This window comes from Streptomyces sp. GESEQ-35, assembly GCF_017948485.1.
GTDB lineage: Bacteria > Actinomycetota > Actinomycetes > Streptomycetales > Streptomycetaceae > Streptomyces.
Map to the genome: position 1 here is coordinate 226,782 of NZ_JAFFSX010000008.1, position 113,398 is coordinate 340,179.

Here is a 113,398-nt window from a genome sequence, read left to right on the forward strand (position 1 = left end):
TCGTCTCGCGGTGCGTACTCATGAGTGCGGTCTCTTGCACACCCCCCGTTGTTCGTCGTGTTGCTTCGAAGGATGCAGATGGAACTCGCCACTCCGCCGCCGGCGGCGCGGGCCCCTGTCGCCTGGTACAGCTGGTGGCTGATGCCGCTGGCCCTGGGAGGCGGGACGGTTGCCGCCACGTTCATGAGCTCGGAGCGAATAACCGCGACCGTCGCCGGTGTCGCGGCGACGGCGGCGAGCTCCGTGTGCGTACGGCTGTTGATTCGCACCCGCACTCAACTGCACCGCGCGGAGAGCTCCTTCCGCACCTCGCAGGCCGAGCACTCCCAGCAGTGGCAGCAGCATGTGGCAGGCCTCGAGCGGAAGAACTCCGCCGAACGTGCCGCCCAGGAAGACCGGTTCGCGGACCAGGCCGGCGCCTATGAGGCCCGCCTCGGCGAGCAGGCACAGGCATATGAGGCGCGACTCGCCGACCAGATGAAGTCGTACGAGGCACAGCTCGCCGACCAGGCCGAGGTCTGGCAGGAGCAGCTGGCGCACCAGCTCGCCGCGGTCGCCCGGCTCGCCGACGAGCAACTGCCCGAGTCGCTGGACCGGCTGCGTTCCGGTGACGCCATCGACGACATCCTGCCGACGGTCAACCAGTGCGCGAAGGTGGGCGCCGACCTCCAGGCCGAGCTGCGCAAGCTGCTGAGGACCGCACTGATCGGCGTGGAGCGGGAGTTCGACCGCTCGACCTCCGCCGAACAGGCCGTCATCAGCATCGGCAACCGCATCCACGTCCTGACCAGCAAGCTGCGCGGCCGACTGCACGAGATGCAGGGTGAGCACGGCCGGCTGCCGGCCGTGGCGCGGGGCCTGATGGAGCTCGACCAGGAGATCGGCCCCGCCGACTGCCTGGCCGCCAGCATCGGTGTGCTCGGCGGTTCGGACCGGCCCGGCCGGCAGTGGCAGGAGCCGCAGCGGCTGCTCAGCGTGGTGCGCGGAGGCATCGGCCGGATCAAGGACTTCCACCGCGTCGACGTACGCCATCTGCCCGAACTGGGCGTCGACGGCGGCCTGGTGGACCACCTCACGCTGATCTTCGCGCACCTCCTGGACAACGCTGCCCGCTACTCGCCGCCCACCGAACCGGTCGTCGTCTCCGGCAAGGAGGTCCCGAACGGCGTCGGCATCGAGATCCAGGACTCCGGCAAGGGCCTGAGCGAGGAGAAGAAGCGCGAGGCCGAACAGGCCCTCGCCGGCACCGAGGGCGGTCCGGGCCTCGGCGGTATCTCCGAGGACGCCAACATCGGTCTGCGCGTCGTCGGTGCCCTCGCCCGCCGTTATGGCATCCGTGTCACCTTCGCGGACTCGCCCTGGCTCGGCACCTCGGTGGTCGTCGTGGTCCCGCACAAGTACTTCAACCCGCTCCCCGCGACCACTCAGGCCCTCGCCGCCCCCGCGGCCCAGTCCGTCGCGCCCGCTCCGGCCCGCGAACCGGCCCCCGCCGAAGCCGTGGCCGAGCCCGTCGTCAGCGACATCGACACGACACCCGGCGGGCTGCCCCGGCGCCGGAGCAAGCGAGGCGAGGCGGCCCTCCACGAGCCGGCCGAGCGCGCCGAGCGGACCGGGGGGACCACCGTCTCCGCGGTCCCGCCGGACGCGTCCTTCGCCGGCCTGGCTGCCTTCGCCACCGCCGGACGCGAGCACGGAGAGACCGGCGAGGCGGTTGCCACGGCCGACGGCCGCGAGTCCGCCGAGCCCCGCACTGAAGAGAGCGACTAGTCCACATGACGCAACAGGGAACCGACGTGAGCTGGGCGCTCCGCGATCTGGTGGAGTCCATCCCGGAGATCCGCTTCGCCCTCGTGGCCTCCAGTGACGGCAAGGCCATCACCTCCTACGGCGCCGAAGACCCCGACGACGTGGACCGCTTCGCCGCCGTGGTGGCCGGCCTACAGGCGCTGGCCCAGCCGGTCGCCGAGCAGTTCCCCAAGTACGCGGGGCAGTTGAGGCTCGCGATGATCGAGGTCGACGGAGGCCATCTCTTCGTCGTCCGCGCGGGTGTGGAGACGTACCTCGGTGTCCTGGCCCGCGAGGGCCTCGACCAGGGGCTGCTCGGACACCAGATGAGGGATCTGGCCCGCAGGATGGGTGAGCTCCTCGGCACCACTCCGCGGCTGGAGGAGCACTCTGGATGAGTGCTCCCCGTCGGCCCACGGACCCCTCCGGTCTCGAGCGTTACTACGTCGTCACCAGGGGACGTAGCGGACCGGTCGGTTCGGCGTCGAGTCTCGACGTGGCCACCCTCATCGTGTCCCGCGCCGCCCCCGTACCGGGTATGCAGCACGAGCACGAGGACATCCTCCGGCGCTGCCGCGATCCGCTGTCGGTGGCCGAACTCGGCGCCCACCTCGGATTGCCCTTCAACATTCTCGCGGTGCTGCTGACGGATCTGCTGGAGGCAGGCCGCGTCGAAGCCCGTGACCCCATCCCGGCGCACAACGCCGGTCGCGGGCCCGACCTCGCGCTCCTTGAGGAGGTACTCAGTGGACTTGAAAGGCTTTGACCATCCCGGCCGGCCGACCGGTGACGGCACCCGCTCGGTGAAGGTGATGATCGCCGGCGGCTTCGGCACCGGGAAGACCACCCTGGTCCGCTCGGTCAGCGACATCAAGCCGCTCACCACCGAGGAGACCCTCACCCAGGCCAGCGCCGACGTCGACCACCTGATCGGCGTCGCCGACAAGACGGAGACCACCGTCAGCCTGGACTTCGGCAAGATCGGTATCAACGAGAAGCTGGTCCTCTACCTGTTCGGCACGCCGGGCCAGGAGCGGTTCTGGTTCCTGTGGAACGGCCTGTTCAAGGGCGCGCTCGGCGCGGTCGTCCTGGTGGACACCAGGCGGCTGGCCTCCAGCTTCCGGGCGATCGAGGAGATGGAGCGCCAGGAGGTTCCCTTCGTGATCGCGCTGAACGTGTTCCCCGACTCCCAGGAGCACCCCATCGACGAGATACGGGACGCCCTCGACATCGCCCCGCACATCCCGATCGTGGCCTGCGACGCCCGCGACCGGGCCTCCAGCCGTGACGTACTCGTCGCCCTGATACGTCACTTGAAGGAACGCTCGGCCGTCTCAGTGGAGTCCCGATGAACGACCAGACCTTAGACGGTTCCGACGCGCCGGGCGGCTGCCCCGTCGCCCACGGCGAGGGCTTCACCCGGCTGTACGGCCCCGAGTCCGCGACCGACCCGCAGGGCATCTACGCGCGACTGCGCAAGGAGCACGGTGCCGTCGCACCGATCCTGCTGGAGGGCGACGTCCCGGCCTGGCTGGTGCTCGGCTACCGGGAGAACCGGCGCGTGCTGGACAACCCCCTTCAGTTCAGCCGGGATTCACGGATCTGGCGGGACTTCAACGACGGCCGGGTCGACCACGCCTCACCGCTCCTACAGATGGTCGGCTGGCGTCCCGACTGTGTCTCGCAGGACGGCGAGCCGCACCGCAGGCTGCGCGGTGCCGTCACCGACAACCTTCAGGCCGTCGCGGGCCGCGGTATCCGCCGCCATGCCACGCACTTCGCGAACAAGCAGATCGATGCGTTCGCGGGTGAGGGCCGCGCCGATCTGGTGGCCGACTTCGCCGAGCATCTGCCCATGCTGGTGCTCACCCGGCTCCTGGGGCTCGCCCAGGGCGAGGGACGCAGCCTCGCCGAGTCCTGCGCCCAGGTCATCAAGGGCGGCGCGGACGCCCTGGAGCACAACGACCGCATCATGGGAATCCTCGGCGAGCTGGCCGAGCGCAAACGCGCGGAGCCGGGCTCCGACTTCACCACCGGGCTCATCGGGCACCACTCGGGCCTCGACGACGACGAGATCGTCCAGCATCTGCGTCTGGTGCTGATCACCGCACACACCACCACCAGCAACCTGCTGGCCCGGGTGCTGCAACTGGTCCTCACCGACACCGCCTGGCTCTCCGGGCTGGTGAGCGGGCAGCTCAACATCTCCGGAGTGGTGGAGGAGGTGATGTGGAACACGCCGCCGCTCGCCGTGCTGCCGGGGCGTTTCGCCACCGCCGACCTCGAACTCGGAGGCTTCCCCATCAAAGAGGGGGACCTGCTGGTCCTCGGGCTGGCCGCAGGCAACCTGGACCCGGAGATCAGGCCGGACGCCGGCGTCTCCGTCCAGGGCAACCAGTCGCACCTGGCGTTCAGCGGGGGACCGCACGAGTGCCCGGGCCAGAACATCGGCCAGGCCATCATCGAAACGGCCGTGGACGTCCTGCTCCACCGCCTTGTGGGCCTCCGCCTGGCCGTCCCACCGGAGGACCTCACCTCGACGGCCTCCACCTGGGAGTCCCGACTGGACAGCCTGCCGGTCGAGTTCGCAGTCTGAGCAGAACAGATGAACTCCGTTGCGTACAGCGCCCCGTCAGGGGCGCGGGGAACTGCGCGACCAGCCCCCACCGGCCCGCAGCCAAGCGAACCGCACATCCCGCGGAGCGCCCGGCTGCCCGGCCGGACCACCAGCCGGGCAGCCGGGAGGTCACACGGCAAGCAGGTCGTCCACCGACCCCCGCCCGGCCAGCTCGGCCGCAGCCGCCGGCCCCTCCTTGGCCTCCGCATAACGGCCAGTGACCAGCGCCCACTCGTAATTGCCGTTGATCCAGTGCTGGATGGCCTCCACGCCCATCTGCACCCGTGACCGCTCACCGGCGTCGAGGCCGAGCTCGGCGCACATCTGGGGCACACGTGCCTGGAGTTCGAGGTACTCGTCGAGGCAGTCGGTCGTCATGCGGTACGCCTCCTGGGCCGCCTCCTCCCACGAGCAGCCCCGCTCCCGGTGCAGCACGGCGATGAGGTTGTGACCGTCCCCGCGACGCCGCTCGCGCTCGAAGGAGTGGATGTCGTTCATGAACCCGATGGTGTCCGAGGCCAGATCACGCATCCGCTCCATCAGCGGGTGCGCCATCGCCTGCGCGGGCACTTCGAAGCCACGGCTGCGCTCGCCCGCGTCGATGCTGTGGTGGATGCCGACCGTACGGCGCCGGAACTCGGCGTACTCGTCGAGCCCCAGCGTGCCGGCCAGACCCCGGGCCGCCAGGTCGACCTCCTCGCAGTGCGCCACGAGGAAACGCCCCCAGGATGCGGCGAAACGCGTCCGCCATGTCAGGGGCATGCCATCCGAAAGATGTTTCCAGACCTCCGTCCAGGCTTCGGTGATCGGGCAGAAGACCCGCGGCCGGGTGCCCGCCGGACGCAGGGGCGTGACGATGAGTTCACGCGCGACCTCCGCTATCCGGTCGGCGCGGTCCGGCTGATTCGCGTCGAACTGGTCGTCGAAGAGGAAGGCGAGGGAGAACCAGTTCATCAGGACGATCATGTCGTCGGCCGAGGCGTACGGGTAGGTGCGGGCGGCGGCCTGGGGCAGGTCCCACGACTTGTACTCCTCGAAGCCCGCCTGGCTGCGCACCAGGCCCATGTCCCAGATCCAGCGCAGATGCCGCTGCCGGGCGTATTCGAGGTGCTCGCTGACGGGGGTGTCGAAGGGCAGGTCGAACCTGACGTCCTGAGGCATGCGCTTCCTTTCGGGAGACGGAACGCAGAGTCCCCCCACTCCTGCGAACGGGCGGTCGCGACGACCGCCCGTGCACTCGAACTCCGCTTCGCGATACGAAAGTTGAACCGAGAAGCGGTACGAGACTGCCCAGAGCGTAAATGATCTATACCGTAACCGGACGGTGATCTGTGTTACTGCTCATGCCTGTTGAGCTGCGTATACTCGCGCGCCCCCCACATAAGTGAGAGTTACACGAGTATCCGCGAGCGCGTCCGTCGGCCCGTCGAACGGATCCCGGTCCAGCACCACGAGATCCGCGAGCGCGCCCTCGCTCACCCGGCCCGTGTCGTCGAGATGGTTCACATACGCCGAGCCCGCGGTGTACGCGGTCAACGCCTCGGCGAGAGCGAGGCGTTCGGCAGGCAGGAACACGGCCGCGTCGGCGCCCGGTGCCACGCGGTTCACCGCGACATGGATCCCCTCCAGTGGATCGGGACTGCTCACCGGCCAGTCGCTGCCCGCGGCGAGCCGGGCACCGGAGCGCAGCAGCGCACCGAACGGGTATTGCCACGCCGCCCGTTCGGGGCCCAGGAAGGGGATCGTCAGCTCGTCCATCTGGGGTTCGTGCGCGGCCCACAGCGGCTGGATGTTGGCGGTGGCGCCGAGCCGGGCGAAGCGCGGTACGTCGTCGGGCTGCACGATCTGAAGATGCGCCAGGTGGGGCCGCGTGTCGCTCGGTCCGTTCGCGGCGCGCGCGGCCTCGACGGCGTCCAGCGCGTCGCGCACGGCCCGGTCGCCGAGGGCGTGGAAGTGGCACTGGAAGCCGAGTGCGTCCAACTCCGCCACGTACTTGGGCAGTTGGGAGCGGTCGATGAAGCTGGTGCCCCGGTTGGCGGTGGCGCATCCGCACCGGTCCAGGTAGGGGTCCAACAGGGCGGCGGTGCCGGTCTCGGCGACCCCGTCCAGCATCAGCTTCACGGTGGAGGCGCGGAACCGCCCGTGGGTCAACGCGTCCCGCTTCTCGACGAGTTCGGGGATCTGCTCGGCTCCGCGCTCACGGTCCCACCACAGGGCGCCGACCACTCGGGCGGTGAGCGAGCCGTCGCGGGCGGCGGCGACATACGCCTCGGAGGGATCGGCCATGCCGAGGAAGTCCCCGACCAGCGCGTCTTGCCAGGCCGTGATGCCGAGGGCGTGCAGATGGCGCTGGGCGTGCAGCAGGGCCGCCTTCCGGTCGGCGTTTGTGGCGGGCGGAGTCAGCCGTCCGACTAGTTGCATCGCGCCTTCCTGGAGCGTCCCGCTGGGCACACCGGAGGCGTCTCGTTCGATCCGCCCGTCGGCCGGGTCGGGCGTGTCGCGCGTGATCCCGGCGAGCGCAAGGGCGCGGCTGTTCACCCAGGCGCCGTGGTGGTCGCGGTTGGGCAGGTACACCGGCCGGTCGGGGACGACCGCGTCCAACAGCTCCTTCGTCGGCGTACCGCCCTCGAAGGCCTCCATGGACCAGCCGCCGCCGGTGATCCACTCCCGTTCCGGGTGTGCGGCGGCGTACGCGCGTACGGCGGCCACGGTCTCGTCCGCCGTCCGGGTGCCGGTCAGATCGCACTGGGTGAGTTCCAGACCGGCCGGCACCGGGTGGACGTGCGCGTCCTGGAAGCCGGGCAGCAGCAACCGTCCGGCGAGGTCGACCACTTCGGTGCGGGGCCCGGCGAGGTCGTGCACCTCGTCGTGCCCGACGGCGGTGATGCGGTCGCCGGTGACGGCGACGGCGGTGGCGGTGCGGCCCTCGGGGGTGAGGACGGGGCCGCCGGTGAAGAGGAGGTCAGCGTGCATGATCCGTTTCCTGGTAGGTCTGCTGCGGTGTGGCGAGCAACTGGGGCGCGTCGGCGTCACTGCCCTCGCCGGTGCGGAAGTACGGCGATCTGCGCACCCACTTGGCCCACGCGGCGGCCACGAAGCCCGACGCGATCATCACCAGGGGAGTGAGCAGCAGGAACCATCCGTTGTCCGCACGGAGTTCGAGATGGTCGGTGGAGGTGTAGAACGACCAGCAGAGATAGCCGCCGAGGCTCAGCAGCGCGGCGGCGCTCAGCGCCGGCAGCACCACGGCCCGTACGCCCTGTCGCCAGTCCTCGCGCAGCAGCGAGCGGAAGCGCACGGCGGCCGCAAGTGCGGTGAGTGCGTAGGACAGGGCGACCACGATGCCCACGGCGCTCACCGTCGCCATGATCATGTCCGCGAGCCGGGGGATCACCAGGGCGAGCGCCGCGACCGCCGTGGCAGTCGCGCCGATCAGCAGCGTCCCGGCGGCCGGAGTCCCGTACCGGGAGCTGACCTTGGACCACACCGGACCGAGCGTACGATCCCGGCTCATCGCGAACATCCCCCGGGCCGTCGGGATCACCCCGGCCTGAAGCGAGGCCACCGCCGAGAACATCAGGGCGACCAACGGCAGTGCGGCGAGCGGCTGCGCGGCCAGCCGCTCCCCGAAGAAGGCCAGCCCCTCGGCGCCGTGACCCGCCAACTCCTCCTCGGACAGCACCCGTTGGAAGGCGACGGAGCCGAGCAGGAAGAGTGCGAGCATGGTGACGAGGGTGATGATCCCCGCCTTGGAGGCGTCCCGTGGGTTGCGCACCTCCTCGTTGACACTGAACGCGGCCTCGAAGCCCCAGTAGCAGAACACCGAGAGCAGCAGGCCCTGCGCGAGCGCCGACGCCGAGGGGATCGCGAACGGGTCGAACCAGCTCCAGCTGAAGGGGTGCGGCCCGGTGACGATGCCGTAGCCGCAGAAGGCGAGCAGAACGACGTACTCGAAGACGAGCAGTCCGGCCTGGAGGCGCGCCGCGGTCCGTATGCCGGTGACGGCGGTGAGCGTGACCGCGGCCAGGATGAAGACGCCCACCGCGGTGGTCTGCGCTGTCGACCCCGGGTCCAGCGAGAGCCCGCCCAACTCGTGTAGCCCGGCGTCTCCGGCCAGTTGGAGGATCGCCGACCCGGTGACGGCCGTGGTGTACGCGAGGAACGCGACCGTGGCCACGATCTGCACCCAGCCGACCAGGAAGCCCAGCCAGGGGGTGAGGGAACGGCCCACCCACACATAGCCGTTGCCCGCGTTCGGCTCGACCCGGTTGAGCCGGGAGTAGGCGCCCGCGATGCCCAGGATCGGCAGGAAGGCCAACAGCATGATCGCGGGCAGGTGGAGTCCGACCACCCCGGCGGTGACCCCGAGGCCGATTCCGATGCTGGTGGTCGCGGCCGTGCTGGACGCGGCGATGGCGACGCCGTCCATGACGCCGAGGGACTTGCGCAGCACGGGCCGCGCGGGAGGGTCGACCCCATAGGGCTTGTCGGTCATGGCCAGCTCTCCGCTCGCACCGGGGGGCCTGGTCGGCCCCGGTGAGGCGACATGAAACTGGCCGGGGGGTTAACAGGTCAACGGTGTTGTCATAAGGTGCGTCCACCGGCCCCTCCTGGAGGCACCCATGACCGAACGCGTCGTCGCGCCCGCAGCCAGGCAGCGCAGACGCCCCACCAAACAGGGCGTCGTCCTCTCCGAGGAACTGATCGTCGCCACAGCCCTGAGGCTCATCGAGGAACACGGCGCCGAGGCCCTCTCGGTCCGCCGCCTGGGCCGGGCCCTGGGCGCGGACCCCAGCTCGCTGTACCGCTACTTCCGGCACACCGACGACCTGATGCTCGCCGTCGCCGACGAACTGATCGGCCGTACGCTGCGGATCTGGCGGCCCACCGGCGACTGGCGCGCCGACCTGCGTGACCTCGGGCTGCGCATGCACGCCGGGGCGCTCGCCCACCCCCGGGCGGCGGTGCTCAGCTCGCACCGGGTGACCGGGCGGGCCCATGAGATCCAGGCCGTGGAGACCATCATCGGCGTGCTGCGCGAGGCGGGTTTCCCCGACGCCGAGGCGGTGCGGATCTACCACGCCTTCGTCGACCAGGCCCTCGCCTTCGCCGCCCTCGACTCCGCGGAGAGAGTGCTGCCGAAGGCCGCGCGCGACGCGGAGGCGGCCGTATGGCGGGCCACTTACGCGCGGCTGCCCGCGGACACCCACCCGCACATCGCCGCGACGGCGCGTCATCTCATGGCGGACATGCGGCACAGCTCCTATCCGGCGGCCCTGGACCTGCTGCTCGGCGCCGCGGCGGCCCGACTCGACGAGTTCCGGGCACGGGAGGGCCAGGGACGGTCACACTGAGCGGCATCCGCTCGTCATGTCCGTACGACAACCCGTGTCAGGAGGCACTTCGACGATGACCCCACCGCCCGCACGCCCCGCCAAGCAGCGCAAGCAGGACACGCTGCACCGACTCGAGCACGACGTCGACGCCTGGGTCGCGACGGCCGGCGGCGACGGCGGACTCCCGTATCTCGTGCCGCTGTCCTTCCGCTGGGACGGCTCGACGCTGCTCATCGCCACACCGCCGAACAGTTCGACCGGCCGGAACCTGCGTGAGACCGGCAAGGCGCGCATCGGGATCGGACCGACCCGGGACGTGGTGATCGTCGAGGGCACGGTCCAGACGGTGCCGCCCGCTGAACTGTCCGAGGAGGAAGGCGATCTCTTCGCGGCCCGGACCGGCTTCGAACCGCGCCGGCTCTCCACCCCCTACCTGTACTTCCGTATCCACCCACAGCGCGTGCAGGCCTGGCGCGAGGCCGATGAACTCGACGGACGCGACCTGATGCGGGACGGGGAGTGGCTGGTGGCCGACTGAATGCGGTGACGCGGTTCAGTCACCGGCCAGCGGGCGGACGGTGAGGATCTGTTCGGCGTGGCCGACGGGTCCGCGGAGGTCATGCAGGACGCTGCTGGTGAGCCCCTGTCCCGACGGGCCGAAAGTGACGGTGGTGTCCAGTCCGGTCCACGGTCCTTCCGGCTGTCGGTGCAGATGGATCGTCAGGTCGAGGTTCGGGAACATCCACGCGGTGGGGTCCTGCTGCACGGCGATGCCGTTCGCGGTGTCCACGAGCGCGATGTAGGAGGCGAGGGCACTGCTCGGCTCGCCCGCGACCAGGTCGACGGGCGAGGAGATCCAGGCCGCCGTGCGCCCCTTGCGGGCCGGAGGCATTCGGCGGACGTCGATGGACGCGATGTAGCCGCCGTTCCACCTTTCGTTCATGGGCCAGGGAGTGAGTTCCTCGGGGGCAGGGAGCCGCTCGTGAGGGCTGTCGGCGACGGCAGAGGTGTCCAGGGACGCCAGCAGCCAGGCACGGGCGCGGACGACCGGACGGCCGCCGATGCCCACGGTCGCTTCGAGGAGTTCGATGGTCCGGCCGGGACGAACGGTCTCGACGGTGATCTCGCACTCGTCGAGGGCGATGCGGCCGAGGATGTCGTAGCTGATCCTCGCGAGCACGAGATTCCCCGGTCGCGTGGCGAGGTGCCGTTCGACGGCGTGCACGATGAGCCCCGCCAGTGGGCTGAAGTGCTGTTCATCGGCGTTCCACGCACCCCCCGCGTGAGCCGTGGGTTTGTAGGAGAGTTCGCCCGTCCGCTCGAAGTAGCTCTCACGCGCGGCGACGCCTGTGGTCACGGGATCCGTCTCCTAGAGCTGGGCAGGTACTGCATTGAGTAGCTGCATCTGCCACGCATCGTATGGAGTGCCACGCTCGCCGGTCACCGTGATCTGACGCACAAGCGTGTCCTAGGCCGCCTCGGCCTTCTTGTCGGACTTCTTGTTCTTGTCGTCCGAGGAGGGCCAGACGCCGGTGGAGCGCTCGACGGCCTTCGCGCCCGTGCGGTTCACGGCGCTGCGCACCACGGCGAAGATGGCGCCCTGAAGCGCGGCGGCCAGCAGGATCTCGCCCCAGCCGCGCTCCCGGTCCAGCGGGTCGGGTGCGTCGTCCTCGTGCCGGATCGCCTTCCACGTCGTCCTGAAGGCGAGTCCCGCCAGCGCCCCGCCCGCCCAGCCGATCACGAACCCGAGGGGCTTGTAGGCGAGGGGGAGTTTGAGTTTCTGCTGCTTCTTGCCCACGACTGCCTCCTGTGTGGTCAGGGCCGCCCTCGCGCCGGAACCTCCTCGGCCGCGGGCACCGGCCCGGGCGGCGTACCCTCGCCGAACGGCCGGCCGCCCAGCCGCTCCCGGTGATGCGGGGTCCGCCAGCCGGACAGGTCCGGTCCGAGGGGCACGACGGCGGTCGGATTGATGCCGGTGTGCACCTGGTAGTAGTGCCGCTTGATGTGGTCGAAGTCGACGGTGTCACCGAAACCGGGTGTCTGGTAGAGGTCGCGGGCGTATGCCCACAGCACCGGGTTCTCCGACAGCTTCCAGAGGTTGCACTTGAAGTGGCCGTGATAGACGGCGTCGAAGCGCACCAGCGTGGTGAACAGCCGGATGTCCGCTTCGGTGATCGTGTCGCCGACCAGATAGCGCTGCCCCGCCAGCCGCCGCGACAGCAGGTCCAGCCGCCGGAACAGGCCCGCGCAGGCCGCCTCGTACGTCTCCTGGTCCGCGGCGAACCCGGCCCGGTACACGCCGTTGTTGACATCCTCGTAGACGTCCGCCATGACCGTGTCGATCTCGTCCCGCAGCGCCCGCGGGTACAGATCGGGCGCCCCGTCCCGGTGCAGCGCCGTCCACTCCGTGGCGAGGTCCAGGGTGATCTGCTGGTAGTCGTTGGTCACCAGCTTCCCGCTCGGTACGTCCACGATCGCGGGCACGCTCACACCGCCCGGGTAGCCGGTCTCGCGCCGGTCGTACGCCTGCTTGAGGAAACCGATGCCGAGCACCGGATCACGGCCGTCGGGGTCGAGTGTGAAGCGCCAGCTGCGGTCGTCCTGGATCGGGTCCGCGACGGCCAGTGACAGGGTGTCCTCCAGGCCCAGCAGCCGCCGGGAGATCACCGCCCGGCTCGCCCACGGACAGGCACGGCTCACCGCCAGCCGGTAGCGGCCCGGCTCCACCGGCCAGCCGTCCCGGCCGTCCGCGGTGATCCGGTCCGTGAAGTGGGCCGTCGACCGCTTGAAGGGCTTCCTGCCGTAGGCGCTGTTGCCGTCGTCCCCGCTCATGACACGACTCCTCACTGCCGACTACCACTCTGGCTTCCCTGATTTCCGCAGACGAGACGGTGTGAGCCGAATCGAGAAGGGCAGTCGGCGAAGGTGAGTGGGAATCCCTCGAATCCCTCGAAACCCTCGAAGCGGAAGGCCGACCGCAAGACACGCGTCACCGTACTGGTGGCGCTCGCCGCCAATCTGGTGATCGCGGTGGCCAAGGCGATCGGCGGCCTCTTCGCGGGATCGCCCGCCCTGTTGTCGGAGGCGGCGCACTCCGTTGCCGACAGCATGAACGAGGTGTTCCTGCTCGCCGCCCTGCGCCGCAGCCGCCGCCCCGCCGACGAGCGCCACCCCTTCGGTTACGGCAAGGAACGGTACTTCTGGTCGCTGCTCGCGGCCGTCGGGATCTTCGTCATGGGCGGCTGCTTCTCCTTCTTCCAGGGCTTCGAGGCCTTCAGGAACGGCGCCGAGGAGAAGCTCAGCGGATATGTGGCGGGTCTGATCGTGCTGGGTGTCGCCTTCGTCGCCGAGGGTGCCTCGCTGACACGGGCGCTGTACCAGGCACACCTCCAGGGCGGCCGCGACCGTCTGCGCGACCCGGCCCTGCGCACGGTGATCGCCGAGGACGGCACCGCGGTCCTGGGCGTGACCCTGGCCGCGGCGGGCATGGCGCTGCACATGGTCACCGGGCAGGTGGTGTGGGAGGCCTCCGCGTCGCTCGCGATCGGCACGCTGCTGGTGTACGTCGCCTACCGGCTGGGCCGCGACGCGCGCGACCAGCTGATCGGGGAGGCCGCCGACCCGGAGGCCGCCGAGCGGATCCGGGCCGTGCTGGAGGCGCAGCCCGAGATCGACAGCGTGGAGGCGCTGTACACGATGAAGGTCGGGCTCGACACGGCCCTGGTCGCCGCCCGTGTCGACCTGGTGCCCGGCATGGACAGCGAACGGGTCGAGGAGGTCGCCGTACGCATCAAGCGCACCGTCGACCGTACCGTCCCCGAGGCGGGCGAGATCTTCCTGGACGTGACCGACCGGCCCGCCCAGGAGGCACGTGAGAGCCCCGCCGCGACGGGGGAGCGCGGCGGGGCCTGACGCACGGATGCCCTACGGGTCCGGGTTCATGCGTCCCGCGGGGCAAGATTCTTCACGCGGTCACCCGCCGGCGGCCGGCTCCAGCACGAACACCGGGATCTCCCGGTCCGTCTTCTTCTGGTAGTCGGCGTACGGCGGATACGCCGCCACGGCACGCTCCCACCACTCGGCCTTCTCCGCGCCGGTCACCTCACGGGCCGTCATGTCCCGCTTGACCGGGCCGTCCTGGAGCTCCACATGGGGGTCGGACTGGACGTTGAAGTACCAGACGGGGTGCTTGGGAGCGCCGCCGAGCGAGGCGACCACGGCGTAACGCCCCTCGTGCTCGACGCGCATCAGCGGCGTCTTGCGCAGCTTGCCGCTCCTCGCGCCACGGGTCGACAGCAGAATGACGGGCAGCCCCGTGTCCAGCAGGGTCGTTCCCTTGGTGCCGCCGGAGCTCTCGTACAGCTCCACCTGTTCACGCACCCACTGCGTCGGGCTGGGTTCGTACTCGCCCTCAAGAGGCATGGCATCCGTCCCTTTCTCGGCTATTGACAGGCACCACTCTTCAACACCGGTGCGTGCGGGATTCATCCACACCACGCGCCGTTCGAGTTCTCTTTCGGCCCACGGCGACTACCTCAGGGGTAATCGACCCTGCGGAGTCCTCCGGGCACAGTCGTCAGCGGCAACTACGACCCGCCCGCCGAACGAGAGGCCCACTCATGACGACGACCACCGCCACGACGACCCGTGCCGTCGTCGAGGAGCTGCTGAAGCGCATCGGACAGGGCGACCCGGAGCGGATCGCCGAGCTGTATGCCGAGGCCGGCGACTGGAAGCTGAGCTGGCCCATGGACGAGCACGGCCGCACCGTCCTCCCGTGGATCCGGCCCCGCTCAACCCGCGCCGACGCGGCGGCCCATTTTCGGGACCTGGCCGCCCACCACGTCCCGGGACAGGGGGCCACGGAGATCGAGCGCGTCCTGGTCGACGGCGCCGATGCCGTGGTGCTCGGCGAGATCCGGCAGACCGCCGCCGCCACCGGGCGCGCGTACCGGGCGAGGTTCGCGCTGCACCTCACCGTCGAGGACGGGCTGGTCGTGCGCCACCATGTGTACGAGGACAGCCTCGCCGTCGCCCGGGCCTTCGCGGAACAGCCGTCCGTCACGCCGGCGACACGACCATCCGTACGGCCAGCGCCATGATCACGCAGCTCGACACCAACGCCGTCACGAGCCGCCCCCGCCGGCCCGTCAGCGCCCGGCCGAGCAGCGCACCGCCCCCGGCGAGCACCAGCTGCCAGCTCGCGGACGCCACGAAGGCGGCCAGGACGAACACCGCTTGTTCCAGGGGCCGGACCGCGTCCGAGGCCCGGGTGCCGAGCACGAGGGCCGCGAAGTAGATCACGGTGGTGGGGTTGAGGAGGGTGATGCCGAGCAGCCCCAGATACGCCCGCGCGGGGCTCGGGGGCGGCGGCGCGGAACGGGTGGCCTGCCGCCGGCCGCGGTACTGCCGTACGGCCGTACTCGCACCCCAGACCGCCAGCGCGACCAGCACCACGACGGAGGCCCAGCGCAGCGGCGCGAGGGCCGGCAGCAGGGCGGCGGCGAGCGCGGCACCCCCGAGCGTCGCCACCAGGGCGTAGAGCCCGTCGGCGGTCGCGATGCCGAGCGCGGCGCAGGAGCCGGTCCGCAGGGACGTGCGGGCGGTGAGGGAGACGAGGTAGGTCCCGACGGCGCCGACCGGCACGGCGATGCCGTAGCCCGCGATCAGCCCGGAGACGAGCGCGCCGGTCATGACGCGACGGGCGTCGGCCTCCGGGGGCGGCCGGGCTGCTGCTGGAACCGCACCGGAGAAGCGGCGGCGGTCAGTGACAGGAAGGCGGGGATCGCGGACATGGCCGGATTCTGGGGTTCGTGCCCCGCCACCGGCAACCGAATTTCCCCGCCACAGACGGGGCGTTGGAAGGACGTCGTCATCGGCCCAGCCGGGGCACCGAAGCGGAACGTCATGGACAGAAGCCGGAGTTGCAGGGGAAGGCGGGTCCGGAAGTGGTCCGGCGACCGGTGCCGGCGTCGCTGATGCCCCCTCGTCCGGGCGGCGATCCCCGGCCACATTCCCAGGCGGGGTCAACTGGCCGAACTTGTCGTGGTCGTACTAGGTGCCCTGGGCATCTAATGGCGGACGGAACGACGCACACCTTCGTCTGCGAGGTCTCCATGACGGAAACGGAACCCGTCGCCTTCCCCCAGGACCGGACCTGCCCGTACCAGCCACCGACCGCCTACGACCCGCTGCGCGCCGCGCGTCCGCTGACCCGTGTCGCGCTCTTCGACGGCCGCCCGGCCTGGCTGGTCACCGGGCACGCCCTCGCCCGCAACCTGCTCGCCGACCCACGTCTGTCGACCGACCGCACCCATCCGGACTTCCCGGCGCCCACCGCCCGATTCGCGGCGGTGCGCAACCGCAGGACCGCGCTGCTCGGCGTCGACGACCCCGAGCACCGCACCCAGCGGCGGATGATGATCCCCAGCTTCACCCTCAAACGCGCCACCGAACTCCGCCCGCGGATCCAGCGGATCGTGGACGAACGGCTCGACGCGATGATCGCGCAGGGACCGCCCGCCGAGCTGGTGACCTCCTTCGCGCTGCCCGTGCCCTCGATGGTGATCTGCGCACTGCTCGGCGTCCCCTACGCCGACCACCACTTCTTCGAGGGACAGTCACGACGGCTGTTGCGGGGCCCGACGGCCGCCGACACCCAGGACGCGCGCGACCAACTCGAGGCGTACTTCCATGAGTTGATCGACAGCAAGCAGAAGGAGCCCGGCGACGGCATCCTCGACGAACTCGTCCAGCTGAGCGACGGGACGCCGTCCCGCGAGGAGCTGATCTCCCTGGCGGTCATCCTGCTGGTCGCGGGACACGAGACGACCGCCAACATGATCTCGCTGGGCACCTACACGCTCCTCCAGCACCCCGAACGCCTGACGGAGTTGCGCGCGGATCCGGCGCTGCTCCCCACCGCGGTCGAGGAGCTGCTGCGCCTGCTGTCGATCGCCGACGGGCTGCTGCGCCGCGCCACCGAGGACATCGAGGTGGACGGCACGACGATCCGCGAGGGTGACGGTGTCCTCTTCTCGACGTCGGTCATCAACCGCGACGAGACCGTCTACGCCGATCCCGACGCCCTGGACTGGCACCGTTCGGCCCGCCACCACGTGGCGTTCGGCTTCGGTATCCACCAGTGCCTCGGCCAGAACCTGGCCCGTGCCGAGCTGGAGATCGCCCTGCACGCCCTGTTCGACCGCCTGCCCGAGCTCCGTCTCGCCGCCCCGGCGGCCGAGATCCCCTTCAAACCCGGCGACACGGTCCAGGGGATGCTGGAACTCCCCGTGACCTGGTAAGAGGCTCCCCTCATGCACATCGACATCGACACGGACGTCTGCATCGGCGCGGGCCAGTGCGCCCTGGCCGCCCCGGGCGTCTTCATCCAGGACGACGACGGATTCAGCACCCTGCTGCCCGGCCGGGAGGGCGGCGGCGACCCCATGGTGCGCGAGGCGGCCCGGGCCTGTCCGGTCGGCGCCATCACGGTGTCCGATACGGCGAGTTGAACCCGGCCCGCCTTCATCGGCGGGATGCGAGCAACAGCCGTACCGCCTCCCGTGCCTGAGCCGCGGGCGCCGTGCTCCCGGTGATCCCCGCCGTGACCATGGCGCCCTCGGCCAGCAGATACACGCCCGAAGCGAGCGCGGGGTCCAGCCCCGCCTCGTCCACCAGCACCCCGATGTAGTCCCGGAACGCCTGCTTGTGCGCCCGGACCCGTTCGGCCACCCGAGTGGATGTCGCGCCCAGCTCGCCGTACGAGTTGATCCACGCGCAGCCGCGGAAGTCGGCCTCGCCGAACCACCGCTCCAGCCAGTCGAAGACGGCCGGGATCCGCTCCTTGGGATCCTCGTGCCCTTCCACGAACTCGGCCAGTCGCCCGCGCCAGCGCACGTCCCGGCGCTCCAGATACGCCTCGACCAGCTGCTCCTTCGCCGGGAAGAGCTGATAGAGCCGCTTGAGCGAGACCCCCGACGCACCGCGGATGCCGTCCATGCCGACGGACTGGATGCCCCGTCCGTAGAACAGCTCCTCCGCGGCGTCCAGTACCTGCTCCCGGGCGACTGCGCTGTCCATGAAACGACCACTCCTTGACGCGAGAACGAGCGTTCTCCTACGGTAGCAGCCGACCCGGAGAACGCACGTTCTCCGCATGACCGAGGAGGAGCCGTGACCGATCGCCCGCCCCTGCCGCCGTTCACCCGGGAGACCGCCGCACAGAAGGTCCAGGCCGCCGAGGACGCGTGGAACACCCGTGACCCGCACCGGGTCTCGCTCGCCTACTCGGAGGACTCGGTCTGGCGCAACCGCGACACCTTCGTCACCGGCCGCCCGGAGATCGTCGAGTTCCTCACCGCCAAGTGGGAGCGCGAGCGGGACTACGCGCTCCGCAAGGACCTGTGGGCCTTCGACGGCGACCGCATCGCGGTCCGCTTCCAGTACGAGTGCCGCAACGCCGACGGTCAGTGGTGGCGCTCGTACGGCAACGAGCTCTGGGAGTTCGACGCGCACGGGCTGATGACCCGGCGGGAGGCCAGCATCAACGACGTGCGGATCGAGGAGCACGAGCGCCGCATCTCCGGCCCCCGGCCGGAAGCCGAACGGGGGCTGTCCTTCCCGCTTGAGTAGGGTTCCCGCGTGACCGAACAGGACGGGAAGCCTTTCCTCTACGTCGTCGTCTGCGCGGCCGGGATCGCCGCGGACGTCAGCAAGCTGATCACCGCCGCGCAGGAACGGGACTGGGAGGTCGGCGTCATCGCGACACCCGTCGCCCTGGGCGGCTTCTTCGACACCGCGGCGGTCGAGGCGCAGACCGGTCGCCCCGTCCGCTCCGCCTGGCGGACGCCCGGCGATCCGCGCCCCTTCCCGCCGCCCGACGCCGTCGTGGTCGCGCCCGCCACCTTCAACACCGTCAACAAGTGGGCGGCGGGCCTCGCCGACACCCTCGCCGTGGCCACCCTGTGCGAGGCGTACGGCCTCGGTGTCCCCGTCGCCGTACTGCCGTGCGTCGCCGACGCGTTGGCCGCCCACCCCGCCTACAACGACAGCATCGTCCGGCTGCGAGGCATGGGCGTCCGCTTCGGCGAGCCGTATTCGGGGGAGCCGGACGAGCACGGCAGGCGGCCGGAGTTCGGCTGGGAACGGGCACTGGACCTTCTCGACCCCTGACCTACCCGCAGCCGATCGTCGGCCCCACGAGCATGCCGCCGGTGTACACGGCCTGGCCCTGCGGCATCCAGTAGCCCAGCTTGGAGACGACGGTGGAGCACGTGCCCTTCACCGCGACGCGCACGACGACCGTGGCCGGATTCCCCGGCTGGAGGTCGGTGAGCGCGCAGTCGAGGGCGTACAGCTGCCGTGTCTTCGACGGGTGGCGGCCGGTCAGCGGATTGACGCAGCGGGCGTCGGCGGTAGTCAGCTCCACCCCGGAGGCCTCCTCCCCGATGAGCCCGAAGCGCGCGCTGCCGTCGCCGCGGTCGCTGTCGCGCGTGACGGTGTACGTCAGCGTGGTCACCGAGTCGGACCGCAGCGTGCTCCGGTCGACCGTGACGCTGTGCGTCGGGTCCGGCTTCGGCGCGGTCAGCGTGAGCGTGGCGCGGACGGTGCCGTGCAGGTCCACGTCCGCGGGCGCGGACCGTACGCGGACGTCGGCCTCGATGTCGTAGGTCCCCGGGCCGGGGTAGGCCTGCGAACCGGGAAGCGGCCCGGACGCCACCGTCGTGCCGTCGCGGCGGGCCGTCCAGGTGCCCGAGGTGAGACAGGCGGACCGACGGCAGGTCGCGGGCGCCGAGACCGCCATCGTCGGGGTGCCGCTGCCGGCGCACAGGCTGACCGAGGCCCGCTGGCCGCCCGGTCCGTGCAGGGTTCCCGCGGGCGCGCACAGCGTGGCCGGGGCGTCGGCCGCCGGTGCCTGTGCCGGGTTCGGCCGCGCCGATGCGGGCGAGACGAGGGCGAGCGCCAGCACCGCCACCCCGAGCAGTGTTCTCAGCGTTGTCAGACGTGTCCGCACCCTGTGCCTCCCGCCGGCCACGACCGGCCGGACGCCGGTCGTCTGCGCCGAGAATGCGGGACCGCGGCGACTGCGCGGCCGCTCCCACGCCGGGCGGTCACCTACAGGCAGCAACGGGTGTTCAGCGCGTCCGGCGGACGTAGCCCTTGCTGCCAGGCGTCGTCACCATCACGTCCCGGCGCACGATGCTCAGCCGGTCGCCGAAGTCCGAAAGGGCCTTCCGCAGGCCGCTGTCGGTGTACTCGATGTCGACCACCCGGTCGTCGAATGCCTCGGCGTACTCTCCGCACTCGTCGTACTGCCCGCACTCCTCGGCGACCGCGAAGTCGAGCCCGGCCTTCTTCCGCTGTCCGGCCAGCTCCACGGTGTTCTTCTGGCCGATGGCGAGGTGGCGGGCATGCGCTTGCCGGGAGAGCAGGGCGATGAAGGCGGTCGCGTCGTCCGCCGTGAGCAGGCCGTCCGAGCGGGTGTAGCTGTCGTAGTTGTCCGGCTCGACGGCGTCGAAGCCCTTGTCGGCACAGCCGTCGATCCACTCGCCCACCCGCCCGGCGATCCGCGTGCGCTTGGCCGCCGTACCGATGTCCAGCAGCGCCTCGTCCCAGTCCTCGTCGATGACGACCCCGCCGTCCGCGTCGCGCAGCAGCAGGTCGGCGGGCCACTCCTGCTCGGCGTCCGGCTGGGCCTGGAAGGCGTTGACGTAGCAGATGTTGTACAGGCCGGGTGCCGGGGACGCCGAACGGTCGCGGGCGACGATGCGGACGCCGGACGGCGGCTTGTAGGCGCCGCCGATCTGGTAGTCGAAGCCGGCGTTGCGCGGAGGGAGCCGCAGCTCCGCGGAGTTCGCCTGTTCGGAGGACCCGCAGGCCGTCATGGCGAGGAGGAGGCCCGCGACCGTTCCGAGAACTCCGACCCGGGTGACTGCTCTGACGTTCTGCGGCACGTCGGTGATCAAATCCCCTGCGCGCGGGGGCAGTCAAGCGTGGGTCGCGCCGTCCGGAGGGGAACGGTGAAAGCAGAGACGGGCGGGACGGGCGACGTACCCTCCCCTCTGGTAGCCACCCCCCGAAGGCAGGAGCAGCAACGATGCAGTACGTGAAGCTCGGTTCGACGGGTCTGGACGTCTCGCGGATCTGTCTGGGCTGCATGACCTACGGTCTGCCGGACCGCGGCGTGCACGAGTGGACCCTCGACGAGGAGGCGTCGCGCCCGCTGATACGGCAGGCGCTGGACGCCGGGATCAACTTCTTCGACACCGCCAACGTCTACTCCGACGGCACGAGCGAGGAGATCGTCGGCAAGGCGCTGCGGGACTTCGCGAGCCGCGACGAGATCGTGCTGGCGACGAAGGTGAACGGCCGGATGCGGCCCGGCCCCAACGGACATGGCCTCTCCCGCAAGGCGATCATGGCGGAGATCGACCACAGCCTCGGCCGCCTCGGCACCGACTACGTCGACCTCTACCAGATCCACCGCTTCGATCCGCACACACCGGTCGAGGAGACGATGGAAGCGCTGCACGACCTGGTGAAGGCGGGCAAGGTCCGCTATCTCGGGGCGAGTTCGATGTACGCCTGGCAGTTCTCGAAGATGCAGTACACGGCCGAGCGGCACGGCTGGACGAAGTTCGTCTCCATGCAGAACCACTACAACCTCCTCTACCGCGAGGAAGAGCGCGAGATGCTGCCCCTCTGCGCCGACCAGGGCGTCGGCGTCCTGCCCTGGAGCCCGCTCGCCCGCGGTCGGCTCACCCGTGACTGGGGCACGATCACCGAGCGCAGCGCCGACGACAACTTCGGCCGCCGCCTCTACCCGGACAGCGACCGCACGATCGTCGAGGCCGTGACCCGCGTCGCGGGCGAGCGGGGAGCCCCGCGCGCCCAGGTCGCCCTTGCCTGGCTACTGCACCAGGACACGGTGGCGGCACCCATCGTGGGCGCCGCCAAGCCCCAGCACATCGAGGACGCGGTGGCGGCGGTCGAACTGGAACTCAGCGAAAAGGAAACAGAGGAACTGGAGCAGCCGTACGCTCCTCATCCCATCGTCGGCCACTGACTTCAATGAGGCCCGTGCGGTGCGAACTCCGTACCGCACGGCCCTGCCCCCTCGCTCTCCGGCAACCGCACCCGCTCGCCGCTCATCGACAGCGTCCGGTAGTAGTGCCCGATCCGCTCGGCCGATTGGCCGGCATAGTGGCCGATGAAGGAGCGGCGGAACCGGTCGGCCGTGCGATTGGGCTGCGACCCGTGCACCAGGCTTCCGTTGAAGAACAGAACATCCCCCGGCTCCAAGTCGACCGGTACGGCCGCCAGACCGGCCGGCGGCGGCACATACTCCCGCGCGAAAGACAGCTCGGCGTCCGCCTCCTCGGGACAGAAGATCTCCAGCCGGTGAGTTCCGGGGACGACTTCCAGCCCGCCGTTCTCCCGGTCGATCACATCGCAGGCCACCCACGCGGCCACACAGGTGCCCGGCTCCACCCGCAGATAGAAGTTGTCCTGGTGCAGCGCCTGGCCGCGGGCTCCCGGCGGCTTGAAGTAGAACATGCTCTGTGCGGCCAGCACGTCCTCGCCCAGCAGCTTCTCCAGCACCTCACGCAGCCGCGGGTCCAGCAGCACGCGCAGCGCGAGGTCGCTGATCTCGTGCGGCTGCATCACCCTCGGATGGGTCAGTAGCGGATCTGCGGACGCGCGCGGCTCGAAGTGCCCGGGCACCGGCCCGGCTGTATGCAGCGCTGTGAACTCCGCACACAGCCGGTCGATCTCGTCGTACCCGAAAAGCCCCCGTACGACCGTGAAGCCGTCCTCCTGGAAGCGGTTCAGGCCGGCCTCGGTCAGGATGGGAGCGCCGGTGGCGCCGATGTCCGTGGCTGTCATGCGTCCACTCCTCGGTCGGGTGTCCTCGGTACATCACGCTAGGCCGCCGTGCGCGTCAGGAGGATGCCCATGAGTGCTGACGGATTGCCCGAGGCTGCTGCACCCGGCGACCCGGCGCCGCCGCCCGGCCTGGTGGTGGTCGGCCGCTTCGACCAAGGCGAGGGCTACGCGGTCCACCGCCCGCGCGGCGCGGACAGCTGGCTGTTCACCTGGACGACCGGCGGGCGGGGATGGCTGCGTCAGGGGAGCGCCCGGGCGCGGGCGGCGGCCGGAGACCTCGTCGTGCTCGCGCCGGGTGTCCGGCACGGCTACGGGGTCGAACCGGGCGCCGGGCGCTGGGAGTTCTGGTGGGCGCACTGCCAGGCCCGCCCGTCCTGGCGGTCCTGGCTGCGCCCGTACGACACCGGGGACGGGATGTACGTGGTCACCCCCACGCCGGCCGGGGTGCACGGCCGGGTCGAGGCCGCGTTCCGCCGGATGCTCGCCGACGGTCGCTGGACGGGCACCGGGACACCGCCGGCGAGCGGGCCCGAGGACGACCGGGTGGCCGTCGCGCACGGCACCGCCGCCCGGGAGCTCGCGCTGTGCTCGCTGGAGGAGGTCGTCCTGCTCACCGCGGCCACCGCGCGGACGCCGTCGCCCCGGCCCGGCGTGGATCCACGGGTGCGTCGGGCGGAGGCGCTGATCGCCGCCGACCCGGGCGCCCCGCACACCGTCCGCTCGCTCGCCGAGCAGGTGGCGCTGTCGCCGTCCCGGTTCGCGCACCTGTTCACGCGGACGCTCGGGCAGTCGCCGATGCGGGCACTGCGCGAGGCACGGCTGCGGCATGCCGCCCGGCTGCTGGAGAGCACCGACCTGACTGTGGAGCGGGTGGCTGCGGCTTCGGGCTTCGCCAGCCCGTTCCATTTCAATCGGGTGTTCCGGGAGCGGTACGGGGTGCCGCCCGGCGCGTACCGAATGGCGCCCGCTATTTCTATGTCGATACAGCGCCAATTGAATATGGATCCCGATAGCGCCCTCGATTGAGGTTCCGTCAAGTCTCGCCCATGGGCGGGCAATCCACAAAACCGCGAGATCCCTTGTTCCGGCTCGCTGAGCTGTGTAAAGGTGTGCCTTGTCGGCGTACGGACAGAAAAGATCATGCACATACCCCTTGGTATGTACTTTATGTCGCATGCCTTGAGAGGAATGCAGCCGTGAACGACCCAGGCCTGCCGAATTCCCCCACGTCCGCACCGCTCTTCGAGGCGACGGACGAACAACTGAGCACGGAGCTGAGGAAATGGACGGGAACTGCGCCCGCGCTGCATCCCGTCGGTGAACTCCTCGACCGGCATTGGGAAGCGGCCTTCGCCTACGCGCGTCTGTGCACCGACGGTCCGCGTCCCGCCGGAATGCTCACCACGGCGGCCTTCACAAGGCTCTTCGGCGAATCCCTGCGGCAGACCGGGCCGACCGCCGCCTGGCGGCCTCATCTGCTCGTCACGGTGCGCCGGATCGCCGCCGAGTGGGACAGCGACCGCAGACGCGAACTGCTCCACCCCGAGCTGCGCGCCGAGGGCGAGAGCGGGGACCGCGCCGCCGCCCGCCTGCTCCCGCCACCGGACCGGCGCCTGCTGTCCGGGGCGTTCCAGCGGCTGCCCCAGTCGGCCCGCTGCGTGCTCTGGCACATCGAGGTCGAGGCCGAACCGCTCCGTGCACCGGCCGCGTTGCTCGGCCTGGACGAACAGGACGCGCGCGTCGAACTGCGGCGCGCCCGGGAGCGGCTTCGCGAGGAGTGCCTCCACGTCCACCGCGAACTCGCCCCCGAGCAGGAGTGCCGGCGCTTTCAGCGGATGCTCGACGTCACCTACCGGCGCGGCGGGGTCGACGTCGACCCCGACCTGCGCGAGCACCTGGACGGCTGCAAGCACTGCCGGTACACCGCCGACCAACTCGGACACTTCAACGGCGCGCTCGGCATGGCACTCGCCGAAGCGGTCCTCGGCTGGGGTGCGCGGGCCTATATGGAGGCCAGGGTCGGGGCGCCCGAAGCAGCCGAGGTGGTGTCCCCGCAGGCGGTCTCCTTCCGGCAACCGCCCGTCGGGGGAGAGGAGTTGGCTCCTACTGTGCCCACTCCGCGCCCGCCCTCTCCCCGCTCGGCCCACAAGGCCGCCCGCCGCGCCGCGCACCGCCGCAACGTCACCATGGCCGTCGCGATCGTGAGCGGCCTGATCGTCCTTCCCCTCGTCCTGTGGTCCGCCTTCGGCTCGGGGGACGACACCACGCCGGCCGACGGCGGCCGATCCTCCGAGGAGCCCGCCACCGGCACGGGCACATCGGCCGGCGACCCCTCCTGGGTCGGGGCGGGCGAGGAGACGGACGGCGCCCTGCGCGGACGGCTGCACAACGTCGACTCCGGTCTGTGCATCGGCATCGAGGGCAAGAAGGCCGTGGACGGCGGGGAGGCCGAGGCCACCACGTGCTCCTCCGTGGCCGGCCAGCAGTGGTCGTACGAGCCCGACGGACTCCTGCGCAACGTCGCCGACCCCGACCTCTGCCTCGACTCCCACCTCGGTTATTCGATCAAGCTCGCCCCCTGCACGGGGACGTCCCAGCCGGACACGAAGAACGTCCGCTACGACTTCACCCTCCAGGGCAGCCTGATACCCCGCTGGAACCAGGACCTCGCCCTCACCTCCGCCGCCGACGACGGGACCGGGGCGCTGGTACTCAGGAACCGCGACGACAGCGCGGCCCAGCGCTGGGTGATCGACACGGCCAAGGCCGACCTCCAGATGGAGGCCGTCAACTGGGACACCGCCGGAGCGACCTCGAAGTCCCCCGTCCCGCCGACGCCTTCGAAGACGCCCACGCCGACCGCCACGCCCAAGCCGACCCCGACCGCCACACCGTCGACCGCACAGCCGACGCCGACACCGACCTCGTATCCAACCTGCTACTACGCCTACTACTGCTCCTGGAACGGTCAGTACGGCTGGGACGGATACGGAGACGGATACGGAGACTCACACGGAGACGGGTACGGAGACGGCTATGGGTATGGCGACGGCCACCGGCACGACGGTGGCCGTCGCTGACCGCGGCGCGTCAGTCGCCGGTACCGGGACTGAAGACCGTCAGACGTACCGAGGACGCGTTGCCGCCCACGGGCACCTCGCCGGCCGTCCACGCAACCTTGAGCGAGTCCCGCTCGTCCGGCGGGGTCACGAGCAGGGCGGCCGGCGTGGCCGTGCGTGCCCCGCTGATCTCGGGGTTGGAGTACGTCAGCCCGGCCCATGCACTACTGCCCGGCTTCAGGGTGACCGTTGTGGGTGAGGCGGACGAGCGCACCGGGTCCGGGCCCAGCTGCTTGCCGGACGCGTCGATGAAGGCGGCGCCCGGGTAGCCGCGCACGGTGCAGGTCCGGGACGAGGTGTTGGTCAGGACGACCGGGTAGTTCTCCTGCCCGGCCCCCGGGTTGTTGCGGCCGACGGACGCGCTCAGCTCGGAGGTGTGGCAGCGGGTGCTGGTGGCGGGTTGCTCCGTGCCCTTCGTGGGGGACGACGAGGGCGTCGTGCTCCCCGGCGCTTCGGTGGTGGCACTCGGCCGCGCGGTCGAGGGGGTCTCCGAAGCGGGGGTGGTGGTGCCGGTCGCGGGACCTGCCGTGCCGGGCAGCGTCTGCGGAGTGCTCGCGGTGTTGCTGCTGTCGCTGCCGTTCCCGCAGCCGGCCAGCAGCCCCAGCACCGCGACGGCACTCGCCAGCAGGGTCGCCGGGCGTACGGACCGGTGGGTGTTCGCCATGGTTCTCAACGCTCCTGAGGTGTCCCGCACCCGTCGTGACGCGTGCGTACGGCGCCTTGTGCCCCGTCACTCCTGTCCGATGCGCGCGGAGCGGAGAAAGTTCGCGTCTTTCACCCGTTCGCCCGCACCGAGTCCAGAATGCGCCCTGACCGGGAGGGATCGCCGTTCTGACGGATCTGTACATAGACCTGAGGCTGCGCGTCGCCGTCGGTCGGAGTGAGACCGGCCTCCGTGATCGAACCTCCGCCGTCCGCGCAGTCGGTCCAGGTGCGGACCCTGCCCTGCCACTGCGCTCCGGTGTAGGCGCGACCGCCGTCGTAGTGGCAGCCGGTGTGGGCGAGCGCGTTCACCCGCCCGGTGACGTCGCCCTGCTCGCTCAGGCCGACGAACACGCCGTTCACGCCCGAGGCCAGGTCCTGCCACTTCGCCAGGTCGTCGGCGACGGCGAACCCCGGCTCGCGTCCCGATCGCAGGCCGATCGACGCCGGATCCCACCCCGAGTCGCGTACCTGTCGACCCCAATCGCCGGGCACCTCGGCCACCACCCGGCCGGTGGCGTCCTCGACGCGGAGGTCGGGCACCGACGTCTCACGGGTCACCAGCGCCAGGGGCACACCGACGGCCGCCGCGAGCAGCAGCGCGGAGGCGGCCAACACGATGGCCTTACGGGGTCGCCGGGGGCGTGGAGCCTGTGATGCCAGCCGCTCGATCTCCTCGGCGAATGCCTGGGCCGTGGGCCAGCGGCGCCCGCGATCCGGTTCCAGCGCGCGCAGCAGGGCCCGCTGCACACCGGGGTCGAGGTCGGGGCGCAGCCGCAGCGGCGGTACGACCTGCCCGGGCTCACCCGGGACCGTGCCGGTGACGAGGTGGTAGCCGACCGCGCCCAGGCTGTACACGTCGGCCCGCGCGTCGATCCCCGCGCCGGGCCCGGCCTGCTCGGGCGGCCGGTATCCGGCCGAACCTGCCGCCAGCGTGAGGCCCGACGCCTCCGCCAGGCTCTTGGCCAAGCCGAGATCGGCGAGCAGTACCCGCCAGGCGCCGCCGGGGGAGGTGCGCAGCAGCACGTTGGACGGCTTGATGTCCCGGTGCACGATTCCCGCCTCGTGCAGCGCGGCCGCGCCCCGGGCCGCCGACGCCGTCAGCCGCAGCGCCTCCGGCACGGCGAGCGGACCCTCGGTGAGCAGGTCGGCGAGGGTGCCGCCGTCGGCGTACTCCATCACGAAGTACGGCCTGCCGTCCGGCAGTTCCCCGATGTCGTAGACCTGGACGACCCGGTCGGAGCCGGCCCGGCGCAGCATCCGCGCCTCGGACAGGAAGCGTTCGCGGACGTCCAGCCGGTGCGCCCAGTTGTCGGCGAGCACCTTCAAAGCCACCGGGGCCTCGAGGTCGTCGTCGTGGGCGAGCCAGACCGTGCCGAACGCCCCGGTGCCCAGACGGCGTTCGAGGCGGTAGCGCCCGATCCGCTCGACGGAGTGCATACGACTATCATGCCTGGCCTCAGATCCACATCGAAGATCCGTACCGAAGACTGAGGGAGCCCCGTGCCCGACGCCGCGCCGACCGAGGACCTGGCCCGGCGTGCGGCCGCGGGCGACGCCGCCGCCCTGGACGAGCTGCTTCACGCGATCCGGCCCGAAGTGGTCCGGCGCTGCGGGCGGTTCCTGCCCAACCGCGAGGACGCCGAGGAGGCCGCGCAGGACGTCCTCCTCCAAGTGGCCCGGAAGATCACCGGGTTCGAGGGCCGCAGCCGCTTCAGCACCTGGCTCTACGCCGTCGTCGCCAACTGCGCCCGCCAGAAGTACCGCGAACTCAAGCGGCGGGCCGCCGAACAGCCCGCCCCGATCGACGCCGCGCTCCACGTCGACCCGCGGACGACGAGTGTCATCGCCGGTTCCCGCGTCGACCTGCTCGACGCGCTGGACCGGCTGGAGCGCGAACATCCGCATCTGGTCGCGCCGTTGGTGTACCGCGACATCTGCCAGTTGGACTACGCCGAGGCCGCCGAACGCGCCGGGATCCCGCTGGGCACGTTCAAGTCCCGGCTGCACGAGGCGCGCAGGCAGGTCCGGCCCTGGCTGGCCGGCACTCCCTGACCCCCTACTCGTCGAGCAGTGCGATCTCCGCCCAGATGGTCTTGCCGTCCGCGGTGTGCCGGCTGCCCCAGCGCTGGGTGAGCTGGGCGACCAGCAGCAGACCACGGCCGCCCTCGTCCCACGTCTTGGCGCGCCGCAGATGCGGAGCCGTGTGGCTGGTGTCGGACACCTCGCAGATCAGCGTGGTCGTGTCATGGATGAGCCGCAGCCGTATGGGGTGGGCGCCGTACCGGATGGCGTTGGTGACCAGCTCACTCACCACCAGTTCCGCCGTGAACGAGGCGTCGGGCAGCTCCCAGATGTCGAGCTGACCGAGGACCTGCTTGCGGATCGGGGCGACCAGCGCCGGGTCGGCCGGGATGTCCCAGGTCGCGACGCGGGAGGCGGGCAGCCCCTGGGTACGGGCGAGCAGCAGGGCCACGTCGTCGGAGGCGCCGCCCGCTGGGAGCAGGGTGTGCAGGACGCGGTCGCAGGTCTCGTCCAGGGAACCCGAAGGGGCGGCGAGGGCATCGCAGAGCAGCGCGTGACCGACGTCGACGTCCCGCTCACGGGACTCGATCAGCCCGTCGGTGTAGAGGGACAGCACCGTGCCCTCGGGCAGTTCGATCTCGGCCGACTCGAACGGCAGCCCGCCCAGGCCCAGCGGCGGGCCCGCGGGCAGGTCGACCTGGCGGGGCGGGCCGCCGGGCGGCCGCATGACGGGCGGCGGATGCCCGGCGCGGGCCAGCGTGCAGCGCCGGGACACCGGGTCGTACACGGCGTACAGGCAGGTCGCTCCCACCTCGCCGGCGCTGCCTTCGCTGCCGGCCTCCACGGACAGCCGTACGACCAGGTCGTCGAGGTGGGTGAGCAACTCGTCCGGGGCCAGGTCGATGTCGGCGAGGGTGCGAACGGCGGTGCGCAGGCGCCCCATGGTGGCCGAGGCCTGGATGCCGTGACCGACGACGTCCCCCACGACCATCGCGACCCGCATCCCGGACAGCGGGATCACGTCGAACCAGTCACCGCCCACCCCGGCCCGGGCCGCAGGAAGGTAGCGCGAGGCGGCTTCCACGGCGGCCGTGCGCGGCAGTGACTGGGGGAGCAGGCTGCGCTGAAGGGCGAGGGCCGTCGCGCGCTCGCGGGAGTAGCGGCGGGCGTTGTCGATGCAGACGGCGGCGCGTGCCGTGATCTCCTCGGCCAGCAGCTCGTCGTCCGGCGTGAAGGGGTCCGGGCGGCGGAAGCGCGTGAGGACCGCGACGCCCAGGGTCGCGCCGCGGGCCCGGATCGGCACGGACATCGTGCCGTGGATACCCAACTCACTGACCCGCTCCATGCGGGCCTTGTCCCAGGTCAGCCACTGGGTGAGGCCGCCGGAGGGCACCGCGGCGACGATCGTGCGGCCGGCCAGCAGCGAGTCGGCCTGGGGGGAGGAGGCCGGGTACACGTCCACCTGGCCCGGCTTGAGGACGGCCTCGGGGCTGCCCGGATTGACCGACTGATGGGCCGCCCGACGCAGCGTGACCGGCGCGGTCACCGGCCGTGTGGAGGGCTCGCCCTCGGGCTCGGGCGGGTCCAGGAGGTCGATGCTGACGAAGTCGGCGAGGGCGGGCACGCAGACGTCCGCGAGCTCCTGTGCCGTGCGGGTGATGTCGAGGGTGGTGCCGATGCGGACGCTCGCCTCGTTGACCAGCTGGAGCCGCTCCCGTGCCTCGTACTGCTCGGTGAAGTCGTGCACGGCGACGCACACCCCGTGCGCCCGCCCCGCGGCGTCGGTGATCGGTGCCATCCGGGCCAGCCAGGCGTTGATCCGGCCGTGCAGGCCGACCGGCACGTAGGCCCGTGAGTCGTCCGCACGGCCGGTCGTGAGTACCCGGTACAGCTGCTGCTCGACCTCCTCGCTGTCCGTCCGGCCGCTGAGCTCGGGCGCGCGAAGTCCCCGCACCCGCTCCTCGGGCAGGTCGAGCACCTTCGCCATGGCGTCATTGACCCGGTGCAGCCGGAGCCGCTCGTCGTAGATCGCGACGGCACAAGGGGACTGGGTGAGGGCGGCCTTCTCCAGGGGATCGTCGGCCGGGTGCGGCCGGTCGCCCTCCAGGGGTGTGACGACGAGCCAGCCGCCGGTACCGCCGTCCCGGGGCGGCCGGTGGTGGACGAGCAGCCACACGGTCACCGTACGGACGTCCCGGTGGCGCAAAGTGACCGTTCCGTCCCAGCGGGGTTGGCGGACGATGGGTGCCGGGCCCTCGACCAGCTCGGCGACAGGGCGCCCCACGACTTCCTCGGCCGTCCAGCCCAGCAGCCGCCGGGCCCCCTCGCTCCACTCGGTCACCGTGCCTTCGCCGTCGAGAACAGCCCGGGCCGTGGCGGCCTCGTCGAACGGATACACCGGGCTCATCGTCGTCGCTCCATCGCGCGTACGCACAGTGAACAGATGGGTCACTTCGGTTCCAGACTAGTGCGTCGCCGTGCTGCGCGAACGGGAACGAGGAGCTGCCCGGCGCCCCGGGTCAAGAGAGCGTTTCGGCCGATATACCCCGTGGAGCAGAAGCACCTCACGCGACCCTTGACGGCCGTGCGTGGCCCACCATCAGAATCTGTTTGTTCACGATCAGTTGTGAGTACTTCTGGGCCCTGATGAGGGAGAGCCGCCATGACGGTCACTCGCAGATCGGTTTTGATCGCCTCTACGACCGCCCCCGCGGCCGGGGTGCTGCTGGGCGCCCCGGTGGCACGGGCCGCCGAGGCGGTCGCGGGCGCGTCCGGCCGCCGTACGGTCGCCCTGCGGGACGGCTGGCGCTTCGCGCTGGTCAATCCGGGCGGCATCACCGACCCGACCGGCGCCTACGCAGACGCCGCCGAACCCGGACACGACGACTCGGCCTGGCGCGAGGTCGCGGTCCCGCACGACTGGAGCATCGAGCAGACCCCGACCACCGAGCACGGCACGACCAGCGGCACCGGTTTCCTCCCCGGCGGCCTCGGCTGGTACCGCCTCGCCTTCACCCTGCCGCCCGCGTTCGCGGGCCGCCGGATCTCGGTGGAGTTCGACGGCGTCTACATGGACTCGTATGTGTACTGCAACGGCAAGGAAGCCGGCCGCCACCCCTACGGCTACACCGGCTTCGCCTTCGATCTCACCGACCTGCTGCACACCGACGGCACCACCGAGAACGTCATCGCGGTCAGGGTGCAGAACCAGCTCCCCAGCAGCCGCTGGTACTCGGGCAGCGGCATCTACCGCGAGGCCCGGCTGGTCGTCACCGAGCCGGTGCACGTCGAACGCTGGGGCACGTATGTCACGACGCCGGACGTCACGGGGGAGCGGGCCGTCGTACGGGTGAGGACGTCCGTGGTGAACGAGTCGGGTGCCGCGCAGGACGTCGAGGTGAGATCGAAGGTCGTCGACGCCGACGGCCGTACGGTCGCCCGGACGTCCAGCACCGTCACGGTCGGCGACCTGACGACGGAAACCCACGAACTCACCGTCGCAGGACCCAGGTTGTGGGACTTCACCGACCCGCACCGCTACACCCTCCACACCGAACTCCGGGTCGGCGGCAAGTCGGTCGACACCTACCGCACCCCCTTCGGCATCCGCACCTTCCGCCTCGATCCGGACGAGGGCTTCCACCTCAACGGCGTCCACGCCAAGCTCAGGGGTGTCGACCTGCACCACGACCTGGGCGCGCTCGGCGCGGCAGTGAGCGAGGACGCGGTCCGCAGACAGATGACCATCATGAAGTCGATGGGAGTCAACGCCCTGCGCACCTCCCACAACCCGCCCGCACCGGAGGTCATCCAGGTCTGCGAGGAACTGGGCATCGTGATGCTGGTGGAGAACTTCGACTGCTGGCGCACCGGGAAGAACCGCTACGACTACGGCCGGTTCTTCGACGAGTGGTGCGAGAAGGACACCGCCGAAATGGTCCGCGCCGCCCGCAACTCGCCCGCCGTCATCATGTGGTCCATCGGCAACGAGGTCCCCGACTCCACGACCACCGCCGGACTCGCCATGGCGGACCGCATCATCTCCGCCATCAGGGCCGCCGACGACACCCGCCCGCTCGTCATCGGCTCCGACAAATACCGCCGCCTCCCGGCCAAGGGCTCGGCGGCCGACCTGATGCTGGCCAAGCTCGACGGACTCGGCCTGAACTACAACACCGCCAAGTCCGTGGACGAACTGCACGCCGCCTACCCCCACCTGTTCCTGTTCGAGTCGGAGTCCTCCTCGGAGACCTCCACCCGCGGGACCTACCAGGAGCCCGAGCACCTCAACACCGGCGAGAACCACACGCCGGGCAAGCGGGCGACCTCCTCCTACGACAACAACCTCGCCTCCTGGACGATGAGCGGCGAGTACGGCCACAAGAAGGACCGGGACCGGAAGTGGTTCACGGGCCAGTTCCTGTGGTCGGGCATCGACTACATCGGGGAGCCGACGCCGTACAACGTCTTCCCGGTGAAGGCATGCTTCTTCGGCGCGGTCGACACCGCAGGCTTCCCGAAGGACATGTACCACCTGTTCCGAAGCCAGTGGATCGGCGAGCCGATGGTGCATCTGCTGCCGATGACCTGGAACCACGAGCAGGGGGATGTCGTCGAGGTCTGGGCCTACGCCAACGTCGACACCGTCGAACTGTTCCTCAACGGCAAGTCCCTGGGCCTACGGCGGTTCGACACGAAGAAGACCGTCGACGGCCGCGGGTACCTGGAGACCACCGAGGCGACCGGCGACGACAAGACCTTCACCGACGGCCCCTACCCCGGCAGTTACACCAGCCCGAACGGCAGCGCCGGCAAGCTCCATCTGACGTGGAAAGTGCCGTACGCGCCGGGCGAGTTGAGGGCGGTGGCGCGCAGCGACGGCAAGGTGGTCGCCACGACTGTGCTGCGCACGGCCGGCGAGCCGTATGCCGTACGACTCACCCCTGACCGCAAGTCCCTTGCCGCCGACGGCCGTTCGCTGGTCTTTCTCACCGCGGAGGTCGTGGACGCCCGTGGTGTGGTCGTGCCCGGCGCCGAGCATCTGATCACCTTCGAGGTGACGGGCGGCTCTCTCGCCGGCCTCGACAACGGCCGTCAGGAGAGTGCCGAGCGCTACCAGGCCAGTACCCGGACCGCCTTCCACGGCAAGGCGCTCGCGATGGTCCGGTCCGGTACGAAGGCCGGCACGCTGAAGGTGACGGCACGGGCCCAAGGTCTGCACTCGGGTACGGCAGCCGTGCGCACGACCCCTGTCCGCTCGGCCGCGACCACCCCACCGGCTGCTTTCCAGCCGGACCATCCGGCGCCCCCGGACCACCCCTACGCGGACGCCAGTTACTCCGGCCGCCCCGACACCCTGCCCGCCGCGATACTCGACGGTGACCCGGCCACCGGCTGGTCCAACGCCTTCGCCAAGGCCGCGACGGCCCTGCTGCCCGCCTTCGACGGGGCCAGGAAGGAGGACTGGGTCTCCGTGGACTGGGGGCGGGCCAGGACGCTCGACCGGGTGGAGGTCTCGTTCACCGTGGACACGGCGCATTCGCTGCCCGCTTCGGTAGAAGTTGCGGTCTGGGACGGCCGGCGGTATGCGCCGGTCGATGGGGAGGCCGTCGACTGGGCCGCCGCCTCGGACGAGCCGACCGTGATCACCTTCGACGCCGTGCGCGGCTCCCGGTTGCGCCTCACAATGATCAGCAGGTACCCGGGCGAATCCCGCGGGTCGGTGCGCATCAGCAGGCTGGAGACGTCGGCCGGCTGATGGGTCGCACACGGTCCGGGCGGGAATGCCTCAACCCGCCCCGTCCGGACCGTTGACGGGGTGTCACCACTCCCACAAGCATGGTTTGCGTCCGCATCTGGGAGCGCTCCCACCACGGGGCGTCACCCGTACCTCTCCCGAGGAGCCCAGACGTGAAAAGACGCAGAACCGCCCTGTTGTCCCTGACGGCTCTGCTGGGGGCCGCGCTCACGGCGCTGCCCGCCGCTGCCGACGAGATCGAACAACTCAAGAACGGCACCTTCGACACCACCACCGACCCGTGGTGGACGACGAGCAACGTCACCGCCGCTCTCTCCGGCGGACAGCTCTGCGCGGATGTGCCGGGCGGCACCGCCAACCGGTGGGACGCGGCCGTCGGCCAGAACGACATCACCCTGGTGAAGGGGGAGTCGTACAGGATCTCCTTCACCGCGAACGGCGCGCCCGAGGGTCACGTGGTACGTGCCGTCGTCGGGCTGTCGGTGGCTCCGTACGACACCTGGTTCGAGGTGAGCCCGCAGCTGAGCGCCTCCGGTACCTCGTATGCCTACACCTTCACTTCGCCCGTCGACACCACCCAGGGCCAGGTCGGCTTCCAGCTCGGCGGCCAGGCGGACGACTGGCGGTTCTGCATGGACGACGTGTCGCTGCTGGGCGGGGTGGAGCCGGAGCCGTACGAGCCGGACACCGGGCCGCGCGTGCGCGTCAACCAGGTCGCCTACCTGCCCTCCGGGCCCAAGAACGCCACGCTGGTCACCGACTCCACCGGCAGACTGCCCTGGCAGCTGAAGAACGCCGCCGGGACCACGGTCGCTCACGGCTGGACCGTCCCGCGCGGCACCGACGCGTCGTCCGCGCAGAACGTCCAGTCGATCGACTTCGGCACCTACCCCGGTCGGGGACAGGGCTTCACGCTGGTCGCGGACGGGGAGGCGAGCCGCCCGTTCGACATCGACGCACGCGCCTATGAGCAGCTGCGCCTGGACACGGTGAAGTACTACTACACGCAGCGCAGCGGCCTCTCGATCCGCGACGACCTGCGGCCCGGCTACGGACGCCCCGCCGGTCATGTGAACGTCGCACCCAACCAGGGCGACGCGAATGTGCCCTGCCAGCCCGGAGTGTGCGACTACGCGCTCGACGTCACCGGCGGCTGGTACGACGCCGGAGACCACGGCAAGTACGTCGTCAACGGCGGCATCTCCACCTGGGAGGTGCTCAGCACCTACGAACGCTCCCTGCTGGCCCGCACCGGACACCCGGCCAAGCTCGGCGACGGCACGCTCGCCATCCCGGAGAGCGGCAACAAGGTGCCGGACATCCTCGACGAGGCCCGCTGGGAGCTGGAGTTCCTGCTGAAGATGCAGGTGCCCGAGGGGCAGCCGCTGGCCGGCATGGCCCATCACAAGATGCACGACGAGCAGTGGACGGGCCTGCCGCTGCTGCCCAGCGACGATCCGCAGAAGCGGGAGCTGCACCCGGCGACCACACAGGCGACCCTCAACCTGGCGGCGACGGCCGCGCAGGCGGCGCGGCTGTACCGCCCGTACGACCGCCGGTTCGCGACCCAGGCACTGGCGGCCGCTCGCAAGGCCTGGTCGGCGGCGCTGGCACACCCCGCGGTGTATCCCGACCCGAACGACGGCACCGGAGGCGGCGCCTATCCCGACACCGACGCGACCGACGAGTTCTACTGGGCGGCCGCCGAGCTGTATCTCACCACCGGGGAGAAGGAGTTCGAGCGGCACATCCTGAACTCGCCGGTCCACACGGCCGACATCTACGGCCCCCTCGGCTACGACTGGGCCAGGACGGCGGCCGCCGGCCGACTGGACCTGGCGACCGTCCCGAGCAGGCTGCCCGGCCGGGACACGGTGCGCCAGTCGGTGATCAAGGGCGCGGACGCCTACCTGGCCACGTTGAAGTCACAGGCGTACGGGATGCCGTACGCCCCGCCGGACAACCTCTACGACTGGGGTTCCAACCATCAGATCCTGCACAACGCGGTCGTCATCGCCACCGCGTACGACATCACCGGTGCCTCGAAATACCGGGACGGGGCGCTCCAGAGCATGGACTACATCCTGGGCCGCAACGCACTGAACATCTCGTACGTCACCGGCTACGGCGAGGTCAACTCCCACAACCAGCACAGCCGTTGGTACGCCCACCAGCTCGACCCGGATCTGCCGACCCCGCCGAAGGGCACGCTCTCGGGAGGCCCCAACTCGAGCATCCAGGACCCCTACGCGCAGAGCAAACTCCAGGGCTGCGTCGGCCAGTTCTGCTACATCGACGACATCCAGTCCTGGTCGACGAACGAGCACACCATCAACTGGAACTCCGCCCTGACCCGGATGGCGTCCTTCGTGGCGGATCAGGGCTGAGGCCCTTGCGCTCTGTCTCCACCAGTTCCCCTGGCCGCTCGTGGGCGGTCAGGGTGTGGAGCCGGACCTGGTCGAGCGGCTGGTGCACCTCGATGTACTCGCCGTGCGGCAGCCGTTTGATCACGCCGGTCGCCCTGCCGTGCAACACCAGTTCCCTGTCCCGGAGTTGGAGGCCGAGGCAGATGCGGCGGGTGACGACGAACACCACCGCCGGGACGACGAACACGGCGATCCTGACCGCCCACGTCACCGTGTTGATCGACAGATGGAGCCGGGTCGCCATGATGTCGTTGCCGCCGCCCGCCAGCAGGATCAGATAGAGGCTGATCCAGGCCGCGCCGATCCCTGTGCGCACGGGGCGGTTGCGTGGGCGGTCCAGGATGTGGTGTTCCCGTTTGTCGCCGGTGATCCGGGCCTCCACGAACGGATACACGCCGATGAAGAGCAGGAGGAGCGGGAAGACGACGATCGGGATCAGTACGCCCAGGACGAGCGTGTGACCCCACAGATTGATCTCCCAGCCCGGCATGACCCGGACCAGGCCCTCCGCGAAGCCCAGGTACCAGTCGGGCTGGGCACCCGTGGAGACCTGGTCGGCGCGGAAGGGGCCGTACTGCCAGACCGGGTTGATCGTCGCGACCGCCGCGATCAGCGTGAGGACGCCGAAGACCAGGAAGAAGAAGCCGCCCGCCTTCGCCATGTACACCGGCATGAAGGGCGAGCCCACCACATTGCGCTCGGTGCGGCCGGGGCCCGAGAACTGTGTGTGCTTGTGGTAGAAGACCAGCAGGATGTGCGCCACGACGAGCGCGGCCATGATGCCGGGGATCACCAGGATGTGCAGCGAGTAGAAGCGCGCCACGATGTCGTCGCCGGGGAACTCGCCGCCGAACAGGAACAGCGTCAGATACGTCCCCACGATCGGCACCGACAGCGTGGCGCCCTCGACGAACCGCATCCCTGTCCCCGAGAGCAGGTCGTCCGGCAGCGAGTAGCCGAAGAGGCCCTCGAACAGGCCGAGGAACAACAGAGTCCAGCCGAACAGCCAGTTGAGCTCACGCGGCTTGCGGAACGAACCCGTGAAGAAGTGCCGCATCATGTGCGTCACCATCGCGGCCACGAAGATCAGCGCCGCCCAGTGGTGCAGCTGCCGGATCAGCAGACCGCCGCGCACGTCGAAGCTGATCTCCAGGGTGGAGGCGTATGCCTCGGACATCCGGACACCGTTCAGCGGGACGTAACTGCCGTGGTACACCACCTCGTTCATCGACGGGTGGAAGAAGAACGTGAGCCACACCCCCGAGAGGATCAGCACGATGAAGCTGTACAGGCAGATCTCGCCGAGCAGGAAGGACCAGTGGTCGGGGAAGACCTTGCGCAGGTACTGCTTGCCGAGCGTGTGGGTGCCGAGCCGGCCGTCGAACCAGTCGGCGAGCCGCTCGCCCTTCCCGGGCTGCTTGGCGTTGGTCACTCCTCCTCCTTGTGGACGTGGCCGAGCTTGTCGGGATTGCTGACGATGTAGACGCCGGACACCCGGTCGCCCTCGGGCGTGAGGTCCATGACCATCACCGCGTACGGGTCGTCGCCCTGGAACAGCACCACCGCTTCGTCGCCGTTGACCCGGCGGTGACGCAGCTCGAGGCCCTGTGCGCCGCCCCGGGCGCGGTACGAGGTGAGGAGGCGGACCGCCTTGTCCCGGCCGTGCACCGGGCGCAGTCCCGCCGGCTTGCGTTTGCCGCCGCCGTCCGTCCACACCGTCACGTCGGGCGCGAGGATCTCCATCAGCGCGGTGATGTCCCCGCCGACGGCCGCCTGCACGAACCGCTCGGTCGCCTCCCTGCGCACCCGCGGATGCGCCCGGTACAGCGGCCGCCGCGCATGCACATGTGCCCGCGCCCGGTGCGCCAACTGCCGTACGGCGGCCGGAGTGCGCTCGATGATCTCCGCGATCTCGGTGTGGGGATATCCGAACACCTCGTTGAGCACGAACACCGCGCGCTCCAGCGGTGTGAGCGACTCCAGGACCACCAGCATCGCAATCGACACGGATTCGGTGCGCAGGGCGGGATCGTCGGCGCCGTCGTCGTCGGCGACCAGTGGTTCGGGCAGCCATGGGCCGACGTATGCCTCACGGCGGCGGCTGATCGTGGCCCGGCGTTGCAGTGCGTGGTTGACGGAGATCCGGACCAGATAGGCCCGGGGGTTGTCGATCTGTTCGAGGTCGCGGCCCCGCCCCCGTGCCGTCCACGACAGCCAGGTCTCCTGGAGCACGTCCTCGGTGTCCGCGACACTGCCCAGCAGGTTGTAGACGAGGGCGAACAACAGCTCACGGTGATCGACGAAGACTCCGGTCGCCGCATCGAGTCGGTCGTCGGCGTCGGGCACAGGGATCTCGGACATGGGCAGGCCTCCGCAGTGGTGCGCTCACTACTGCGAGGGGCTGCGGGGGCCGGATTGTGACATCGACGGACGGAATGTGACCCAGGTCTCGTCAATGACCCGTGCGGGCCTCAGGACGCGTCGTGGAAGACGAGCCCCAGCGAGTGCCGGCGGCCGGAACGCACGGTGCTCACCCCGTGCCGCATCGCCCCGGCCGACCAGCCGCGCCGGGTGCGCACGGGCCGGTCCCGGGTCGTGAAGACGAGGCCGTGGCCCTGCTCCAGCACGGTCGCGGTGCCCCGGGACTGGGCCCTGGCCCGCTGCTCCACCATCAGGAACTCGCCGCCGGTGTAGTCGGTGCCGTACTCGTCGAGTCCGACGACCACCTGGAGCGGGAACAGCATCTCGCCGAACACATCGCGGTGCAGCGCGTTCCAGTCGCCCTCGCCGTAACGCAGCAGGATCTGCGCCGACCGGTCCTGTCCGGCCGCGTGGCACCGCTCCAGCCACTCGTCCAGGGAGTCCGGCCACGGTGCCGGGCGGCCGAGCCGGGCCGCCCAGTCGCGGGCGATCGGCAGCAGCCGCGGATAGAGCGCGGCCCGCAGGGCGGTCACCGGGGCGGGCAGGTCATGGGTGAAGTAGCGGTACTCGCCGGAGCCGAAGCGGTGCCGTGCCATGTCGACGGTGGTCCGGAACAACTCCGGCTTCTCGTACAGCGCCATGAGGTCACGGCACTCCGCAGGGGTCAGCAGCCGCCCCGTCCGCGCGCTGCCGTACGCGTCCAACTCCTCGGCGAGGGCGGCCCAGTCGGTCCCGTCGACGCGTCGGCGGGCCCGGTCCGTGGTGAGCGTCATGAGATGGTCACCCTCCTGTGCTCTTCGCTCTTCATGCTCTCCGCTCCGAGTCTGCCGCCCCGCCGGCGCCGCGTCCGGCGGGAATCGGACATGGCGTTCCGGTCTCTCCGGTACCGTCGCACGGGCGGTGTGAGCTGGTGGTATTTACGAGTAAGTACCCGCGCGGTACCGTGAAGGGCATGCCAGCTCTCAACGTGGAGTTCAGTGACCGCGAACTGGAGGACCTGCGGCAGATCGCCAAGGAGCGGGGTACGTCGATGAAGGCCCTCGTGCGTGAGGCCGCCGCCGCCGACATAGCCCGCCACCGCGCCCTACAGGAGGGCGCGGAGGCATTCCGGCGATTCTTCGCGTCCCACGCCGACGAGTTCGCGGCCGCCTTCCCCGAAGACGAACCGACCGCCAAGGACGAGGGGCGGGTCGCCTGACCTATGGCTCCCGTCGTCCATATCGACGTGCCGTGGCTGCTCCAGCGCCACGAAGAAGTCCTGCCCGACCAGCCCACCGTCAACGACTTCTCGGCCCTGGTCGCCGCCGTCGCCCGCCACCGGGTCGACCCGCCGCGGCTCGGCGTGGACTCCGACCCCGCCTGGCGGGCCGCCGCACTGCTGCACACCCTCGCCCTGCTCAAGCCGCTGCCGTCGGCCAACGCCCGCTTCGCCTGCGCCACCGCCGTGGCCTACATGTTCGTCAGCGGCGTCGGCATCGACCCGCCCTACGGCGCCCTCGTCGACCTTGCCCGCGACCTGATCTCCGGCAAGACGGACGTCTACGGCGCGGCCGATCGGCTGCGCTCCTGGCAGATCTGAGGCCCGCGGGACAGGGAACGCCTTCCCACCCCGGGGCCGCCGACCGAGGGCGGGAGGAACGGGGCCGGCGGCCGGATCGCGCAGGAGAGCTGCCGTCCTGCGCGCGGCCTTCCGAGGTGGGCCGCCTCCAGTGGACTACGCGCGGGCGTGCGCCGGGGAGCGTGCGCGGCGCACCGGCGAGGGCGTCCGATTCACACGGGGCGCCTGGAAAAACGGGAAAACAGGAGCGCAGAGATGAGTTGGTGCCGTTTCTGACTTTCTTTCAATGAGGCGGATGTTGCTCAAGTGCCTTGTTGGTCATGTGTGTGTTGTGCAAGGGTGAACAGCGCATGTGGGGGGCATTGGCGGGGTCGCATTCGTCCTGGGGGGAACAGGGTTGGATGGGCGCTCGTGAATTCATGCTCCCCGCGCCGTCGCCCAAAAGGTACGCATCAACCCGGAGTTCCTTTTTCGGCGGCCAGAACTTCTGAGAGTCACCTGCGCGTGGGAAGGAATCCGCTCAGTGCCCACCCCCCACCCCCCTCGCCCGCCCTACCCCCCGCCCGGCGGGGTTCCCGGAGAATCCGACGAGGGCCTCGCCGCCCGGCTGAGAGGCCGTCCGGACGTCGAGGCCGCTGCTTCCGTCGCACTGCTCATGGCACGGCACTATCGGCCCGCCCACGAGTACGCGGTCATCTGCCTCGCCTCGAAGTCGGACGTCGCCTCCATGGTCACCGGCGCCGCATTCCACCAGGTTCTCGACCGGCTGGCGCTGGGCGAACCGGCCGACGCGGTGCGCCCGCGGTTCCTTGTGGCCGTGCGGGACACGGTCAGGCAGTGGTCCGCGGAGGAGCGAATATCCGGTGTTCTGCCTGAGTTGGTGAAACCCGCCGGCGGTCGCGGTATGCGCGCCGCGAAGTCCATGACGCCGGAAAATCGCAAGCTGGCCGAGCGTTCATTCCACGCCCTTCCCGGACTCGCCCGGTGTCTGCTGTGGCACACCGAGGTCGAGGCGGAACCGATAACCATTCCCGCCGGACTGCTGGGCATGGACACCGAGACCGCGTCGGCCGCTCTCGAGCAGGCACGTGAAAAACTCCGCGAGGGTTGTGTACATGCCCATCGGGAACTCGCGCCGAGCAAGGATTGCCGCTTCTACAACCGCCTCCTCGATGTCCCGATCCGCCGGGGCGGAGCGCTGCTGCCGGATGTGCAGAAGCATCTCGGAGAGTGCCGCTACTGCCGTTTCGCCGCCGAACAGCTGAGCCATTTCGAGGGCGGATTGGGTGTGCTGCTCGCCGAGGCGGTCCTCGGCTGGGGCGCGCGCCGCTATCTGGACTCCCGTCCGGGCCGTGCCCAGCGCGGCGCTCAGGCACGCGGCGGCCGCTCGGCCCGGCACAGCAGGGCGCGCCAGCGGATCCTGTCCCGCATCCCCGCGCCGGCCCGTCGTCGCCTCGCTCAGGTGCCGGGGCCCACCCGGGTGCTGCTCACGGGCGTGGGCATCGCCTCCGCGGGGCTGCTGGCCGGCGTGCTCGTCTCCAGCCTGTGGGCGCCGGACGGCGGGACCGACCCGACCGCCTCCGCCGCCGCGACCGGCGACTCGGGCACCGCCTCCGGACCGGGCACCGCCCAACTCCCCACCGCACCGCTCCAGTCCACGCTGCGCAACGACGCAGCTGACCTGTGCCTGGACATCCAGGGTGAGGCGAAGGCCGGCGCCGGGACCGAACTGGCCGCCTGCTCGTCCGACGAAACCCAGCAGTGGTCGTACGAGGTCGACGGACTGCTGCGCAGCGTGGCCAACCCGGACCTGTGCCTGGACTCGCACGTGGACGCCGGCGTCGTCATCCTCGGCACCTGCGTCGCCGCGGACGCCGAGCGCGGCGACGACGTGCGCTACGACCTCACCGTGCAGGGTGAGTTGCTGGTCCGCTGGCAGGAGGGGCTCGCGCTGACGTCCGCCACCAAGGACGCCGGCTCCGACATCGTCGTCAAGGTCCGTGACGGTTCCACCGAGCAGCGCTGGCTGACGGACCCGGCCTCGGCCGACACCGGCTCGCTGTCGATCACCGGCACCGACACCCCCTCCGTGCCGCCCGCCCGGCTCTCGGACCGGACCGCCTGAGGGGGCGCGGTTCCCTGCTAACTCACCACGTCCCGCGGGGGTTTGCCCGCCAGGAACCCGGCCACGTTCTCGACGGCGGCCAGCGCGATCCGCACCACCGTCTCGCGGGTGACCCCCGCGGCGTGCGGTGAGAGCACCACGTTCGGAGCCTTGAGGAGACGCAGGCTCGGGGTGGGCGGTTCGGGGTCGAAGACGTCGAGGCCCGCCCCGGCAAGGGCGCCCTGCTCCAGCGCGTCGGCCAGGGCGTCCTGGTCGATCAGGGCACCCCGCGCGGTGTTGATCACGAACGCCGTCGGCTTGAGCAGTGCGAGCCGCTCGGCGTCGAGGAGCTGCCGGGTCTCCTCGGTGAGGGGCGTGTGCAGGGAGATGTAGTCCGCGGTGCGCAGCAACTCGTCGAGCGGTACATGGCGGGCGCCGCCGAGGCGGGTCTCCGTCTCCGGCGGGACGGGGCGGCGCCCGGCGTAGACGACGGTCATGTCGAACGCGACCGCGCGCCGGGCGACTTCCTGTCCGATCTGGCCCAGGCCCACGATGCCGAGCGTCTTGCCGGACAGCTCGGTGAGGGAGCGCTGTAGCCGGGGAAGCGCCCAGTCTGCCTCGACGAGCGCGGTGTGCGCAGGGATCAGCTGCTTGGCGAGGGCGAGCATCAGGGCGAAGGTCTGCTCGGCGACGTTCTGCGCCTCGGCGCCGCTGGAGCCTATCGTGCACACGGGCACGGAGCGGGAGCGGGCGGCTGCCACGTCGACGTAGTCGAAGCCATGGCTGGCGCACTGCACCAGCTCCAACTCCGGTGCCGCGGCGATGTGTTCGGAGGTGACCGGGGCGAGTGCCGTGACGATGACGTGCGCGGCACGCAAAGCGGCCGGGTCCTCGCCGGTGGACTCGACGACGGTGACGTGGGCCTCGCCGGGGAACACGGTGGCGAGTCCCGCCCCGGCGGCTCGGCCGCCGACATGGGGCGGGACGACGGCGAGCACGTGCTTCGTGTCGGTCATACGGGGTCCTCGATGAGGTCGGCGCGTCCCACCGTGGCGGGGGTGGCGTGTCCGGACAGGGCCAGCGTGAGATCGAACTCGGCAAGCAGACAGCGGATCACGTGCTCGACGCCCGCCTGTCCGTCGAGGCCGAGCCCGTACGCGTACGGCCGTCCGACAAGTACCGCCCGGGCGCCGAGCGCGAGCGCCTTGAAGATGTCGTCGCCGGTGCGCACCCCGCTGTCGAACAGGACGGTCAGCCGGTCGCCGACCGCTTCGACGACCCCGGGCAGCGCGTCGGCCGCGGCGACCGAACCGGGCACCTGGCGGCCGCCGTGGTTGGACACGACGACACCGTCCATCCCGGCGTCGGCGGCGAGCCGTGCGTCGTCGGGGTGCAGGACGCCCTTGAGGACGATCGGGCCGTCCCAGTTCTCCCGCAGGAACGCGAGGTCGGGCCAGGTCTTGCCGGGGTCCACGAACATGCCGACGAAGTGCATCACCGCCGCGTTCGGATCCTCGTGCACCGGCTTGGCCAGGCCTGCCTGGAACGCCGGGTCCGAGAAGTAGTTGGCGGTTCCCACGCCGTGCAGGAACGGCAGATACGCCTGGTCGAGGTCGCGCGGCCGCCACGCCAGGATCGGTGTGTCCAGCGTGACGACCAGCACCGAGAACCCGGTCGCCTTCGCGCGGTTCAGGAAGCTCCGGGTCACCTCGCGATCCTTGGCCCAGTACAGCTGGAACCAGCGTTCGGCGTCGCCCATCGCCTCCGCGACCTGCTCGATCGGCGTGCTCGACGCGGACGACAGGATGTACGGCACTCCCTGCGCTGCGGCGGCACGGGCAGCGGCCGACTCCGCATCCGGGTGCATGATCGACAGCACGCCGACCGGCGCCAGCGCGAGCGGGGCGGGCAGGGCGCGGCCCAGCACCTCGACCGACAGATCCCGCTCGTGCACGTCCCGCAGCATGCGCGGCACGATCCGGCGGCGCTCAAGGGCGGCCCGGTTGGCGCGGGCCGTGCTTCCGTTGCCGGCGCTGCCCGCCACATAGCCGACGGGGCCGGGGCCGAGCCGCTGCTCGGTGAGTTCCTCCAGCCGGGTCAGATCGGTGGGCAGCCGGGGTACGGCGCCCGACATCCCGTTGAGATAGATCTCGTACTGGAAGTCCGCCCAGTGCTTTGCCATGGGGCCCCGTCCCGCCTCTCGTCGGTGAGAACGCGCAGTACGCAGACCATACCGACTGGTACGGACGGAAGGTGGATCAGGGTCGGGTCGCGGACTGGGCAAGGAGCCGTGCGAGTTCGCGGGGCTGCGAGATCATCGGCCAGTGGCCGGTGTCCATGGTGACCAGCGCCCAGCGATCGCTCTTGAGCAATTCGGCGGCCGCGCCCCACGGCTCCTCGCCGTCCAGGAGGCACTTGATGTACGTGCCCGGGAGTTCCTCCAGCGGATGGGCCATGATCGCCGGCTCGATCGCCGACGCGCCCGGGTGCGGCGTCGCACCGCCGACCAGGCGGTTGGTCTGTTCCTCGGTGAGCCCGTGGTACGAGAGGTCCTCGTTGGCGAACGGTGTCCAGAAGCCGGTCTCCGCGATCGCCTGCCGCACGTGATCGCTCGGCCAGCCCGACAGGGCCGACTCGCCGTCCACCGCCACGTTCGCGTCCACCAGCACGATGTGGCGCAGCCGGTCGCCGATCCGCTCCGCCGCCTGCCCGACCGGGACGCCGGCGTAGCTGTGCCCGACCAGCACGACGTCCCGCAGATCGAGACGCTCGACCTCCTCGACGATGTCCTGGACATGGGTCTGCTGCCCAGCCGGAACGCCCTGCTTCTCGGCGAGGCCCGAGAGCGTCAGCGGGTGTCCGTCGTGCCCGGCCGCGCGCAGCTCCGGCACTACGTCGTCCCACGCCCAGGCTCCGAGCCAGGCCCCTGCCACGAGTACGAATTGAGTCATGCCCGCAACCTAGCGGAGGGGTCTGACAACGCCCCTTCGTCGCCGGCGCTCCTCGGCCCGGTGATCGGCGGCACCGGCACATCGACCGTCCGTGCAAGCCGCGCACCCTCCGGCCCGTAGACCGCGCGAGGCTCCGGGAACAGCCGCAGCAGCGTCAGGAAGAGCACCGCGGCCACGATCAGCGCCAGCGGCAGACCGATGTCGACGCCGTTCGCCAGATCGCCCAGCGGGCCGACGAACTGGCCCGGGATGTTGGTGAAGAGCACGCCGAGCAGCGCGGCGACCCACCAGGCGGTCATGCCCCGCCAGTTCCAGCCGTGCGCGAACCAGTAACGGCCGCCGCGCTGACGCCTGTTGAAGACCTGGAGGGCGTCCGGGTCGTACCAGCCGCGCCGGGTGTAGAAGCCCAGCATCATCACGACCATCCACGGCGTGGTGCACGTGATGATCATGGTGGCGAAGGTCGAGATCGACTGCACCAGGTTGAGACCGAAGCGTCCGATGAAGATGAACACGATCGACGCGGCGCCGACCAGCAGCGTCGCCTGCACCCGCGACAGCCGCGGGAAGACGGAGGAGAAGTCAAGACCGGTGCCGTACAGCGCGGTCGTGCCCGTCGACATGCCGCCGATCAGCGCCAGCAGACACACCGGCAGGAAGAACCAGCCAGGTGAGATCGCCAACAGCCCGCCCACGAAGTCGGGGGCGGCCGGATCGACGTAGTCCGGCGCCTTCGTCGCGATGATGCTGGCGGTCGCCAGGCCGAAGAGGAACGGCAGCAGCGTCGCGATCTGCGACAGGAACGCGGCGCCGATCACCCTGCGGCGCGGGGTGCTCGCCGGGATGTAGCGCGACCAGTCGCCCAGGAACGCTCCGAACGACACCGGGTTGGACAGCACGATCAGGGTCGCGCCGATGAACGACGGCCAGAACAAGGACTGCGTCGCCGCGTCCGCGGAGTCCGTGAAGACGCCGGCGTACGACGGGTCGAAGTCGCCGGCGAACGCGATCGCACCGACCAGGAACAGCGCGGTCGCCGAGGTCACCGCGACCTTGTTGACGAACAGCATGAACCGGAAGCCGTACACACAGACCGCGAGGACCAGCACCGCGAACAGCGCGTACGCGACGACGTACGACGGCGTGGAGCGGTCCAGGCCGAACAGCCGGTGTGCGCCGCCGACCAGGGCGTCGCCGGAGCTCCACACGGAGATCGAGAAGAAGGCGATGGCCGTGAGCAGGGACAGGAACGAGCCGATCACGCGGCCGTGCACACCCAGGTGTGCCGATGACGAGACGGCGTTGTTCGTGCCGTTCACCGGGCCGAACACGGCCATCGGGCACAGGATCAGCGCACCGACGACGACTCCGAGGAGCGTGGCCGCGAGCCCCTGCCAGAAGGACAGGCCGAACAGGATCGGGAACGCGCCGAGGACGCAGGTGGAGAAGGTGTTGGCGCCGCCGAAGGCGAGCCGGAACAGATCGAGCGGGGTCGCGGTGCGGTCCGCGTCGGGGATGCGGTCGACGCCATGGGTCTCGACCTCGGTCAGAGACGGAGGCGGCGGCGTCGGGGAGGAGGCGGGCTGCGAGGACAAGGGGGCTCCAGCGAGGGCACGGCGGTGGAGCGCGGGGTGGCGCGGCGGCGTCGGGGAGGGGATGGGCGGTCGCCGTCGCTGGGGTGTGCGGCGGGAACGGGTGCCGTCCTCTCGGGGGGTCTGCCGACGTTAAGGCCGGGTGCGGGACCCACACCAGAGGACGATTCATCCACCTTTCCGGCCGTGAGTGGATGAATCCTCCACCACCCCTTTACTTGCCCTCCTCCGGGGTGTCCTCGGGCTCCGCGTCGGGTCCCTGGGCGCGCACCCGCTGGACGTGTTCCAGGGAGTCCCGGAGTTCGGCGAGCCAGTCGTCGGTGTGCCGCTGCACCAGGCGTACGCACCAGGCGAGGGCGTCGCTGCGGCTGCGGGCGACCCCGCCGGCGATGAGCGTGTCCAGGACCTGACGCTCGGGCTGGCGCAGCCGCGTCATGACGGGCGCGGCCACATGCGTGAAGAGGGCGCGCTCACCGCCGCACTCCACGCCCCAGGACACCTTCCGGCGGAACCGGTGCTCGGCCTCGCGGGCCACCTCGATCCGGGCCTCGCGGGTGCGCTCCCGGAACTCCTCGATCCGGCCTTGTACGGCCGCCTCCCGCTCGGCCGCCGGGGCGTCCTTGGCCAGGCGCGGTTCGGGGATGCGGCCGATGACGGTGATCTCCTCGCGGTCCACCGTCACCTCGACCAGCTCTTCGAAGAGGTCGTCGGACAGTCGGCCGGCGAACCAGCCCCGTAGCTTCTCTCGCTGCTCTGTCGTAATCATGTAATTACCATTACTCGCCTGTCGAGCGAAGGCAAGGGGGCGCGGGAGAGTGCGCCCAGGGCTGAACCGCAATGTTTCAGGACGATTAACGAGCACGGGAAATCCGGCCACTCAAGCGCTTTCGGCGATCAAGAGTGGCTTGGTTCCGGGCTTGGAACGTTCGAATTCCGTGACTTCACGCCACTGATTCAACACGCAATGTTACTGAAACCCATGGGGTCGATGTGACCTCCGGCGGTGGACTCGGCAGACTCGCGCTCGCCGATCCGGCACCGATCGAGCCGGCTGAGGCACACCCTCAATTTCAAGCGGAAGGATGCACACAATGCGGAACACCGCGCGCTGGGCAGCAACCCTGGGTCTCACGGTCACCGCCGTCTGCGGACCCCTCACCGGGGCCGCGCTCGCGACCCCGGCCGCCGCCCCCGCCACCCCCGACGCGCTCTACGCCCCCTCGGCTCTGGTGCTCACCACCGGCCACGGCGAAAGCGCCGCCACCGTCACCCCGGAACGCGCGGTCACCTTGACCTGCGCCCCAACGGCCTCCGGCACCCATCCGGTGGCCGACGGGGCCTGCGCCGAACTGCGCGGCGCCGGCGGGGACTTCGACGCGCTGACGACCAGAGCCGGCGTGCTGTGCACCAAGCAGTACGACCCGGTGCTCGTCACCGTCGACGGCGTCTGGCAGGGCAAGCGTGTCTCCTACGAGCGCACGTTCTCCAACGAGTGCGTGAAGAACTCCTACGGGACCAGCGTCTTCACGTTCTGAGGGACCGGGATCGCACGGTCCTCGTGAGCAACGGCAGTGGCGCGTAGCTGGGGAGTGCGAGCCCTGCGACGGGGTCTCCTGCGATCTCGCAATAGGCCGGCGGACGGAGTGGGGCCGTCCGCCGGCCCTTCATGTCACTCACCGTCCCCCGGGATGCCGGGCAGCGGAGGAAACCGGTCCAGCAGCCCCGCTGCGCGCAGCAGTCGGCGCAGTCGGGGATCGCCGGTGACGATCCGCAGTCGGCCGCCGCGCGCCGATGCGCGAGCCTCGGCCCGGCACAGCACGCGCAGGCCGGAGCAGTCGAAGAAGTCCACGCGCCGCAGATCGGCCAGCACGTCCGGCTCCGGCCCGGCGGTCGCGGCATCGAGATGCTCCGCGAGAAATCCAGCGGTCGCCAGGTCGATGTCACCGGCCACCTCGACCACGGTGAACGGACCGTGCCTCCGGGTGCGGGCATGCGTGTTCGGAGCGGGTCCGGCAGATGTGGAGGTGTCCGCGACCGGGCCCTCGACCGGTTCGTGAGCACGGCCGTCGGATTCCGGCGTCATGTCCGCTCCACCTCGCCAGAGGGCGCATTCGATCTCGGGACCTACCCATAGGGACGCTCGGCCACCCCTGGAGTGAGCGCCCGCGAGCACCAGTTCACTCGACGTGGTGAATTCCCGGTGGGAGGAGTTGACTTTCAAACGGAGACTCCGGCAGTACTGAGGGGCCGCCGTCTCCCTGTAGGCGGCGGCCCCTCGGTCATGGGGTCATGAGGCCGTACGGCTCACATGTGGACGACCGGTGCGGCGTCCGCGTCCTGCTGCGGAACCCCGCGGCGGTAGAGCAGGAACGCGATCACGGTGCCCGCCGCGAAGAGGCCCGCCGACCACCAGAAGGCGGTGGTGTAGCTCTCGATCGTGGCCTGTGCCTGCACCAGCTTGTTCGTGGCGTCCCGGCCGGAGAGGTAGCTGGTCGCGGCGCTCGCGGCGAGCGTGTTGAGCAGCGCCGTACCGATCGAACCGCCCACCTGCTGCATGGCGTTGACGGTGGCGGAGGCGACGCCCGCGTCCTCGGCCGCCACCCCGCCGGTGGCCATCTGCATGGCCGGCGGCATCACCAGGCCGAGTCCCGCGCCGATGACGATCAGCTGGGGCAGTACCGCGCTCACGTAGTCCGAGCCGACCCCGATACCGGTCAGCCAGGCCATGCCGCCCGTGGCGATCGCGAAGCCCAGCGGGATCACGGCCTTGGGGCCGAGCCGTGGCACCAGCTTCGTGGTGCCGAGCTGGGCCGCGATCATCAGCGCTCCGACCATCGGCAGGAAGGCCACGCCGGTCTTCGTCGGGCTGAAGCCCAGGTTCAGCTGGAGGTAGTAGGTGAGGAACAGGAACACACCGAACATGCCGGCGCCGGAGAGCAGCACGGCCAGGAACGACGCCCCACGGTCCCGGTCGAGCAGGATGCGCAGGGGCAGCAGCGGGTGGGACGCACGGGTCTGCCACCATGCGAAGGCCGCCAGCAACACACCACCGGCGATCAGGAAGCCCCATGTCTGCGGCGAGGACCAGTCGTGCGTCTCGGCGTTCGAGAAGCCGAAGACCAGGCCGAACAGACCACCGGCGACCAGAATCGTGCCCGGCACGTCCAGCTTGGAGTTCGCGGCGTCGCGGTGGTTGCTCAGCAGCATCCAGCCGCCGGCGAAGGCGACGACGGCGATGACCACGTTGACGTAGAGAGTCCAGCGCCAGTCGAAGGCGTCGGTCAGGATGCCGCCGAGCAGCAGGCCCACCGCACCGCCGGCGCCCGCGATCGCGCCGTACACGCTGAACGCCTTGGCGCGCTCCCGGGCATCGGTGAAGGTCGTGTTGAGGAGGGAGAGCGCGGCGGGCGCGAGGAGGGCGCCGAAGACACCCTGGAGCGCACGGGCGACGACCAGCATCTCGAAACTCGTCGCGGCGCCGCCCAGCGCGGACACGGCGCCGAAGCCGACGACCCCGATGAGGAAGGCGGGCTTGCGGCCGAACAGGTCGGCGATCCGTCCGCCGAGCAGCAGCAGGGAGGCGAACGCCAGCGCGTACGCCGTCACGATCCACTGCCGGTTGCCGTCGGAGAAGCCGAGGTCGGCCTGGGCCGACGGCAGGGCGATGTTCACGATCGTGGCGTCGAGAACAACCATCAGCTGTGCGAGCGCGACGATCGCGAGAATCCACCATCGCTTGGGGGAGGCCTCGGTCGGCGCCCCGGCACCCGTGCGGGCGCCTTCGGCCAGGGTCTTCTGGGACATCGGGGAACCACTCCAGGGAAGTCGCTCGAAGGTCAAGAGAGCGTAAACGAAACTGTTTCGTACACATCGAGGCTAGTCCCGTTACAGCGAAACGGCAACGTTTCGCTGAGGAGGATGTGTGTGACGTGCGCAACGGCGTATTCGAGGTCGACGGGGCCGCGCTGCGGGCGGCGCCGCTCCCGGTCGTGCCGGCGGCCGGCGCCGAAGACCGCGGTACGTACCACGCCCGGCCATCCATCGAGATCGCCCGCCGGATCGGCGCGCCCTGGGCGGAGTTCCCCGGCGTCCACATGGAGTTCCTCCGGAACCCGGGTGGTCCTAGTATTCCTTGACGGGAATATAACCGCCGAGGCATATTGGAGTCATGTCCGACGCCGCCCTCTGGACCGCACTCGCCGATCCCCACCGGCGCGCCATCGTCGCCCTGCTTCTGGAGCGGCCGCGGCCCGTCGGGGAGATCGTGGAGGCATGCGGTCTGAGCCAGCCGAGCACCTCGAAGCATCTGCGGGTGCTGCGTGATGCCGGACTGGTGCGGGTACGACAGGACGCGCAGCGTCGCGTCTACGCCCTCGACCCGGCGCCGATCGAGGAACTCGACGCCTGGCTGGCCCCGTACCGCAGGCTCTGGAACCGCAGCCTGGACGCCCTGGGCCGCCGCCTGGACGAGACGTCGGACGACTCCACCGAGGACCTCTCTCCAAAGGACTGATCCACCATGTCCGTCGAACGCACCGGCACCTATCTGACCCTGGACGACGGCCGTCCGGCCGTCCGCTTCACCCGTACCTACGACCATCCCGTCGAGCGCGTCTGGCAGTTCGTGACCGACGCAGACGAACTCGTCCACTGGTTCCCGTCCCGTGCCGAGATCGAGCTGCGTCCCGGGGGCGCGATCAAGTTCAGCGGCGACCCGGGCATGGCGGACTCCACGGGCCAGGTGCTCGCGGTCGAGGCGCCCAGGCACCTGTCCTTCGAGTGGGGCGGCGACGAACTGCACTTCGACCTGGAGGCCCTGGACGGCAAGCGCACCCGTTTCACGCTCACCAACATCCTGATCGCCGAGAACACGGCCGCCCGCAACGGCGCAGGCTGGGACGTCTGCCTCTCCGCCCTCGACGCCAGGGCCCGGGGCGAACACTTCGAGGGCCCGCACGCGGGGGTGAACGCGCCCTGGGAGGCGGTCTACGCAAGCTGGGTCGAGGCGGGAGTCCCGTCCGGCGCGCCCATCCCGGGCGTGGACTGACCGCGCCCCGAAGGGGCGCGGGGAACTGCGCGACCAGCCACAACGGTGCCGCAGACGACGAACGGCCGAACGCGGCACCACTCAGCGGAGCGCTAGGCCATCTGCCGCCGCACCAGCTCATGCAGCCGCCCGCCCGTGTCCGCGAGCAGCTGCGCGGGCGGACCCTGCTGGGCGACCTTTCCGTCCTCCATCACGATGACGCGGTCGGCGTCCAGCACCGTCGACAGACGGTGGGCGATGACGATGCGGGTGGCGTTGAGGGCATTGGTGCTCTCGATGACCGTGCGCTGCGTCTCGTTGTCGAGGGCGCTGGTCGCCTCGTCGAAGAAGAGGATGCGGGGCCGGCGGATCAGCGCCTGGGCGATCATCAGCCGCTGCCGCTGGCCGCCGGATATCGCACCGTTGCCCGCGACGATCGTGTGCAGGCCCATCGGCATCCGCTGGATGTCCTCGGCGAGCCCCGCCATCGCCGCCGCGGCCATCGCCTCCTCGGGCGTGTAGGGCTCGGTGCCGCAGATGACGTCCAGGATGGAGCCGGTGAAGGGCTGCGCGTGCTGGAGCACCACCCCGCACTGCCGGCGTACGGCGGACTGATCGAGGGCCGCCAGGTCCTGGCCGTCGTACAGCACACTGCCCGAGACGGGTTTGTCGAAGCCGATGAGCAGGCGCAGCAGTGTCGACTTGCCGCACCCGCTCGGGCCGACGATCGCCACGAACTCGCCCGGCCGCACCTGGAACGACACATCGTCCAGGACCAGCGGACCGTCGTCCGAGTACCGGAACGACAGCCGCCGCGTCTCGATCCCGCCGGACAGCGGCCCCGGCCGGGTGCTGGCCGTCCGCACCTCGGGCGTCGCGTCGAGGACCGGCCTGATCTCCTCGAACAGCGGCAGCGCGGCCACCGCCGAGACGAAGGCGCCGGTCAGCTGGGTGACGGAGGTGAGCAGCATCGTCACCGAGGTGTTGAAGGTGAGGAAGGCGGCCGCCGACATCTCGCCGCGTGCCGGTCCGGCAAGGAGCATGAACATCAGCAGGGTGCACAGCGGCAGATACACCGCGCTCAGCACCGCGTTGAGGTTCTTGATGTGGCCCGCCTTCTGCTGGAGCTCGCGGCTGCGGGCGAACTCGGACGCCCAGGCGCCGTAGGCGTAGTTCTCGGCCGCCGCCACGCGCAGCTTCGGCAGGCCGCGCAGCGTCTGGAACGCCTGGTTGTTCAGCTTGTTGCCGAGCACGACAAGACGGCGTTGCCAGCGCACCTGCCACAGCCCGAGCCCCAGGAACACGGCGGCGATGACCACGAGCATGCCGATCGCGGCGAGGGCCATCGGGACGCTGTACCAGAACAGCAGCGCCAGGTTCATCACGCCGACCGTCAGTGACTGGGCGACCACCGGGCCGACTCCCGCCATGAGACGGCGAATCGAGCTGATGCCCATCGCGGCGCTGGCCAGCTCGCCCGTCGACCGTTCGGTGAAGAACTTGGTCGGCAGCCGCAACAGGCGATCCCAGACCGCCGGTTGGAGGGTCGCCTCTATTCGCCCTTCCAGGCGGAGGATCGTCAGGTTCTGCAACAGCATGAAGGCAGCGGCCACCACGCTGCTGACCATCACGGCCAGACAGACCTGCACGATCAGGGCGGTCTGGGCCTTCGGCACGAACTCACCGAGCACCTTGCCGGTCGCGATCGGCACCAGCGCGCCGATGGCCACCGTGACGAGGCCGCTGAGGATGAGGTTCGTCAGATCGCCGCCCGTGCCCTGCATGCTGAACCGCAGCAGCCGCAGCGGACTGAGCCTGCGCTCCGGCAGCGGACGGTAGAACATCACCGCGCGCGGCTCGAACTCCTCCGCGTTGGCCTTCTCGATCGGGGTCTCCCGGCCGGTCGCCGGATGGACGGCCACATATCCGCCGCGCCGCCACAGCAGCGCGACCGGCGCTCCGGACAGCGCCCGGTGGCCGACCATCGGTCCGACGTTGTCCCGCCACCAGCGGCCGTCCAGGCGTACGGCCCTGGTACGGACGCGGGAGGCGATCGCCACCTGCTCGACCGGGTCGAGGCGGTCGTTGCCGGTGTCGGCCTGGGTGGCCTCCACGAGGGGGATCCCGGCGGCCCGGGCGACGAGCTTGCACGCCGCGTAGCTGGCGTCCGCGTCGGCGGCCGTCGTGCGCTTCGCCGACGACTTGCCGATCGACGCGAGCAGCGTCCGGTCGGCCTCGGCGCGGACCGCCTCACCGGCCTTGATCCCGGCGGCCGTCCGGGTCTCGTGGCTGCGTTCCAGCTGTTCGATCCAGCGGTCCAGGGTGGCAAGGAGCCGGTACTGCTGGTCGACCATGCCCTGCCAGACACCCGGGTCCATCAGCAGGTCGGCGGCCGCCTCCGCGCCGTACAGCGAGCCGTACTGCACGCTGCCCGGCGGCACCTGCATCCAGAAGACGTCGTCGTCGGTGGGCGCGGCGGCCGAGTCACCGGCCATCGGCGCCTGGAAGAGGATGGACAGGCTGCGGCCGACGCCGAGGGCGAGGGCGTACTCCAGCGGGCTCGTCGTCGGAGGCACGTACTGGGGGTTGCCGTACTCGTCGTACGACCAGGTCTGGGTGTTCGCAGGCTGGTACAGCTCGCGCAGCCCTATGCGGTGCACGACGCAGTCGCGTGACGGGCGGGCGACGAGTGTGTGTTGCGGCCCCGGGACCGGGCCGAGCAGCAGTGAGCCCGTCTCCAGGCGGCCGAGGTGGTGCCAGTGGCCCTGTTGCCGGGCGTCGACCGCGAACAGGTCCATGGCGCCGGACGCGACCAGCCACAGCACCTGTGGGCCTTCGAGGTCGAGGCGGTTGAGTCCGGCGCAGTCGATCGGCGTGCCCAGCGAACCGAGCGCGCCGAGGACCAGGTCGCCCTCGTGGACGGACGTCATCTCACCGCTCCTTGACCAGCGCGGCGTAGGCGCCGCCCGCTGTGACCAGGGCGTCGTGCCGCCCGCGTTCCACGATCGTGCCGTGCTCGAGTACGACGATCTCGTCGCTGTCGCGCACGGTGCTGAGCCGGTGGGCGATCACCACGCAGGCGCAGCCGCGCTTGCGCAGGTTGTCCATGACCATCAGCTCGGTCTCGGCGTCCAGGGCGCTCGTCACCTCGTCCAGGACGAGAATGCTCGGCCTGCGGACCAGTGCCCTGGCGATCTCCAGACGTTGCCGCTGCCCACCGGAGAAGTTCCGGCCGTCCTGTTCCACCCGGCTCTGGATCCCGCCCGGCCGGCGCATGATGACGTCGTACAGGGCCGCGTCCCGCAGCGCCTCCACCACCGCCTCGTCGGAGATCGACGGGTCCCACAGCGCCACGTTGTCGCGGACGCTGCCCTCGAAGAGGAAGACGTCCTGGTCGACGAAGGAGACGGAGGCGGCGAGCGCGCCGCGCGGGATGTCGTCGAGTCGCTGGTCGTCGATGCGGATCACGCCGTCCCACGGCGTGTACAGGCCCGAGATCAGCCGGGACACCGTGGACTTGCCGCTGCCGGAGCCGCCGACCAGCGCGACCTGCTGGCCGGGGCCCACGGTCAGGTCGAAGCCGGTGAGCAGGGGCTTGTCGAGCGGGTTGTAGCCGAAGGTGATGTTCTGTAGCTCGACATGACCGTGCAGACGGCGCGTCGAGTCGCCGGTGCCGGAGCGGGCGTACAGCGGGTCGGCCTGGAAGTTCTCGACGTCCTTCAGGCGGGCCACGTCCGCGGCGAAGTCCTGGATGCGGCCCGCGACGCCGTTGAGGCGGGTGATCGGCGCGGTGAAGCGGACCACGAGGGCCTGGAAGGCGACCAGCAGGCCGACGGATATGCCGCCCTCGATCGCCCGCATACCGCCGATCCACAGGATCAGCGCGCTGTTGAGGGTCGCGAGCGTCGGTGCGACCACGCCCAGCCAGGCGCTCGGCACACCGAGCCGCTGCTGTTCCTCCAGCGTGGTGGCGTGCTGGCCGGCCCACTTGCGGAAGTAGCCGTCCTCGCCGCCGGTCGCCTTCATCGTCTCGATCAGCTGGAGGCCGGTGTAGGCGGTGTTGGTGAGCCGGGCGCTGTCCGCACGCAGCTTCGCCGTCCGGGTCGCGCGGAGCCGGATGACGACCCGCATCGCCACCACGTTCAGCAGCGCGACGCCGATGCCGACGAACGTGAGCTGCGGATCGTAGGTGTAGAGGAGAACCGCGTAGAGCACGACGACCACCGCGTCCACGCCCGCCGCAGCGAGGTCGCGGGCCAGTGTCTCCGCGACCTGGTCGTTGGACTGGAGGCGCTGCACCAGGTCGGCCGGGCTGCGCTGGGAGAAGAACGTCACCGGCAGCCGCAGCAGATGGCGCAGGAAGCGGGCGCTGGACAGGGTGGAGGAGATGATCCGGCCGCGCAGCAGGTTCGCCTGCTGGAGCCAGGTCAGCACAAGGGTGAGCAGGACGCAGGTCCCCATCGACGCGAACAGCACCCCGAGCAGGGAGGTCTGCCCCCCGATCAGGAACATGTCGATGTATGTGCGGCTCAGCGCGGGCACCGACGCGCCGACCACGACCAGCAGCAGGCTCGCCAGCACCGCGGCGGGCATCGTGCCCGCGGTGCCGCGCAGCCGGGCGGGCATCGCACCCAGGACGCCCGGTTTCCGGCCGCCCTTCTCGAAGTCCTCGCCCGGCTCCATGACCAGGACGACGCCGGTGAAGCTGGAGTCGAAGTCCTCCATGGGCACGAAGCGGCGGCCCTTGCCGGGGTCGTTGATGTAGACCCCGCGGCGGCCGAAGCGGCGCCCCATGCCGTCGTAGACGACGTAGTGGTTGAACTCCCAGAACAGGATCGCCGGCGCCTTCACCCCGGCGAGCGCCGCGGTGTCCATCTGCATGCCCTTGGCCGTCAGGCCGTAGCTGCGCGCCGCCTTCAGCAGATTGCTGGCGCGCGAGCCGTCCCGGGACACGCCGCACGCGATGCGCAGCTCCTCCAGCGGGACATGCCGTCCGAAGTGGCCGAGCACCATCGCGAGGGATGCGGCGCCGCACTCGACGGCCTCCATCTGGAGCACGGTCGGTGTACGGACCGTCTTGCCCCGGCCCTTGGGCACCGGGCGCTTCGGCGGCGCGGCACGGCGCCGGCTGCGGGTCTCCTGCGCGGCGCTCACGGCAGCATCCAGTCGACGGGACGCTGATCGGTCAGCCGGATCTGGCCTTCGGCCGAGGTCATGGAGGTGAGGGTGAACGGCGGCCCGTCCGCGGACGACCATTTGTAGCCGCTCTTCGTGCTCGACCGTTTGTCGAGGCTGACGAGTACGGCCACCGGCCTGCCGTCCTTGGTGAACTGCTCGCCCAGCTGGCTGTCCCCGAGGAACGCGGCGATCTGCTGGGCCGACTGCGCCGAGCGGTCCACCGACTTCACATGGCCGCGCAGCACGCCGTACTCCTGGGTCGGCACCGACTGGACGGTCAGGTCGACGGCCGCGTTCGCGGGGATGGAGGCCGCGTTCTCGGCGGGCACGTACACGGTCGCGTACAGCGGGTCCTTGGCGCGGGCGGCCTTCTCCACGGAGGCGACGTTCGCGCCGGTGGAGATGATCTGCCCGATGGTGGCGGCGAGCGCGGTGAGGCGGCCTGCGGCGATCGTGCGGACGACGGTGTCGCCCTGGCTCGTACGGACCTTCAGCACCGGCGAGTTCGCGGGCAGCTGCTTGCCCTCCTCGGCGAGGATCGCGGTGACCTGGCCCGCTACCGGGCTCTGAAGGATGTAGCTGCCCTGGCCGTGCGTGAGGATGGCGGGCGCGCTGACCGTGGAGGCCACCGAACCGGTCACCGCCCACACCGAGGCGGCCGCCATGACGACCACCGTCACAGAGAGGACGAGCCAGCCCTGCGGGCGGGCGAAACGCACCGGAAGGTCCAGCTCTTCCGGCGACTGGAGCTTGGCGAGGGCCTGCTGGCGGAACTGCACGGAACTTTCCCTCACCTGCAAACGACAACGGACCGGCTCTCACGAACCGGCTGGATGATGACATCCGAAAGACCCGGAGCCATGGCTCGGCTCCGGGACTCTACGGCACTGGGTGCGATCAGAGACCGGCGACCAGGCTGGTGACCGGCGCGGTGTTCAGGCCGGTGACACCCTCGACGGTGCCGACGACGGTGTCGACCAGGCCGGAAACCGGAGCAATGCCATCGACGATGCCGGTGACGGTGCCAAGGGCGTTCACGGACAGGCCGCCGGAGACGTTGTCCAGCTCGGCGTCCGAGATCTCGACGGTCTCAACCTGGGGGGTGGAGTTCATGATGGAACTTCCCTTCGTATGGATATTTCACAAGGGGGGAGCGGCCCCCTTCTGGGGACAGACCGAAGGCCGCGAACCGCAGGTGCCGGGCACCCGTCTCCGGGTTCCCTTCGCGGCCCCCGCGGTGCAACGGATCAAAGCACGCGGCCACCGTGGGCTTCCAATCAACCAACCGCCTCACCAGGGCACTTGAGTCCCACAGGCCCCGATCCGTGCAGGAGTGCGCACGGCTCGGTGGCGAGTTCTTCACATCCGGCACGGCATTGGCGCGCGCCACCCCCTTCCGGACGTACAGGCGAATCCGACACTCCGGCCGCAAAGGCGTGCCGTGGGGCGTGGGATTGTGCAGAACCTTCGCTTCCGGTGACTTGGTTGCGTATTGAATGTGCAGATTCGCTGAAGCCGGGATTCCGATCGTGATTCGAAACGGACCGTCAGCGATCGAATACTGAACGTGTCAGCTCAGAAGGGCATAGACAGTGCTCGCGTGCGCGGCGAGTTCACCCGAACTCGCATCGGTCATCGAGATGTCGGCGAACGCCATACGGCGGCCCAGCTTGGTCACCACCGATTCGATCAAGACATCCGCACCGGTCACCGCCCGCTGGAAGGACGTGGACTGCTGCACCGTGGTCAGCGGCCCATAGCCGCCTCGTGCCGCGGACACGGCGATCACGGTGGCCGTGTCCGCGGCGGCCATCAGGGCCTGCCCCGACAGCGCGCCACCCTCCCGGGCCAGCCGCTGTGACCAGGGCAGTCGCAGGATCGCGCGGTGGCCGTCCAGTGTCTCCACCGACAGGCCCAGTTCGAGGACCCATGGGGCGAAGTTGTCGGCGAGGATCTTGTCGGCTTCGGCGGTCGTCATCGTCATATGGGCGATTGTTCCCAGCGCCGGACCGCCGGACGCCGGCCGTGGCCGAATCGGCGCACTCCGTAAGGGGAATTGAACGCCCCGCGCGCCTCCTGCGTACCTCCTGCCATCCAGGCGCCCCAACAGTTGCCGCCCGGCAGCGCAGACCCCGTCCCCCAGGAGGTCGAGAAGTTTGAGTCACAAGCGAATTCCGAAGCGCAAGGCCGCGATAGCGGCGGGCAGCGTCGTGGCGCTCGGCGCGGCCGCGATCCTGCTGCCCCACGCGAACGCGTCCCAGGACGGCGCGTCGGACGCCGCCGCGCCCAAGACACTGAAGGCGGCGGACGCCTCGGATCTCGCCTCGCAGCTCCAAGGGCTGCTCGGCGACGCCTTCGCCGGTTCCTATTACGACGCCGCAGAGCAGCAGCTGATCATCAACGTGATCGGCGACAACAACCAGGTGATCGTGGAGGCCGAGGAGGCCGGCGCGAAGGTCCGCCAGGTCGACAACAGCATGGCCGAACTGGCGTCCGGCGCCCAGACGCTGAAGGCCGAGGCGACCATCCCCGGCACCGCATGGGCCGTCGACCCGCGCACCAACAAGATCCAGGTCACCGCCGACTCCACGGTCACCGGCGCCAATTGGGACAGACTGGAATCGACCGTCCAGAGCCTCGGTGCGGACATGGCGTCCGTCAAGAAGTCCGCGGGCACCTTCAAGACGTTCGCGTCGGGCGGCGACGCCATCTTCGGCGGCGGCGCACGCTGCTCGCTCGGCTTCAACGTCACCGCCGGCGACGGCAGCCCCGCCTTCCTCACCGCGGGCCACTGCGGTGTCGCGGCCGCAGAGTGGTCGGACTCCGAGGCCGGGGCGCCGGTCGCCACCGTCGACCAGGCCGTCTTCCCCGGCGAGGGCGACTTCGCGCTCGTCAAGTACGACGACCCGGCGACCGAGGCCCCGAGCGAGGTCAACCTCGGCGACCAGACCGTCCCGATCACCCAGGCCGCGGAGGCCGCCGTCGGCCAGGCGGTGTTCCGGATGGGCAGCACCACCGGCCTCGCCGACGGCACCGTCACCGGTCTCGACGCCACGGTGAACTACCCCGAGGGCACCGTCACCGGGCTCATCCAGACGGACGTCTGCGCCGAGCCCGGCGACAGCGGCGGCTCGATGTTCACCCAGGAAGGCAGCGCCATCGGCCTGACCTCCGGCGGCAGCGGCGACTGCACGGTCGGCGGCGAGACGTTCTTCCAGCCGGTCACCACCGCGCTGGAGGCGGTCGGTGCGACCCTCGGCGACGCGGCGGGTGGCGCCGCCGGTGACGAGGCGGGCGCGGGCGAGGAAGCCGGAGCGGGCGAGGAAGCCGGTGCCGGTGAAGAGGTCGCCCCCGGTGAGGAAGCCGGCAACGGCAACGCCGATGGCACGGGCAACGGCCTCGGTGAGATCGTCGGCAACGGCGTCGGGAACTGACACACCGATTCCGACGCACGGATCCGAATCGATCCGCAGGAACGTGGTTCGGCCCTCCGGCGGGAGGGCCGGACCACCTCTGTGCAGGGGCGGCGATGAAACCCCCTCACTCCCGCGCCCGCAACAGCAGCAACGCCACGTCGTCCAGCCGTTCCTCGGTCGCCGCGCTCCGTTCCACGAGCCGGTCCGCCAGCTCCTCCAGGGGCAGGTCACCGGCGTCGCCGAGGCGCTGCCCGAGATCGGCGAGCGCGTCCTCGATGTCGATGCCGGGGGATTCGATCAGCCCGTCGGTGTAGAGGACGAGCACACAACCGGGAGCAAGGTCGACCTCCGTCGTCGGGTACGTGGCCGAGGCGTCGATGCCCAGCAGCGGACCACCCGCCAGGTCGAGCACCCGCACCCGTCCGTCCGCCCGGCGCAGCAGCGGCGGCGGATGTCCCGCCCGCGCCATCACGGCCCGACCCCGTGCGGGATCGAGCCGCAGATACAGGCAGCTGGCGAACAGGTCGGCGCCCAGGTCGATCATCAGCCGGTTCGTGCTGCGCATGACCTCCTCGGGGGCCTGACCGACGGCCGTGTACGCACGCACTGCGGTACGCAGCTGCCCCATCAGCCCCGCTGCCGTCACGTTGTGCCCCTGCACGTCCCCGATCACCGCGGCGGCCAGCGGCCGGCTCGGCACCAGGTCGTAGAAGTCGCCGCCGATCTCCATGCCCCGGGTCGCGGGCAGATAGCGCGCGGCCGCGTCGATGCCGGGCAGCCGCGGCAGCGAGTGCGGCAGCAGCGCCGCTTGAAGCCCGTGTGCCAGCTGGTGCTTGGCGTCGTAGAGCAGCGCCCGCTCCAGCGCCTGCGCGATCAGCCCGCCCAGGCTGTTGAGCACCGCCCGGTCGTCGGCGGGGAACGGGTGCGGCTCGGCGTAGGCGAGCACACAGGTGCCCACCGGTCGGCCGGAGGCGATCAGCGGCAGATAGGCCCAGGCCGCGAAGCCGTCCGGAGTCGCGTGGCGCACCGGATACAGGCGCTCCAGCTGCTGCCGGGACTCGAAGAACGCGGGCACCCCGCTGGTCAGGGCATGCGTGCCCGGCGTCCGCTCGGCCAGCGGCAGCCCGTCGAACCGCTCCACGACATGCGGGTCCGGGTAGCCCCGATGCCCCAGCACATGAAGCCGGCCCGTACGTGAACCGAGGACCACCAGGGCCTGGCTGCCCACCGCCGGGGCGATCTCGTCGGCGACCAGTTGCACCACGTCCTGCACACTCACCGCCTCGGTGAGCGCGCCGGCCAGGCTCAGCACCTGGGAGATGGTGACCAGCCGGGAGGGAGCATCGCCCGGCTGCGGCCCGCCCCTGCTCATCTCGGCCACGGCCCGCGCCCGGCTGATGCGCACGCTCAGCCCGGTCGTACTCGGATACATCCGGAACGACAGCCAGTCGCCCGGAGGCCGCAGCGCCACGAACGACGTGGTCTGCTGGCTGAGCAGCGCGGCCCGGTAGCGATCCTCGTACACCGGGTCGTTCAGCCAGGGCACCGCCGCCCACAGCTGCGTGCCCAGCAGCCCGCTCACCGGCACCCCGATCAGCTCGGCCGCCGCCGCGTTGGCGAAACAGATCCGTCCGTGCAGATCGAGCGAACACAGCCCGTACGGCAGCCGCGCCACCATCCGCGCCGCCTCGACGGTGCCGAGCGTGGTGGCCGCCCCGCCGACGAGCGGTGCCGACAGCAGATCGGGCTCGGGGTGGGGCGGGCGGTTGTCCTGCACCGCGCGTTCCAGCCGCACGGCGAGCCGGTCGCAGGCGGCGGTCAGATGGTCCCGCTCGCGGTCGGACAGCTCCGGCGGATGCGCGCCGGGCCAGGTGACGAAGACGGCCCCGTATTTCGTGGACGGCGTGGCCACCGGCAGCGCCGCCAGCGCGAACGGGTAGGGGAGCACCACGGCGATGCGGGGATAGCGGCGTGCCATGTCCTCCTCGCCGCCGACCCAGACCAGCCGCCGTTCGCGCAGCGCGTCCGACACCGGGATGGGGGCGCTCAGACCCACCCGTTCCCAGGGGGCGGCGAAAGCGCGGGGCAGTCCCGCCATGACCGCCATCTCCAGCACCGGCTCGTCGGCGGCCAGCAGATACACCGCGCCGGAGTGCGCGTGCACCTCGTCCATCATCGAGGCCAGCGCGAGGGACAGCAGCGGACGGCCGACCCGCGTTCTGGCGGCTGCCGGCGCCTGGGTGGACGACTGCTGCCCGTCGGACACGCCGACCACCTCCTCGCACGGCCGCGCTGACGGGTTCCCGGGATCAAATCTCTCTCCTGCCGGGCCGTCGCGCACGGCGAGCGCTTCACGATCAAGGAGCGGTGCGCAGAGTGAGGCGTTGTCGCATCGAATGGTCACAGGGGCTGCGTAAGCGCCCCATACGCGCTGTAATGACGGACGTGGTCACTGAGGGCGATGCGGGACGCGGAACGCGAACCCTGCGTGCCGAATCCGCCCTCAAAACGCTCACGGCCGATGCCGACTCGCCCGATCGGCTGCGCCGGATCCTCGAACAGGTACTCGTCTTCGCTCGTGCGTCGTTCGCCGCCGTGTACACCCCGAGCGAGGACGGCGAAGCGCTGTGCCTGGTGGAGTCGGTGGGTGTGCCCAGGACGCTGTACGGAGTGCGCGACAGCTACCCGGTGTCCGGACGGTCCGCGGTGGCCGATGTCCACCGCACCGGCCGGTCCGTGTGGCTCGGCCCGCAGGAACTCGCCGAGGGTCCCGAGTCACGGCGGGTGCCCTCCCGTGACTTCTTCCTGGCCGCCCTGCCGGTGCAGGGCGGCGGCGGTAGCTGTCTCGTCGCCCTGAGTGACAGCCCCGACGGCTACGACACCGATGACCGCGCCTGCCTCGAACTGATCGCCGACGCCGCCGTCGCCCCCGTCCCGGCGGCGTCCGCCGAAGGCGGCGAACTGCCCGCAGGCGAGTTCAGTCTCGCGATGGACACCGGCCTCGTAGAGGTCGGCGACGACATCCTGGAGCTGTTCGGCCTGGACGCGGCCGACTTCGACGGCCGGGTCGAGACCCTGCTGGGCCTGACCGTCCCCGAGGACCTGCCCTCCCTGATGTCCGTCGTCGAGGCCGACCACATGTCCATCGGTGAACGCGAGCTGGAGTTCCGGGTCCTCCAGCCCGCCGGCCCGCCGAAGTGGCTGCGGCTGCGCGGCCGCCTGCTGCCCGGCGGCGAGGGCCGCCCGGCCCGGCTCATGGGCACCGTCGCCGACGCGTCCAAGCTGCGCTCCGACGTCACCGACGTGGCCCGCGTACAGCGGCTGGCCGCCGCGCTGGCCGTCGCCGGGACCGTACGCGATGTCGGCCACGCCGTCGTGACGGCGCTGCGCGGGCCGCTGCGCGCCGACCGGATCGCGCTCGCCGAGCTGGAGGGAGACCGGCTCGTCGTCATGGTCCTCGACCCGCCCGAACCGGAGTCCTGGCCCGAGGTGTGGCGCACGGAGTGGCGCACCGAGTGGCCCGACGCGCCCGTGCGCTCGATGCCCACCCTCGGCGCCGCCCTGCGCGAGGGCCGCGCCCAGATCTGGCCCGCCGGTACCGCCCTGGAGCCCGCGCTGGCCGAGGTCGGCCCCGGCGGCCTCGCCGTGCTGCCGCTGCCGGCCGCGGGCCGCATGGCCGGCGCCTGTCTGATCGGCTGGGACACTCCGCACGACTTCGGGGCCGACGAACGCGCCCTGCTCACCGCCGCCGCCGGTCTCGCCGGACAGGCCCTGAACCGGGCCCGCGCCTTCGACGCCGAGCACGAACTCGTCGGCATGCTCCAGCGCCAGCTGCTGCCGCGCCGCCTGCCCCGGCTGCCCGGCGCGGAAGCCGTCGCCCGCTACCTGCCCAGCACGGCGGGACTGGAGCTCGGCGGCGACTGGTACGACGTGATCCCGCTGCCCGACAACCACGTCGCCCTCGTCATCGGCGACGTCCAGGGCCACAGCGCGGCCGCCGCCACCCTCATGGGCCAGATGCGCACGGCACTGCGCGCGTACGCAGCCGAGGGCCATCCGCCCGACGTCGTGGTCTCCCACGCCAATCGGCTGCTGATGGAGCTGGAGACCGACCTCTTCGCCACCTGCTGCTACGTCGACATCGACATGGAGGAGGGCTCCGCCTGGTGCGTCCGCGCCGGCCATCTGCCGCCGGTACTGCGCCACCCGGACGGCAGCACGGAGATCGCCGAGGCGGAGGGCGGTCCGCCGCTCGGCGTGGTGACGCAGGCCGACTTCCCGATGAGTCCGCTCAGGCTTCAGCCCGGCACCCTGGTCGCCCTGACCACGGACGGGCTCGTCGAGTCCACCGAGGCCGACATCGACGAGGGCATGGACCGGTTCGCCCGCGAACTCGCCGACTCCGACCCCGCCCACCTCGGGCTCGTCGCCGACGCCCTCCTCGGCAACGCCCGCCGCAGCGACGACGTGGCCCTGCTCCTGCTGCGCTACGACGGTATGGCCGTGCTCCCGCTGCGGGAGAGCTGGACGGTGTGGCGCGTGCCCGAGGCCGTCCGGCACGCCCGCCGCTTCACCCGGCGCACGTTGCGGACCTGGGGCGTGACCGGGGAACAGGACGCCGTTCTCCTCGTGGTATCCGAGCTCGTCACCAACGCTCTCGTGCACACCGACGGCCAGGTACGTCTCGACCTCACCCTCGTCAACCACCGGCTGCGCGTCTCGGTCGCCGACGCCTCGCCCCGCACCCCCGTCAAGCCGACCAGCATCGGATGGGAGGCCACCGGCGGTCGCGGCCTCCTCCTCGTCGAGGCGATGTCGGCGGTCTGGGGAACCGTCCCGGTCAGCGGCGGCAAGCAGGTGTGGAGCGAGATCACTCTCGAGGGGAACAAATAAAGGGTTAACGTTCCCTTTCCGCCGATCGAGGCTATGGTGAACCGATGAAGGCTCTCGTACTGTCCGGGGGCGCGGGTACGCGGTTGAGGCCGATCACCCACACCTCGGCCAAGCAACTCGTCCCGGTGGCCAACAAGGCTGTGCTGTTCTACGGGTTGGAGTCCATCGCCGCGGCGGGCGTCACCGAGGTGGGCATGATCGTCGGCGACACCGCGGCCGAGATCCAGGACGCGGTCGGCGACGGATCGACGTTCGGCCTGAAGGTCACGTACATCCCCCAGGAACAGCCGCTCGGACTGGCCCACGCGGTGCTGATAGCCCGTGACTATCTCGGCGACGACGACTTCGTGATGTACCTCGGCGACAACTTCATCGTCGGCGGCATCACCGACCTCGTCGACGGCTTCCGCAGAAACCGCCCCGACGCCCAGATCCTGCTCACCCGCGTCCCCGACCCGCGCGCCTTCGGCGTCGCCGAACTCGACGCGTCCGGGCAGGTGATCGGCCTGGAGGAGAAGCCGGAACACCCCAAGAGCGACCTCGCGCTGGTCGGCGTGTATCTGTTCACCCCGGTGATCCACGATGCCGTACGGGCCATCGAGCCGTCCTGGCGTGGCGAGTTGGAGATCACCCACGCCATCCAGCACCTGATCGACGACCGCGCCGACGTCCGCTCCACGGTCATCCGGGGCTACTGGAAGGACACCGGGAACGTCGTCGACATGCTCGAGGTGAACCGGACCGTCCTGGAGGGCCTCGAACGCCGCATCGACGGCGACGTGGACGAGCGCTCCGAGACCATCGGGCGGGTGGTGGTCGAGGAGGGTGCGCGCGTCGCCAACTCACGTATCGTCGGCCCCTGTGTGATCGGTGCCGGAACGGTCGTCAGCGACTCGTACGTCGGCCCGTTCACCTCCGTCGCGGAGAACTGCCGTATCACCGACAGCGAGTTGGAGTTCTCCATCGTCCTGCGGGACTCCTCGATCGACGGGGTGGGCCGGATCGAGAGCTCCCTCATCGGCCGGCACGTCGAGGTGACCCCGGCGCCCAATGTGCCCAGCGCCCACCGACTTGTCCTCGGAGACCACAGCAAGGTGCAGATCCATACATGAACCTCCTCGTCACCGGCGCCGCCGGGTTCATCGGCTCGACGTACGTCCGTACACTGCTCGAAGCCGACGGGCCCGACATCACGGTGCTCGACAAACTCACCTACGCGGGCACGCTCGACAACCTCGAACTCGACCATCCCCGGCTGGAGTTCGTGCAGGGCGACATCTGCGACGCCGAACTGGTGGACAAGTTGATGTCCCAGGCCGACCAGGTGGTGCACTTCGCGGCGGAGTCCCATGTGGACCGCTCGATCAACGGCGCAGCCGATTTCGTACGCACCAACGTCCTGGGCACCCAGACCCTGCTGGACGCCGCCCTGCGGCATGGCGTCGGTCCGTTCGTGCACATCTCCACGGACGAGGTCTACGGCTCCATCGCGTCCGGATCGTGGCCGGAGGACCACCCGCTGAGCCCCAACTCGCCCTACTCCGCCGCCAAGGCCTCCTCCGACCTGCTCGCCCTCGCCTACCATCGCACCCACGGCCTGGACGTCCGGGTCACCCGCTGCTCCAACAACTACGGCCCGCACCAGTTCCCCGAGAAGGTCATCCCGCTGTTCGTCACCAACCTCCTCGACGGCAAGAAGGTCCCGCTGTACGGCGAGGGCCTCAACGTCCGGGACTGGCTGCACGTCGACGACCACTGCCAGGGCGTGGAACTCGTCCGCACCCAGGGCCGCCCCGGCGAGGTCTACAACATCGGCGGCGGCACCGAGTTGAGCAACAAGGAGCTCACCGGCCTGCTCCTCGACGCCTGTGGCGCGGACTGGGCCATGGTGGAACACGTCGAGGACCGCAAGGGCCACGACCTGCGCTACTCGGTGGACTGCGGCAAGGCCCGCACCGAGCTCGGCTACCGACCGCGCCACGACTTCGCGACCGGCCTCGCCGACACCGTCGCCTGGTACCGGGAGAACCGGGCCTGGTGGGAACCGCTGAAGCGGCGTGTCGGAGGGGGGCACGCATGAAATGGCTGGTCACCGGAGCGGGCGGCATGCTCGGCCGCGACCTGGTCGAGGAACTCCGCGGACGGGGGGCGCCGGTGATCGCCCTGGACCGCGCCGCCCTCGACATCACCCTGTCCGACGCCGTATCGGCCACCTTCGCCGAGCACCGCCCGGACGTGGTCGTCAACTGCGCGGCGTACACGGCCGTCGACGACGCCGAGACCGACGAGGAGCGGGCCCTGCGGATCAACGGCCACGGCCCACGGCTGCTGGCCCGCGCCTGCGCGGCGGGCGGCGCCCGGCTGGTCCACGTCTCCACCGACTACGTCTTCGCCGGCGACGACGAGGGCACCCCCTACCCGGAGGACCATCCGCCCGCCCCGCGCACCGCGTACGGCCGCACCAAACTGGCGGGCGAGCGCGCCGTACTGGAAGAACTCCCGGCCGCGGGTGCGGTGGTGCGCACCGCCTGGCTCTACGGCGTCCACGGCCGCAACTTCGTCCGTACGATGATCGAGCTCGAGGCCCGCCGGGACACCCTGGATGTCGTCGACGACCAGCGGGGACAGCCCACCTGGAGCGTCGACGTCGCCGCACGCATCGCCGATCTCGGACCCCGTGTCGGCCCCGGCGCGCACGGCGTGTTCCACGCCACCAGCTCCGGCGACGCCACCTGGTACGAACTGGCCCGGGAGGTGTTCCGGCTCCTCGGCGCCGACCCGGACCGGGTACGTCCCACCGGCAGCGAGGCCTTCCCCCGGCCCGCCCCGCGCCCCGCCTACAGCGTGCTCGCGCACGGGCGGTGGCAGCAGCTCGGGCTGCCGGTCCCGCGCGACTGGCGTGCCGCCCTGAATGAAGCAATGCCCCTTATTCGCAAGGAGATTACGTCGTGAAGCGTCATGAGTTCCTGCGGGAACTTCACACGGTCAGCGCGAACCGCAACTACCTGGAGATCGGTGTCAACGACGGCCGCAGCCTGACACTGTCGCGGGTGCCCAGTATCGCGATCGATCCCGCGTTCAAGGTGGTCTCGGAGATCCGCTGCGACGTCCATCTGGCGAAGGCGACCAGCGACGACTTCTTCGCCCGCCAGAACCCGCTGGGACATCTGACGGGCGGCCGGCACCCGCTGCGCAATCTGGCCCGCAACCGCAGCCCGTTCGGCTACTGGCGGCGCACCACCCTCGACCTGTCGTTCATCGACGGCATGCATCTCTTCGAGTACGCGCTGCGCGACTTCATCAACGTCGAGAAGCACTCCGACTGGGCGAGCGTCATCGTCCTGGACGACATGCTGCCGCGCAGCGTCGACGAGGCGGCCCGGGACCGGCACACCAACGCCTGGACCGGCGATGTCTACAAGATGATCGAGGTGCTGAACCGCTACCGGCCCGATCTGGTGACGGTCCTCGTCGACACCCAGCCGACCGGCCAGCTCGTCGTCTTCGGCGCGGACTCCGGCAACACCGTCCTGAAGGACAAGTACGACGAGATCATCGCCGAGTACGTCGTTCCCGATCCGCAGAAGGTGCCGGAGACGGTCCTGGAACGGGCCTCCGCGGTGACGCCCGAGACGCTGGTGGGGTCCGGCTTCTGGGCGCCGCTCGTGCGGGCCCGCAACCGCGGAACCAAGCGGTCCCGCGGCTGGGAGCCCCTGCGCCGCAGCCTGGAGCAGCTCAGCGTCAGTCGCTGAGCCCGCGCAGCCGCCGGTAGTAGGCGGAGCAGTCCTCGTACGACGGCAGCAGCCCGGACCGCTCCGCCTCGGCCAGCGACGGCGCCTGTGCATCCTTCTCGGACAGCACCGGCGGGATGTCCCGGGGCCACTCGATCCCCAGATCCGGATCCAGCGGATCCACCCCGCGCTCGCGCTCGGGCACGTACCCGGTCGAGCACAGGTACACCACCGTGGCATCGTCGGTGAGCGCCATGAACGCGTGCCCGAGCCCTTCCGCGAGGAACACGGCGTGCCGGGTGTCGTCGTCGAGCCGTACCGCCTCCCACTGCCCGAAGGTCGGTGACCCCACGCGGATGTCGGCCACCACGTCGAGCACGGCCCCGCGCACACACGTGAGGTACTTGGCCTGGCCGGGCGGTACATCGGCGAAGTGCAGGCCGCGCAGCACGCCTCGGCGGGAGACCGAGCAGTTGGCCTGGGCGAGGGTCAGTTCGTAGCCGGTGGCCTCGCGGAACTCCTCGCCGCGATACCACTCGTGGAAGCTGCCCCGCTCGTCCGGAAACACCTTGGGCTCCAGTACCCAGGCTCCCGTGATTCCCAGTGGTCGCATGCAGTCACGCCTTCCGATCCCTGATCCTGGCCGCCGCCTTCCGTACGGCCCTTCCGAACTCGCGCCGCAGCCGCCGCAGCACGCTGGGAGGCTGCTTGCGCACCACGCGGACTCCGCCGACACCCGTCCTGAGCGTGAACGGCAGCGGAAGGAAACGCGGTTCCGCGACGCTCGGGCTGATCGCCACTCGCCAGGTCGCGCCCTTCATGCCGTCGGCGGGCAGGGCGGCCTCCAGCCGTGCGCCGGATCCGGCGGCGGAAACGGTTCCCGGCACGTCGACGGCACCGGTGGCCGCGGCCCCGGCGTCGAGGCGCAGCAGCACGTCCGTGTCACCGGCGACGTACAGCGGCAGCGTCGCCCGGAGCCGCCCGCCGGAGACTGAGACGCCCTCGGGCGGCAGGTCGCCGAGGCCGAGGCGTTTGGTCGCGCGGTCGACGTCCAGCGAGAGATTGGCGTGCGGCTCGGTCCAGTACGGCAGCAGCACACGGCCGCCGACGACGCCGGCGTACGGGGTCGGACCCGGGCCCCGGGAGACCGGGCCGAGCCGGCACTCCTTCGTCCAGCCGCCCAGCCGGACGCGTACGTATGCGTCCCACACCCCGCCGGCCAGCGGGGCGTCGCCCGCCGCTGTGGCGGGATCCACGGTGGCCGTGGCGCGCAGCACCAGCCGGACACTCTCGCCCTCTGCGACCTTCTCGCGGGTGAACTCCACCGGCTGGAAATACTGGGCGGCACTGGACCGCTCGCGCAGCAGCAGATCCACCCGGGCCTCGCCGAACCGGGCGACGGTGTCCACGCCCACCCAGGCGACCGCCTCGGACACGTCCTGCGGCGGCCCCTCCAGCGGCGCGCGGACCCCGGCGGCGGGCAGCAGCAGCGGCGTCCGGCCCGAGCGGTACTCGGCGGTGAAGGCGATCCGCAGCGCGCCGTCGTGCCACGTCAGGCTCTCCGGCGCGGCCTTCGGTACGACGGCGGCCTCCCATTCGGCGAAGGCCTCGACGTCGGCGTACCGGTCGGCGGCGATCAGCGCGGCGACGACCTGCTGGGTCGGCTGAAGCCCGGCCGCGACACCTGGGCCGAAGCGTTCGACGACGACGCCGCGCATCTCGTCGAACAGCTCCTTGCGGTACTCGGCGGGCATCGCCAGCAGCCGGCGTCCGCGCATCCGCTCGACGATCTCCACCCGCAGCCAGCGGCGGTGCAGCCGGTCCCGCACCGGCCCCGGCTCGGTGTAGCGGTCGACGACATCGAGTGCCTCACGGAGGTTCTTGAAGTACCCGGCGGGGTCGAAGCGCTGGAAGCCGGCGTTCGAGGCGTCGTCCCGCTTGACGTGGTAGTAGCAGACGTAGTCGCTGAGCACCGAGACGTTCTCCGCGCGCAGATACGCCTCGGCGATGAAGACGTGGTCCTCCAGCCGCCGTCGGCCCTCGGGAAAGCGCAGGCCGATCCGGTCGAGGAAGTCACGGCGGATCATCTTGTGCGGGGTGAGACTGTCGATCAGCGGGGCGTTCTCGACGGTGGCGTGCGGGTGGTTGTGGCGGAACAGCTCCACCGGCACGCCGCGGCCCTTGCCGGCCATCTTCCCCACGACGACGTCGGCGCCGTTGGCCACGCCGTAGTCGTACATCCGCTCCAGTGCCTCGTCGCCCAAGTAGTCGTCGTTGTCGACGAACATCACGAACTCGCCCTTGGCGGCGGCGATGCCGACGTTGCGGGGCTTGCCCGACCAGCCGGAGTTCTCCTGGTGGACGACCTGGACGAGGTCCGGGCGGTCGGCGGCGAGCCCGTCGAGGCGGGCCGGGGTGGCGTCGGTGGAGCCGTCGTCGACGAAGATGACCTCGTACTCGTCGGGAGGCAGCGACTGCCTCAGCAGCGAGGCGATGCAGTCCTCGACATACGGCCCGGGGTTGTACACCGGGATGACCACACTGACTTTGACCGGCATCCGGTTGAAGCCCCCTTAATTCGCTTCCCGTTTCCACTGTGGCACGGTGAGCGTTGCCCGATGCTAACCCGTTTGCCCGGGTGGACGCCCGCAGGGTCAACCGCGTGGCGCCGATCATCGCGGCCTAGGCTGACGACGTGCGCCTGCTCCTGATGTCCGACACCCATCTCCCCAAGCGTGCCAAGGCGCTGCCCGCGCAGCTCCTCGCCGAACTCCCGCACGCCGACGTCGTGTTCCACGCAGGCGACTGGGTCGACACGGCCACGCTCGATCTGCTGGAGGCCCACAGCCGCAGGCTGATCGGTGTGTACGGCAACAACGACGGCGCCGACCTGCGGGCCCGGCTTCCCGAGGTCGCCTACGCGGACCTCGGCGGCCTGCGGTTCGGGGCCGTTCACGAGACGGGCCCCGCCCAGGGCCGGGAGGCGCGCTGCGCCGCCCGGTTCCCGGACTTGGACGTGCTGGTCTTCGGCCACAGCCACATCCCGTGGGACACCACCGCCCCGAACGGCCTGCGCCTGCTCAACCCCGGCTCCCCGACCGACCGGCGACGCCAGCCGTACTGCACCTACATGACGGCGACGGTGACCGACGCCGACCTCACGGACGTGGAGCTGCACCGGCTGCCCGTTCGCTGACCGGTGTGCGTGCCGCCGTCGAGTCCGGGCCCGACCGGGCGCGGGGAGATCATGCGGCCCCCGAGATCAGGTCCGACCGCGCCCGAAGGCCCGCCGTACGCCCATGACGACCAGCACCACCACGGCCACCGCCGCGACCAGCCCGGCCGCCCGCTTGCCGACCGGCACCCCGACCATGCGGAGCACGTCCAGCGGCTCCTCCGGGTACTCCTCGGTCTCGCCGGCACCCACCGACTCGCCCAGCCGCTCGGAGAGGCACGCGGCGAACTGCCCGACCAGCCGGTCACCGACCTCCGCCATCACCCCCCGCCCGAACTGCGCCGGACGTCCGGTCACCGTCAGATCGGTCCGCACCGACACGGCAGTACCCCCGTCGCGCTCGCTCAGTGCCCCCGTCACCGTGGCCCGTGCGGTGCCCTGACCGCGGGTCTCCCGGCCGCTGGCGATCAGGACCATGCGGTGCGCCGACTCGTCCTGCTCCTCGAAGACGGCCGTGCCCTTGTACGTCACGGTGATCGGACCGACCTTGACCTTCACCGAACCGGTCACGGTCTTGCCGTCGTACTCCTCGACGCTCGCTCCCGGCATGCACGGGGCGACCCGCTCGATGTCGAGGAGCGTCCGCCACGCGTCGTCGACCGGGACGGGCACGGTGAACTCGTGGTGCAGCTCCATGACTTCCTCCTTCAGGCTCCCTGTGGATGGATGGCTCCGGCGGTCGCCGCCAGCGGGGCCCCCGTCCCGCCCCACCGCAGTGCGACGATCTCGGCGGCGACGGAGACGGCGACCTCCTCGGGCGTACGGGCGCCCAGGTCGAGCCCGACCGGCGAGCGCAGCCGGGACAGCTCGCGCTCGGTGAGTCCGGCCTCCGTGAGCCGTTTCGTCCGGTCGTCGTGCGTACGGCGGCTGCCCATCGCCCCGATGTACGCGGCCGGCCGGCGCAGCGCCTCCTGGAGCAGCGGCACGTCGAACTTCAGGTCGTGGGTGAGCACGCAGATCACCGTGCGTTCGTCGGTGTCGGTGGAGCGCAGATAGCGGTGCGGCCAGTCCACGATCACCTCCACACCCGCCGGGAAGCGCTTCGGCGTGGCGAAGACCGGGCGGGCGTCGCAGACGGTGACCCGGTAGCCGAGGAAGTCGCCGATGCGGGCGACCGCGGCCGCGTAGTCGATGGCGCCGAAGACCAGCATCCTCGGCGGTGGGGCGAAGGAGTGCAGGAACACCGTGACGGCGTCCTCGCGCCGCTCGCCGTGCGGGCCGTAGTGGCGCAACCCCGTTGCGCCGAGGGCGAGTTCGCCGCGGGCGTCGGCGGTGACGGCCACGTCCAGGCCCTCCGTGCCGAGCGTGCCGGACACCGTGTCGGGCCAGACGGCGAGCGTGGCCCCGCGCAGCGCGGGCCCGTCGGTCACCGTGGCGACGGTCACCGGCCGGTGCGCGGCGACCGACTCGGCGACCGCGCCGAAGGACGGGTCCACGGCGGCCGTCACGGGACGCACGAGCAGAGTGATCTCGCCGCCGCAGGTCAGCCCGACCGCGAACGCGTCCTCGTCGCTGTACCCGAAGGTCTCCAGCCGGGCTTCTCCGCTCGCCACCACCTCCTGGGCCAGCTCGAAGACGGCTCCTTCCACGCAGCCGCCGGACACACTGCCCAGGACCTCGTCGTCCGGGCCCACGGCCATGGCCGCTCCGGGGTCGCGCGGTGCGCTGCGGCTGACCGCGACGACGGTGGCGAGCCCGAAGGGTTCACCGGCCGTGTACCAGCGGCTCAGCGCCGGGAGGATCTCACGCATCGTCCACTCCTTCACCAGACCCCGTGGGTGCTCCGCGCACCACTGCCGCCAGCCGCTCCAGGGCGGCCACGCTGTGCCCCTCGACGAACGCGTCCACGCTCGGCAGCGCCGCCGCCATCCCGGCCGCCAGCGGCGCGTAACCGGGGCGCGCCTTGCGGGGGTTGGCCCAGATCACCCGGTGGGCCAGCCGGTGCAGCCGGCGCATCTGGTCGGCGAGCAGCTCCGGGTCGCCGCGCTCCCAGCCGTCCGAGAGCAGGACCACCACCGCGCCCCGCGCCGACCCGCGTTGTCCCCAGCGGTTCAGGAACTCCCGCAGCAGCTCGCCCAGTCGGGTGCCGCCGCGCCAGTCCGGCACGGCCGCCGCGAGCGCGGTCATCGCCAAGTCCGGGTCGCGGTGCGACAGTTCGCGGGTGACCCGGGTCAGCCGGGTGCCGATCGTGAACACTTCCGTGCGGGTTCCGCGGGCGGCGGCGTGGGCGAAGCGCAGCAGCGCGTCGGCGTACGGGGCCATGGAACCGCTGACGTCCACCAGCAGCACGACCCGTCGCGGCCGCTCGGCCCGCGCATGCCGACGCAGCCGTGCGGGCTCCCCGCCTCGCCGCAGCAGCTCCCGTACCGTCCGGTGCGGATCGACCTCCCCGCGTCTGGCCGGCCGCCGGCGCGCGGTTCGCCGGGCCTGCCCGCGCAGCGCGAACGCGGCCAGCAGCCGGCGCACCTGTTCGCGCTCGACGGCGTCCAACTCGGCGACGTCGCGGTGCCGGAGCACCTCGGCGGGGCTGGCCAGCGTGGCGGCGGGCGGTCCCTGCTGACCGGCCTCGTGGCGGCCACCGGCGGGCGCGTCCCGTACGACCAGGCGCAGCCGGGGCGGGGGAGTGGCCCGTACCGTCTCCGTGGTGAGCGGGCCGGAGCCGAAGTACGCGGCGAACACCCGCTCGTAGCGCTCCAGGTCGTCCCGGCCCCCGCACAGCGTCAGCCGCCCCGCCCAGTACACGTCCGCCCGCATCCCGGGCCGCAGTACGTCCACCGACCGCAGGAACGCGTGCAGCCGTTCCGTGCTCGCGTCGACGCCGGCCGCGCGCAGCGCACGGGCGAAGCCGAGGAGGGCGGCGTCCGCGGCGAGCACGGTGCTCACGCCCCTCGTACGGCGAGCACCGCCGCCAGGTCCAGCCCCCGCGCCCGCTCGGCGTCCTCCCGGTACTTCAGCACCGATCCCAGTGTGGCCACCGCCAGCTCCGCGTCCACCTCGGTCGCGCCGAGCGCGTCCAGGGCCTGCGCCCAGTCGATCGTCTCTGCCACGCCGGGCGGTTTGATCAGGTCCTCGCCGCGCAGCGCCTGCACCAGTGCGGTCACCTGCTCGGCCAGACGCGCCGACACCTCTGGCAACCGCCGTCGTACGATGGCCAGTTCGCGGGCGAAGCCGGGGTGGTCGAACCAGTGGTAGAGGCAGCGCCGCTTGAGTGCGTCGTGCACCTCGCGGGTGCGGTTGGAGGTGAGTACGACGACCGGCGGCCGCTCGGCGCGCAGCGTGCCCAGCTCGGGAATCGTGACCGAGAACTCGGACAGCAACTCCAGCAGAAACGCCTCGAACTCGTCGTCCGCGCGGTCGATCTCGTCGACCAGCAGCACCGACGGATGGGTTTCCAGGGCGTGCAGCAGCGGCCGGGCGATCAGGAACCGCCGGTCGTACAGTTCGCCCTCCAGGCGGTCGGCGTCGGTGACCCCTGCCGCCTCCGCCGCCCGCAGGTGAAGCAGCTGGCGTGGGAAGTCCCAGTCGTACAGGGCCTGGGAGGCGTCGATGCCCTCGTGGCACTGCAACCGGATCAGCGGGGCGTCGAGCGCTTCGGCGAGGGCGGACGCGAGCGCGGTCTTGCCGACGCCCGCGTCTCCCTCGCAGAAGAGCGGCCGGTGCAGGCGCAGCGCCAGGAAGCAGGCGACGGCCAGTCCCTCGTCGACGAGGTATCCCGTCTCCTCCAGCCGGGCCCGCACCTGCGCCGGGCCGTCGATGTGCGTGATCGGCCCTCACCCCATTCCGGCGGCGGCCAGCACGGCCCGCCTGGTGAGCACGCGCGCGAGATGTGCCCGGTACTCCGGCGAGGCGGACGTGTCCTGCGACGGCTGGGTGCCCTCCGCCGCCGACCGGGCGGCCCCTGCCACGGCCTGTGGGTCACCCGCGCCCGGCAGGGCGTGCTCGGTCGCGGACGCGCGCAGCGGCGTCGAGCCCATGTTGGTCAGGCCCACGCGCGCCTCGGCGATCCGGCCGTTGTCGCGGCGCACCAGCGCGGCCACGCCGACGATCGCATAGGCCTGCGCCGACTGGTGGAACTTCTCGTAGTGGAAGCCCCAGCCGTCCGCCTTCGGCAGCCGCACCTCGACCAGGAGCTCGTCCGGTTCCAGCGCGGACTGGAGGTAGTCGACGAAGAACTCGCGCGCCGGGACCGTCCGCCGGCCGCGCGGCCCCTGCGCCACCAGCTCGCCGTCCAGCGCCAGCACCACGGCGGGCAGATCCGCGGCCGGATCGGCGTGCGCGAGCGAGCCGCCGAGGGTTCCCCGGTGCCGTACGGCGGGATCCGCGACCGTGGCGGTGGCGGCCGCCAGCAGTCCCGCGTGCCGACGGACCAGCGGGTCCCCGATGACGTCGTGGTGGGTGGTCATCGCGCCGATGACGAGCGTGTCCCCGTCCTCGCGCACCCCGCGCAGCTCGGGGATGCGGCCGACATCGACGACCAGGTCGGGGAAGGCCAGCCTGAGCCGCATCAGCGGCAGCAGGCTCTGTCCGCCGGCCAGCACCTTCGCGTCCTCGCCGGCGTCGGCGAGCGCGCGCACCGCCTCGTCGACGCTGCTCGGCCGGGCGTAGTCGAATGCCGGGGGAATCATCGCGCCGCCTCCTCGATCGCTGCCCACACCCGCTGCGGGGAGCAGGGCATCCGCACGTCGCCCACGCCCAGCGGGCGCAGCGCGTCCACGACCGCGTTGACCACGGCCGGCGTCGAGGCGATGGTCCCCGCCTCGCCGACTCCCTTGACCCCCAGGGGATTCTGCGTCGAGGGCGTCTCCGTGCGGTCCGTCACGAAGTCGGGCAGGTCCGCCGCCGACGGCACCAGGTAGTCGGCCATCGTGCCGGAGACCAGGTTGCCCTCGTCGTCGTACACCGCCTCCTCGAACAGCGCCTGCGCGATGCCCTGCGCGATGCCTCCGTGCACCTGGCCCTCGACGATCATCGGGTTGACGACCTTGCCGACGTCGTCGACACAGACGTACGAGCGGATCCGCGTCTGCCCGGTCTCCGTGTCGACCTCGACCGCGCACAGGTGGGTGCCGTGCGGGTAGGAGAAGTTCTCCGGGTCGACGAGGTGCTCGGCGTTGATGGTGGGCTCCATGCCGTCGGGCAGGTCGTGCGAGGAGAACGTCTCGAAGGCGACCTCCTGGATGGTCTTGCGCGCCTCGGGCGAGCCCTTCACCGAGAAGACGCCGTTCGTGAACTCCAGGTCGTTCTCACTGGCTTCGAGCAGATGCGCGGCGACCTTCCGGGCCTTGGCCACCACTTTCTCGGCCGCGTGGTGCACGGCGATCCCGCCGACGACCAGCGACCGCGACCCGTAGGTGTCCATGCCCTGCGGGACGGCCCTGGTGTCGCCGTGCACGACCTCGACGTCCTCGAACGGCACGCCCAGCGCATCGGCGGCGATCTGGCTCCAGCAGGTCACATGCCCCTGCCCGTGCGGGCTGGTGCCGGTGACGACCTCGACCTTGCCGGTCGGCAGCATACGGATGGTGGCCGCCTCCCAGCCGCCGGCCGCGTACCTGAGGTCCCTGAGCACCCGGCTCGGCGCGAGCCCGCACATCTCGGTGTACGTCGACACGCCGATGCCGAGCCGTACGGTGTCGCCGCGCTCGTTGCGGTCCGCCTGCTCGGCGCGCAGCTTGTCGTAGCCGAAGAGCCCGAGCGCCTTCTCGGTCGCGGCCTCGTAGTTGCCGCTGTCGTACGTCAGTCCCGCCACGGAGGTGTACGGGAAGTCCTCGTGCCGGATCCAGTTGCGGCGCCGCAACTCCAGGGGATCGAGGCCGAGTTCGGTGGCCAGATCGTCCATGATCCGTTCGATGGCGAACGTCGCCTCGGGTCGGCCGGCGCCCCGGTAGGCGTCGGTGGGCGTGCGGGTGGTGAAGACGCCGGTACAGGTGAAGTCGTAGGCGTCCATCTTGTAGATACCCGGGTACATGAACGCACCCAGCAGCGGAACGCCCGGGGTGACGATCATCAGGTAGGCGCCCATGTCGGCCAGCAGGTCGACCTTGAGGCCGAGCAGCTTGCCGTCGCGGGTGGCGGCGATCTCGATGTCCTGGATCTGGCCGCGGCCGTGGTGGGTGGCCAGGTAGTTCTCGGAGCGGGACTCGGTCCACTTCACCGGGCGGCCCAGCTTGCGGGCCACGACAAGCGCGAGCGCCTCCTCGCCGGTCACCTGGAGCTTGGACCCGAAGCCGCCGCCCACGTCGGGGGCGATCACCCGCAGCTTCTGCTCGGGGATGCCGGTGACCATGGCCAGCAGCAGCCGCGCGATGTGCGGGACCTGCGTGGAGGAGTACATCGTGTACTCGCCGGAGGCCGCGAGCGGGGTGACGACCACCGCGCGGGGCTCCATCGCGTTGGGGATCAGGCGTTGCTGCGTGTACCGCCGCTTCAGCACGACGTCGGCGCGCTCGCGTACCGCGTCGAAGCTCTCGCCGGTGGCGAGCGGCCAGACGTAGCAGCGGTTGGTGCCCTTGTCGGAGTGGACCAGCGGGGCGCCCTCGGCGAGCGCGTCCTCCAGGTCGAGCACGGGCGGCAGCGGCGTGTAGTCGACCTCGATCGATTCCAGCGCGTCCGCCGCCGTGTACCGGTCCCGCGCCACGACGACCGCGATGGGGTCGCCGGCGTGGCGCACCTCGTCGACCGCCACGGCCGGGTGGTCCGGCATGACGATGTCCTCGGTGACCGGCCAGACGCACGGCATCGAGCCCATGCCGTCGGCGAGGTCGCGCCCGGTGAACGCGGCGACGACCCCCGGTCGGTCGAGGGCGGCGGAGACGTCGACGCGGTCCAGGCGGGCGTGCGCCATGGGGCTGCGCAGGATCGCCAGGTGGAGCAGGCCGCTGACCTGGATGTTGTCGGTCCAGTTGGTCTGCCCCGTGATCAGGTGGGCGTCCTCCTTGCGGGGACGCGAGCGGCCGACCTCGGATTCGGTCGTCCGGTCGGTCATCTGGTCGGTCATGCCGGAACCTCCTGTCCGGAGGCGGCGAGCACCGCGCGCACGATGTTCTGGTAGCCGGTGCACCGGCAGAGGTTGCCCTCCAGGGCCTGGCGTACGTCGTCGGAGGTCGGGCTGGGGTTCTCCCGCAGCAGATCCCGGGCCGCCATGATCATGCCCGGGGTGCAGTAGCCGCACTGGAGGCCGTGCTGCTCGTGGAACGCCTTCTGGAGCCCGGTCCACTCGCCGTCCTGCGCGAGCCCCTGGACCGTGGTCACTTCGCTCCCGTCCGCCTGGACGGCCAGGACCGAGCAGCTCTTGACGCTCTCCCCGTCCAGGTCGACCGTGCAGGCCCCGCAGTTGGAGGTGTCGCAGCCGATCGGGGTGCCGGTCAGACCGAGCCGGTCGCGCAGGTAGTGGATCAGCAGCAGACGGGGTTCGACCTCGTCCTCGTACGTCGTGCCGTCCACGTTCACCGAGATGTGAGTCATGTGCCCTCCAGGCCATGCGGCGGGAGCGAGGGAAATCAGCGACGGAACGTGATGTAGGTCACTTGATGTACGTCACTCTATGACCGCGTCCTGACGGCGGCGAGTGCTGCGGCGGGCTTCGTTGACGGTTAATCCTTTGCTCCGGTGCGCCCGGCTCTGCTGCACTGCATGAGACCGCGTCGTCACACACGAGGAGCACAGATGCGCACTGCGTGCATGTCCACCCAGGAAGGAATCCCTCCGATGACCAAGGACATGACGCTCAGTGCACTTGCTCAATCTCGGCATTCTGGCGCACGTAGACGCCGGTAAGACCAGCCTCACCGAGCGGCTGCTGTACACCGCCGGAGTCGTCGACGAGATCGGCAGCGTCGACGCCGGCTCCACGCAGACCGACTCCCTCGCGCTGGAGAAGCAGCGCGGGATCACCATCAAGTCCGCCGTCGTCTCGTTCCCCCTCGACGACGTGACGGTCAACCTCATCGACACGCCCGGCCACCCGGACTTCATCGCCGAGGTCGAGCGGGTCCTCGGTGTGCTCGACGGCGCCGTGCTGGTCGTCTCGGCCGTCGAGGGCGTCCAGCCGCAGACCCGCGTCCTGATGCGTACCCTTCAGCGACTGCGCATCCCCGCACTGATCTTCGTCAACAAGATCGACCGGCGTGGGGCGCAGGACGACGGCGTGCTCGCGGCGATCGCCCAGCGGCTCACGGTGGCGGTCGTGCCGATGGTATCGGTGACCGCACTCGGCACCCGTGACGCCCAGGTCACACCGGGGCTCGCGCCGGCCGCGATCGACGTCCTCGCCGACCACGACGACGCTCTGCTGTCCGCCTACGTCGAGGGCACGGTCTCGTACGACCGCCTCCGCACGGCCCTTGCCGACCAGACCCGGCAGGCCCTCGTGCACCCCGTGTACTTCGGGTCCGCCATCACGGGCGCGGGCGTGGACTCGCTCGTCGCCGGCATCAAGGAGCTGCTGCCCGCCGCCGAAGGTGATCCGGACGGACCGGCCTCGGGCACCGTGTTCAAGGTCGAGCGCGGCCCGGCGGGGGAGAAGGTCGCCTACGCGCGGCTCTTCTCCGGGACGCTCCGCGTCCGCGACCGGATCCACTTCGGGGACGACGGCAAGGAAGAGGGCAAGATCACCGCGATCAGCGTCTTCGGAGAGGGCGCGGACGCCCGTGACGATGCGGTCCCGGCGGGCCGGATCGCCAAGCTCTGGGGGCTCGACGCCGTCCGGATCGGCGATGCGATCGGGGCGCCGCGCAAGGCGTACGAGCACTTCTTCGCGCCGCCCACCCTCGAAACGGTCGTCGTCCCGGGCGCGGGCGCGGACAGACGGTCCCTGCACCTCGCCCTCACCCAACTCGCCGAACAGGACCCGCTGATCGGCCTCCGGCACGACGAGATCCGGCAGGAGATCTCCGTGTCCCTCTACGGCGAGGTCCAGAAGGAGGTCATCCAGGCCACCCTCGCCGACGACTTCGGCCTGGACGTCACCTTCCGGGAGACGTCGACGATCTGCATCGAGCGACCCGTGGGGACAGGCGCGGCGGTCGAGTTCAACAAGAAGGACGCCAACCCGTTCCTCGCGACGGTCGGCCTGCGCGTCGACCAGGCACCGACCGGTTCGGGCGTCGGTTTCCGGCTGGAGGTGGAGCTCGGCTCCATGCCGTACGCCTTCTTCAAGGCCGTCGAGGACACCGTGCGCGAGACCCTCGGACAGGGCCTGAGCGGCTGGCAGGTCACCGACTGCACGGTCACCATGACCCACTGCGGCTACTCGCCCCGGCAGAGCCACGCCCACCAGGGCTTCGACAAGAGCATGTCCAGCACCGGCGCCGACTTCCGGGGCGTGACGCCGCTGGTCCTGATCGAGGCGCTGCGCCGGGCGGGCAGCCAGGTGTACGAGCCCATGCACCGCTTCCGCATCGAGGCGCCGGTGGACACCCTCGGGGCGCTGCTCCCGGTGCTGGCCGCGCTGCGTGCCGTACCGCAGACCACCGGGACCCGGGGCGGCACCTGCGTGCTGGAGGGTGCGGTTCCGGCGGGGCGGGTGCACGAGCTGGAGCAGCGGCTGCCGGGGCTCACCCGGGGCGAGGGCCAGTTGGAGAGCGTCTTCGACCACTACGCGCCGGTCGCCCGTGGCACGGTCCGGCGGCGGTCGCGCACCGACCACAACCCGCTCAACCGCAAGGAGTATCTGTTGAACGTGACGCGCAGAGTGGGCGGTTGAGCTGGCCGAGACGTAACTTACTCCAGAGTCAGGGGGTGTTGACGGTGTCGTGAAATCACCGGACTGTAGTGAACATGCCGAATAAGCGTGCGCGTGTGCTCGTTGTTCTGGTTCTCCTGTGTGGGTTCCTGTCGGTTGCGGGCGCCCGCCCCGCCACCGCCGCCACCGCCCTCCCCGACTCCCTCTGGTTCGACGATTCCCCACTCACCGTGCAGAACGGCCGTTTCACCGACGGCTACGGTCGTGAGGTCGTGCTGCGTGGCTACAACGTCTCCGGCGAGACCAAGCTGAAGGAGAACAACGGCCTGCCCTTCGCCTCGGTCGCCGACGCCAAGAAGTCCGCGACCGCGCTGAGAGCGCTCGGCGGCGGCAACTCGGTCCGCTTCCTGCTGTCCTGGGCGTACGCGGAGCCCGTGCGCGGCCAGGTGAACAGCGCCTACCTGGCCGCCGCCACGGCCCAGATCGGTGCGTTCCTCGACGCCGGGATCCGCGTGTACCCGGATTTCCACCAGGACCTCTACTCCCGCTGGCTCTTCGACTCGGACAGCTGGTACACCGGCGACGGCGCCCCCAAGTGGGCCGTGGACCTCGGTGACTACCCGGACGAGTACTGCGGGATCTGCCCCTTCTGGGGCCAGAACATCACCTCGAACGCAGCCGTGACGGAGTCGACGTACGACTTCTGGCACAACACGTACGGCCTACAGGACTCGTTCCTCGACACCGCCCAGAAGACGATGGCGTACCTCAAGCAGAACCTGAGCGCCGCCCGGTTCGCGGGCGTCGTCGGCTTCGACCCGTACAACGAACCCCATGCGGGCGTCTACGACTCGGGCCAGACCAGCCGGGCCTGGGAGAAGGACGTCCTGTGGCCCTTCTACGTGAAGTTCCGGGCGCGGATGGACGCGGCCGGCTGGCAGGACAAGCCCGCGTTCGTCGAACCGAACCTGTTCTGGAACGCCAACATCGACTTCCAGAAGCAGGAGGGCGGCCTGCTCGACAGCGGCACGCTGGGGCCGCGCTTCGTCTTCAACACCCACTTCTACGACCAGAAGGCGATCTCCGGCGTCTTCATGTGGGGCAAGGCGGAGGACGGCCAGTACGCGGGTGACTTCGGTACGGTGCGTGACCGGGCCTCCGCCGCGGGGACGCCCGCGATCGTCAGCGAGTTCGGCCACCCGCTGACCGGTACCGTCTCCGACAAGGCCCCCACGGTCCTCAAGGCGATGTACCAGGCCCTCGACTCCCGGGTACCGGGGGCGAGTTGGTGGACGAACCCGACCGGCTCCGGTCCGGTCCTGTCCGGCAGCCAGTGGCAGTGGGACATCTACAACGGCCGCCACCACGAGCTGATGAACGACAACCCCGACAAGGTGCAGACCGAGGGCGACGCCTGGAACGGCGAGGACCTGTCCGCCGTCCGCCTCGACGACTCCGGTACGGCCGTCCTGCGCCAGGACGCACGGCTGCTCGACCGTGTCTACCCGAGCGCCACCTCCGGCACGACCGTCGCCTTCACCTACGAGGACCGCTCCCGCGACGGCTCCACCACCCTCACCTGGAACCCCGTCCCGAGCTCGCTGCCGGGCGTCGCGCAGCTGGTGGGCTCGGGGCAGTACAGCCTGTTGCTGTGGCGCTCGGGCAGCGGCTCGGCACCCACCGAACTGCACCTCCCGGCGTCCTTCCCGACCTCGACGACCACTGTCGTGTCCGACCTGGGCACGGCGTACGCCCCGCCGTCGTACACGACCACGACCCCGATCGCCGCGGCCCCCGAACCCGGCGGCACCGGCAGCCGCCGCCTGCTGCTCACCGACTCGGACTCAGGTGCCCTGCACTACGCATTGGTGACCAACCGGGCCACCTCGCCCTCCGCGTCCCTCCTGAGCGCCGCCAAGTCCGAGCTGTCGGCCTGGGCGGCGCGGCAGGGCGCTTGACCCTGGCGACCGAGGACGGAGCGGGGCAGGCGCTCAAGGCCGTGCAACGCGTGGCAGGGTGAGCCAGCGGGGGCGAACATCGGCATGGCTGGGCGGAGGGCATGGGAAGGAGTCGTAGGATCGCCCACCGCTGACGGGCACATCTCATGGGGGAGACGACGTTGCAGCGACCCGACGACCGGCGGGCAGCCGTTCCGCGCTTCGCGACCGAGCTCGTCGCCTGGGTGGCCACGCCTTGGGCGCTGGCCGGGTACTCCTGGCCTCTCGCGGTGCTGTCCGTGGTGGTGCTGATCGGGCTGCCGACCGTCTTCACCACACCGGGGGACAAGGCCCACGGGCTCGTGCCGGTTCCCGGGCCGGTCACGATCCTTCTGGTGCTGCTCCAACTGGTCGCCGCCGTTGTCTCCGCATGGCTGGCCTGGCCGGTGTGGGCGGCGATCGCGGTGTCCCTGCTGGCCGCCACCACTCTGGTCACGGAACGCCCGCGATGGCGGTGGCTGGCGTCCGGGCACCGCACCACCGCCTGAAGCCATGTCAAGGTGGAGCGCCGAATCTGAACACAACCGCTTTCAGAGTGGATTTGCTGAAAAGTAGGGAGCGGGTGTCCTTTCCGACAACACCGCGTGCACGACAAGATTGGCTGTCGGGTGGACGAGGGAACGGGAGGGGACCGTGGCGGGCAGGCTCAGGGCGCCGACCGGCCGGTACGGGGGCAAGACCGCCGAGGAGCGGCAGGCCGAGCGCCGCCGCCGCTTCCTGGACGCCGCGCTACAGCTGTTCGGCGACACGCCCGGCTACCGGGCCACGACCGTCGCCGCGCTCAGCGAGACCGCCGGGCTCTCGACCCGCCAGTTCTACGAGGAGTTCCGCACCATCGAGGACGTGCTGGCCGCCCTCCACCTCCAGGTCAACGACTGGGCCGAGGAGGCCGTGCTGGCCGCGGTGGCCGAGGCGGACGCCCTGCCGCTCGCCGAACGAGTCGCCGCGATCTTCCGCGCCTACGCCGCCAACGTCACCGCCGATGCGCGCCGCATCCGCATCACCTTCGTCGAGATCATCGGCGTCAGCCCGCGCCTGGAACACCAGCGGCTGGCCCGCCGTGCCCGCTGGGTGGACCTGATCTGTGCCGAGGCGCAGGCGGCCGTCGCCCGGGGTGAGGCGGCGCCCCGCGACTACCGGATCGCCGCCACGGCATTCATCGGCAGCGTCAACGGTCTGCTCCACGACTGGAGCGCCGGGTGGGTGGACGCCACGCTGGAGGAGGCGGTGGACGAGCTGGTCCGGCAGCTGCTGGGGATTCTGCGGCCGGCGGGGTGGGAGCCGGCGGTGACCGACGGGGGAGGGCAGGCCGGTCGGCAGCGGAACTGATCCGGTCGGCAGTGGAGTTGAGCCGGTCGGCGCCGGAATTGTTGCGCCCCGCCCTTCAGCCGCCCAGCCGGTTCACCGCAGCCAGGACGGGTGCGACCCCGTCCTCCCCGCGGATCCGGACCCCCAACGCCCGCGCCCGCTCCCTGTACCCGGGATCCTGTGTCACCCGTACCAGTGCCGAGGCCAGCGCGTCGACGCTCAGGCGGCGCAGGGGGACGGCCCGCGGCGCCACCCCCAGGGTCACCAGCCGTGCCGCCCAGAACGCCTCGTCGAACTGGATGGGCACCGGCACGGCGGGCACCCCGGCGCGCAGCCCGGCGGCGGTGGTGCCCGCGCCCGTGTGATGAACGACGGCGGCCATGTGCGGAAAGAGCGCGGAGTGCGGCACCTCGTCGATGGTCAGCATGTCGTCGCCGGCGGCCCCGAGTCCGCCCCAGCCGCGCTGGATCACCCCGCGCAGTCCGGCCCGGCGCAGCGCGCGCACGATGTCAGCGCTGAGCTGTTCGGGATCGGGCACGGTCGCACTGCCCAGGCCGACGAAGACAGGTGGCTCGCCCGCGTCCAGGAAGTCCCGTAGCTGCGGCGGGAGTTGGGCCACCCGGTCGTACGGCCACCAGTAACCCGCCACATCCAGCCCCGTACGCCAGTCGCGCGGCCGGCCGACCACCAGCGGGCTGAACCCGTGCTGCACCGGCCACCCCTGCCGCTCCCGGCGCCGCAGCCCCGCCGTGGCGCGGGCGCGCGGCAGCCCCAGCCGGGCCCGCACCTCCGGGACGGTCGAGGCGAAGACATGTTCCACGGCCAGACTCACGCCGTGCCCGGCGATCCGGTTGCCGACCGCACTCCATGAACCGCCGCCGAGCACGGCAGGCGCGAACTCCCGGGTGGCGGCGACAGGTTGGAGGTAGACGCCCATGCTCGGCAGCGACAGACCCTCCGCGACGGTGTGCCCGAGCGGCGCCAACGAGCTGGACAGCAGCAGCACATCGCTCGCCCGAGCGGCCGCCACGAGCTCGTCCGTCATCCGCCCGACCAGCGCCCGCGCCATGGCGACGACCCGCGCGAGCTTGCCGACGCCGGTCGCGCTGCGATGCAGCCCCCGCCCGCGCGAGGACTCCAACTCCGCCCGGGGATCCAGCGGAAGGGGATGAAAACCGAGCCCCGCCCCCGCCACCAGCGGCTCGAAGCAGCCGTGGGTGACCAGGGTGACCTCATGCCCGACTTGCGAAAGCCCGTGCCCGAGTCCGGTGTAGGGGGCCACGTCGCCCCGCGAGCCCGCTGTCATGATCGCTACGCGCACGTCGGTCAGTGTTCCGTCGACGCGGGACCGCGCGCAATCCCCCACCCGCACGCGTCACAGCCGTTGACTTCCGTCTCCGACGGCTCTAATTTCAGCGCGCCGTCTCGTTCGGATAACCGATCCTCGTTCGATATATCGGCAAAGGAGCCGCATGTTCCGCACCTTCGTCCTGCGTACGGTCGCCTTACTGGCGGCCGTGGCGGCCGTCCTCCTCGTCGCCAACCCGAGCCCACCCTTCAAGGCGGCCCCCGCCGCCGTGGCGACCCGTCAGATACCGGTGCCCACCGCCCCGATGGGCTGGGCCTCCTGGAACAGCTTCGCCGCGGTGATCGACTACAACGTGATCAAGCAGCAGGTCGACGCGTTCGTCGCGTCCGGTCTGCCGGAAGCCGGATACAAGTACATCAACCTCGACGAAGGCTGGTGGCAGGGCACTCGCGACAGCGCGGGCAACATCACCATCGACGAGGCCGAGTGGCCGGGCGGCATGAGCGCCATCACCGACTACATCCACAGCAAGGGCCTCAAGGCGGGTATCTACACGGACGCCGGCAAGGACGGCTGCGGCTACTACTACCCGACGGGCCGTCCCGCCGCGCCGGGTTCGGGCAGTGAGGGCCACTACGAGCAGGACATGCTCCAGTTCTCGAAGTGGGGCTTCGACTTCGTCAAGGTCGACTGGTGCGGCGGCGACGCCGAGGGGCTCGACGCGCCGTCGACGTACCGGGCCATCAGCGACGCGGTCACCAAGGCCACCGCCACCACGGGCCGTCCGCTCACGCTCTCCATCTGCAACTGGGGCAAGCAGAACCCGTGGAACTGGGCGCCGGGCATGGCCCCGATGTGGCGTACCAGCACCGACATCATCTTCTGGGGCAACAACCCGTCGATGACGAATCTGCTCTCCAACTTCGACCAGACCCTGCATCCCACCGCCCAGCACACCGGCTACTACAACGACCCCGACATGCTGATGGTCGGCATGAACGGCTTCACCGCCGCCCAGAACCGCACCCATATGAACCTGTGGGCGATCTCCGGCGCCCCGCTCCTCGCCGGCAACAACCTCGCGTCGATGACCACCGAGACCGCGAACATCCTCAAGAACCCCGAAGTCATCGCCGTGGACCAGGACCCGCGCGGACTCCAGGGCGTCGAGGTCGCCGAGGACACCACGGGAGCGCAGGTCTACGGCAAGGTTCTGTCCGGCACCGGCAACCGCGCCGTCGTCCTGCTCAACCGCACCTCCGCCGCGCGCAACATCACCGTCCGCTGGAGCGACCTCGGCCTGACGAACGCCTCCGCGACCGTCCGTGACCTGTGGGCGCGGCAGAACGTGGGGTCGTACGCCACCGGCTACACGACCAGTGTCCCCGCGGGTGGCTCGGTGATGCTCAAGGTCACCGGCGGCACGGAGGCGACGGGCAGCACGTACGCGCCCGCTTCCACGGGACGCTTCACGGGCGTGACGGCGGCGAACACGGGCGTGAAGGTCGTGGACGTCTCCTACACCAACAACACCTCCGCGACCCGCACGGCGACCCTCCAGGTCAACGGCCAGACCGCCACCACGGTCGCCTTCCCGCCGACCGGATCCGCCGCGGGCACCGTCTCCGTCCAGGTCTCCCTGGCCAAGGGCTCCGCCGGCACGCTCACCTTCACCGGCGGTCCGACGGTCGAGGGCATCGCGGTGCGGCCCCTGTCCGGGACGAACGGCTCACTCGTCGTCGGCACCCAGTCGTCCCGCTGCCTGGACATCAACAACAGCACGATCACCAACGGCACCCAGGCCGAGCTGTGGGACTGCAACGGAGGCCGCAACCAGTCCTGGACGTACACCGCGCGCAAGGAACTCGTGGTGTACGGCAACAAGTGCCTGGACGCCTACAACCTCGGCACGACCAACGGCACCAAGGTCGTGATCTGGGACTGCAACGGCCAGACGAATCAGCAGTGGAACGTGAACAGCGACGGCACGATCACGAACGTCAACGCCGGTCTCTGTCTCGACGCCTACAACGCGGGTACGGCCAACCGCACCCCGCTCGTGCTGTGGTCCTGCGGTTCGGGCGACAACCAGCAGTGGACGCTGACCTAGCGACGCCGGACCTCGCTCGGTCCCGCCGGCCATGAGGGGCGGCGGGGCCGGGATCGCCGGCGGCAGGGCGTCCTCATGCGGCGCTCGTCGCACTTCTCCGACGTGCTCGGACTCACCTGTGGCGCCTGGATCGCGTGACGTGCTCCGATGCCGGAGGGAGCGGGCGGGGGCGTGCTGCTCGCAGCACTGAGCGCAGAAGGGCGGCGGATGCCCGCAGGCCTGCTGCGGAAACCGGTAGTGGCAGCCGACGGCGGCGCGGACGAGGCCGCCCCAGCCCCGCCCGCGCCGAGAAGGTCCAGTTCAGCCGGGTCGTGACCTCGACCTTCGGGACCCTCCTGGTTACTCGTCCCATGCCTGGATCATGGTCTGTTCGACGATCTTGCCGTCGCGCAACGAGACCATCGACTCGGAGAGGACCCGGACCCCGTCCGAGTACTCGCAGGATTCGCTGAACGCGACGTCGTCGCCCTGGACGACACACCGGTCCAGCTTGTGTGCCTTGATGTCTCGGCTGTAGACGTCGGCGAGCATCTCGGCGATCTCGTCCCGGCCGTGCAGGACCTTGGGGTGGCTCGGCTGGGTGTTGCGGTCCACGATCCGCAGCTCCGCGTCGTTCGCGTAGAGCGAGAGAAGCGGCTGCTCATTGTGTCCTTCGATGGCTTGGCGCAGGGTGTTGCTGTCGAACGTGCCCATCGTTGACCTCCTTCGGAGGCCGCGGCCCGACGAGGGGCGGGCCGTGAGAGGCCTCCCCTCCGAGAGTCCTCCGACCCGCCGGGCCGGGCAAGCGCAGCCGCGGTCCGCGACCCTTGACATTGCCGCACCCGGCTCGCAGCATGCGCGATAGAGTGGATCAACTTTCACACGGCGAACACAAAGGTCGGCCGCATGCCCATCACCCGTGAACTGTTCATCGGCGGCAAGGACGTGCCCGCCGCCTCCGGTCGCACCACCGAGGACCTCAATCCCTATACGGGTGGGGTGTACGCGACGGTCGCCGCCGCAGGCCCCGAGGATGTACGCCGGGCCGTGGACGCCGCCGACGCGGCGTTCGAGGAGTGGGCTGCTCTCGCGCCCTTCGCGCGCCGGGCGATCTTCCTGAAGGCGGCCGACCTGCTGGACGCGCGGGGCGAGCAGGTCGCCGAGCTGATGGCGAACGAGGCGGGCGGCACCCGCCCCTGGGCGTACTTCAACGTGTCCCTCGCCGCGAACATGCTGCGTGAGGCGGCGGCCGCCGTGACCGCGCCGCGCGGGGAGGTGCTGAGCGCCCAGGAGCAGGGCGCGTTGGGGCTGGCGGTGCGTGAACCGCTGGGTGTGGTCGCCGCGTTCGCCCCGTGGAACGCGCCCGTCATCCTCGGTGTCAGGGCCGTCGCGGCGCCGCTCGCTGCGGGCAACACCGTGGTGGTCAAGGCGAGCGAGGACGCGCCGATCGCCTGCGGGCTGCTCATCGCCGACGTGCTGCGCGAGGCCGGACTCCCGGACGGCGTGCTGAACGTCGTCACCAACGCCCGCGAGGACGCCGCCGAGATCGCCGAGGCGCTGATCGCGGACGAGCGGGTGAGGGGAGTGAACTTCACCGGCTCCACCGGCGTGGGCCGCATCATCGGCGAGCAAGCGGCCCGTCATCTCAAGCCGGCCGTCCTGGAGTTGGGCGGCAAGAACGCGGTGATCGTGCTCGACGACGCGGACGTGGACTACGCGGTCGACGCGGCCGTGTTCAGCGTGTTCATGAACGCCGGGCAGATCTGCATGTCCGGAGACCGCATCCTCGTCCATGAGTCCCTTGCCGAGGAGTTCACCGAGCGGTTCACGGCGAAGGTGGCCTCCCTCCCGTCCGGTGACCCGGGCGACCCGCACACCGTGGTCGGCCCGTTGGTCGCCGCGTCGTCAGCGCAGCGCGTGGCCGGGCTGGTACGGGACGCCGTCGCCAAGGGGGCGAAGGTCCTCGTCGGCGGCGGCGAGCCGGAGGGGGCGGTGCACCCGGCGACCGTCCTCACGGAGGTGCCGAAGGGCGCCGACCTCTACCACGCCGAGGCCTTCGGACCGGTGTGCGTGGTCGAGTCGTTCGCCGACGACGCCACCGCGGTCACCCTCGCCAACGACACGGAGAACGGCCTGACCTGCGGCATCATCACCGAGAACGCCACCCACGGGCTGGCCGTCGCCCGCCGGATCCGTACCGGGATCGTGCACGTCAACGACCAGTCGGTGGCCGACGAGCCGCACGCCCCGTTCGGTGGTGCGAAGGCCTCGGGATACGGGCGGTTCGGCGGCCGCTGGGGCATCGAGGCCTTCTCCAACACCCGCTGGGTGACCATCGCCACCCAGCAGGCCCACTATCCCTTCTGAGCTCCGCTTCAGCCGGCCGTGGCCAGGAACTGCGTGGCCGCCAGCTCCGCGTACAGCGGGTCGGCGGCCACGAGTTCGCGGTGTGTGCCCACTGCACGCACCTGGCCCGCGTCCATGACGACTATCCGGTCGGCCATCGTCACCGTCGACAGCCGGTGGGCGACCACGAGCACCGTCGTCGTACGGGCCACATCGGCGACGGTGTCGCGCAGCGCCGCCTCGTTCACCGCGTCCAGCTGCGAGGTCGCCTCGTCCAGGAGCAGCAGTCGGGGGCGGCGCAGCAGGGCACGTGCGATGGCGACCCGTTGACGCTCGCCGCCGGACAGCTTGGTGCCGCGGTGCCCGACGAGCGTTTCGAGGCCGCTGGGCAGCTTGGCCACCAGACCGTCGAGACGGGTCGTCTTCACCACGCGCGCGAGAGCCGCGTCGTCCGCGTCCGGGTTTCCCAGCAGCAGGTTCTCCCGCATCGAGCCCGAGAGGACCGGCGCGTCCTGCTCGACGTAGCCGATGGCGGACCGCAGTTGGGTCAGCTCCCAGTCCGCGAGGTCGCGGCCGTCGAGGGTGATCACGCCGGACTCGGGATCGTAGAACCGCTCGATGAGGGAGAACACGGTGGTCTTGCCCGCGCCGGAGGGGCCGACGAACGCCGTCATGCCCTGGGCGGGCACCTCGAAGGTCACCCCGTGGTGCACGTACGGCAGGTCGTCGGCGTACCGGAAGCGGACGTCCGTGAAGGTGAGCGCGGCCGGTTCCGCGCCGGGTGACGGCAACGGGGCGGGCCGGGACGCCGGTTCGGCGGGCAGGGACAGTGCCTCCTGGATGCGGGCGAGGGCCGCGGAGCCCGTCTGGTACTGGGTGATCGCGCCGACGACCTGCTGGATCGGCGACATCAGATAGAAGACGTAGAGCAGGAACGCCACCAGCGTGCCGACGTCCACGGCGCCGGTCGCGACCCGTGCACCGCCCACCGCGAGCACGGTGATGAACGCGATCTGCATCGCGAGACCGGCCGTATTGCCCGCCGCCGCCGACCACTTGGCGGCCCGCACGCTCTGCCGCCACGACTCCTCGGCCGCGGAGTGCAGCGTCTGCTCCTCGCGGTGCTCGGCACCGGAGGCCTTCACCGTGCGCAGCGCGCCCAGGATCCGCTCCAGCGAGGCGCCCATGACGCCGACCGCGTCCTGCGCCTGCTTGCTCGCCCGGTTGATGCGCGGCACGATCACGCCGAGGATCGTGCCCGCGCCGAGGATCACGGCCATGGTCACCCCGAGAAGCACCGGATCGACCAGGCCCATCATCACGATCGTGGCGACGAGCGTGAGCCCTCCCGTGCCCAAGCCCACGAGCGAGTCGGTGGTGACCTCGCGCAGCAGCGTGGTGTCCGAGGTGATCCGGGCCATCAGATCGCCCGGCTCGCTGCGGTCCACGGCCGCGATCCGCAGCCGCAGCAGATACGACGACAGGGCGCGCCGCGCGCCGAGCACCACCGACTCGGCGGTGCGCCGCAGCACATACCCACCCAGCGCGCCCACGGCCGCGTTGGCGACCACCAGACCCGACATGGCGATCAGCGCCCCGGTGATGGTCCGGTCGTGCGAGAGGTCGTCGATCAACTCCCGTGCCACCAGTGGCAGTAGCAGTCCGGTGGCGCCCGTGACGAGCGAGAGCACGGCACCTGTCAGCAGGGCCCAGCGGTGGGGTCGAACATAACCGAGGAGCAGCCGCCACGTGGGCGTGCTGCTCTTCGTCGCGGCGATGCTCACGGCGCTCCTTGGGAGTGGCTGAGCACTCAGGCTACGTCGGCCCCCGCATGGAGACGCCAGGAGTGGGCGGCTTCGTCCATGCGCAGGGGCGTCAGCGGTCGCCGAGTGCGGCCAGGGTCGCGTCGAGGTCGGCGGGCCGCGGCCGGTTGTGCGGCAGCTTCGCCAGCAGCGCGGCCATGCCGCAGGTGTCGGTGAGCGCGGAGAAGACGAGGCCGCCCGCGATTCCGGCGGAGAGCAACAGCCCGGCGGGGTGCAGGAGTCCGAGGCCGAGTCCGGCCAGGACGAGCGTGCCCGCGGTGAGACGTACCTGGCGCTCCATGGACCAGCCGACGCGGGATCCCGGAGCCGGGCGGTCGAGCCGGTGCCCCGCTTCCGCCCAGCCCCGCGTGCCGCCGGTCAGGGTGATGGACCGTATGCCGTGCCCGGCGAGGATCTCGCACGCGCTGCGTGAGCGTGCACCGGAGGCGCAGACCAGGAGCAGATCGCCGGGGACGTTGCGGAGCGCGGGCAGGGCGTGCCGGATCCGGTCCAGGGGGATGTTGAGGGCGCCGGGCAGATGACCGGAGGCGTACTCGCCCGGTGTCCGGACGTCGACGACCGTCGCCTCGGCCAGGCGGGCAGCGGCCTGGCTCGGGTCGAGGGCCTCGGGGGTGGCGGGAGGTGTCATGCTGAACGTTCCTTTCGGAGCCAAGGAGGTAAAATACCCCTACGGGTATATGAAGGAGTGATGGTGGAGCTGCAATTCGAGGGCGACGAACTCAAGTCCGTGCTGAACCGGCTGCGCCGGGCGCAGGGCCAGATCTCCGGAGTGGTCAAGATGATCGAGGAGGGCCGCGACTGCGAGGACGTGGTCACCCAACTCGCCGCGGCCTCACGTGCCTTGGACCGGGCCGGCTTCGCGATCATCGCGACGGGGTTGCAGCAGTGTCTGACCGACCCCGAGCGGAGCCGGGGCGACGGCGAGACCACGGAGCAGATGAAGGCCCGGATGGAGAAGCTGTTCCTGTCCTTGGCGTGACCGCCGGGGGACGTTTTACAGGACGGCGTCGACCAGCATGATCGCGGCCACGCCCAGCAGCACACAGCCGAACGTCCGTCGCAGCGTGTCCGCCGAGAGCCCGGCCGTCAGCCGCTTGCCGTCCCAGGCGCCGAGCACCGCCGCCGCGGCGAACGGAGCGACGGCACTCCAGTCGACGTCCGCGGCGGAGCCCGTCCGAGCCGCCAGCGCGGCCAGCGAGTTGACGGTGATCACCAGCAGGCTGGTCCCCACGGCGGCCCGCATCCGCAGGCCGACGACGTTCACCAGGGCCGGCACGGCTAGAAAACCGCCGCCCACCCCCAGCAGACCGGTCACCGCGCCGAGCCCCGCCCCGGCCTTGACGACCTGGCCGGATCGCACCGGCAGCTCGTCGGACCGTACCGAGGCCGACGGCCGGAGCATACGGGCCGCGGCGACGGCGGCGACCAGCGCGAACGCCCCCATGAGCAGGGGGGACGGCAGCCGCCCGGACACCGCGCCGCCGACCGCCGCGGGCACGAGACCCGCCGCGGCGAACAGCGCGCCCGCACGCCATCGCACCGAACCCGCGCAGGCGTGGGTGACCAGCGCCGTCACGGATGTGAGGGTGACGACGACCAGGCCGGCCGTGGTGGCCGCGGCCGGGGTGAAACCGAGCAGGTAGATCAACGCGGGCACGGCCAGAATGCAGCCGCCACCACCCAACGCCCCCAGCGCCAGCCCGGTGAGGCCGCCGGCGAGCAGGGCGAGTACCAGCCCGCTCACCTGGCGTGACTCGCGGCGCCGGTCGCCGAGAGCGGCTCCACCACCGGAAGGCCCGCCGCCACCCAGCTCCGCATCCCGCCCAGGACATCCACCACGTCGGCGCCGCGTGCCGTGAGGAGGGCGGCCGCCTCCCGGGAACGGGTGCCGGAGCGGCAGATCGCGACCAACGGCCGGTCCTGCGCGGCCTCCGGCAGCCGGCCACCGGCCACCAGAGCGGACAGCGGAGCGTGTACGGCGCCGGGTGCGTGGCCGGCGTCCCACTCGTCCCGCTCCCTTACGTCCAGGAGTACGGCGCCCGACTCCGCGCCGGTCCGCCGGTGCGCCTCCTCGGGCGTGATCCTCGCCATGGGCAGCCCGGCCGCGGCCGCCGCGGTGAACGCGTCGTCGACGGCAACGACGTCCCGCCCGGCCGCGTCCAGCAGTGAGGCGGCGACGGCGGCCCGCATGCCGCCCGCGCAGTGCACCCACACCGTGCCGTCCGGTATCTCCGCCAGCCGCTCGCGCAACTGGTGCAACGGAATGTGCAGAGCTCCCTTGATGTGGCCGGCCGCTTGTTCGGCGGCCCGCCGCACGTCCAGGACCACCACCTCGTCGGTCGGTCGCCCGGCCAGCCCGGCGAAGGTGCCGCGCGGGAAGGAGCGCGGTGACTCGCTCTCGCGCACCCAGACCGCGGGAGATCCGGTTGCCGCCGCGGCGGGCCGGTCGACGCCGACCCGGACGAGTTCACGCTGGGCGTCGGCGAGTTGGGCGGGCGTGGCGGCCAGCAGCGTGACCGGCTTGCCCCAGGGCAGCAGCCAGGCCAGATAGGTGGCGAGCTGCCCCTCGGCCTCGAAGTTGAACGACCCGGCGACATGGCCCTCCGCGAACGCCCGCCGGTCCCGCAGGTCCACCACCCACTCCCCGTCCGCCAGCCGTGCCGCGATCTCCTCGGCGTCGGCCCGACGGGGTGGGGTCAGATCCACGGGGCCGGGGCCCTGGGCGTTCGCCGGCCCCATGTGGGCGTAGTACGCGGGGACGTCGTCGAGGCCGGCGAGCAGGTCGGCGACGAAGGCGTCGACGTCCTTGAGGAGAGCCTCGTTGGCGGTGCGCTCGTGGCCGATGGTCGTCGTCGCCCCGCCCGTGGCCTGCGCGGCGGAACAGAAACTCCCGAACCCGTGCGTGGGCAGCACCGCGGTCTCGTCCGGCAGTGCGGCGGCCAGTCGATGGGCGGAGTCGTGCTGTGCCCGGGCCAGCCGGTCGGTCAGCCGGGGTTCCACCAGGTCGGGCCGTCCGACCGTGCCGATCAGCAGGGAACCGCCGGTGAAGACGGCCACCGCCCGCCCGGCCTCTTCCAGGACGTACGCGGTGTGGTGCGGGGTGTGTCCGGGCGTGGCCAGCGCACGCAGCGCCAGATCACCTTCGATCTCCGTCACGTCGCCGTCGGCGACCGGCGTCCGCTGGAACGAGACCCGTGCCGCGGCCGGCACGAGATACACGGCGCCGGTGATCCGGGCCAGCTCCAGGCCGCCGGACACGTAGTCGTTGTGGACATGGGTCTCGACGACGTGCGTGATCCGCACCTCGCGCCGGGCGGCGGCCGTGATCACCCGGTCGATGTCCCGCGGCGGGTCCACCACCACGGCGCCGCGGGCCCCGCCCGCCAGATAGCCGCGATTGCCCAGCCCCGGCACCTCGATGGTGTCGACGAAATACACGGTGGCACTCCTCTCCTCGGATAATTACCCCCGGGGGTATGTGAGCACCGTAGCAGAGGTACCCCCGGGGGTATTTTTGGTGACGGAATCCGCGCCCTTACTGATCAGTCACGCGTAGGGTCGGGAGGACATGCAGAAGAGCGACAGAAGGGGTCAGGCCCATGGCGCAGCAGGTTCGTGGAGTGATCGCACCGGGCAAGGACGAGCCCGTCCGGGTGGAGACGATCGTGGTACCCGACCCGGCGCCGGGCGAGGCCGTCGTCCAGGTGCAGGCCTGCGGGGTGTGTCATACCGACCTCCACTACAAGCAGGGCGGCATCAACGACGAGTTCCCCTTCCTGCTGGGCCACGAGGCCGCCGGCGTCGTGGAGGCGGTCGGGGACGGGGTGACGGACGTCGCGCCCGGTGACTTCGTGATCCTCAACTGGCGTGCGGTGTGCGGTCATTGCCGGGCCTGTCTGCGGGGCCGCCCCTGGTACTGCTTCGACACCCACAACGCCGGACAGAAGATGACGCTCGCCTCGACCGGGCAGGAGCTGTCCCCGGCCCTCGGCATCGGCGCCTTCGCCGAGAAGACGCTGGTCGCCGCCGGACAGTGCACCAAGGTCGATCCGGCGGTGTCGCCCGCCGTGGCCGGGCTCCTCGGCTGCGGTGTGATGGCGGGCATCGGGGCCGCGATCAACACCGGCAACGTCGGGCGCGGCGACACGGTCGCGGTCATCGGCTGCGGCGGTGTGGGCGACGCGGCGATCGCCGGTTCGAGCCTGGCCGGAGCCGCGAAGATCATCGCCGTGGACATCGACGACCGGAAGCTGGCCACCGCCCGGACGATGGGCGCCACCCACACGGTCAACTCCAAGGAGACCGACCCGGTTGAGGCGATCCGCGACCTGACCGGCGGCTTCGGCGCCGACGTCGTCATCGAGGCCGTCGGCCGCCCGGAGACGTACAAGCAGGCCTTCTACGCCCGCGACCTCGCCGGAACGGTCGTCCTCGTCGGCGTACCGACCCCCGAGATGAAGCTCGAACTGCCCCTGCTCGACGTCTTCGGGCGCGGCGGGGCGCTCAAGTCCTCCTGGTACGGGGACTGTCTGCCCTCCCGCGACTTCCCCATGCTCATCGACCTGCATCAGCAGGGGCGCCTGGATCTGGGGACGTTCGTGACCGAGACGATCCAACTCGACGAGGTGGAGAAGGCGTTCGAGCGGATGCACCACGGCGACGTCCTGCGCTCGGTGGTGGTGCTGTGATGGGCGCCCGCATCGAACGCCTCGTCACGTCCGGGCAGTTCACCCTCGACGGCGGCACCTGGGACGTCGACAACAACGTGTGGATCGTCGGCGACGACCACGAGGCCATCGTCATCGACGCCGCCCACGACGCCGACGCCATCGCCGAGGCCGTCGGAGACCGCCGGCTGACCGCCATCGTCTGCACCCACGCCCACAACGACCACATCGATGCCGCTCCCGCCCTCGCCGACCGCACCGGTGCCACCATCTGGCTGCACCCCGACGACCTGCCGCTGTGGAAGCTCACCCACCCGGACCGCGACCCGGACGCCCATCTCGCCGACGGGCAGGTGATCGAGGCCGCGGGCGCCGACCTGACCGTCCTGTACACCCCCGGGCACGCGCCCGGCGCGGTCTGCCTCTACGACCAGGGCCTCGGCGCCGTCTTCACCGGCGACACCCTCTTCCAGGGCGGGCCGGGCGCCACCGGCCGCTCCTACTCGCACTTTCCGACGATCGTCACCTCGATCCGGGAGCGACTGCTCACCCTGCCGCCCGAGACGAAGGTCCTCACCGGCCACGGCGACTCGACGACGATCGGCGCCGAGGCCCCGCACCTGGAGGAATGGATCGCCCGTGGACACTGACGCCGCGCCCCCTGCCGACGAGATCGTGACCCTGCACGGTGTCACCGTCCTGCGCTGCGCTCCCGACGGCCCACCGCTCGACGGCGAGCGTGCGGCATTGGACCTCATCGGCGACGCCGGGTGGCGCGAGGCGGAACTGGTCGCGGTGCCCGCGGAGCGTGTGCCGGACGAGTTCTTCCGGCTGCGTTCGGGGATCGCGGGCGCGATCGTGCAGAAGTTCGCCCAGTACCGCCTGCGCCTGGCCGTCGTCGGGGACATCGCACCGCACGTCGCCGACAGCCAGGCACTGCGGGACTTCGTGTACGAGAGCAATCTGGGCAACCAGCTCTGGTTCCTGTCCGCCTACGCCGATCTGGACGAGCGGCTGCGCCCGACCGTGTGACTGCCCGGAAAAACACGACAGAGGATGTCCGGCTTACCCGTCACTCTCGAAGGAGACGAGGTCACACGGGAGGTCGGACATGTCACAGCCGCTACAGGGCAAGGTCGCGCTGGTCGCCGGAGCGTCACGGGGAGCCGGACGCGGTATCGCCGTAGAACTCGGGGCGGCCGGCGCCACCGTCTACGTCACCGGGCGCACCACCCGCGAACGGCGCTCGGAGTACGACCGCCCGGAGACCATCGAGGACACCGCCGACCTGGTCACCGAGGCGGGCGGCCACGGCATCGCCGTACCCACCGACCACCTCGAACCGGCGCAGGTCCGCAGCCTCGTGGACCGCATCGCCGACGAACAGGGCCGCCTCGACGTCCTGGTCAACGACGTCTGGGGCGGCGAAAAGCTCTTCGAGTGGGACAGCACGGTCTGGGAGCACGACCTCGACAACGGACTCAGGCTGCTCCGGCTCGCCGTCGAGACGCACGCGATCACCAGCCACCACGCCCTGCCGCTGCTCCTGCGCAGCCCTGCCGGCCTGGTCGTCGAGATGACCGACGGCACCGCCGAGTACAACCGCGAGAACTACCGCGTCAACTTCTTCTACGACCTTGCCAAGTCGTCCGTGCTGCGCATGGCCTTCGCCCTCGGCCACGAACTCGGCCCGCGCGGCGCCACCGCCGTCGCCCTCACCCCGGGCTGGCTGCGCTCGGAGATGATGCTCGACAACTACGAGGTACGCGAGGAGAACTGGCGCGACGCCCTCAAGGTCTCCCCTCACTTCGCCATCTCGGAGACCCCCCGCTACGTGGGCCGCGCCGTCACCGCCCTCGCCGCCGACCCCGACATGGCCCGCTGGAACGGCGAGTCCCTCTCCAGCGGAAGCCTCGCCCAGGAGTACGGCTTCACCGACCTCGACGGCAGCCGCCCGGACGCCTGGCGCTATCTCGTCGAGGTACAGGACGCGGGGAAACCGGCGGATGTGACGGGCTATCGGTGAGGCCAGGTGCTGCTCGCCGGGGGCAGGGGCCAGCGCGCCGGATGGCCCGGCGGTAGCGCCAGGTCGTCCCGTACGGCCGCGTAGTAGCCCTCACGCCCGGCGCGCTGGCGCTCCAGCAGTGCCTGCCAGGCCTCAGGGTCGCGAGTGCCGGCGCGCAAGAACGCCTCCATCTCCATCACGGTGACGACCCACACCCGGGCCCGCTCCATCACCTTCGTGCTGCCCAGCAGGATCAGCGCCTCACCGGACGGATCCCGGGCCACGGTGGCCTCCGCCATCAGGGGCGCCGCCTCCTGAGGGGACAAGGGGTGCGGATGCGGGTCGTTGCCGAGATGCGAGGCCACCCGGTAGGTCAGCGTGACGGACTTCTTCAGCGTGCGTACTCATACTGAGCGGGACCGGTGAAGTCCGGAGAGGTGCAGCGCCCCGTAAGGGGCGCGGGGAACTGCGCGACCAGCCCCCACCGGCCTGCGGTAAACGACGCGCACAACCGGTGGAACGCTTAGGTTCGGGTCCATGACGGACACAACACGCTTCCAAGGGTACGGAGTTCTCATCACCGGCGCCGCCCGCGGCATCGGTGCGGCCGTCGCGCGGAGGCTTGGCGAAGAGGGCGCACGGGTACTCGTGACCGACAGGGACGGGCCGGAGGCGGAGAAGTCGGCGTCGGGCTTGCGTGAACTGGGTCTCTCCGCCGAGGCGTTGGTGTGCGATGTCGCGGACCGGGTCTCGGTGGAGGCGGCCGTCGAACACGCCGTCGGCGCCTTCGGGTCCCTCGACGTCCTGGTCAACAGCGCGGCCTGCTGCACCGTCGACACCCCGCTCTTCGAGGACGGCCCGGACGAGGCGTGGGACCGCGACCTCGACATCACCCTGACCGGCGCCTACCGCTGCTGTCGCGCCGCCCTGCCTCACCTGGCGGCCTCCGGGCGCGGCGCGATCGTCAGCATCGGCTCGGTCAACGGCGCACAGGACTTCGGCAACCACGCCTACAGCGCCGCCAAGGCGGGCCTCGTCTCCCTGACCCGCACCCTCGCCGGGCACGCCGCGCCGCGCGGAGTCCGCGTGAACCTGGTGATGCCGGGCACTGTGCGCACCTCGGCCTGGGAGGGGCGGGACGACGAACTCGACGCGCTGCGCCCGCACTATCCCCTGGGCCGGGTCGGCGAACCGGAGGACATCGCCGCGGCCGTCGCCTTCCTCGCCTCCCGCGACGCGGCGTGGATCACCGGCACCACGCTCACCGTCGACGGCGGCATCACGGCGGTCAACACCGCGTTCCACACGGTTGTCCGGCGACGTGGAGACGCCTAGGACGCTCAGGCCTCTGCGAGTGCCCTGCGGATCGCGCCCAGGATCCGGTCCACATCCACCTCGGACGTACGCCAGTTGCTGAACGCCGCCCGCAGCCCGGGAGTTCCGCCGTAGACGGTCGGCGTCAGAAACGTCTCGCCGGACTCGGTGACCGCGTGCGCCAGAGCGTCGACCCGCTCCTGGGTCGGCTCGTCGGCCAGGGTGAAGCAGACGACGTTCAGCCGGACCGGCGCGAGGAGGCGCAGACCGGGCGTCTGCTCGATGCGCTCGCCCAGACGGCGGGCGAGTGCGACGGTGCGCTCGACGATCTCACGGTGTCCCTCACGGCCGTACGCCATGAGGGAGAACCAGGCCGGCAGCGCCCGCAGCCGGCGGGAGCTCTCCGGGGTGAGGTGCAGGAAGTCGGGGTCCTTGGTGGGCAGCCCGATGTACGGCGACGCGTTGTGGAAGACCTTCACCTGGAGGTCCTGGCGGCGGGTGAACTGGACGGCCGCGTCGTAGGGCACGTCGAGCCACTTGTGCAGGTCGACGCAGACCGAGTCGGCGGCGTCGAGACCGTCGACGAGATGCGCGTACGCGGGGGAGAGGGCGGCGAAGCCACCGAAGGCGGCATCGACGTGGAGCCAGAAGTCGTACCGGTCCTTGAGCGCGGCGATGGCTCCCAGGTCGTCGAAGTCCACGGTGTTCACGGTGCCGGCGTTGGCCACGACGATCGCCGGACGCCCCTCCAGCGCTTCGAGGGCATCGGCGAGCCGGCCGGCGTCGACGGCCTCGCGGCCAGGCAGCAGCGGCACCCTGCGCAGCCGGTCCCGGCCGATGCCCAGGACGGACAGCGCCTTGAGGACGGTGGAGTGCGCGCTGCCCGACAGCACTTCGACCGGGCCGAGCGCGGCGACCCCGTCCCGAGCCACCGAGACGCCGCTGCGCTCGCCCAGCCATTCCCGGGCGACGGCGAGTCCCACCATGTTGGACGCGGTCGCACCGGTCACGAACGCACCGCTGTGCGCCCCGCTCAGCCCGAACAGCTCCCGAAGCCAGCTCACCGTCTCCCGTTCCAGGGCGGTCGCCCACGAGTCGGCGGCATTGATCACGTTCTGGTCGTACGTGGTCGTCAGCCAGTCCCCGGCGAGCGCGGCCGGAGTCGCCCCGCCCGTCACGAACCCGAGATAGCGCGGGCCCGCCGAACCGGACATGCCCGGCGCCCATCGTTCGGTGAAGCGCGCGAGTGCCGCCTCGGCGCCGACACCCTCGGGCGGGAGGGCCGCGCGGTCCGGTGCGTGGTCCAGGCAGACGACCGGCCGCTCGGCCATCCCCGCCAGCTCGCGGGCGGCCAGGTCACGGGCGGACTGAAGGAGCTCGGGAAGCCGGGCGAGGTCCTCGGCGAGTGTGGGGTGCATGAGCGCAGGGTAGGCGCGACTTTCCGCCCGGGCCCGGTCCAATCGAGGGCGACTGGATCCGAAAGCTCCCGTCACGCGGAATGTCACCGTTTCGTCGCGGCGCATGACCGACCACAACCGAATCCGCCGAAGCGCGGTCTAGCTGGTGGCAGCGCAGACGAACACTCGCACGAAAGGCAAGAAGACCCATGGGGGACATACGCAGACGGGCAGCCGTCGTACTCGGGATCACCGGACTGGTGGCACCGCTCACCATCGCACTGGGCGCCGCGCCCGCGCAGGCCGCGAGCTGCACCACACAGGCCGGCCCGTACCAGAAGCAGGTGGAGAAGTTCCTCGGCCGGCCCGTCGACGGCAAGCAGTCCACCGCCGACTGCAAGGCCACCCAGTCCTTCCAGAACAAGCACGGCATCACGCCGAACATCGGCTACGCGGGTCCCGTCACCTGGGGCGTGATGGACCTGATGAACAAGCAGAAGGCCGTGGGGAACAACCCGAACAAAGCGGGCAAATGCCCCGTTAACAAGGGTCGTATCGCCTGCGTGAACCTCACTCTCCAGCTGAGCTGGATCCAGGACGGCGAGAAGCTCGTGTACGGGCCCGTGCCGGTCCGCACCGGCCGCAACGGCTACGAGACCCGTACCGGCCTGAAGAAGATCTACTGGCGGAACATCGACCACGTGTCGTCGATCTACGACGTTCCCATGCCCTACGCCCAGTTCTTCGACGGCGGCCAGGCCTTCCACTCCGTAGGCCTCAGCATGTGGAACCCGCCGGGCTCGCACGGCTGCGTCAACATGACCAAGGCCACCGCCAAGAAGTACTGGTCGATGCTGAAGAAGGGCGACGACGTCTTCGTGTACGGCCGCAAGCCGGGCACCTGACGCAACGCCCACGTCCCGCCCTGCCGATGCGGCGGGACGGGACGCGGACTCCCCCGGTGACGGTGGTCAGAGCAGCACGTTCACGGTGCCGACGTTCACGTAGCCGCCGAGCGGCGCGGGCGTGCCGACGGGGTTGCGGTAGGTCAGTGACGCGACGAGCGAGTAGGTGCGTCCGGCCTGGAGCGTCGTCAGGACGATGTCGCGCCGGTAGTCGGGGTTGCCGTTCAACGGGACGGACTCGGGCGGCTGCGGCTGGTTGAAGTCGTGTGTGCCGCCGATTTCGTCCACGCTGATGTGCAGGTTCCAGGTGCCCGCCAGCAGCGGAACGAGGAAGCCGGTGAGGTTCCAGTCGACCCGCACGGTGACCGCGGTGCCCTTGTTGACGACGTCGGCCGGGTTGCCGTCCGGGTCCAGGACGATGGCACTGATGCGGCCGTCGAGCGCCGTCGTCGGTACGGGAAGTGACTGGAAGGTTCCTGAGGCCATGTGATGACTCCTTGTCGGAACTGGCGGTGATGGACGCCTCCCACGGTGCGGCGCCCGGCGCGGACTGAGCAGGGGCAGGAGTCCTGACCGGGGTGGGCAGGGATCCGGTGTGGATCGGGACGGCGTCCCGGCGCTTGGGCGCTGTCGCGCAGGGACGGTGCCCGCTCAGACCGTGCGGCCCTGTGCCAGCGGGAGTTGGACGCGTATTTCGGTGCCGCTGCCGGGCGCCGTACGGATCCAGAGCCGTCCACCGGCCGCCTCGGCACGGTGCCGTATGGACGTCAGACCCACCCCGGCCGGCGCGTCGGCGATGCCGTGGCCGTCGTCGGTGACGGTGATCAGCAGGGACCGGCGCCGCCCGGCCAGGGTGACGCGGGCATGTCGGGCGCGGGCATGCCGTACGACGTTCGTCATGGCCTCCGTGACGATCCGGTACACGGCGGCCTCCAGGGCCGGGGGGAGTACGGGAAGCTCGGACGTCACGATCTCGACGGCCGTCGCGGGCGGAACGAACCGTGCGTGATGGCGCAGCGCCTCGACGAGCCCGTGCGAGGCGACCGCGGTGGGAGGCAAGGCGTCGACGAGCCGGCGCACCTCCGCCACCGCGTCGGACACCTCGGCACGGATGCGGTTCAGCAGGGCGTGTGCCGTGTCGGGGTCTTGCTCGTCGAGCTGGTCGGACAGGGCGCGGGCGCACAGCCCGATGCCGGACAGCAGGGGGCCGAGTCCGTCGTGGAGTTCGTGGCGGAGCCGGGTGCGTTCCCCGTCGACGGCCTCCCTGACCCGCGCCTCGGCCGGCATCCGGGCGGATGCGCGATCCGACTGCGCGACTGCCCTGGTTGGGAGATGCGCCGGGCCGTCTTGGCCCGTCCCGTTCTGCCGCGCGCCGAGCAGGACGGCACACACCGTGCTCGCACCGTAGACGGCCAGCGCTGTGTCCACCCGCTCCGGCAGGTAACCGGAGACGGCGAGTTGGCCGGAGACGGCGAGTTGGAAGGCCAGACAGATCTGCACGACCACGGTCGGCCCGATTCCCGGCGGGCTGTTCGGCAGCCACCAGGCGTCGGCCGACGTGGCTCGCTGCGCTACGAGGCGGCCGGTGGTCCGTGCTGTCCCCTTCATGCGTGCTGTTTCCTCATTTCCTCACTGCGCAGACAACCGCGCGCGGACGGGTCGTCGTGGCTGACTGAGTCGTCAGCGGGCCATGCGGCCGCGCTGGAGTGGTTGTGGCAGCGTCCGCGGATAGGCGGCCCGGACCTGGCGCAGTGCCCAGCGCATCCGGGGTACGGCGGTCTCGGGCCGTTCGCCGTAGGCCAGGGCGAGGGTGCCGGCGCAGCCGAGGCTGCCGCCGTTCAGGAGGATCGCCCGCCGGATCGCCGTGGCGATCTCTGCGTGCGTGGGCTCGGAGCCAGTGACCAGGTCGCTGCTGAACAGCGCCTCGGCCCGGGCTGCGGTCAGTGGGTCGGTCATGGGTCCGCACCAGCTCTCGTCGAGTCGAAAGGGCCGGTGGGCGCGGCGAGTCGGGTTCCGGCCGGTCCTCGCGCCCCGGTCCGCGCCCCATCCTGTGAGCCCGGGTTGCAGTCGCCGTTGCAGTAGCCGCTGCAGTCCGCGTTCCCGGGCCGGTGCCGCGAGTGGGCGGTGCCGGTGCCGGTTCGGCGCTAGCTTGGACAGCAGGCTGAGGGCAGTCGCTGTCCTGGTTGCTTGAGGCGGGGGCCCGTGATGACTGGGCGAGAGCCGTTCACCGATCTGCGATTTCAGTTGCTCGGACCGCTGCGGGCATGGCGGGGCGCGACCGAGCTGGACCTGGGGCAGACGCAGCAGCGCGTGGTGCTCGCCGTACTGCTCCTGCACGCCGACCTGCCGGTGAGCCGGGGTCGGCTCGTCGACGCGATCTGGGGACCGGCCGTACCCGCGCGGGCGGCCAACCTGCTGCAACGGCACGTCTCCGGCCTGCGCCGCGTCCTGGAGCCCGAGCGCCTGCCCCGGACACCGTCAGGGCTGCTCGTCTGGACCGAGGCCGGCTATCTGCTGACTCTCGGACCGGCACAGGTGGACGTGCGCATGTTCGACCGTCTGATCGATCGTGCACACGCGGCCCGCGCCGGCGGGGACCTGCCCGCGACCGCGGAGTCCCTGCATGCCGCGCTGCGCCTGTGGCACGGCCGGGTCTGCGAGGGCATGACCAGTCCACTGCTCGACGCGGAGCGCGACCGGCTCGCGGAGCGGCGCCTCAGCGTCCTGGAGGAACGCATCGAGGCCGACCTGTCGCTGGGCGACGACTTCGACCTGGTGGGCGAGGTGCGACAGCTCACCGTCGACCATCCGCTGCGGGAAGGACTCCACGGTCTGCTCATGCTGGCCCTGCACCGCTCGGGGAGGCAGGCGGAGGCACTGGCCGCCTATCACCGCGCCCGCCGCCGGCTCCGTGACGAGCTCGGCATCGAGCCGGGGCGGCGGCTGCAACGCCTGCACGCGAAGATCCTGGCCGCCGATCCGGGTCTCGACGCTCGCCCGGACCATGGCGCTCGCCTGGGTCTGGACGCTCGTCCGGATCATGGCGCTGGGCTGGGTTTGGACGCTCGTCCGGATCATGGCGCTGGGCTGGGTCTGGACGCCCGCCCGGACCATGGCGCTGGGCTGGGTTTGGACGCTCGTCCGGATCATGGCGCTGGGCTGGGTCTGGACGCTCGCCCCGATCATGGCGCTGGGCTGGGTCTGGACGCCCGCCCGGACCTTGACGCTGGCCCGGATCTCGACGCTCGCCCGGACCTCGACGCCCGCCCGGACCTTGACGCTGGCCCGGATCTCGACGCTCGCCCGGACCTCGACGCCCGCTTGGATCTCGACGCCCCTCCGGGTGGCCGCAGGCCGACAGCGGCTCCGGGTGATCTCGCCGCACGGAACGCGGCGGGCACGGGACTGCCCGCCACCGTCGTGCCCGCCCAACTCCCGCACCCCGTCACCGGTTTCATCGGCCGGGAGGAGGCACTCGACCGGCTCGACTCCTTCCTGCCGGGGGAGGCGACGGGCGGCGACGGCGGCACGGCCGTGATCACGGCGATCGGAGGCACGGCAGGCGTGGGCAAGACCACCCTGGCCGTGCACTGGGCCCACCGGGTCCGCGGCCGGTTCCCCGACGGCCAGCTCTACGTGAACCTCCGCGGTTTCGACCCGAGCGGTCCCGCCATGCGGCCGGCCGAGGCGATCCGCGGCTTCCTGGACGCGCTCGGCGTACCGCCCCGGCGTATCCCCGTCGATCCGGACGGCCAGATCGGTCTCTACCGCAGCCTGCTGGCGAACCGGCGCATGCTCGTCGTACTCGACAACGCGCAGGACACCGACCAGGTACGACCGCTCCTGCCCGGCTCACCGGAGTGCTTCAGCGTCATCACCAGCCGCAGCCTGCTCACCGGACTGGTGATCACCGACGGAGCGCAGCCGGTCGGCCTCGGCCTGATGTCCCGCGCCGAGGCGGCGGGCGTACTGGGCCGCCATATTGGCGCGCGTCGCCTTGCCGCCGACCCCGATGCGGTGCAGGACATCATCGCCTTCTGCGCGCGCCTTCCGCTCGCCCTGGCCATCGTGGGCGCGCACGCCGCCACCCACCCGCAACTCCCGCTCGCCTCACTGGCGAAGGAGCTGCACGCGGCGGGCAGCGCGTTGGACCTGCTCGACGGCGGCGACGCGGCCACCAACGTCCGCAGGGTGTTCTCCTGGTCGTATCAGCGGCTGACGAAGCCGGCCACCCGGCTGTTCCGGCTGCTCGGACTGCACCCGGGCCCGGACATCAGCACTGCTGCCGTGGCGAGCCTGGCCGGGTTGCCGCTGGACCAAGTCCGTTCCCTGCTGGGTGAACTGACGGGCAGCCATCTCCTGTCGCGGCAGTCGGCCGACCGATACGCCTTCCACGACCTATTGCGGGCCTATGCCGCCGAACTCGCCCTGACCCACGACCCGTCCGCCGACCGGCAGGTCACGGTGCGCCGCATACTCGACCACTACCTGCACAGCGCCTACCGGGCCAGCCTGTACGTGAGTCCGCACCGGGACGACCCCATCACCCTCACCCCACCGCGGCCACCGGTCACCGGCGAGCACTTCGCCGACCACGACGAGGCGCTGACCTGGTTCCTGCGAGAACACGCCGTGCTGCTGTCGGTGCAGCAACTGGCCGTGCACAGCCGGCTCGAGACCCACGCCTGGCAGTTGGCCTGGGCGCTCCAGCCCTACTTCGACCGCGGCGGACACTGGCACGACTCCGCCGCCACGCACGAACGGGCACTTCAGGCCGCCCGGCGCGAAGAAAGCATGCACGGTCAGGCGGTGGTTCACGGATGCCTGGCCTATGCGTACATGCGGCTCAGCCGCTATGAGGACGTCGCCACCCACATGCAGCAGGCACTTGACCTGTACGAGGCGCTCGGCGACCTCGTCGGTCAGGCGCATGCGCATCGGACGCTGTCGTGGCTCCGGGACGAGAAATGCCAGTACGAGCAGGGGCTTGACCATGCCCGTAAGGCGCTGGAGTTCTTCGAGGCGGCCGGCCATCGCACCGGTCAGGCGCGGGCGCTGAACGCGGTCGGCTGGTTCTGCTCCCGGCTGGGCCGTCACCAGGAGGCACTGGGCCACTGCGAACGGGCGCTGCGACTGCTGGAGGAGGCGGGGGACCGCTTCGACCAGGCCGACACCTGGGACAGCCTCGGTCGCATCCACCACCGCCTCCAGCAGTACGAGCAGGCCGCCGAGAGCTATGAGCGGGCGCTCGCCATCTACCGGGAGACCGGCGACCGCTACAACGAGGCCGACACCCTGTCCTCCCTCGGTGACGTGCACCTGGCCGCCGGTGATCACGCTTCGGCGAGCGTGGCATGGCAGCGTTCGGCCGTACTGCTCGAGGAACTCGGCCACCGCCGGGCCGCCGAGGTGCGCGCCCGCCTCCTTGGTGAAACGGAGCCCAAGTCCCCGGAAGACAACGTCCCTTGACGGAAGGTTGGCACGTCGCCAGACTTCCCGGCATTCAGTCGAGGGCAGGGGGTGCCATGGAAAGGGACGAGGTCAACTGGCAGGACGTAGTGGGGCTGACGCAGAAACTGGAGAAGCCGTGCGGTGACTTCACCGACGGCGAGATGAGGGTGTTGCGCATGGTGTTCGACGTGGCCGGTGAATCGCCGCCCGGTGCTTCGCTGGTCGGTGCTTCGCCGGTGCAGTCTCTTGGCACGATTTTCCTTCCGGGATCCGAACCTGACCGGACTCGGCGCGCGGTGAAAGTCTTTGGACTCTTCCAGGGAGATCAGGGAGATCAGGGAGATCAGGGAGATCAGGGAGATCAGGGAGATCAGGGGGAGCCTTCGAACGCCGAGCCGAGCGAGAAGCCACCGGACCCGAAGACCTCGCAGAAGTAGCCCCAGGCCCTCACGATGTCGACGGCGCGTGACCCGCGACGCGACGGCTGGCCCGTCGTCCTGGTGTGCATGCCCTTCATGGACGACCGCCGTCCATCCCTTCAGATCGGTCTGCTGAGCGCAATCGCGCTGGCGCACGGATTCCCTGCCCGCACCCTCCACGCCAACCTGGACTTCGCCGCGGGTCTCGGCGTCGACGTGTACCGCGCACTGGCGGACCGCTCGGGCCACCTGGTCGGGGACTGGCTGTTCTCCCTGGAGGCCTTCGGGGCGGCCGCGCCCGACCCGCAGGACGGATTCCTGGACCTGTACGCCGACGACATCGCACGGGACCGTGGCATCCCCGCCGCCCAACTGCGCGACCGTCTCCTGCACATCCGGCACAAGGACGTCCCCGCCTACCTCGACGCGCTCGTCGACACGTATCCCTGGGACGAGTTCCGCGTCGTCGGCTTCACCTCGACGTTCCAGCAGAACGCAGCCGCCATCGCGCTGGCCCGGCGGCTCAAGGAACGACATCCGCACCTGTTCATCCTCTTCGGCGGCGCCAACTTCGACGCCCCCATGGGCCCGGAACTGCTCCGCGCCGTCGACAGCATCGACGCCGCGGTCATCGGAGAGGCCGACACCGCCTTCCCGCTGCTGCTGGATGCCCTGGCCGGGGACGGTGACCTCGCTGCCGTGCCCGGACTGGCGCGCAGGGTGGACGGAAAGGTGGTGACCGGGCCACAACCGCGGCTCACCCAGGCACTCGACGACTTGCCGATGCCGGACTACGACGAGTACTTCCGGCGTGCCGAGAACCTAGGACTCCTGCCCCGCACGGCGGCCCGCGCGATCTGCATCCCTCTGGAAACCGCCCGCGGCTGCTGGTGGGGAATGAAACACCACTGCACCTTCTGCGGTCTCAACGGGGAGACCATGCACTTCCGGTCCAAGTCGGCGCAGCGAGTACAGGACGAATTGGCCCACCAGGCCCGCAGATACCGCAGTTTCCGTTTCGAAGCGGTCGACAACATCCTCGACATGCGCTACTTCCGGACCCTGTTTCCCGCCCTCGTCGAAAGCGACGCCAGCTACGAAATCTTCTACGAGGTGAAGGCGAACCTCACCAGGAAACAGCTCAAACTGCTCGCGGACGCAGGCGTCACACAGATCCAGCCCGGAATCGAGTCACTCAGTTCCCGTGTGCTGAGTCTCATGCGCAAGGGCGTAACTGCCGCACAGAACATCAATCTCCTGCGCTGGGCCCAGCATTACGGAATAGAAGTGAACTGGAACCTCCTGTGGGGATTTCCCGGCGAGACACCCCAGGACTCCTCCGAACAGGCTCGCGTCCTGCGTCACTTGTGGCATCTGACGCCGCCAGGAGACGCCGGACGCCTCGCGATGGAGCGGTTCAGCCCCCTCTTCGCCGACCGCGAACAGATCCTGCGCGACCTACGCCCCGAGCCCGCCTACGCGCAGGTCTACCCCGCGTCCATCGATCTCGACAGGGTGGCGTACTTCTTCCGCTGCGAGATCGAGGGGGCACTCCCCGACGACGACTACACCACCCTGCGCCAGGCGGTCGCGGACTGGCAGCGCGCCTGGCAGGGCGACGCCGGTCCACCAGTACTGGAGTACCGGCAGGCGCCCCACTACGTACAGATCCACGACAGCAGACGGAAGGAAGACGAAGGCACCTACCTCTTCGAGGGCCCGGCCGCCGACCTGTACCTGGCCTGCTGCGACCGCCCGGTGACAACGGCCGCGGTGCACGAGCAGCTGGGGCTGCGCGGACCGGTGGAAGAGGCGCAACGCGTTCTGAACGAATTCGCGGAGGCCGGGCTCGTCTTCATGGACGGCCCGCTGAACGTGTCACTGGCCGTACCGGCCGCCCGGCTCTGATTCATCGGGGGTACACGCACATGGCATACAAGATCGACGGACGGCTGCCCCGCCTGGTGTACGCGCAGGCGTCACCCCGGTCGCAGGGCGGCACGTCACTCTTCGAGGCCGGGGAGATCACGACGGACAACGCGGAGGACTTCGTGTCCGCGGGCCCCGTGTCGGAACGAGCCGAGCAGGCACTCGCCGCTGCCGGCTTCACCATCCTCGACCGGTCACCGGCGACCATCAACATCGCCGGTCCGCCCGAGCTCTACGAACGCTACTTTGCGACGACCCTGATCACGGAGGAGCGGGAGGTCATCCAGCCCGGTGCGGTGGATCTGCGCAGGACCCGTACGTTCCTGGACACCGCCAGGGCCGACCTTCCCGGGCTGATCTCGACGCAAGGCCTGCCGGCTGCCGAGTTCCTGGAAGGCGTGGCACTGGAGCAGCCGGCGACCACGCTGCGCGGCGCCGGCGCGCTTCCACAGCCCGAATACTGGCACCTCACCACCGAGCAGGTCGCCGAGCACCTGGGCGCGCGGGCGGTGCAGGTTAAGTACACGGGTGCGGGAATCCGGCTGACCATGGTGGACACCGGATGGGAGAACCACCCGTACTTCACCGACCGTGGGCTGAGCGGCACCGTCGTCCTTGGCCCGGGCACTGCCGACCCGGAGGTCGACGAGGACGGGCACGGCACCTGTGAGTCGGCGAACGCCTTCGCGGTGGCACCCGGCATCGACTTCACCATGGTGAAGGCCAAGGACACCAACCTGCTCGGGGCCTTCAACACGGCGGCCCGGCACCAGCAGAAGCCCGACATCATCAGCATGAGTCTGGAGTATCACGTCAAGACCCCGCCTCTGGAGGCCATCGACGCGGTTCTGGCGGTGTCGGTGTCACTCGCCGTGCGCGCCGGCATCGTTGTGGTATGCGCGGCGGGCAACGGCCACCACGCGTTCCCGGCGCAACACCGCGACGTGATCGCCGTCGGCGGGGTCCATCGAAACGAGGAGCGCTTCTATGAGGCGTCCGACTACGCCAGCGCGTTCACCAGTGCCATCTACCCGGGTCGCGTCGTCCCCGACGTATGCGGTCTGGTGGGGATGCGCCCTGGTGCGACATACATCGTGCTGCCGGCTCCCCGGGGCTCCACGATCGACCAGGAGCGCGCCAGGTATCCGTATCCCGAAGGGGACGGGACGACGCCGGGCGACGGCTGGGTGGTGCTGAGCGGCACTTCGGCGGCCGCGCCCCAAGTGGCCGGAGCCTGCGCCCTGTTGCTGGAGGCCGACACCGCGTTGTCACCGCGCGACATCCGAACGCTCCTGAGGGAAAGCGCTCTGGACGTCGACCGCGGGGCGAGCAACCCGGACACCGGCGGCCTGGCCGCCTCCGGTCTCGACGGCGTCGGCCGATTCCGGCTGGTACAGGCGGACCAGGCACTGACGATGCTGAAGCTCCGGCCTCGATGAGATCCGGCAAGGAGCGCCTTGCGGCCGGGCGTTCAGACGTCGCCGTGCTCCGCGGCACGACGGAACTCCACCCGCACCGCCTGCATCAGGTCGAACAGATGCTGAGTGCGCGCGGCGTACCGGCGGGCGGCATGGCAGACCAGCCAGGCCAGCCCGCCGAGCACCAGCGGCACGTAGACGTACTCCGGCAACGGCTCGCTGCCCCAGTGGTGCACCAGCACCGCGTTGGTGACGAGGACCGCGATGGTGAACAGGGCGCTCGTGATGAGCAGGGCGGGCCGCGCCTTGTCGTGCAGACGGTGCGCCATGGCGACGCCAATGGCGAAGACGCCGGGCAGCAGGACCGGGAGGCAGCGCAGCGCGACCGCGCGGTGGACCTCCGACGGGTCGCTGGGGTACTCACCGCTCCAGTAGCCCAGGCTGCCCAGACCGAGCCAGGTGGTCAGCAGATAGAGCAGCCAGAACGCCGCGGCACCCAGCGCCACGGACAGGACGACGGTAGTGGTGCTCGGCACGATCCGGGGCAGCGGACCGGTCAGGTGGGTCACCCCGCCGGT

The 113,398-nt window shown here is 70.8% G+C and carries 101 protein-coding genes and 1 pseudogene (1 of these 102 running past the window's edge); 50 read left to right on the plus strand and 52 right to left on the minus strand.

What is annotated here, in order from left to right; genetic code table 11:
* The first annotated feature begins 78 nt into the window (after positions 1-78).
* From KCH87_RS18235 to KCH87_RS18255, 5 genes are read left to right on the plus strand one after another with little or no spacing between them, the layout of a single operon-like run.
* Positions 79-1,767 carry an ATP-binding protein gene (locus tag KCH87_RS18235; RefSeq protein WP_210587179.1) on the plus strand — a complete coding sequence of 563 codons (1,689 nt, stop codon included), beginning with the start codon at positions 79-81 and terminating at the stop codon, positions 1,765-1,767.
* Between the two features lie 5 nt (positions 1,768-1,772).
* Positions 1,773-2,183, plus strand: coding sequence for a roadblock/LC7 domain-containing protein (locus KCH87_RS18240; protein ID WP_015655861.1), 411 nt, complete (start codon positions 1,773-1,775; stop codon positions 2,181-2,183).
* A complete protein-coding gene (locus tag KCH87_RS18245; RefSeq protein WP_210587180.1) occupies positions 2,180-2,551 on the plus strand; it encodes a DUF742 domain-containing protein in 372 nt (123 codons plus the stop codon). Before KCH87_RS18240 ends, KCH87_RS18245 begins: the two co-directional genes overlap by 4 nt.
* Positions 2,532-3,137, plus strand: a complete 606-nt coding sequence (locus tag KCH87_RS18250; RefSeq protein ID WP_210587181.1) for an ATP/GTP-binding protein — start codon at positions 2,532-2,534, stop codon at positions 3,135-3,137. Before KCH87_RS18245 ends, KCH87_RS18250 begins: the two co-directional genes overlap by 20 nt.
* Positions 3,134-4,381, plus strand: a complete 1,248-nt coding sequence (locus KCH87_RS18255) for a cytochrome P450 (protein WP_210587182.1) — start codon at positions 3,134-3,136, stop codon at positions 4,379-4,381. The genes KCH87_RS18250 and KCH87_RS18255 overlap by 4 nt, the downstream gene beginning before the upstream one ends.
* Before the next feature lie 150 nt (positions 4,382-4,531).
* Here the strand turns inward: KCH87_RS18255 and KCH87_RS18260 are convergent, their stop codons facing one another.
* The 3 genes from KCH87_RS18260 to KCH87_RS18270 all read right to left on the minus strand — a co-directional run bounded on the left by KCH87_RS18260 (position 4,532) and on the right by KCH87_RS18270 (position 8,897).
* Positions 4,532-5,563 carry a 7-epi-alpha-eudesmol synthase gene (locus KCH87_RS18260; RefSeq protein ID WP_210587183.1) on the minus strand — a complete coding sequence of 344 codons (1,032 nt, stop codon included), beginning with the start codon at positions 5,561-5,563 and terminating at the stop codon, positions 4,532-4,534.
* A 180-nt stretch (positions 5,564-5,743) separates the two neighbouring features.
* On the minus strand, positions 5,744-7,375 hold the full coding sequence (locus tag KCH87_RS18265; protein WP_210587184.1) for an amidohydrolase: 1,632 nt from the start codon (positions 7,373-7,375) through the stop codon (positions 5,744-5,746).
* Positions 7,365-8,897, minus strand: a complete 1,533-nt coding sequence (locus KCH87_RS18270) for an APC family permease (RefSeq protein ID WP_210587185.1) — start codon at positions 8,895-8,897, stop codon at positions 7,365-7,367. Before KCH87_RS18270 ends, KCH87_RS18265 begins: the two co-directional genes overlap by 11 nt.
* A 127-nt stretch (positions 8,898-9,024) precedes the next feature.
* On the opposite strand from KCH87_RS18270, the gene KCH87_RS18275 reads away from it, so the two are divergent.
* Together KCH87_RS18275 and KCH87_RS18280 are read left to right on the plus strand one after the other, a co-directional pair.
* A complete protein-coding gene (locus KCH87_RS18275) occupies positions 9,025-9,756 on the plus strand; it encodes a TetR/AcrR family transcriptional regulator (protein ID WP_210587186.1) in 732 nt (243 codons plus the stop codon).
* Between the two features lie 55 nt (positions 9,757-9,811).
* A complete protein-coding gene (locus tag KCH87_RS18280) occupies positions 9,812-10,276 on the plus strand; it encodes a pyridoxamine 5'-phosphate oxidase family protein (protein WP_210587187.1) in 465 nt (154 codons plus the stop codon).
* Positions 10,277-10,291: 15 nt separating this feature from the next.
* On the opposite strand, the gene KCH87_RS18285 is transcribed toward KCH87_RS18280, so the two are convergent.
* The 3 genes from KCH87_RS18285 to KCH87_RS18295 form a co-directional block, all read right to left on the minus strand.
* The gene (locus KCH87_RS18285) at positions 10,292-11,095 is read right to left on the minus strand and encodes a thioesterase family protein (protein WP_210587188.1); all 804 of its coding nucleotides are present in this window, start codon (positions 11,093-11,095) and stop codon (positions 10,292-10,294) included.
* Positions 11,096-11,206: 111 nt separating this feature from the next.
* On the minus strand, positions 11,207-11,536 hold the full coding sequence (locus tag KCH87_RS18290; RefSeq protein WP_210587189.1) for a DUF4235 domain-containing protein: 330 nt from the start codon (positions 11,534-11,536) through the stop codon (positions 11,207-11,209).
* A gap of 17 nt (positions 11,537-11,553) precedes the next feature.
* Positions 11,554-12,570: a glutathione S-transferase family protein gene (locus KCH87_RS18295; protein ID WP_210587190.1), complete on the minus strand. Its 1,017-nt coding sequence runs from the start codon at positions 12,568-12,570 to the stop codon at positions 11,554-11,556.
* Positions 12,571-12,663: 93 nt separating this feature from the next.
* Between KCH87_RS18295 and KCH87_RS18300 the strand changes: the two genes are divergently transcribed.
* The gene (locus KCH87_RS18300) at positions 12,664-13,650 is read left to right on the plus strand and encodes a cation diffusion facilitator family transporter (protein WP_210587191.1); all 987 of its coding nucleotides are present in this window, start codon (positions 12,664-12,666) and stop codon (positions 13,648-13,650) included.
* Positions 13,651-13,710: 60 nt separating this feature from the next.
* On the opposite strand, the gene KCH87_RS18305 is transcribed toward KCH87_RS18300, so the two are convergent.
* On the minus strand, positions 13,711-14,160 hold the full coding sequence (locus KCH87_RS18305) for a nitroreductase family deazaflavin-dependent oxidoreductase (RefSeq protein ID WP_210587192.1): 450 nt from the start codon (positions 14,158-14,160) through the stop codon (positions 13,711-13,713).
* Positions 14,161-14,357: 197 nt separating this feature from the next.
* Between KCH87_RS18305 and KCH87_RS18310 the strand changes: the two genes are divergently transcribed.
* The gene (locus tag KCH87_RS18310) at positions 14,358-14,840 is read left to right on the plus strand and encodes a nuclear transport factor 2 family protein (RefSeq protein WP_210587193.1); all 483 of its coding nucleotides are present in this window, start codon (positions 14,358-14,360) and stop codon (positions 14,838-14,840) included.
* Here the strand turns inward: KCH87_RS18310 and KCH87_RS18315 are convergent.
* Entirely contained in the window at positions 14,800-15,432 is a 633-nt protein-coding gene (locus KCH87_RS18315) for a LysE family transporter (RefSeq protein WP_210587194.1), read from the minus strand. The genes KCH87_RS18310 and KCH87_RS18315 overlap by 41 nt on opposite strands.
* A 422-nt stretch (positions 15,433-15,854) precedes the next feature.
* Between KCH87_RS18315 and KCH87_RS18320 the strand changes: the two genes are divergently transcribed.
* Together KCH87_RS18320 and KCH87_RS18325 are read left to right on the plus strand one after the other, a co-directional pair.
* Positions 15,855-17,042: a cytochrome P450 gene (locus KCH87_RS18320; RefSeq protein ID WP_210587305.1), complete on the plus strand. Its 1,188-nt coding sequence runs from the start codon at positions 15,855-15,857 to the stop codon at positions 17,040-17,042.
* 12 nt (positions 17,043-17,054) lie between these two features.
* Positions 17,055-17,252 carry a ferredoxin gene (locus KCH87_RS18325; RefSeq protein WP_210587195.1) on the plus strand — a complete coding sequence of 66 codons (198 nt, stop codon included), beginning with the start codon at positions 17,055-17,057 and terminating at the stop codon, positions 17,250-17,252.
* 13 nt (positions 17,253-17,265) lie between these two features.
* On the opposite strand, the gene KCH87_RS18330 is transcribed toward KCH87_RS18325, so the two are convergent.
* Positions 17,266-17,820 (minus strand): TetR/AcrR family transcriptional regulator, encoded by a 555-nt coding sequence (locus KCH87_RS18330; RefSeq protein WP_210587196.1) that lies wholly within the window; start codon positions 17,818-17,820, stop codon positions 17,266-17,268.
* A 93-nt stretch (positions 17,821-17,913) separates the two neighbouring features.
* Between KCH87_RS18330 and KCH87_RS18335 the strand changes: the two genes are divergently transcribed.
* Together KCH87_RS18335 and KCH87_RS18340 are read left to right on the plus strand one after the other, a co-directional pair.
* Positions 17,914-18,372 (plus strand): nuclear transport factor 2 family protein, encoded by a 459-nt coding sequence (locus tag KCH87_RS18335; RefSeq protein WP_210587197.1) that lies wholly within the window; start codon positions 17,914-17,916, stop codon positions 18,370-18,372.
* Positions 18,373-18,381: 9 nt separating this feature from the next.
* Positions 18,382-18,912, plus strand: coding sequence for a flavoprotein (locus KCH87_RS18340; RefSeq protein WP_210587198.1), 531 nt, complete (start codon positions 18,382-18,384; stop codon positions 18,910-18,912).
* Position 18,913: 1 nt separating this feature from the next.
* Here the strand turns inward: KCH87_RS18340 and KCH87_RS18345 are convergent, their stop codons facing one another.
* Both KCH87_RS18345 and KCH87_RS18350 read right to left on the minus strand, forming a co-directional pair.
* On the minus strand, positions 18,914-19,753 hold the full coding sequence (locus KCH87_RS18345; RefSeq protein ID WP_210587199.1) for a hypothetical protein: 840 nt from the start codon (positions 19,751-19,753) through the stop codon (positions 18,914-18,916).
* Positions 19,754-19,874: 121 nt separating this feature from the next.
* Positions 19,875-20,624, minus strand: coding sequence for an endo alpha-1,4 polygalactosaminidase (locus KCH87_RS18350; protein ID WP_210587306.1), 750 nt, complete (start codon positions 20,622-20,624; stop codon positions 19,875-19,877).
* A gap of 212 nt (positions 20,625-20,836) precedes the next feature.
* On the opposite strand from KCH87_RS18350, the gene KCH87_RS18355 reads away from it, so the two are divergent.
* Complete coding sequence (locus KCH87_RS18355; RefSeq protein WP_210587200.1) at positions 20,837-21,805, plus strand: aldo/keto reductase; 969 nt, start codon at positions 20,837-20,839, stop codon at positions 21,803-21,805.
* A gap of 2 nt (positions 21,806-21,807) precedes the next feature.
* Here KCH87_RS18355 and KCH87_RS18360 read toward each other — a convergent pair whose 3' ends face one another.
* Complete coding sequence (locus tag KCH87_RS18360) at positions 21,808-22,626, minus strand: phytanoyl-CoA dioxygenase family protein (protein WP_210587201.1); 819 nt, start codon at positions 22,624-22,626, stop codon at positions 21,808-21,810.
* A gap of 69 nt (positions 22,627-22,695) precedes the next feature.
* Between KCH87_RS18360 and KCH87_RS18365 the strand changes: the two genes are divergently transcribed.
* Positions 22,696-23,652 (plus strand): helix-turn-helix domain-containing protein, encoded by a 957-nt coding sequence (locus KCH87_RS18365; RefSeq protein WP_210587202.1) that lies wholly within the window; start codon positions 22,696-22,698, stop codon positions 23,650-23,652.
* Between the two features lie 170 nt (positions 23,653-23,822).
* A complete protein-coding gene (locus KCH87_RS18370; RefSeq protein ID WP_308298854.1) occupies positions 23,823-25,706 on the plus strand; it encodes an RICIN domain-containing protein in 1,884 nt (627 codons plus the stop codon).
* Between the two features lie 10 nt (positions 25,707-25,716).
* Here KCH87_RS18370 and KCH87_RS18375 read toward each other — a convergent pair whose 3' ends face one another.
* Both KCH87_RS18375 and KCH87_RS18380 read right to left on the minus strand, forming a co-directional pair.
* Positions 25,717-26,409 (minus strand): DUF4232 domain-containing protein, encoded by a 693-nt coding sequence (locus KCH87_RS18375; RefSeq protein WP_210587204.1) that lies wholly within the window; start codon positions 26,407-26,409, stop codon positions 25,717-25,719.
* 110 nt (positions 26,410-26,519) lie between these two features.
* Positions 26,520-27,887 carry a serine/threonine-protein kinase gene (locus tag KCH87_RS18380; RefSeq protein WP_210587205.1) on the minus strand — a complete coding sequence of 456 codons (1,368 nt, stop codon included), beginning with the start codon at positions 27,885-27,887 and terminating at the stop codon, positions 26,520-26,522.
* Between the two features lie 63 nt (positions 27,888-27,950).
* Here KCH87_RS18380 and KCH87_RS18385 point away from each other — a divergent pair, with 63 nt between their 5' ends.
* Complete coding sequence (locus KCH87_RS18385; RefSeq protein WP_210587206.1) at positions 27,951-28,502, plus strand: RNA polymerase sigma factor; 552 nt, start codon at positions 27,951-27,953, stop codon at positions 28,500-28,502.
* A gap of 4 nt (positions 28,503-28,506) precedes the next feature.
* Here the strand turns inward: KCH87_RS18385 and KCH87_RS18390 are convergent, their stop codons facing one another.
* Entirely contained in the window at positions 28,507-30,879 is a 2,373-nt protein-coding gene (locus tag KCH87_RS18390) for a SpoIIE family protein phosphatase (protein ID WP_210587207.1), read from the minus strand.
* Positions 30,880-31,134: 255 nt separating this feature from the next.
* Between KCH87_RS18390 and KCH87_RS18395 the strand changes: the two genes are divergently transcribed.
* Positions 31,135-34,230 (plus strand): glycoside hydrolase family 2 TIM barrel-domain containing protein, encoded by a 3,096-nt coding sequence (locus tag KCH87_RS18395; protein ID WP_210587208.1) that lies wholly within the window; start codon positions 31,135-31,137, stop codon positions 34,228-34,230.
* Positions 34,231-34,382: 152 nt separating this feature from the next.
* Positions 34,383-36,617, plus strand: coding sequence for a glycoside hydrolase family 9 protein (locus tag KCH87_RS18400; RefSeq protein ID WP_210587209.1), 2,235 nt, complete (start codon positions 34,383-34,385; stop codon positions 36,615-36,617).
* Here KCH87_RS18400 and KCH87_RS18405 read toward each other — a convergent pair.
* The 3 genes from KCH87_RS18405 to KCH87_RS18415 form a co-directional block, all read right to left on the minus strand.
* On the minus strand, positions 36,562-38,088 hold the full coding sequence (locus tag KCH87_RS18405) for a cytochrome bc complex cytochrome b subunit (protein ID WP_210587210.1): 1,527 nt from the start codon (positions 38,086-38,088) through the stop codon (positions 36,562-36,564). The two genes, KCH87_RS18400 and KCH87_RS18405, sit on opposite strands and share 56 nt — an antisense overlap.
* Complete coding sequence (gene sigJ / locus KCH87_RS18410; RefSeq protein WP_210587211.1) at positions 38,085-39,017, minus strand: RNA polymerase sigma factor SigJ; 933 nt, start codon at positions 39,015-39,017, stop codon at positions 38,085-38,087. The genes KCH87_RS18405 and sigJ overlap by 4 nt, the downstream gene beginning before the upstream one ends.
* Before the next feature lie 110 nt (positions 39,018-39,127).
* A complete protein-coding gene (locus KCH87_RS18415) occupies positions 39,128-39,850 on the minus strand; it encodes a 2OG-Fe(II) oxygenase (protein ID WP_210587212.1) in 723 nt (240 codons plus the stop codon).
* Between the two features lie 179 nt (positions 39,851-40,029).
* Here KCH87_RS18415 and KCH87_RS18420 point away from each other — a divergent pair, with 179 nt between their 5' ends.
* The 3 genes from KCH87_RS18420 to KCH87_RS18430 all read left to right on the plus strand — a co-directional run bounded on the left by KCH87_RS18420 (position 40,030) and on the right by KCH87_RS18430 (position 42,760).
* Positions 40,030-40,275, plus strand: coding sequence for a hypothetical protein (locus KCH87_RS18420; protein WP_210587213.1), 246 nt, complete (start codon positions 40,030-40,032; stop codon positions 40,273-40,275).
* Between the two features lie 3 nt (positions 40,276-40,278).
* Positions 40,279-40,656 carry a hypothetical protein gene (locus tag KCH87_RS18425; protein WP_030675065.1) on the plus strand — a complete coding sequence of 126 codons (378 nt, stop codon included), beginning with the start codon at positions 40,279-40,281 and terminating at the stop codon, positions 40,654-40,656.
* A gap of 502 nt (positions 40,657-41,158) precedes the next feature.
* Positions 41,159-42,760: an RICIN domain-containing protein gene (locus KCH87_RS18430; RefSeq protein WP_210587214.1), complete on the plus strand. Its 1,602-nt coding sequence runs from the start codon at positions 41,159-41,161 to the stop codon at positions 42,758-42,760.
* A 17-nt stretch (positions 42,761-42,777) separates the two neighbouring features.
* Here the strand turns inward: KCH87_RS18430 and KCH87_RS18435 are convergent, their stop codons facing one another.
* The 5 genes from KCH87_RS18435 to KCH87_RS18455 all read right to left on the minus strand — a co-directional run bounded on the left by KCH87_RS18435 (position 42,778) and on the right by KCH87_RS18455 (position 48,048).
* Positions 42,778-43,755 carry a 2-hydroxyacid dehydrogenase gene (locus tag KCH87_RS18435; protein ID WP_210587215.1) on the minus strand — a complete coding sequence of 326 codons (978 nt, stop codon included), beginning with the start codon at positions 43,753-43,755 and terminating at the stop codon, positions 42,778-42,780.
* Positions 43,752-44,921, minus strand: a complete 1,170-nt coding sequence (locus tag KCH87_RS18440) for a lactate 2-monooxygenase (RefSeq protein WP_210587216.1) — start codon at positions 44,919-44,921, stop codon at positions 43,752-43,754. The genes KCH87_RS18435 and KCH87_RS18440 overlap by 4 nt, the downstream gene beginning before the upstream one ends.
* Positions 44,922-44,997: 76 nt before the next feature.
* Entirely contained in the window at positions 44,998-45,690 is a 693-nt protein-coding gene (locus KCH87_RS18445) for an alpha/beta fold hydrolase (protein WP_210587217.1), read from the minus strand.
* Positions 45,687-47,285, minus strand: coding sequence for a cytosine permease (locus KCH87_RS18450; RefSeq protein ID WP_210587218.1), 1,599 nt, complete (start codon positions 47,283-47,285; stop codon positions 45,687-45,689). The genes KCH87_RS18445 and KCH87_RS18450 overlap by 4 nt, the downstream gene beginning before the upstream one ends.
* 211 nt (positions 47,286-47,496) lie before the next feature.
* Positions 47,497-48,048 carry a hypothetical protein gene (locus KCH87_RS18455; RefSeq protein ID WP_210587219.1) on the minus strand — a complete coding sequence of 184 codons (552 nt, stop codon included), beginning with the start codon at positions 48,046-48,048 and terminating at the stop codon, positions 47,497-47,499.
* 325 nt (positions 48,049-48,373) lie between these two features.
* Between KCH87_RS18455 and KCH87_RS18460 the strand changes: the two genes are divergently transcribed.
* A complete protein-coding gene (locus KCH87_RS18460; RefSeq protein ID WP_210587220.1) occupies positions 48,374-48,817 on the plus strand; it encodes a protease inhibitor in 444 nt (147 codons plus the stop codon).
* Between the two features lie 134 nt (positions 48,818-48,951).
* Here the strand turns inward: KCH87_RS18460 and KCH87_RS18465 are convergent, their stop codons facing one another.
* Positions 48,952-49,365, minus strand: coding sequence for an STAS domain-containing protein (locus KCH87_RS18465; protein ID WP_210587221.1), 414 nt, complete (start codon positions 49,363-49,365; stop codon positions 48,952-48,954).
* Positions 49,366-49,586: 221 nt separating this feature from the next.
* Positions 49,587-51,086 (minus strand): MFS transporter, encoded by a 1,500-nt coding sequence (locus KCH87_RS18470; protein ID WP_210587222.1) that lies wholly within the window; start codon positions 51,084-51,086, stop codon positions 49,587-49,589.
* A 125-nt stretch (positions 51,087-51,211) separates the two neighbouring features.
* Here KCH87_RS18470 and KCH87_RS18475 point away from each other — a divergent pair, with 125 nt between their 5' ends.
* From KCH87_RS18475 to KCH87_RS18485, 3 genes are read left to right on the plus strand one after another with little or no spacing between them, the layout of a single operon-like run.
* Positions 51,212-51,418, plus strand: a complete 207-nt coding sequence (locus KCH87_RS18475; RefSeq protein ID WP_247196385.1) for a hypothetical protein — start codon at positions 51,212-51,214, stop codon at positions 51,416-51,418.
* A gap of 32 nt (positions 51,419-51,450) precedes the next feature.
* Complete coding sequence (locus KCH87_RS18480; protein WP_210587223.1) at positions 51,451-51,795, plus strand: helix-turn-helix transcriptional regulator; 345 nt, start codon at positions 51,451-51,453, stop codon at positions 51,793-51,795.
* 6 nt (positions 51,796-51,801) lie between these two features.
* Positions 51,802-52,329, plus strand: a complete 528-nt coding sequence (locus KCH87_RS18485; RefSeq protein WP_210587224.1) for an SRPBCC family protein — start codon at positions 51,802-51,804, stop codon at positions 52,327-52,329.
* 92 nt (positions 52,330-52,421) lie between these two features.
* Here KCH87_RS18485 and KCH87_RS18490 read toward each other — a convergent pair whose 3' ends face one another.
* The 5 genes from KCH87_RS18490 to KCH87_RS18510 all read right to left on the minus strand — a co-directional run bounded on the left by KCH87_RS18490 (position 52,422) and on the right by KCH87_RS18510 (position 59,470).
* A complete protein-coding gene (locus KCH87_RS18490) occupies positions 52,422-55,238 on the minus strand; it encodes an NHLP bacteriocin export ABC transporter permease/ATPase subunit (RefSeq protein ID WP_210587225.1) in 2,817 nt (938 codons plus the stop codon).
* Between the two features lies 1 nt (position 55,239).
* Positions 55,240-57,462, minus strand: coding sequence for an NHLP family bacteriocin export ABC transporter peptidase/permease/ATPase subunit (locus KCH87_RS18495; protein WP_210587226.1), 2,223 nt, complete (start codon positions 57,460-57,462; stop codon positions 55,240-55,242).
* Positions 57,459-58,265: an HlyD family efflux transporter periplasmic adaptor subunit gene (locus tag KCH87_RS18500; protein WP_210587227.1), complete on the minus strand. Its 807-nt coding sequence runs from the start codon at positions 58,263-58,265 to the stop codon at positions 57,459-57,461. Before KCH87_RS18500 ends, KCH87_RS18495 begins: the two co-directional genes overlap by 4 nt.
* Before the next feature lie 118 nt (positions 58,266-58,383).
* Entirely contained in the window at positions 58,384-58,599 is a 216-nt protein-coding gene (locus tag KCH87_RS18505; protein ID WP_210587228.1) for a type A2 lantipeptide, read from the minus strand.
* 457 nt (positions 58,600-59,056) lie between these two features.
* The gene (locus tag KCH87_RS18510; RefSeq protein ID WP_210587229.1) at positions 59,057-59,470 is read right to left on the minus strand and encodes a PaaI family thioesterase; all 414 of its coding nucleotides are present in this window, start codon (positions 59,468-59,470) and stop codon (positions 59,057-59,059) included.
* Positions 59,471-59,642: 172 nt separating this feature from the next.
* Here KCH87_RS18510 and KCH87_RS18515 point away from each other — a divergent pair, with 172 nt between their 5' ends.
* A complete protein-coding gene (locus KCH87_RS18515; RefSeq protein ID WP_210587230.1) occupies positions 59,643-60,920 on the plus strand; it encodes a S1 family peptidase in 1,278 nt (425 codons plus the stop codon).
* A gap of 106 nt (positions 60,921-61,026) precedes the next feature.
* On the opposite strand, the gene KCH87_RS18520 is transcribed toward KCH87_RS18515, so the two are convergent.
* Entirely contained in the window at positions 61,027-63,177 is a 2,151-nt protein-coding gene (locus tag KCH87_RS18520) for a SpoIIE family protein phosphatase (protein ID WP_210587231.1), read from the minus strand.
* A gap of 161 nt (positions 63,178-63,338) precedes the next feature.
* Between KCH87_RS18520 and KCH87_RS18525 the strand changes: the two genes are divergently transcribed.
* From KCH87_RS18525 to KCH87_RS18545, 5 genes are read left to right on the plus strand one after another with little or no spacing between them, the layout of a single operon-like run.
* A complete protein-coding gene (locus tag KCH87_RS18525; protein ID WP_210587232.1) occupies positions 63,339-65,795 on the plus strand; it encodes a SpoIIE family protein phosphatase in 2,457 nt (818 codons plus the stop codon).
* Positions 65,796-65,839: 44 nt separating this feature from the next.
* A complete protein-coding gene (locus tag KCH87_RS18530) occupies positions 65,840-66,907 on the plus strand; it encodes a glucose-1-phosphate thymidylyltransferase (protein WP_210587233.1) in 1,068 nt (355 codons plus the stop codon).
* The gene (rfbB, locus tag KCH87_RS18535; RefSeq protein WP_210587234.1) at positions 66,904-67,875 is read left to right on the plus strand and encodes a dTDP-glucose 4,6-dehydratase; all 972 of its coding nucleotides are present in this window, start codon (positions 66,904-66,906) and stop codon (positions 67,873-67,875) included. The genes KCH87_RS18530 and rfbB overlap by 4 nt, the downstream gene beginning before the upstream one ends.
* Positions 67,872-68,747: a dTDP-4-dehydrorhamnose reductase gene (gene rfbD / locus KCH87_RS18540; protein ID WP_210587235.1), complete on the plus strand. Its 876-nt coding sequence runs from the start codon at positions 67,872-67,874 to the stop codon at positions 68,745-68,747. The genes rfbB and rfbD overlap by 4 nt, the downstream gene beginning before the upstream one ends.
* A complete protein-coding gene (locus tag KCH87_RS18545; protein ID WP_210587236.1) occupies positions 68,744-69,547 on the plus strand; it encodes a class I SAM-dependent methyltransferase in 804 nt (267 codons plus the stop codon). Before rfbD ends, KCH87_RS18545 begins: the two co-directional genes overlap by 4 nt.
* Here the strand turns inward: KCH87_RS18545 and rfbC are convergent.
* Together rfbC and KCH87_RS18555 are read right to left on the minus strand one after the other, a co-directional pair.
* On the minus strand, positions 69,537-70,139 hold the full coding sequence (gene rfbC, locus KCH87_RS18550; protein WP_210587237.1) for a dTDP-4-dehydrorhamnose 3,5-epimerase: 603 nt from the start codon (positions 70,137-70,139) through the stop codon (positions 69,537-69,539). The genes KCH87_RS18545 and rfbC overlap by 11 nt on opposite strands.
* Before the next feature lie 4 nt (positions 70,140-70,143).
* Positions 70,144-72,084 carry a glycosyltransferase family A protein gene (locus KCH87_RS18555; protein WP_210587238.1) on the minus strand — a complete coding sequence of 647 codons (1,941 nt, stop codon included), beginning with the start codon at positions 72,082-72,084 and terminating at the stop codon, positions 70,144-70,146.
* 137 nt (positions 72,085-72,221) lie between these two features.
* Between KCH87_RS18555 and KCH87_RS18560 the strand changes: the two genes are divergently transcribed.
* Positions 72,222-72,722: a metallophosphoesterase gene (locus KCH87_RS18560; RefSeq protein ID WP_210587239.1), complete on the plus strand. Its 501-nt coding sequence runs from the start codon at positions 72,222-72,224 to the stop codon at positions 72,720-72,722.
* A 66-nt stretch (positions 72,723-72,788) separates the two neighbouring features.
* Here KCH87_RS18560 and KCH87_RS18565 read toward each other — a convergent pair whose 3' ends face one another.
* From KCH87_RS18565 to KCH87_RS18595, 7 genes are read right to left on the minus strand one after another with little or no spacing between them, the layout of a single operon-like run.
* Positions 72,789-73,397, minus strand: a complete 609-nt coding sequence (locus KCH87_RS18565) for an SRPBCC family protein (RefSeq protein ID WP_210587240.1) — start codon at positions 73,395-73,397, stop codon at positions 72,789-72,791.
* 11 nt (positions 73,398-73,408) lie between these two features.
* Positions 73,409-74,512: an XdhC family protein gene (locus KCH87_RS18570; protein WP_210587241.1), complete on the minus strand. Its 1,104-nt coding sequence runs from the start codon at positions 74,510-74,512 to the stop codon at positions 73,409-73,411.
* Entirely contained in the window at positions 74,505-75,644 is a 1,140-nt protein-coding gene (locus KCH87_RS18575; RefSeq protein ID WP_210587242.1) for a VWA domain-containing protein, read from the minus strand. The genes KCH87_RS18570 and KCH87_RS18575 overlap by 8 nt, the downstream gene beginning before the upstream one ends.
* Positions 75,641-76,525, minus strand: a complete 885-nt coding sequence (locus KCH87_RS18580) for a MoxR family ATPase (RefSeq protein ID WP_308298861.1) — start codon at positions 76,523-76,525, stop codon at positions 75,641-75,643. The genes KCH87_RS18575 and KCH87_RS18580 overlap by 4 nt, the downstream gene beginning before the upstream one ends.
* A gap of 6 nt (positions 76,526-76,531) precedes the next feature.
* Positions 76,532-77,386, minus strand: a complete 855-nt coding sequence (locus KCH87_RS18585; RefSeq protein WP_210587244.1) for a xanthine dehydrogenase family protein subunit M — start codon at positions 77,384-77,386, stop codon at positions 76,532-76,534.
* Positions 77,383-79,758 carry a xanthine dehydrogenase family protein molybdopterin-binding subunit gene (locus KCH87_RS18590; RefSeq protein ID WP_247196386.1) on the minus strand — a complete coding sequence of 792 codons (2,376 nt, stop codon included), beginning with the start codon at positions 79,756-79,758 and terminating at the stop codon, positions 77,383-77,385. The genes KCH87_RS18585 and KCH87_RS18590 overlap by 4 nt, the downstream gene beginning before the upstream one ends.
* The gene (locus tag KCH87_RS18595) at positions 79,755-80,225 is read right to left on the minus strand and encodes a (2Fe-2S)-binding protein (RefSeq protein WP_210587245.1); all 471 of its coding nucleotides are present in this window, start codon (positions 80,223-80,225) and stop codon (positions 79,755-79,757) included. Before KCH87_RS18595 ends, KCH87_RS18590 begins: the two co-directional genes overlap by 4 nt.
* 265 nt (positions 80,226-80,490) lie before the next feature.
* Between KCH87_RS18595 and KCH87_RS18600 the strand changes: the two genes are divergently transcribed.
* The 4 genes from KCH87_RS18600 to KCH87_RS18615 all read left to right on the plus strand — a co-directional run bounded on the left by KCH87_RS18600 (position 80,491) and on the right by KCH87_RS18615 (position 85,769).
* On the plus strand, positions 80,491-82,464 hold the full coding sequence (locus KCH87_RS18600; RefSeq protein ID WP_210587246.1) for a translation factor GTPase family protein: 1,974 nt from the start codon (positions 80,491-80,493) through the stop codon (positions 82,462-82,464).
* Between the two features lie 74 nt (positions 82,465-82,538).
* Positions 82,539-84,401: a cellulase family glycosylhydrolase gene (locus KCH87_RS18605; protein WP_210587247.1), complete on the plus strand. Its 1,863-nt coding sequence runs from the start codon at positions 82,539-82,541 to the stop codon at positions 84,399-84,401.
* A gap of 161 nt (positions 84,402-84,562) precedes the next feature.
* The gene (locus KCH87_RS18610) at positions 84,563-84,928 is read left to right on the plus strand and encodes a hypothetical protein (RefSeq protein WP_374199007.1); all 366 of its coding nucleotides are present in this window, start codon (positions 84,563-84,565) and stop codon (positions 84,926-84,928) included.
* 145 nt (positions 84,929-85,073) lie between these two features.
* The gene (locus KCH87_RS18615; protein WP_210587249.1) at positions 85,074-85,769 is read left to right on the plus strand and encodes a TetR/AcrR family transcriptional regulator; all 696 of its coding nucleotides are present in this window, start codon (positions 85,074-85,076) and stop codon (positions 85,767-85,769) included.
* A gap of 55 nt (positions 85,770-85,824) precedes the next feature.
* Here the strand turns inward: KCH87_RS18615 and KCH87_RS18620 are convergent, their stop codons facing one another.
* Positions 85,825-87,054, minus strand: coding sequence for a glycosyltransferase (locus tag KCH87_RS18620; protein ID WP_210587308.1), 1,230 nt, complete (start codon positions 87,052-87,054; stop codon positions 85,825-85,827).
* Positions 87,055-87,220: 166 nt separating this feature from the next.
* On the opposite strand from KCH87_RS18620, the gene KCH87_RS18625 reads away from it, so the two are divergent.
* Entirely contained in the window at positions 87,221-89,167 is a 1,947-nt protein-coding gene (locus tag KCH87_RS18625) for a ricin-type beta-trefoil lectin domain protein (RefSeq protein ID WP_210587250.1), read from the plus strand.
* Positions 89,168-89,506: 339 nt separating this feature from the next.
* Here the strand turns inward: KCH87_RS18625 and KCH87_RS18630 are convergent, their stop codons facing one another.
* On the minus strand, positions 89,507-89,860 hold the full coding sequence (locus tag KCH87_RS18630; RefSeq protein ID WP_210587251.1) for a nuclear transport factor 2 family protein: 354 nt from the start codon (positions 89,858-89,860) through the stop codon (positions 89,507-89,509).
* A 192-nt stretch (positions 89,861-90,052) separates the two neighbouring features.
* On the opposite strand from KCH87_RS18630, the gene KCH87_RS18635 reads away from it, so the two are divergent.
* Entirely contained in the window at positions 90,053-91,513 is a 1,461-nt protein-coding gene (locus KCH87_RS18635) for an aldehyde dehydrogenase family protein (RefSeq protein WP_210587252.1), read from the plus strand.
* Positions 91,514-91,521: 8 nt separating this feature from the next.
* On the opposite strand, the gene KCH87_RS18640 is transcribed toward KCH87_RS18635, so the two are convergent.
* Positions 91,522-93,276 carry an ABC transporter ATP-binding protein gene (locus KCH87_RS18640; RefSeq protein WP_210587253.1) on the minus strand — a complete coding sequence of 585 codons (1,755 nt, stop codon included), beginning with the start codon at positions 93,274-93,276 and terminating at the stop codon, positions 91,522-91,524.
* A 91-nt stretch (positions 93,277-93,367) separates the two neighbouring features.
* Positions 93,368-93,943 carry a rhodanese-like domain-containing protein gene (locus KCH87_RS18645; protein WP_210587254.1) on the minus strand — a complete coding sequence of 192 codons (576 nt, stop codon included), beginning with the start codon at positions 93,941-93,943 and terminating at the stop codon, positions 93,368-93,370.
* Positions 93,944-94,006: 63 nt separating this feature from the next.
* Between KCH87_RS18645 and KCH87_RS18650 the strand changes: the two genes are divergently transcribed.
* Positions 94,007-94,294 (plus strand): metal-sensitive transcriptional regulator, encoded by a 288-nt coding sequence (locus KCH87_RS18650; RefSeq protein WP_210587309.1) that lies wholly within the window; start codon positions 94,007-94,009, stop codon positions 94,292-94,294.
* A gap of 15 nt (positions 94,295-94,309) precedes the next feature.
* Here KCH87_RS18650 and KCH87_RS18655 read toward each other — a convergent pair whose 3' ends face one another.
* On the minus strand, positions 94,310-95,059 hold the full coding sequence (locus KCH87_RS18655; RefSeq protein WP_210587255.1) for a sulfite exporter TauE/SafE family protein: 750 nt from the start codon (positions 95,057-95,059) through the stop codon (positions 94,310-94,312).
* Positions 95,056-96,753, minus strand: a complete 1,698-nt coding sequence (locus KCH87_RS18660) for an MBL fold metallo-hydrolase (protein WP_210587256.1) — start codon at positions 96,751-96,753, stop codon at positions 95,056-95,058. Before KCH87_RS18660 ends, KCH87_RS18655 begins: the two co-directional genes overlap by 4 nt.
* A 161-nt stretch (positions 96,754-96,914) precedes the next feature.
* On the opposite strand from KCH87_RS18660, the gene KCH87_RS18665 reads away from it, so the two are divergent.
* From KCH87_RS18665 to KCH87_RS18680, 4 genes are all read left to right on the plus strand, one after another.
* Complete coding sequence (locus tag KCH87_RS18665; protein WP_210587257.1) at positions 96,915-98,003, plus strand: S-(hydroxymethyl)mycothiol dehydrogenase; 1,089 nt, start codon at positions 96,915-96,917, stop codon at positions 98,001-98,003.
* On the plus strand, positions 98,003-98,632 hold the full coding sequence (locus KCH87_RS18670; RefSeq protein WP_210587258.1) for an MBL fold metallo-hydrolase: 630 nt from the start codon (positions 98,003-98,005) through the stop codon (positions 98,630-98,632). Before KCH87_RS18665 ends, KCH87_RS18670 begins: the two co-directional genes overlap by 1 nt.
* The gene (locus tag KCH87_RS18675) at positions 98,622-99,014 is read left to right on the plus strand and encodes a DUF4180 domain-containing protein (RefSeq protein ID WP_308298855.1); all 393 of its coding nucleotides are present in this window, start codon (positions 98,622-98,624) and stop codon (positions 99,012-99,014) included. The genes KCH87_RS18670 and KCH87_RS18675 overlap by 11 nt, the downstream gene beginning before the upstream one ends.
* 79 nt (positions 99,015-99,093) lie before the next feature.
* On the plus strand, positions 99,094-100,008 hold the full coding sequence (locus KCH87_RS18680; RefSeq protein ID WP_210587259.1) for an SDR family oxidoreductase: 915 nt from the start codon (positions 99,094-99,096) through the stop codon (positions 100,006-100,008).
* Here KCH87_RS18680 and KCH87_RS18685 read toward each other — a convergent pair.
* Positions 99,914-100,388 (minus strand): annotated as a pseudogene (locus KCH87_RS18685) (hypothetical protein); the annotation flags it as partial. The gene KCH87_RS18680 and the pseudogene KCH87_RS18685 overlap by 95 nt on opposite strands.
* 136 nt (positions 100,389-100,524) lie before the next feature.
* Between KCH87_RS18685 and KCH87_RS18690 the strand changes: the two are divergent.
* Positions 100,525-101,322 carry an SDR family NAD(P)-dependent oxidoreductase gene (locus tag KCH87_RS18690; RefSeq protein ID WP_210587260.1) on the plus strand — a complete coding sequence of 266 codons (798 nt, stop codon included), beginning with the start codon at positions 100,525-100,527 and terminating at the stop codon, positions 101,320-101,322.
* A 5-nt stretch (positions 101,323-101,327) separates the two neighbouring features.
* Here the strand turns inward: KCH87_RS18690 and KCH87_RS18695 are convergent, their stop codons facing one another.
* Positions 101,328-102,719 (minus strand): pyridoxal-dependent decarboxylase, encoded by a 1,392-nt coding sequence (locus tag KCH87_RS18695; protein ID WP_210587261.1) that lies wholly within the window; start codon positions 102,717-102,719, stop codon positions 101,328-101,330.
* Positions 102,720-102,907: 188 nt separating this feature from the next.
* Here KCH87_RS18695 and KCH87_RS18700 point away from each other — a divergent pair, with 188 nt between their 5' ends.
* Entirely contained in the window at positions 102,908-103,603 is a 696-nt protein-coding gene (locus KCH87_RS18700; protein ID WP_210587262.1) for a L,D-transpeptidase, read from the plus strand.
* A gap of 66 nt (positions 103,604-103,669) precedes the next feature.
* Here the strand turns inward: KCH87_RS18700 and KCH87_RS18705 are convergent, their stop codons facing one another.
* From KCH87_RS18705 to KCH87_RS18715, 3 genes are all read right to left on the minus strand, one after another.
* Positions 103,670-104,089: a hypothetical protein gene (locus tag KCH87_RS18705; protein ID WP_210587263.1), complete on the minus strand. Its 420-nt coding sequence runs from the start codon at positions 104,087-104,089 to the stop codon at positions 103,670-103,672.
* Between the two features lie 165 nt (positions 104,090-104,254).
* Positions 104,255-105,211 (minus strand): sensor histidine kinase, encoded by a 957-nt coding sequence (locus KCH87_RS18710; protein ID WP_210587264.1) that lies wholly within the window; start codon positions 105,209-105,211, stop codon positions 104,255-104,257.
* Between the two features lie 72 nt (positions 105,212-105,283).
* Positions 105,284-105,559 (minus strand): hypothetical protein, encoded by a 276-nt coding sequence (locus KCH87_RS18715; protein WP_210587265.1) that lies wholly within the window; start codon positions 105,557-105,559, stop codon positions 105,284-105,286.
* A 249-nt stretch (positions 105,560-105,808) separates the two neighbouring features.
* Here KCH87_RS18715 and KCH87_RS18720 point away from each other — a divergent pair, with 249 nt between their 5' ends.
* From KCH87_RS18720 to KCH87_RS18735, 4 genes are read left to right on the plus strand one after another with little or no spacing between them, the layout of a single operon-like run.
* On the plus strand, positions 105,809-109,072 hold the full coding sequence (locus tag KCH87_RS18720; protein WP_247196434.1) for a BTAD domain-containing putative transcriptional regulator: 3,264 nt from the start codon (positions 105,809-105,811) through the stop codon (positions 109,070-109,072).
* A gap of 56 nt (positions 109,073-109,128) precedes the next feature.
* Positions 109,129-109,491 (plus strand): hypothetical protein, encoded by a 363-nt coding sequence (locus tag KCH87_RS18725; protein WP_210587267.1) that lies wholly within the window; start codon positions 109,129-109,131, stop codon positions 109,489-109,491.
* Positions 109,492-109,506: 15 nt separating this feature from the next.
* Positions 109,507-111,381, plus strand: coding sequence for a RiPP maturation radical SAM C-methyltransferase (locus KCH87_RS18730; RefSeq protein WP_210587268.1), 1,875 nt, complete (start codon positions 109,507-109,509; stop codon positions 111,379-111,381).
* 20 nt (positions 111,382-111,401) lie between these two features.
* The gene (locus KCH87_RS18735) at positions 111,402-112,841 is read left to right on the plus strand and encodes a S8 family serine peptidase (RefSeq protein WP_210587269.1); all 1,440 of its coding nucleotides are present in this window, start codon (positions 111,402-111,404) and stop codon (positions 112,839-112,841) included.
* Between the two features lie 32 nt (positions 112,842-112,873).
* Here the strand turns inward: KCH87_RS18735 and KCH87_RS18740 are convergent, their stop codons facing one another.
* Positions 112,874-113,398 carry the 3' portion of a hypothetical protein gene (locus tag KCH87_RS18740; protein ID WP_210587270.1) on the minus strand. It continues 219 nt past the right edge of the window, so 525 of the gene's 744 nt are visible here — the last part of the coding sequence; its start codon lies beyond the right edge, outside the window — the gene reads right to left on this strand; the stop codon is at positions 112,874-112,876.

What these genes read in the sequence shown, in the direction of transcription:
- KCH87_RS18690 (WP_210587260.1), top strand. Translation starts at nt 100,525, where the DNA reads ATGACGGACACAACACGCTTCCAAGGGTACGGAGTTCTCATCACCGGC.
- KCH87_RS18440 (WP_210587216.1), bottom strand. Translation starts at nt 44,921, where the DNA reads ATGGCAAAGCACTGGGCGGACTTCCAGTACGAGATCTATCTCAACGGG.
- KCH87_RS18485 (WP_210587224.1), top strand. Translation starts at nt 51,802, where the DNA reads ATGTCCGTCGAACGCACCGGCACCTATCTGACCCTGGACGACGGCCGT.
- KCH87_RS18240 (WP_015655861.1), top strand. Translation starts at nt 1,773, where the DNA reads ATGACGCAACAGGGAACCGACGTGAGCTGGGCGCTCCGCGATCTGGTG.
- KCH87_RS18445 (WP_210587217.1), bottom strand. Translation starts at nt 45,690, where the DNA reads ATGACTCAATTCGTACTCGTGGCAGGGGCCTGGCTCGGAGCCTGGGCG.
- KCH87_RS18725 (WP_210587267.1), top strand. Translation starts at nt 109,129, where the DNA reads ATGGAAAGGGACGAGGTCAACTGGCAGGACGTAGTGGGGCTGACGCAG.
- KCH87_RS18665 (WP_210587257.1), top strand. Translation starts at nt 96,915, where the DNA reads ATGGCGCAGCAGGTTCGTGGAGTGATCGCACCGGGCAAGGACGAGCCC.
- KCH87_RS18265 (WP_210587184.1), bottom strand. Translation starts at nt 7,375, where the DNA reads ATGCACGCTGACCTCCTCTTCACCGGCGGCCCCGTCCTCACCCCCGAG.
- KCH87_RS18715 (WP_210587265.1), bottom strand. Translation starts at nt 105,559, where the DNA reads ATGACCGACCCACTGACCGCAGCCCGGGCCGAGGCGCTGTTCAGCAGC.
- KCH87_RS18320 (WP_210587305.1), top strand. Translation starts at nt 15,855, where the DNA reads ATGACGGAAACGGAACCCGTCGCCTTCCCCCAGGACCGGACCTGCCCG.
- KCH87_RS18245 (WP_210587180.1), top strand. Translation starts at nt 2,180, where the DNA reads ATGAGTGCTCCCCGTCGGCCCACGGACCCCTCCGGTCTCGAGCGTTAC.
- KCH87_RS18680 (WP_210587259.1), top strand. Translation starts at nt 99,094, where the DNA reads ATGTCACAGCCGCTACAGGGCAAGGTCGCGCTGGTCGCCGGAGCGTCA.
- KCH87_RS18585 (WP_210587244.1), bottom strand. Translation starts at nt 77,386, where the DNA reads ATGATTCCCCCGGCATTCGACTACGCCCGGCCGAGCAGCGTCGACGAG.
- KCH87_RS18390 (WP_210587207.1), bottom strand. Translation starts at nt 30,879, where the DNA reads ATGAGCCCGGTGTATCCGTTCGACGAGGCCGCCACGGCCCGGGCTGTT.
- KCH87_RS18525 (WP_210587232.1), top strand. Translation starts at nt 63,339, where the DNA reads ATGACGGACGTGGTCACTGAGGGCGATGCGGGACGCGGAACGCGAACC.
- KCH87_RS18530 (WP_210587233.1), top strand. Translation starts at nt 65,840, where the DNA reads ATGAAGGCTCTCGTACTGTCCGGGGGCGCGGGTACGCGGTTGAGGCCG.
- KCH87_RS18460 (WP_210587220.1), top strand. Translation starts at nt 48,374, where the DNA reads ATGCGGAACACCGCGCGCTGGGCAGCAACCCTGGGTCTCACGGTCACC.
- KCH87_RS18470 (WP_210587222.1), bottom strand. Translation starts at nt 51,086, where the DNA reads ATGTCCCAGAAGACCCTGGCCGAAGGCGCCCGCACGGGTGCCGGGGCG.
- KCH87_RS18295 (WP_210587190.1), bottom strand. Translation starts at nt 12,570, where the DNA reads ATGAGCGGGGACGACGGCAACAGCGCCTACGGCAGGAAGCCCTTCAAG.
- sigJ (WP_210587211.1), bottom strand. Translation starts at nt 39,017, where the DNA reads ATGTCCGAGATCCCTGTGCCCGACGCCGACGACCGACTCGATGCGGCG.
- KCH87_RS18305 (WP_210587192.1), bottom strand. Translation starts at nt 14,160, where the DNA reads ATGCCTCTTGAGGGCGAGTACGAACCCAGCCCGACGCAGTGGGTGCGT.
- KCH87_RS18720 (WP_247196434.1), top strand. Translation starts at nt 105,809, where the DNA reads ATGACTGGGCGAGAGCCGTTCACCGATCTGCGATTTCAGTTGCTCGGA.
- KCH87_RS18710 (WP_210587264.1), bottom strand. Translation starts at nt 105,211, where the DNA reads ATGAAGGGGACAGCACGGACCACCGGCCGCCTCGTAGCGCAGCGAGCC.
- KCH87_RS18310 (WP_210587193.1), top strand. Translation starts at nt 14,358, where the DNA reads ATGACGACGACCACCGCCACGACGACCCGTGCCGTCGTCGAGGAGCTG.
- KCH87_RS18260 (WP_210587183.1), bottom strand. Translation starts at nt 5,563, where the DNA reads ATGCCTCAGGACGTCAGGTTCGACCTGCCCTTCGACACCCCCGTCAGC.
- KCH87_RS18360 (WP_210587201.1), bottom strand. Translation starts at nt 22,626, where the DNA reads ATGACAGCCACGGACATCGGCGCCACCGGCGCTCCCATCCTGACCGAG.
- KCH87_RS18555 (WP_210587238.1), bottom strand. Translation starts at nt 72,084, where the DNA reads ATGCCGGTCAAAGTCAGTGTGGTCATCCCGGTGTACAACCCCGGGCCG.
- KCH87_RS18350 (WP_210587306.1), bottom strand. Translation starts at nt 20,624, where the DNA reads ATGACGGCCTGCGGGTCCTCCGAACAGGCGAACTCCGCGGAGCTGCGG.
- KCH87_RS18455 (WP_210587219.1), bottom strand. Translation starts at nt 48,048, where the DNA reads ATGATTACGACAGAGCAGCGAGAGAAGCTACGGGGCTGGTTCGCCGGC.
- KCH87_RS18595 (WP_210587245.1), bottom strand. Translation starts at nt 80,225, where the DNA reads ATGACTCACATCTCGGTGAACGTGGACGGCACGACGTACGAGGACGAG.
- KCH87_RS18275 (WP_210587186.1), top strand. Translation starts at nt 9,025, where the DNA reads ATGACCGAACGCGTCGTCGCGCCCGCAGCCAGGCAGCGCAGACGCCCC.
- KCH87_RS18280 (WP_210587187.1), top strand. Translation starts at nt 9,812, where the DNA reads ATGACCCCACCGCCCGCACGCCCCGCCAAGCAGCGCAAGCAGGACACG.
- KCH87_RS18570 (WP_210587241.1), bottom strand. Translation starts at nt 74,512, where the DNA reads ATGCGTGAGATCCTCCCGGCGCTGAGCCGCTGGTACACGGCCGGTGAA.
- KCH87_RS18505 (WP_210587228.1), bottom strand. Translation starts at nt 58,599, where the DNA reads ATGAACTCCACCCCCCAGGTTGAGACCGTCGAGATCTCGGACGCCGAG.
- KCH87_RS18355 (WP_210587200.1), top strand. Translation starts at nt 20,837, where the DNA reads ATGCAGTACGTGAAGCTCGGTTCGACGGGTCTGGACGTCTCGCGGATC.
- KCH87_RS18415 (WP_210587212.1), bottom strand. Translation starts at nt 39,850, where the DNA reads ATGACGCTCACCACGGACCGGGCCCGCCGACGCGTCGACGGGACCGAC.
- KCH87_RS18480 (WP_210587223.1), top strand. Translation starts at nt 51,451, where the DNA reads ATGTCCGACGCCGCCCTCTGGACCGCACTCGCCGATCCCCACCGGCGC.
- KCH87_RS18255 (WP_210587182.1), top strand. Translation starts at nt 3,134, where the DNA reads ATGAACGACCAGACCTTAGACGGTTCCGACGCGCCGGGCGGCTGCCCC.
- KCH87_RS18315 (WP_210587194.1), bottom strand. Translation starts at nt 15,432, where the DNA reads ATGACCGGCGCGCTCGTCTCCGGGCTGATCGCGGGCTACGGCATCGCC.
- KCH87_RS18705 (WP_210587263.1), bottom strand. Translation starts at nt 104,089, where the DNA reads ATGGCCTCAGGAACCTTCCAGTCACTTCCCGTACCGACGACGGCGCTC.
- KCH87_RS18420 (WP_210587213.1), top strand. Translation starts at nt 40,030, where the DNA reads ATGCCAGCTCTCAACGTGGAGTTCAGTGACCGCGAACTGGAGGACCTG.
- KCH87_RS18330 (WP_210587196.1), bottom strand. Translation starts at nt 17,820, where the DNA reads ATGGACAGCGCAGTCGCCCGGGAGCAGGTACTGGACGCCGCGGAGGAG.
- KCH87_RS18645 (WP_210587254.1), bottom strand. Translation starts at nt 93,943, where the DNA reads ATGACACCTCCCGCCACCCCCGAGGCCCTCGACCCGAGCCAGGCCGCT.
- KCH87_RS18490 (WP_210587225.1), bottom strand. Translation starts at nt 55,238, where the DNA reads ATGACGTCCGTCCACGAGGGCGACCTGGTCCTCGGCGCGCTCGGTTCG.
- KCH87_RS18700 (WP_210587262.1), top strand. Translation starts at nt 102,908, where the DNA reads ATGGGGGACATACGCAGACGGGCAGCCGTCGTACTCGGGATCACCGGA.
- KCH87_RS18380 (WP_210587205.1), bottom strand. Translation starts at nt 27,887, where the DNA reads ATGCACTCCGTCGAGCGGATCGGGCGCTACCGCCTCGAACGCCGTCTG.
- KCH87_RS18670 (WP_210587258.1), top strand. Translation starts at nt 98,003, where the DNA reads ATGGGCGCCCGCATCGAACGCCTCGTCACGTCCGGGCAGTTCACCCTC.
- KCH87_RS18395 (WP_210587208.1), top strand. Translation starts at nt 31,135, where the DNA reads ATGACGGTCACTCGCAGATCGGTTTTGATCGCCTCTACGACCGCCCCC.
- KCH87_RS18625 (WP_210587250.1), top strand. Translation starts at nt 87,221, where the DNA reads ATGTTCCGCACCTTCGTCCTGCGTACGGTCGCCTTACTGGCGGCCGTG.
- KCH87_RS18730 (WP_210587268.1), top strand. Translation starts at nt 109,507, where the DNA reads ATGTCGACGGCGCGTGACCCGCGACGCGACGGCTGGCCCGTCGTCCTG.
- KCH87_RS18735 (WP_210587269.1), top strand. Translation starts at nt 111,402, where the DNA reads ATGGCATACAAGATCGACGGACGGCTGCCCCGCCTGGTGTACGCGCAG.
- KCH87_RS18620 (WP_210587308.1), bottom strand. Translation starts at nt 87,054, where the DNA reads ATGACAGCGGGCTCGCGGGGCGACGTGGCCCCCTACACCGGACTCGGG.
- KCH87_RS18605 (WP_210587247.1), top strand. Translation starts at nt 82,539, where the DNA reads ATGCCGAATAAGCGTGCGCGTGTGCTCGTTGTTCTGGTTCTCCTGTGT.
- rfbD (WP_210587235.1), top strand. Translation starts at nt 67,872, where the DNA reads ATGAAATGGCTGGTCACCGGAGCGGGCGGCATGCTCGGCCGCGACCTG.
- KCH87_RS18635 (WP_210587252.1), top strand. Translation starts at nt 90,053, where the DNA reads ATGCCCATCACCCGTGAACTGTTCATCGGCGGCAAGGACGTGCCCGCC.
- KCH87_RS18270 (WP_210587185.1), bottom strand. Translation starts at nt 8,897, where the DNA reads ATGACCGACAAGCCCTATGGGGTCGACCCTCCCGCGCGGCCCGTGCTG.
- rfbB (WP_210587234.1), top strand. Translation starts at nt 66,904, where the DNA reads ATGAACCTCCTCGTCACCGGCGCCGCCGGGTTCATCGGCTCGACGTAC.
- KCH87_RS18435 (WP_210587215.1), bottom strand. Translation starts at nt 43,755, where the DNA reads ATGACCGACACGAAGCACGTGCTCGCCGTCGTCCCGCCCCATGTCGGC.
- KCH87_RS18590 (WP_247196386.1), bottom strand. Translation starts at nt 79,758, where the DNA reads ATGACCGACCAGATGACCGACCGGACGACCGAATCCGAGGTCGGCCGC.
- KCH87_RS18375 (WP_210587204.1), bottom strand. Translation starts at nt 26,409, where the DNA reads ATGGCGAACACCCACCGGTCCGTACGCCCGGCGACCCTGCTGGCGAGT.
- rfbC (WP_210587237.1), bottom strand. Translation starts at nt 70,139, where the DNA reads ATGCGACCACTGGGAATCACGGGAGCCTGGGTACTGGAGCCCAAGGTG.
- KCH87_RS18695 (WP_210587261.1), bottom strand. Translation starts at nt 102,719, where the DNA reads ATGCACCCCACACTCGCCGAGGACCTCGCCCGGCTTCCCGAGCTCCTT.
- KCH87_RS18510 (WP_210587229.1), bottom strand. Translation starts at nt 59,470, where the DNA reads ATGACGATGACGACCGCCGAAGCCGACAAGATCCTCGCCGACAACTTC.
- KCH87_RS18630 (WP_210587251.1), bottom strand. Translation starts at nt 89,860, where the DNA reads ATGGGCACGTTCGACAGCAACACCCTGCGCCAAGCCATCGAAGGACAC.
- KCH87_RS18235 (WP_210587179.1), top strand. Translation starts at nt 79, where the DNA reads ATGGAACTCGCCACTCCGCCGCCGGCGGCGCGGGCCCCTGTCGCCTGG.
- KCH87_RS18365 (WP_210587202.1), top strand. Translation starts at nt 22,696, where the DNA reads ATGAGTGCTGACGGATTGCCCGAGGCTGCTGCACCCGGCGACCCGGCG.
- KCH87_RS18465 (WP_210587221.1), bottom strand. Translation starts at nt 49,365, where the DNA reads ATGACGCCGGAATCCGACGGCCGTGCTCACGAACCGGTCGAGGGCCCG.
- KCH87_RS18425 (WP_030675065.1), top strand. Translation starts at nt 40,279, where the DNA reads ATGGCTCCCGTCGTCCATATCGACGTGCCGTGGCTGCTCCAGCGCCAC.
- KCH87_RS18565 (WP_210587240.1), bottom strand. Translation starts at nt 73,397, where the DNA reads ATGGAGCTGCACCACGAGTTCACCGTGCCCGTCCCGGTCGACGACGCG.
- KCH87_RS18325 (WP_210587195.1), top strand. Translation starts at nt 17,055, where the DNA reads ATGCACATCGACATCGACACGGACGTCTGCATCGGCGCGGGCCAGTGC.